Source organism: Paraburkholderia sp. JPY419, from assembly GCF_050435705.1.
GTDB lineage: Bacteria > Pseudomonadota > Gammaproteobacteria > Burkholderiales > Burkholderiaceae > Paraburkholderia > Paraburkholderia youngii.
The window spans coordinates 2,469,959-2,585,301 of sequence record NZ_JBNDKV010000004.1 but is presented as its reverse complement, the minus strand read 5'-3'; the positions used below and the strand labels follow the sequence as shown (position 1 = coordinate 2,585,301).

The 115,343-nt window shown below is 61.4% G+C and carries 109 protein-coding genes and 3 pseudogenes (2 of these 112 running past the window's edge); 38 read left to right on the top strand and 74 right to left on the bottom strand.

Annotated features, from left to right (window positions below; all coding sequences use genetic code 11):
- Positions 1–483, bottom strand: the 5' portion of a protein-coding gene (locus QFZ91_RS40350) for a FadR/GntR family transcriptional regulator (RefSeq protein ID WP_176384951.1). It extends 207 nt beyond the left edge of the window; 483 of the gene's 690 nt are visible here — the first part of the coding sequence; the start codon lies at positions 481–483; its stop codon lies off the left edge, out of view.
- Positions 484–765: 282 nt separating this feature from the next.
- Here QFZ91_RS40350 and QFZ91_RS40345 point away from each other — a divergent pair, with 282 nt between their 5' ends.
- The 4 genes from QFZ91_RS40345 to QFZ91_RS40330 all read left to right on the top strand — a co-directional run bounded on the left by QFZ91_RS40345 (position 766) and on the right by QFZ91_RS40330 (position 3,881).
- A complete protein-coding gene (locus QFZ91_RS40345; protein WP_176106710.1) occupies positions 766–1,233 on the top strand; it encodes a universal stress protein in 468 nt (155 codons plus the stop codon).
- 315 nt (positions 1,234–1,548) lie between these two features.
- Entirely contained in the window at positions 1,549–2,205 is a 657-nt protein-coding gene (locus QFZ91_RS40340; RefSeq protein WP_429570718.1) for a helix-turn-helix domain-containing protein, read from the top strand.
- 114 nt (positions 2,206–2,319) lie between these two features.
- Complete coding sequence (locus QFZ91_RS40335; protein ID WP_429570717.1) at positions 2,320–3,612, top strand: SUMF1/EgtB/PvdO family nonheme iron enzyme; 1,293 nt, start codon at positions 2,320–2,322, stop codon at positions 3,610–3,612.
- Positions 3,609–3,881 (top strand): hypothetical protein, encoded by a 273-nt coding sequence (locus QFZ91_RS40330; protein ID WP_429570716.1) that lies wholly within the window; start codon positions 3,609–3,611, stop codon positions 3,879–3,881. The genes QFZ91_RS40335 and QFZ91_RS40330 overlap by 4 nt, the downstream gene beginning before the upstream one ends.
- A 121-nt stretch (positions 3,882–4,002) precedes the next feature.
- On the opposite strand, the gene QFZ91_RS40325 is transcribed toward QFZ91_RS40330, so the two are convergent.
- On the bottom strand, positions 4,003–4,965 hold the full coding sequence (locus QFZ91_RS40325; RefSeq protein ID WP_429570715.1) for a LysR substrate-binding domain-containing protein: 963 nt from the start codon (positions 4,963–4,965) through the stop codon (positions 4,003–4,005).
- 135 nt (positions 4,966–5,100) lie between these two features.
- Between QFZ91_RS40325 and QFZ91_RS40320 the strand changes: the two genes are divergently transcribed.
- The 9 genes from QFZ91_RS40320 (at position 5,101) to QFZ91_RS40280 (ending at position 13,452) form a co-directional block, all read left to right on the top strand.
- Complete coding sequence (locus QFZ91_RS40320) at positions 5,101–6,165, top strand: ABC transporter substrate-binding protein (protein ID WP_429570714.1); 1,065 nt, start codon at positions 5,101–5,103, stop codon at positions 6,163–6,165.
- A gap of 65 nt (positions 6,166–6,230) precedes the next feature.
- Positions 6,231–7,301 (top strand): ABC transporter ATP-binding protein, encoded by a 1,071-nt coding sequence (locus QFZ91_RS40315; protein ID WP_368623174.1) that lies wholly within the window; start codon positions 6,231–6,233, stop codon positions 7,299–7,301.
- Positions 7,288–8,160: an ABC transporter permease gene (locus QFZ91_RS40310; protein ID WP_429570713.1), complete on the top strand. Its 873-nt coding sequence runs from the start codon at positions 7,288–7,290 to the stop codon at positions 8,158–8,160. Before QFZ91_RS40315 ends, QFZ91_RS40310 begins: the two co-directional genes overlap by 14 nt.
- A 4-nt stretch (positions 8,161–8,164) precedes the next feature.
- Complete coding sequence (locus QFZ91_RS40305; RefSeq protein WP_429570712.1) at positions 8,165–8,962, top strand: ABC transporter permease; 798 nt, start codon at positions 8,165–8,167, stop codon at positions 8,960–8,962.
- A complete protein-coding gene (locus QFZ91_RS40300; protein ID WP_429570711.1) occupies positions 8,959–10,095 on the top strand; it encodes an NAD(P)/FAD-dependent oxidoreductase in 1,137 nt (378 codons plus the stop codon). The genes QFZ91_RS40305 and QFZ91_RS40300 overlap by 4 nt, the downstream gene beginning before the upstream one ends.
- A 7-nt stretch (positions 10,096–10,102) precedes the next feature.
- Positions 10,103–10,444, top strand: a complete 342-nt coding sequence (locus QFZ91_RS40295) for a (2Fe-2S)-binding protein (protein ID WP_012406215.1) — start codon at positions 10,103–10,105, stop codon at positions 10,442–10,444.
- Positions 10,434–11,864 carry an FAD-dependent oxidoreductase gene (locus tag QFZ91_RS40290; protein ID WP_429570710.1) on the top strand — a complete coding sequence of 477 codons (1,431 nt, stop codon included), beginning with the start codon at positions 10,434–10,436 and terminating at the stop codon, positions 11,862–11,864. Before QFZ91_RS40295 ends, QFZ91_RS40290 begins: the two co-directional genes overlap by 11 nt.
- The gene (locus QFZ91_RS40285) at positions 11,857–13,038 is read left to right on the top strand and encodes an NAD(P)/FAD-dependent oxidoreductase (protein ID WP_429570709.1); all 1,182 of its coding nucleotides are present in this window, start codon (positions 11,857–11,859) and stop codon (positions 13,036–13,038) included. The genes QFZ91_RS40290 and QFZ91_RS40285 overlap by 8 nt, the downstream gene beginning before the upstream one ends.
- A 60-nt stretch (positions 13,039–13,098) precedes the next feature.
- A complete protein-coding gene (locus QFZ91_RS40280) occupies positions 13,099–13,452 on the top strand; it encodes a RidA family protein (RefSeq protein ID WP_429570708.1) in 354 nt (117 codons plus the stop codon).
- 680 nt (positions 13,453–14,132) lie between these two features.
- Here the strand turns inward: QFZ91_RS40280 and QFZ91_RS40275 are convergent.
- On the bottom strand, positions 14,133–15,242 hold the full coding sequence (locus tag QFZ91_RS40275; RefSeq protein ID WP_429570707.1) for an SDR family oxidoreductase: 1,110 nt from the start codon (positions 15,240–15,242) through the stop codon (positions 14,133–14,135).
- A 145-nt stretch (positions 15,243–15,387) separates the two neighbouring features.
- Entirely contained in the window at positions 15,388–16,236 is an 849-nt protein-coding gene (locus QFZ91_RS40270) for a hypothetical protein (RefSeq protein WP_429570706.1), read from the bottom strand.
- A gap of 205 nt (positions 16,237–16,441) precedes the next feature.
- Here QFZ91_RS40270 and QFZ91_RS40265 point away from each other — a divergent pair, with 205 nt between their 5' ends.
- Together QFZ91_RS40265 and QFZ91_RS40260 are read left to right on the top strand one after the other, a co-directional pair.
- Entirely contained in the window at positions 16,442–16,867 is a 426-nt protein-coding gene (locus QFZ91_RS40265) for a CBS domain-containing protein (RefSeq protein WP_176110443.1), read from the top strand.
- A 114-nt stretch (positions 16,868–16,981) separates the two neighbouring features.
- A complete protein-coding gene (locus tag QFZ91_RS40260) occupies positions 16,982–17,209 on the top strand; it encodes a PCC domain-containing protein (RefSeq protein WP_429570705.1) in 228 nt (75 codons plus the stop codon).
- Here QFZ91_RS40260 and QFZ91_RS40255 read toward each other — a convergent pair.
- From QFZ91_RS40255 to QFZ91_RS40165, 19 genes are all read right to left on the bottom strand, one after another.
- Positions 17,121–17,525, bottom strand: a complete 405-nt coding sequence (locus QFZ91_RS40255) for a hypothetical protein (RefSeq protein WP_429570704.1) — start codon at positions 17,523–17,525, stop codon at positions 17,121–17,123. The genes QFZ91_RS40260 and QFZ91_RS40255 overlap by 89 nt on opposite strands.
- A 1,282-nt stretch (positions 17,526–18,807) precedes the next feature.
- Complete coding sequence (locus tag QFZ91_RS40250; RefSeq protein WP_429570703.1) at positions 18,808–19,083, bottom strand: DUF1016 N-terminal domain-containing protein; 276 nt, start codon at positions 19,081–19,083, stop codon at positions 18,808–18,810.
- A 340-nt stretch (positions 19,084–19,423) separates the two neighbouring features.
- A complete protein-coding gene (locus QFZ91_RS40245; RefSeq protein ID WP_429570702.1) occupies positions 19,424–20,554 on the bottom strand; it encodes an alpha/beta hydrolase in 1,131 nt (376 codons plus the stop codon).
- A gap of 220 nt (positions 20,555–20,774) precedes the next feature.
- Entirely contained in the window at positions 20,775–23,960 is a 3,186-nt protein-coding gene (locus QFZ91_RS40240; RefSeq protein ID WP_429570701.1) for a multidrug efflux RND transporter permease subunit, read from the bottom strand.
- A gap of 15 nt (positions 23,961–23,975) precedes the next feature.
- Complete coding sequence (locus QFZ91_RS40235; protein WP_429570700.1) at positions 23,976–24,560, bottom strand: GNAT family N-acetyltransferase; 585 nt, start codon at positions 24,558–24,560, stop codon at positions 23,976–23,978.
- Between the two features lie 47 nt (positions 24,561–24,607).
- Positions 24,608–25,105 carry a GNAT family N-acetyltransferase gene (locus QFZ91_RS40230; RefSeq protein WP_429570699.1) on the bottom strand — a complete coding sequence of 166 codons (498 nt, stop codon included), beginning with the start codon at positions 25,103–25,105 and terminating at the stop codon, positions 24,608–24,610.
- A gap of 50 nt (positions 25,106–25,155) precedes the next feature.
- Positions 25,156–26,517 (bottom strand): TldD/PmbA family protein, encoded by a 1,362-nt coding sequence (locus QFZ91_RS40225; RefSeq protein ID WP_429570698.1) that lies wholly within the window; start codon positions 26,515–26,517, stop codon positions 25,156–25,158.
- Positions 26,517–27,953, bottom strand: coding sequence for a TldD/PmbA family protein (locus QFZ91_RS40220; protein ID WP_429570697.1), 1,437 nt, complete (start codon positions 27,951–27,953; stop codon positions 26,517–26,519). The genes QFZ91_RS40225 and QFZ91_RS40220 overlap by 1 nt, the downstream gene beginning before the upstream one ends.
- A complete protein-coding gene (locus tag QFZ91_RS40215; RefSeq protein ID WP_429570696.1) occupies positions 27,950–29,593 on the bottom strand; it encodes an ABC transporter ATP-binding protein in 1,644 nt (547 codons plus the stop codon). The genes QFZ91_RS40220 and QFZ91_RS40215 overlap by 4 nt, the downstream gene beginning before the upstream one ends.
- A complete protein-coding gene (locus tag QFZ91_RS40210) occupies positions 29,590–30,699 on the bottom strand; it encodes an ABC transporter permease (RefSeq protein ID WP_429570695.1) in 1,110 nt (369 codons plus the stop codon). Before QFZ91_RS40210 ends, QFZ91_RS40215 begins: the two co-directional genes overlap by 4 nt.
- Positions 30,653–31,708, bottom strand: coding sequence for a microcin C ABC transporter permease YejB (locus QFZ91_RS40205; RefSeq protein ID WP_429570694.1), 1,056 nt, complete (start codon positions 31,706–31,708; stop codon positions 30,653–30,655). Before QFZ91_RS40205 ends, QFZ91_RS40210 begins: the two co-directional genes overlap by 47 nt.
- A gap of 8 nt (positions 31,709–31,716) precedes the next feature.
- Positions 31,717–33,606, bottom strand: coding sequence for an extracellular solute-binding protein (locus QFZ91_RS40200; protein ID WP_429570693.1), 1,890 nt, complete (start codon positions 33,604–33,606; stop codon positions 31,717–31,719).
- 91 nt (positions 33,607–33,697) lie between these two features.
- A complete protein-coding gene (locus QFZ91_RS40195) occupies positions 33,698–34,894 on the bottom strand; it encodes a tetratricopeptide repeat protein (protein ID WP_429570692.1) in 1,197 nt (398 codons plus the stop codon).
- A gap of 10 nt (positions 34,895–34,904) precedes the next feature.
- On the bottom strand, positions 34,905–35,336 hold the full coding sequence (locus QFZ91_RS40190) for an ExbD/TolR family protein (RefSeq protein WP_429570691.1): 432 nt from the start codon (positions 35,334–35,336) through the stop codon (positions 34,905–34,907).
- A gap of 9 nt (positions 35,337–35,345) precedes the next feature.
- Positions 35,346–35,771, bottom strand: a complete 426-nt coding sequence (locus QFZ91_RS40185; protein ID WP_008917476.1) for an ExbD/TolR family protein — start codon at positions 35,769–35,771, stop codon at positions 35,346–35,348.
- 31 nt (positions 35,772–35,802) lie between these two features.
- A complete protein-coding gene (locus QFZ91_RS40180) occupies positions 35,803–36,711 on the bottom strand; it encodes a MotA/TolQ/ExbB proton channel family protein (RefSeq protein WP_368612893.1) in 909 nt (302 codons plus the stop codon).
- Between the two features lie 108 nt (positions 36,712–36,819).
- On the bottom strand, positions 36,820–37,539 hold the full coding sequence (locus QFZ91_RS40175) for an energy transducer TonB (RefSeq protein ID WP_429570690.1): 720 nt from the start codon (positions 37,537–37,539) through the stop codon (positions 36,820–36,822).
- A 162-nt stretch (positions 37,540–37,701) separates the two neighbouring features.
- Positions 37,702–40,458, bottom strand: coding sequence for a TonB-dependent receptor (locus QFZ91_RS40170; RefSeq protein WP_429570689.1), 2,757 nt, complete (start codon positions 40,456–40,458; stop codon positions 37,702–37,704).
- Positions 40,459–40,801: 343 nt separating this feature from the next.
- Positions 40,802–41,374, bottom strand: coding sequence for a helix-turn-helix domain-containing protein (locus QFZ91_RS40165; RefSeq protein WP_176383993.1), 573 nt, complete (start codon positions 41,372–41,374; stop codon positions 40,802–40,804).
- 1,322 nt (positions 41,375–42,696) lie between these two features.
- Between QFZ91_RS40165 and QFZ91_RS40160 the strand changes: the two genes are divergently transcribed.
- From QFZ91_RS40160 to QFZ91_RS40145, 4 genes are all read left to right on the top strand, one after another.
- On the top strand, positions 42,697–43,173 hold the full coding sequence (locus QFZ91_RS40160; RefSeq protein ID WP_429570688.1) for a GNAT family N-acetyltransferase: 477 nt from the start codon (positions 42,697–42,699) through the stop codon (positions 43,171–43,173).
- A gap of 120 nt (positions 43,174–43,293) precedes the next feature.
- Positions 43,294–43,827 carry a GNAT family N-acetyltransferase gene (locus QFZ91_RS40155; protein ID WP_429570687.1) on the top strand — a complete coding sequence of 178 codons (534 nt, stop codon included), beginning with the start codon at positions 43,294–43,296 and terminating at the stop codon, positions 43,825–43,827.
- Between the two features lie 110 nt (positions 43,828–43,937).
- Entirely contained in the window at positions 43,938–44,321 is a 384-nt protein-coding gene (locus QFZ91_RS40150; protein WP_429570686.1) for a VOC family protein, read from the top strand.
- A gap of 100 nt (positions 44,322–44,421) precedes the next feature.
- Positions 44,422–44,931 (top strand): GNAT family N-acetyltransferase, encoded by a 510-nt coding sequence (locus tag QFZ91_RS40145; protein WP_176121358.1) that lies wholly within the window; start codon positions 44,422–44,424, stop codon positions 44,929–44,931.
- Between the two features lie 167 nt (positions 44,932–45,098).
- On the opposite strand, the gene QFZ91_RS40140 is transcribed toward QFZ91_RS40145, so the two are convergent.
- Entirely contained in the window at positions 45,099–45,689 is a 591-nt protein-coding gene (locus QFZ91_RS40140; protein ID WP_429570685.1) for a GNAT family N-acetyltransferase, read from the bottom strand.
- A gap of 1,099 nt (positions 45,690–46,788) precedes the next feature.
- Between QFZ91_RS40140 and QFZ91_RS40135 the strand changes: the two genes are divergently transcribed.
- Positions 46,789–47,247 (top strand): MEKHLA domain-containing protein, encoded by a 459-nt coding sequence (locus QFZ91_RS40135; RefSeq protein ID WP_429570969.1) that lies wholly within the window; start codon positions 46,789–46,791, stop codon positions 47,245–47,247.
- Positions 47,248–47,253: 6 nt separating this feature from the next.
- Here QFZ91_RS40135 and QFZ91_RS40130 read toward each other — a convergent pair.
- Positions 47,254–47,639 (bottom strand): annotated as a pseudogene (locus tag QFZ91_RS40130) (SDR family oxidoreductase); the annotation flags it as partial.
- Between the two features lie 85 nt (positions 47,640–47,724).
- Here QFZ91_RS40130 and QFZ91_RS40125 point away from each other — a divergent pair.
- Together QFZ91_RS40125 and QFZ91_RS40120 are read left to right on the top strand one after the other, a co-directional pair.
- Positions 47,725–48,966 (top strand): FkbM family methyltransferase, encoded by a 1,242-nt coding sequence (locus tag QFZ91_RS40125; protein ID WP_429570684.1) that lies wholly within the window; start codon positions 47,725–47,727, stop codon positions 48,964–48,966.
- A 574-nt stretch (positions 48,967–49,540) separates the two neighbouring features.
- Positions 49,541–50,194, top strand: coding sequence for a cytochrome b/b6 domain-containing protein (locus tag QFZ91_RS40120; protein WP_429570683.1), 654 nt, complete (start codon positions 49,541–49,543; stop codon positions 50,192–50,194).
- 48 nt (positions 50,195–50,242) lie between these two features.
- Here the strand turns inward: QFZ91_RS40120 and QFZ91_RS40115 are convergent, their stop codons facing one another.
- Complete coding sequence (locus QFZ91_RS40115; protein ID WP_176106716.1) at positions 50,243–50,698, bottom strand: CHRD domain-containing protein; 456 nt, start codon at positions 50,696–50,698, stop codon at positions 50,243–50,245.
- 338 nt (positions 50,699–51,036) lie between these two features.
- Between QFZ91_RS40115 and QFZ91_RS40110 the strand changes: the two genes are divergently transcribed.
- Complete coding sequence (locus QFZ91_RS40110) at positions 51,037–52,245, top strand: GGDEF domain-containing protein (RefSeq protein WP_429570682.1); 1,209 nt, start codon at positions 51,037–51,039, stop codon at positions 52,243–52,245.
- Positions 52,246–52,367: 122 nt separating this feature from the next.
- On the opposite strand, the pseudogene ilvD reads toward QFZ91_RS40110, so the two are convergent.
- The 7 genes and pseudogenes from ilvD to QFZ91_RS40075 all read right to left on the bottom strand — a co-directional run bounded on the left by ilvD (position 52,368) and on the right by QFZ91_RS40075 (position 59,881).
- Positions 52,368–54,231 (bottom strand): annotated as a pseudogene (gene ilvD, locus QFZ91_RS40105) (dihydroxy-acid dehydratase).
- A gap of 271 nt (positions 54,232–54,502) precedes the next feature.
- The gene (locus tag QFZ91_RS40100) at positions 54,503–55,648 is read right to left on the bottom strand and encodes a branched-chain amino acid ABC transporter substrate-binding protein (RefSeq protein ID WP_176106719.1); all 1,146 of its coding nucleotides are present in this window, start codon (positions 55,646–55,648) and stop codon (positions 54,503–54,505) included.
- Between the two features lie 286 nt (positions 55,649–55,934).
- Positions 55,935–56,366 (bottom strand): NUDIX hydrolase, encoded by a 432-nt coding sequence (locus QFZ91_RS40095; RefSeq protein WP_176106720.1) that lies wholly within the window; start codon positions 56,364–56,366, stop codon positions 55,935–55,937.
- Positions 56,367–56,389: 23 nt separating this feature from the next.
- Positions 56,390–57,037 carry a LysE family translocator gene (locus QFZ91_RS40090; RefSeq protein ID WP_429570681.1) on the bottom strand — a complete coding sequence of 216 codons (648 nt, stop codon included), beginning with the start codon at positions 57,035–57,037 and terminating at the stop codon, positions 56,390–56,392.
- Between the two features lie 79 nt (positions 57,038–57,116).
- Positions 57,117–57,440, bottom strand: coding sequence for a hypothetical protein (locus tag QFZ91_RS40085; protein WP_429570680.1), 324 nt, complete (start codon positions 57,438–57,440; stop codon positions 57,117–57,119).
- A gap of 84 nt (positions 57,441–57,524) precedes the next feature.
- Positions 57,525–58,505, bottom strand: a complete 981-nt coding sequence (locus tag QFZ91_RS40080) for a substrate-binding domain-containing protein (protein ID WP_176106723.1) — start codon at positions 58,503–58,505, stop codon at positions 57,525–57,527.
- Positions 58,502–59,881 carry a leucine-rich repeat-containing protein kinase family protein gene (locus QFZ91_RS40075; protein ID WP_429570679.1) on the bottom strand — a complete coding sequence of 460 codons (1,380 nt, stop codon included), beginning with the start codon at positions 59,879–59,881 and terminating at the stop codon, positions 58,502–58,504. The genes QFZ91_RS40080 and QFZ91_RS40075 overlap by 4 nt, the downstream gene beginning before the upstream one ends.
- A gap of 299 nt (positions 59,882–60,180) precedes the next feature.
- Here QFZ91_RS40075 and QFZ91_RS40070 point away from each other — a divergent pair, with 299 nt between their 5' ends.
- Both QFZ91_RS40070 and QFZ91_RS40065 read left to right on the top strand, forming a co-directional pair.
- Positions 60,181–60,804: a methylated-DNA--[protein]-cysteine S-methyltransferase gene (locus QFZ91_RS40070; RefSeq protein WP_429570678.1), complete on the top strand. Its 624-nt coding sequence runs from the start codon at positions 60,181–60,183 to the stop codon at positions 60,802–60,804.
- Positions 60,805–60,938: 134 nt separating this feature from the next.
- On the top strand, positions 60,939–61,244 hold the full coding sequence (locus QFZ91_RS40065; RefSeq protein ID WP_176125442.1) for a panthothenate synthetase: 306 nt from the start codon (positions 60,939–60,941) through the stop codon (positions 61,242–61,244).
- A gap of 8 nt (positions 61,245–61,252) precedes the next feature.
- Here QFZ91_RS40065 and QFZ91_RS40060 read toward each other — a convergent pair whose 3' ends face one another.
- The 9 genes and pseudogenes from QFZ91_RS40060 to QFZ91_RS40020 form a co-directional block, all read right to left on the bottom strand.
- Positions 61,253–62,494 (bottom strand): Zn-dependent hydrolase, encoded by a 1,242-nt coding sequence (locus QFZ91_RS40060; protein ID WP_429570677.1) that lies wholly within the window; start codon positions 62,492–62,494, stop codon positions 61,253–61,255.
- Positions 62,495–62,498: 4 nt separating this feature from the next.
- A complete protein-coding gene (locus QFZ91_RS40055; protein ID WP_429570676.1) occupies positions 62,499–63,527 on the bottom strand; it encodes a helix-turn-helix domain-containing protein in 1,029 nt (342 codons plus the stop codon).
- 334 nt (positions 63,528–63,861) lie between these two features.
- Positions 63,862–64,035, bottom strand: a complete 174-nt coding sequence (locus QFZ91_RS40050; RefSeq protein WP_429570675.1) for a hypothetical protein — start codon at positions 64,033–64,035, stop codon at positions 63,862–63,864.
- Complete coding sequence (locus QFZ91_RS40045) at positions 64,032–64,505, bottom strand: hypothetical protein (protein WP_429570674.1); 474 nt, start codon at positions 64,503–64,505, stop codon at positions 64,032–64,034. Before QFZ91_RS40045 ends, QFZ91_RS40050 begins: the two co-directional genes overlap by 4 nt.
- A 103-nt stretch (positions 64,506–64,608) precedes the next feature.
- A complete protein-coding gene (locus QFZ91_RS40040) occupies positions 64,609–65,385 on the bottom strand; it encodes a methyl-accepting chemotaxis protein (protein ID WP_429570968.1) in 777 nt (258 codons plus the stop codon).
- A 118-nt stretch (positions 65,386–65,503) separates the two neighbouring features.
- Positions 65,504–66,175 carry an MCP four helix bundle domain-containing protein gene (locus tag QFZ91_RS40035; RefSeq protein ID WP_429570673.1) on the bottom strand — a complete coding sequence of 224 codons (672 nt, stop codon included), beginning with the start codon at positions 66,173–66,175 and terminating at the stop codon, positions 65,504–65,506.
- A gap of 342 nt (positions 66,176–66,517) precedes the next feature.
- Complete coding sequence (locus QFZ91_RS40030; RefSeq protein WP_429486810.1) at positions 66,518–66,718, bottom strand: hypothetical protein; 201 nt, start codon at positions 66,716–66,718, stop codon at positions 66,518–66,520.
- A 45-nt stretch (positions 66,719–66,763) separates the two neighbouring features.
- A pseudogene (locus QFZ91_RS40025) lies at positions 66,764–67,057 on the bottom strand (MarR family winged helix-turn-helix transcriptional regulator); the annotation flags it as partial.
- A gap of 282 nt (positions 67,058–67,339) precedes the next feature.
- Entirely contained in the window at positions 67,340–68,458 is a 1,119-nt protein-coding gene (locus QFZ91_RS40020) for a porin (RefSeq protein WP_429570672.1), read from the bottom strand.
- Positions 68,459–69,132: 674 nt separating this feature from the next.
- On the opposite strand from QFZ91_RS40020, the gene QFZ91_RS40015 reads away from it, so the two are divergent.
- Positions 69,133–70,107: a Bug family tripartite tricarboxylate transporter substrate binding protein gene (locus tag QFZ91_RS40015; protein ID WP_429570671.1), complete on the top strand. Its 975-nt coding sequence runs from the start codon at positions 69,133–69,135 to the stop codon at positions 70,105–70,107.
- A 154-nt stretch (positions 70,108–70,261) separates the two neighbouring features.
- On the opposite strand, the gene QFZ91_RS40010 is transcribed toward QFZ91_RS40015, so the two are convergent.
- The 6 genes from QFZ91_RS40010 to QFZ91_RS39985 all read right to left on the bottom strand — a co-directional run bounded on the left by QFZ91_RS40010 (position 70,262) and on the right by QFZ91_RS39985 (position 75,030).
- Entirely contained in the window at positions 70,262–70,462 is a 201-nt protein-coding gene (locus QFZ91_RS40010; protein ID WP_429570670.1) for a hypothetical protein, read from the bottom strand.
- 15 nt (positions 70,463–70,477) lie between these two features.
- Entirely contained in the window at positions 70,478–71,833 is a 1,356-nt protein-coding gene (locus QFZ91_RS40005) for an MFS transporter (RefSeq protein WP_429570669.1), read from the bottom strand.
- 95 nt (positions 71,834–71,928) lie between these two features.
- Positions 71,929–72,909, bottom strand: coding sequence for a TRAP transporter substrate-binding protein DctP (gene dctP, locus QFZ91_RS40000; protein ID WP_429570668.1), 981 nt, complete (start codon positions 72,907–72,909; stop codon positions 71,929–71,931).
- A gap of 167 nt (positions 72,910–73,076) precedes the next feature.
- Positions 73,077–73,598: a DoxX family membrane protein gene (locus tag QFZ91_RS39995; RefSeq protein ID WP_429570667.1), complete on the bottom strand. Its 522-nt coding sequence runs from the start codon at positions 73,596–73,598 to the stop codon at positions 73,077–73,079.
- A 23-nt stretch (positions 73,599–73,621) separates the two neighbouring features.
- On the bottom strand, positions 73,622–74,125 hold the full coding sequence (locus QFZ91_RS39990; RefSeq protein WP_176106738.1) for a hypothetical protein: 504 nt from the start codon (positions 74,123–74,125) through the stop codon (positions 73,622–73,624).
- Positions 74,126–74,907: 782 nt separating this feature from the next.
- Entirely contained in the window at positions 74,908–75,030 is a 123-nt protein-coding gene (locus tag QFZ91_RS39985) for a hypothetical protein (protein WP_429570666.1), read from the bottom strand.
- Positions 75,031–75,186: 156 nt separating this feature from the next.
- On the opposite strand from QFZ91_RS39985, the gene QFZ91_RS39980 reads away from it, so the two are divergent.
- Positions 75,187–76,275, top strand: coding sequence for a porin (locus QFZ91_RS39980; RefSeq protein ID WP_176125427.1), 1,089 nt, complete (start codon positions 75,187–75,189; stop codon positions 76,273–76,275).
- A 512-nt stretch (positions 76,276–76,787) separates the two neighbouring features.
- Here QFZ91_RS39980 and QFZ91_RS39975 read toward each other — a convergent pair.
- The 15 genes from QFZ91_RS39975 to QFZ91_RS39905 all read right to left on the bottom strand — a co-directional run bounded on the left by QFZ91_RS39975 (position 76,788) and on the right by QFZ91_RS39905 (position 90,813).
- Positions 76,788–76,976 carry a hypothetical protein gene (locus tag QFZ91_RS39975; RefSeq protein WP_176106741.1) on the bottom strand — a complete coding sequence of 63 codons (189 nt, stop codon included), beginning with the start codon at positions 76,974–76,976 and terminating at the stop codon, positions 76,788–76,790.
- Between the two features lie 12 nt (positions 76,977–76,988).
- Positions 76,989–77,525, bottom strand: coding sequence for a hypothetical protein (locus QFZ91_RS39970; RefSeq protein ID WP_246391931.1), 537 nt, complete (start codon positions 77,523–77,525; stop codon positions 76,989–76,991).
- Positions 77,526–77,644: 119 nt separating this feature from the next.
- Positions 77,645–77,839, bottom strand: a complete 195-nt coding sequence (locus QFZ91_RS39965) for a hypothetical protein (RefSeq protein WP_087738133.1) — start codon at positions 77,837–77,839, stop codon at positions 77,645–77,647.
- A complete protein-coding gene (locus QFZ91_RS39960) occupies positions 77,836–78,351 on the bottom strand; it encodes a hypothetical protein (protein WP_429570665.1) in 516 nt (171 codons plus the stop codon). Before QFZ91_RS39960 ends, QFZ91_RS39965 begins: the two co-directional genes overlap by 4 nt.
- 68 nt (positions 78,352–78,419) lie before the next feature.
- Entirely contained in the window at positions 78,420–79,592 is a 1,173-nt protein-coding gene (locus QFZ91_RS39955) for a mandelate racemase/muconate lactonizing enzyme family protein (RefSeq protein WP_429570664.1), read from the bottom strand.
- Positions 79,593–79,654: 62 nt separating this feature from the next.
- Positions 79,655–80,995, bottom strand: a complete 1,341-nt coding sequence (locus QFZ91_RS39950; RefSeq protein ID WP_429570663.1) for an MFS transporter — start codon at positions 80,993–80,995, stop codon at positions 79,655–79,657.
- Between the two features lie 37 nt (positions 80,996–81,032).
- The gene (locus QFZ91_RS39945; protein WP_429570662.1) at positions 81,033–82,613 is read right to left on the bottom strand and encodes an FAD-dependent oxidoreductase; all 1,581 of its coding nucleotides are present in this window, start codon (positions 82,611–82,613) and stop codon (positions 81,033–81,035) included.
- A gap of 35 nt (positions 82,614–82,648) precedes the next feature.
- Entirely contained in the window at positions 82,649–83,707 is a 1,059-nt protein-coding gene (locus QFZ91_RS39940) for a Rieske 2Fe-2S domain-containing protein (protein WP_429570661.1), read from the bottom strand.
- 243 nt (positions 83,708–83,950) lie between these two features.
- Positions 83,951–84,796, bottom strand: coding sequence for an amidohydrolase family protein (locus QFZ91_RS39935; RefSeq protein WP_176384068.1), 846 nt, complete (start codon positions 84,794–84,796; stop codon positions 83,951–83,953).
- Between the two features lie 46 nt (positions 84,797–84,842).
- On the bottom strand, positions 84,843–85,946 hold the full coding sequence (locus QFZ91_RS39930; protein WP_176125423.1) for a zinc-dependent alcohol dehydrogenase: 1,104 nt from the start codon (positions 85,944–85,946) through the stop codon (positions 84,843–84,845).
- Positions 85,947–85,973: 27 nt separating this feature from the next.
- Entirely contained in the window at positions 85,974–86,768 is a 795-nt protein-coding gene (locus QFZ91_RS39925) for an amidohydrolase family protein (RefSeq protein ID WP_176106747.1), read from the bottom strand.
- 7 nt (positions 86,769–86,775) lie between these two features.
- The gene (locus QFZ91_RS39920) at positions 86,776–88,029 is read right to left on the bottom strand and encodes a Rieske 2Fe-2S domain-containing protein (RefSeq protein ID WP_429570660.1); all 1,254 of its coding nucleotides are present in this window, start codon (positions 88,027–88,029) and stop codon (positions 86,776–86,778) included.
- Positions 88,030–88,088: 59 nt separating this feature from the next.
- Positions 88,089–88,394: a hypothetical protein gene (locus QFZ91_RS39915; RefSeq protein ID WP_176106749.1), complete on the bottom strand. Its 306-nt coding sequence runs from the start codon at positions 88,392–88,394 to the stop codon at positions 88,089–88,091.
- 9 nt (positions 88,395–88,403) lie between these two features.
- Entirely contained in the window at positions 88,404–89,588 is a 1,185-nt protein-coding gene (locus tag QFZ91_RS39910; protein ID WP_176368713.1) for an acyl-CoA dehydrogenase family protein, read from the bottom strand.
- Positions 89,589–89,670: 82 nt separating this feature from the next.
- Positions 89,671–90,813 (bottom strand): glycosyl hydrolase, encoded by a 1,143-nt coding sequence (locus QFZ91_RS39905; RefSeq protein WP_429570659.1) that lies wholly within the window; start codon positions 90,811–90,813, stop codon positions 89,671–89,673.
- A gap of 273 nt (positions 90,814–91,086) precedes the next feature.
- Here QFZ91_RS39905 and QFZ91_RS39900 point away from each other — a divergent pair, with 273 nt between their 5' ends.
- The 7 genes from QFZ91_RS39900 (at position 91,087) to QFZ91_RS39870 (ending at position 96,820) form a co-directional block, all read left to right on the top strand.
- Positions 91,087–92,046, top strand: coding sequence for a PDR/VanB family oxidoreductase (locus QFZ91_RS39900; protein ID WP_176125476.1), 960 nt, complete (start codon positions 91,087–91,089; stop codon positions 92,044–92,046).
- Positions 92,047–92,104: 58 nt separating this feature from the next.
- Positions 92,105–93,118 carry an amidohydrolase family protein gene (locus QFZ91_RS39895; protein ID WP_176125419.1) on the top strand — a complete coding sequence of 338 codons (1,014 nt, stop codon included), beginning with the start codon at positions 92,105–92,107 and terminating at the stop codon, positions 93,116–93,118.
- Positions 93,119–93,145: 27 nt separating this feature from the next.
- Positions 93,146–94,150, top strand: coding sequence for a protocatechuate 3,4-dioxygenase (locus tag QFZ91_RS39890; RefSeq protein ID WP_176125418.1), 1,005 nt, complete (start codon positions 93,146–93,148; stop codon positions 94,148–94,150).
- A gap of 14 nt (positions 94,151–94,164) precedes the next feature.
- Positions 94,165–94,827, top strand: a complete 663-nt coding sequence (locus QFZ91_RS39885) for an RraA family protein (RefSeq protein ID WP_429570658.1) — start codon at positions 94,165–94,167, stop codon at positions 94,825–94,827.
- Positions 94,828–94,829: 2 nt separating this feature from the next.
- The gene (locus QFZ91_RS39880) at positions 94,830–95,507 is read left to right on the top strand and encodes an RraA family protein (RefSeq protein ID WP_429570657.1); all 678 of its coding nucleotides are present in this window, start codon (positions 94,830–94,832) and stop codon (positions 95,505–95,507) included.
- Positions 95,504–96,175, top strand: coding sequence for a 4-carboxy-4-hydroxy-2-oxoadipate aldolase/oxaloacetate decarboxylase (locus tag QFZ91_RS39875; RefSeq protein WP_429570656.1), 672 nt, complete (start codon positions 95,504–95,506; stop codon positions 96,173–96,175). Before QFZ91_RS39880 ends, QFZ91_RS39875 begins: the two co-directional genes overlap by 4 nt.
- Before the next feature lie 99 nt (positions 96,176–96,274).
- On the top strand, positions 96,275–96,820 hold the full coding sequence (locus QFZ91_RS39870) for a flavin reductase family protein (RefSeq protein ID WP_429570655.1): 546 nt from the start codon (positions 96,275–96,277) through the stop codon (positions 96,818–96,820).
- Positions 96,821–96,927: 107 nt separating this feature from the next.
- On the opposite strand, the gene QFZ91_RS39865 is transcribed toward QFZ91_RS39870, so the two are convergent.
- The 3 genes from QFZ91_RS39865 to QFZ91_RS39855 form a co-directional block, all read right to left on the bottom strand.
- Positions 96,928–97,629 carry a GntR family transcriptional regulator gene (locus QFZ91_RS39865; protein WP_176125414.1) on the bottom strand — a complete coding sequence of 234 codons (702 nt, stop codon included), beginning with the start codon at positions 97,627–97,629 and terminating at the stop codon, positions 96,928–96,930.
- A 527-nt stretch (positions 97,630–98,156) separates the two neighbouring features.
- Positions 98,157–98,864, bottom strand: coding sequence for a dienelactone hydrolase family protein (locus QFZ91_RS39860; RefSeq protein WP_429570654.1), 708 nt, complete (start codon positions 98,862–98,864; stop codon positions 98,157–98,159).
- Between the two features lie 542 nt (positions 98,865–99,406).
- The gene (locus QFZ91_RS39855; RefSeq protein WP_429570653.1) at positions 99,407–100,519 is read right to left on the bottom strand and encodes a porin; all 1,113 of its coding nucleotides are present in this window, start codon (positions 100,517–100,519) and stop codon (positions 99,407–99,409) included.
- 370 nt (positions 100,520–100,889) lie between these two features.
- Here QFZ91_RS39855 and QFZ91_RS39850 point away from each other — a divergent pair, with 370 nt between their 5' ends.
- Positions 100,890–102,398 carry an MFS transporter gene (locus QFZ91_RS39850; protein WP_429570967.1) on the top strand — a complete coding sequence of 503 codons (1,509 nt, stop codon included), beginning with the start codon at positions 100,890–100,892 and terminating at the stop codon, positions 102,396–102,398.
- Positions 102,399–102,541: 143 nt separating this feature from the next.
- On the opposite strand, the gene QFZ91_RS39845 is transcribed toward QFZ91_RS39850, so the two are convergent.
- From QFZ91_RS39845 to QFZ91_RS39830, 4 genes are all read right to left on the bottom strand, one after another.
- The gene (locus tag QFZ91_RS39845) at positions 102,542–103,372 is read right to left on the bottom strand and encodes a peptidylprolyl isomerase (protein WP_429570652.1); all 831 of its coding nucleotides are present in this window, start codon (positions 103,370–103,372) and stop codon (positions 102,542–102,544) included.
- Positions 103,373–103,444: 72 nt separating this feature from the next.
- Positions 103,445–105,718, bottom strand: a complete 2,274-nt coding sequence (locus QFZ91_RS39840; protein WP_429570651.1) for a beta-glucosidase — start codon at positions 105,716–105,718, stop codon at positions 103,445–103,447.
- A 536-nt stretch (positions 105,719–106,254) separates the two neighbouring features.
- The gene (gene gudD, locus QFZ91_RS39835) at positions 106,255–107,604 is read right to left on the bottom strand and encodes a glucarate dehydratase (RefSeq protein ID WP_429570650.1); all 1,350 of its coding nucleotides are present in this window, start codon (positions 107,602–107,604) and stop codon (positions 106,255–106,257) included.
- A gap of 130 nt (positions 107,605–107,734) precedes the next feature.
- Positions 107,735–109,066, bottom strand: coding sequence for an MFS transporter (locus QFZ91_RS39830; protein ID WP_176126371.1), 1,332 nt, complete (start codon positions 109,064–109,066; stop codon positions 107,735–107,737).
- A 416-nt stretch (positions 109,067–109,482) separates the two neighbouring features.
- On the opposite strand from QFZ91_RS39830, the gene QFZ91_RS39825 reads away from it, so the two are divergent.
- A complete protein-coding gene (locus QFZ91_RS39825) occupies positions 109,483–110,193 on the top strand; it encodes a FadR/GntR family transcriptional regulator (protein WP_176126372.1) in 711 nt (236 codons plus the stop codon).
- Positions 110,194–110,253: 60 nt separating this feature from the next.
- Here the strand turns inward: QFZ91_RS39825 and QFZ91_RS39820 are convergent, their stop codons facing one another.
- From QFZ91_RS39820 to QFZ91_RS39810, 3 genes are read right to left on the bottom strand one after another with little or no spacing between them, the layout of a single operon-like run.
- Positions 110,254–110,559 carry an AtuA-related protein gene (locus QFZ91_RS39820; protein WP_429570649.1) on the bottom strand — a complete coding sequence of 102 codons (306 nt, stop codon included), beginning with the start codon at positions 110,557–110,559 and terminating at the stop codon, positions 110,254–110,256.
- Position 110,560: 1 nt separating this feature from the next.
- Complete coding sequence (locus QFZ91_RS39815) at positions 110,561–111,919, bottom strand: acyclic terpene utilization AtuA family protein (RefSeq protein ID WP_429570648.1); 1,359 nt, start codon at positions 111,917–111,919, stop codon at positions 110,561–110,563.
- A 25-nt stretch (positions 111,920–111,944) separates the two neighbouring features.
- Positions 111,945–113,249 carry a CitMHS family transporter gene (locus QFZ91_RS39810; RefSeq protein ID WP_176385681.1) on the bottom strand — a complete coding sequence of 435 codons (1,305 nt, stop codon included), beginning with the start codon at positions 113,247–113,249 and terminating at the stop codon, positions 111,945–111,947.
- Positions 113,250–113,347: 98 nt separating this feature from the next.
- On the opposite strand from QFZ91_RS39810, the gene QFZ91_RS39805 reads away from it, so the two are divergent.
- Positions 113,348–114,241 (top strand): LysR family transcriptional regulator, encoded by an 894-nt coding sequence (locus QFZ91_RS39805; protein WP_429570647.1) that lies wholly within the window; start codon positions 113,348–113,350, stop codon positions 114,239–114,241.
- 362 nt (positions 114,242–114,603) lie between these two features.
- Positions 114,604–114,831 (top strand): hypothetical protein, encoded by a 228-nt coding sequence (locus tag QFZ91_RS39800; protein ID WP_013092475.1) that lies wholly within the window; start codon positions 114,604–114,606, stop codon positions 114,829–114,831.
- Positions 114,832–115,001: 170 nt separating this feature from the next.
- Here QFZ91_RS39800 and QFZ91_RS39795 read toward each other — a convergent pair whose 3' ends face one another.
- Positions 115,002–115,343, bottom strand: the final stretch of a protein-coding gene (locus tag QFZ91_RS39795) for an NADP-dependent isocitrate dehydrogenase (RefSeq protein ID WP_429570646.1). Its footprint extends 1,905 nt past the window's final position; 342 of the gene's 2,247 nt are visible here — the last part of the coding sequence; its start codon lies off the right edge, out of view; its stop codon occupies positions 115,002–115,004.

The window sequence follows — 115,343 nt, the reverse complement described above, 5'->3', positions numbered from 1 at the left end:
CGTGATGAAAAACGGATTCTTCGACGCCCGCGCGACCGCCTGGTGGAACAGGAAGTCGTCCTTCGCGCCGATGCCCTTCGCCTCGATGATGCGCTCCAGCTCGTCCCACGCATGCTGGATCGCGGCGATGTCCTGGGCGTCGGCCTTCAGCGCTGCCTGCGCGGCCGCGCCCGCCTCGGTCACGATGCGAAACTCATAGCAGCGGCGGATATCGGACAGCGTTTCGAGCGGCGCGAAGCGGCGCACGTCCGGGTCGGGGCGCCGCGCGACGGTCGTGCCAGAGCCGTGCCGCGTCGAGATGATGCCGTCGGCCCGCAATCGCGCGAGCGCTTCGCGCACGGTCGGCCGGGACGTGGCGAAACGCTCCGCCAGCGCGTGCTCGGTCGGCAACCGCTCGCCTTCCTTGTACTCGCCTTCGAGGATGCGGTTGAGAATGTCGCCGTAGATCTGGTCGGGTAAGCCCTTGGTTTTTCGATCGTTCATCAGCGGACTGGCCAGCTTGTCTGAATATGGCCTGATTGTAAGGCCAACCTTGTTCCAGCTTCAGCAAACTTATGCGGTTTTGTAAGCATGCAAGGCCACTTGCGCGCGCCGCCGCGCCCGCCATTTCGTCCGCGCCGCGTCTGAATATTTGGCAAATGTTTGATTTACATCCTGGTCGAGTGCATCTTTTCCGGCAATCATCTAAGCTTCATTGGTATAAAAGATCAATAAACCCTGCCGCGGCTGGCAATGTGGCAGACGCTTTTTTGACGTGGAGCCGATATGTACAAACGCATCCTTGTAGCGGTCGACGGCAGCAATACCTCGCGCCGTGCGTTCGAAGCGGCGCTCGAACTCGCCAAGTCGAATGGCGCTGTGCTGCGGCCGTTTTATGTCGTCGAAAATACGCCGATGTACTTCGAGGCGCCCGGCTACGACCCGTCGATCCTGCGCAACCGGCTGATCGAGGAAGGCCAGGAACTGCGTGCCGAGTTTTCGAAAGTGATGGCCGAGCAAGGTGTGAAAGGCGACCCGGGGGTTTCCGAAGCTTCGTCGCTCGGCGATGTCGCCGAGATCGTGCTGCACGCCGCCGCCGAATTCAACGCAGACCTGCTCGTGATGGGCACGCACGGCCGGCGTGGCTTCCAGCGGCTGATTCTCGGCAGCGTCGCCGAACGCTGCGTGCGCCAGGCCACGCTGCCGGTTCTGCTGGTACCGTCCGCCGCGGGCGCCGATAAGCAACCCGTCTGACACGGTCATCATGCGCAAGACGGTGAGCCACGACGCCGACATCGGCCGCGGCGGCTCACCTTCCCACCTTCGTCGGGGCAGCACCGTCGCCAGGAAAGCGAAGCAGCGAACGCGTCACTTTGCCACCTGTTGAGGGTCATAACGGGTGGGACAATTTCACCACTACCAATAATCAATCGCGCGCAGAACATGCTGAATCCTACCGCTGTGCCCCGTTCCTCGACCCGCTCCGCCGGCTCTGCCGCGAGCGGCAGCCGCGAGTCCATGGCGGGACGCGCCACCGCACGCACCGCCGCGCGCTGCTCCAGTTGTTCGATGCGTCAGATCTGCATGCCGCAGGGGCTGTCCGCGGAGGAACTGCCGAAGCTCGAAACGCTGATCTGCTCGGCGCGCTCGGTGTTGCGCGGCGAAGCGCTGTATCGCAGCGGCGACCGCTTCGACAGCATCTACGCGCTGCGTTCCGGCTCGATGAAGACCGTGATGGTCCACCGCGACGGCCGCGAGCAGGTCACCGGCCTACGTCTTGCAGGCGAGCCGCTCGGTCTCGACGGCATCAGCGCGGACATCCACGCGTGCAGCGCCGTCGCGCTGGAAGACAGCACGGTGTGCATCGTTCCATACAGTGCGCTGAAGCAGCTATGTCGCGAAATCGGTTCGATCCAGGAGCGCATGCACAAGCTGCTGGGTGCGCAGATCGTCAGCGAGGCCGCGCAGATGATGGTGCTCGGCTCTCTGTCCGCCGACGAACGCGTCGCCGCCTTTCTGCTGGACGTGTCGCAGCGCAATGCGCAGCGCGGCTACTCGTGGTCGGAATTCAACCTGCGCATGACGCGCGAGGACATGGGCAGCTACCTCGGCATGACGCTCGAAACGGTCAGCCGCACGCTGTCAAGATTTCAAAAGCGTGGCCTGATCGACACGCGGGGCAAGCATATTCACATCGTCGATCTCGAAGGCTTGCGGCAGGTCTGAGCGGCTGGGCGGGGCTGAACGGTCGCTCGGTTCGTCTTGGCACGCCGTCTGCAACGGGGTAAAGTTTTCAGACCGCCCCCCACGGCAACCGTGTTGCATGGAGACCCGGCCCCAATGAATCGCGACCCTGCCCCGCATCATCCGCTCGTGCAGCGCCTGCACGACGCGCGTCAAGTCACCGATGACCTGTTTGCAATCGTCAAACCCGACTACCTCTATGAACGGCCGATCCGCGAGCGTCACCGTGTGGTGTTCTATATCGGCCATCTCGAAGCGTTCGATCGCAATCTGTTCGACCAGCGTCTGTTCGATCTGCCGGCTTTCGCACCGGAACTCGACCAGCTGTTCGCATTCGGCATCGATCCGGTAGACGGCGGCTTTCCCACCGATCAGCCCAGCGATTGGCCGTCGCTCGACGCCCTCCGCGAGTATGCGATGCGCGCGCGCCGCCAGATCGACGCCGCGCTCGACGAACTCGGCAACCCGGTGGGCGATGAAGCGGCCGTGCAGTTGCTGAACGTCGCGATCGAGCATCGGTTGATGCACGCGGAAACGCTCGCGTACATGCTCCATCAGTTGCCGCTCGCGCAGAAAAACACCGCATTGCGCGAACCGGTGGTGACACGCACGGAGCGGCGCGACGGATTGTCGTCGATGGTCCGCGTGCCCGCCGGCACGACCGTGCTCGGCATGCCGCGCGAGGCCGGCCGTTTCGGCTGGGACAATGAATTCGGCGAGATGGGCGTGGAGGTGCCCGCGTTCGAGATCGATCGATACATGGTCACGAACGGTGCGTTCCTCGAGTTCCTCGACGACGGCGGTTATCGCGAGCCGAAGTGGTGGTCGCCGAAAGACTGGGCGTGGAAGGAAGCGGAGTGCATCGAGCATCCGGCCGGCTGGTCGCAACGCACGTCGGAAGACGGCCGCACCGCATGGACGCTGCGCACGATGTTCGACGACGTACCGTTGCCGCTCGACTGGCCCGTCTACGTGAGCCACGCCGAAGCGAGCGCCTACGCGCGCTGGGCCGGCAAAGCCCTGCCGACGGAGGCGCAATGGCAACGCGCGGCGCACGGCGCGCCGCACGCGGCATCGGGGAATTTCGATTTCCGCAGCTGGGACCCACGGCCCGTCGATGCGCATCCGGACAACGTCAGCGCGTTCGGTGCGGAAGGTCAGTTCGGCAACGGTTGGGAATGGACCTCGACGCTATTCGAAGCACTGCCGGGGTTCGAAGCGTTTCCGTTCTATCCCGGCTATTCGGCCAACTTCTTCGATGGACAGCATTTCGTGCTGAAGGGCGGTTCGGCGCGTACCGCGCTGTGCATGCTGCGGCCGGAATTTCGCAACTGGTTTCAGCCGCACTATCAGTATGTGTATGCGGGGTTTCGGTGTGTGCGGGGTTGACAAATAAAGCGGAAGTTGAAAACAAAATTCAGCTTCCGCTCACTGACGGTGGTAAATTTTCGCCCCGCTTCATCGAGCTGGTGTTACGCAAAGCGCAGCTTCTTGGCGAAACGCACATGAGACCGCCAGCGCTCGCCCTCCCTCTTCTCTTGTCGGCTCTGACGCAATTGCTCGACAACGTCTGGCAGTTTTCCGGTAAAAGACGCTCGTTTGCACGCCCATTCGATCAGCAAGCTGACCCAGCCTGGTATCAGGCTCTCTTCTCATAGTTCTGCTAACTGCACGCCGCAACTGTTCTTCGTCCCGTTTCTGTTTGTCTGAGTTGAAATACCGGGCAAATACAATGGGCTCGCCGCGTTGCCGCGATACCCCGACGAGTCCGCGGCAACGTTATTGAACAGCGCGTTTGCCGCTTCGCTGGCGGGTTTTCTTCGACGCTGAGTCCGGCACGATCCGCGCCATCTTCTCCATCAACTCGTCGTGCTCCGCGCGCAGCACTTCGATAAACGCCGACGCCAGCCGCTCGCGCGGCCGGTGCGGCGGAAATAGCAAATACATCGGGAACATGACCGCCGGCGAGAACGGGCGGATCGCGATGTCCGGCCCGGCGAAGTCCAGCGCCACGCCCGGATGCGCGAGTGTCACGCCCATGCCGCAGCGCACCAGCTCGCAACAGATCGCCGTGTATTGCGCCTCGATCGCCAGCTTGCGTTCGACGCCCGCACGCAGGAACACCTCGTCCATCTGCGCGCGCGTGCCGTCGCCGTGACACAGCGAGATGAACGACTCGCCTTCGAGATCAGCGGGCTTGATGACAGCCTTTGAAGCAAGCCGGTGCACGGCCGGCATCACGCACACGGCGGCCACTGTCGACAGCATCTCAACTTCGCAATTCGACGCCTCGCTGATGTACACCGCCACGCCCAGATCGCAGAACTGCGACGCCGTCCAGTGATTCACCGTGCCCGACGTGTTGACGTGCAGCGACACGGTCACACCGGGATACAGCGCCTGAAAACGCTTGATCGCGTGCGGCACGAGCGTGAGGCCCGCTGAAGGCATCGCCGCGATGCGCAGACGCCCACTGCCCAGATTGCGAATCTGCGCGGCGGCGTTCGCGAGCCCCTGCAAGCCGACATATGCGCGCTCCACCTCGCGGAAAAACGCCGTGCCCTCGCTGGTCGGGATCAGCCTAACGCCGCTGCGCTGAAACAGCAGCAAGCCCGTCTCCCGTTCGAGCTGCGAGATCAGACGGCTCACGTTCGGTTGCGACGTGAAGAGCGCTTTGGCCGCCGCCGTCATCGACCCGGCGACCATCACCGCACGAAATGCCTCGACATGTTTCAGGTTCATCGGTTTCAACCCATATCAACTATGTATAGATTGCTATTTTATTCGTATTGGACCATATGACCGTTGCGGCACAGACTGTGATGTATGGACACGGCACCAGAGCGTCCATTCCCACACTGACCGGAGATCGCCGTCATGCAAGAATCGCTGCGCCGCCGTTGCCGTTCTACGCTCCACGCTTTCGCCTCCGCACTGTCCGTCGTCTGTCTGACCGCTCCGTTGCACGGCCACGCCGAAACTACGCTGTATGTCGCGAATGTCGGCGGCTCGAACGAGCAGCTGTACCGGCAGAAAGTCATTCCGCCGTTCGAAAAAGCGCATGACGTGAAGATCGTCTATGTGGCGGGCAATTCGAGCGATACGCTCGCGAAGCTGCAGGCGCAGAAGGGGCATCAGCAGATCAACGTCGCGGTGATGGACGACGGCCCGATGTATCAGGCGATGCAGCTAGGCCTATGCGCGAAGGTCGACGACGCGCCCGTGATGAAAGACCTCTACCCGCTCGCGCGGCTCGGCCCGACGGCCGTCGGGGTCGGTATGGTCGCGACGGGCATCGGCTACAACGAAGAGGCGTTCAGAAAGCTCGGCCTGCCCGCGCCCGATTCATGGCAGGCGCTCACCGACAAGCGCCTGAAGGGCAAACTCGGCGTGCCGCCCATCACCAACACGTATGGACTGCATACACTCGTGATGCTCGCGCGCCTGAACGGCGGCGGCGAGAAAAATATCGACCCCGGCTTCAACACGATGACGAAGCAGGTCGCACCCGACGTGCTGTCGTGGGCGCCGACGCCCGGCGAAATGGACGGCCTGATGCAGGCGGGCGACGTCATCATGGCGCCGTATGGCAGCGGCCGCGCCGTCGCGTTGCAAAACACGGGCTTTCCGCTCAAGTTCGTGTATCCGAAGGAAGGGGGCGTCGCGCTGCAGGTAGCGGCCTGTGCGCTCGCCGAGAACGCACAGCCGAAGCTGTCGCAGGAGTTCATCCAGTATCTGCTGAGCCCCGAAGTGCAGGCGATGCAGGCGCAAGCAATCGGACTTGGCCCCGTCAACAAAGCGGTCAAGCTGACGCCCGAGGTCGCGGCGCGCGTGCCGTATGGTCCGGAACAGGTGAACAAGCTCACGGCGATGGACTGGACCACGATCAACCAGCATCGCACGGAATGGACGGAGCGCTGGAACCGCTCGGTCGAACGCTGAGCGGCGCAACCGCTTCATAGCCGCTCAACAGTTCCTACGTCCCGACTCCGCACAGGACCGACACCATGACCTTTCTCACTCTGCAGGGCATCTCGAAGCGCTACGGCCATTTCACTGCGGTCGAGCAGCTCGATCTGTCCGTCGAACGCGGCGAGTTCCTGTCGCTGCTCGGGCCGTCCGGCTGCGGCAAGACGACCACGCTGCAAATGATCGCCGGCTTCGTCACGCCGAGCGCGGGCCGCATCACGCTCGGCGGACGCGACATCACGCACGAGCGCCCCGAAAAGCGCGGCATGGGCGTCGTGTTTCAGAGCTATGCGCTGTTTCCGCATATGACGGTCGCGGGCAACGTCGGCTTCGGTCTCGAAATGCGCAACATGAAGCGCGACGAGCGCGCGGCGCGCATCGCCGAAGCGCTCGATCTTGTGCGGCTCAACGGCCTGGACGCGCGTTATCCGAAGGAACTGTCGGGCGGCCAGCGCCAGCGCGTCGCGATCGCGCGGGCGCTGGCGATGCGCCCCAACCTGCTGCTGCTCGACGAACCGATGTCGAATCTCGATGCGAAGCTGCGCGAGGAAATGCACATCGAACTGCGCGCGATCCAGAAGCGCCTCGGCATTACGACGATCCTCGTCACGCACGACCAGGTCGAAGCGATGACGATGAGCGACCGCATCGCCGTGCTGCACAAGGGGCGCATCGCGCAACTGAGCACGCCGTTCGATGCCTACGAACGTCCCGCTACGCCGTTCGCATCGACCTTTCTGGGGCGTACCAACACGCTGCCTGGCGAAGTGCGGGAGCGTAATCCGCGCTGCGCCGTCGTCGATGTGGCGGGCACGACGCTGCACGTGCCGCACGAAGGGCGCGATGTCGAAGGCGCAGTGCACGTCTACATTCGCCCGGAGAAAGTACGCCTTGCGAATGGCGACGCGCGCATGCACGGACGTATTGCGAACCGCGTGTTCATCGGTAACCAGTGGCTGCTCGAAGTCGATACGGCGCTCGGCAAACTCCATATCGCGCAGCCGAACTTCGGCGCGCCGCCGCCCGACGAAGGCCACGAAGTCGGACTCTCGTTCACCGACGACGATCTGCGCGTGCTGACCCGGGAGCGTGCTCATGGCAACGCTTGACGATTCACGCGCGGGCGCCGCGCCCTGGCTGCTCGCTTCGCCGGCGCTGCTGCTGTTCGGCGCGCTGCTGTTGGTGCCGCTCGTGCTGACGCTGCTGCTGTCGTTTCGCGTGTTCAGCGATGTCGCCGGCGTGCAGGCCGCGTACACGCTGAAAAACTACGTCGAAGTGCTGAGCGATCCGTACTACGGCGAAATCTTTTTGCGCACGGTGAGTCTCGCGCTCGCCGTGACGCTGCTGAGTGTACTGCTCGGTGTGCCGGAAACCATCGTGCTCGCGCGGATGAAGCGGCCCTGGCAGTCGCTGTGTCTGCTGATCGTGCTCGGCCCGTTGCTGATTTCCGTCGTGGTGCGCACGCTCGGCTGGCAGATTCTGCTTGGCAATAACGGCGTGCTCAACAATGCGCTGCAAGCCTTTCACATCACCTCCGAGCCGATCCGCCTCGTCTTCACGATGACGGGCATGATCATCGCGCTCACGCATGTGCTAGTGCCGTTCATGGTGATGTCGGTGTGGGCGACGCTGCAAAAGCTCGATCCGCAGGTCGAATGGGCGGGGCTGTCGATGGGCGGTTCGCCGTTGCGCGTGTTCCGCCGCGTGGTGCTGCCGCAGATCATGCCCGGTGTGCTGTCGGGTTCGATCATCGTGTTCGCTTTGTCGGCGTCGGCGTTCGCGACGCCTGCGCTGATCGGCGGGCGCCGTCTGAAAGTGGTCGCCACCGCCGCCTACGACGAATTCCTCGGCACACTGAATTGGCCGCTCGGCGCGAGCATCGCCGTGTTGCTGCTGATTGCGAACGTCGCGATCGTGATGGGCTGCAGCCGTCTCGCCGAGCGCCGTTTCAAGCATATTTTCGAGTGACGCCATGAAACAGAACGGATTCTGGGGTCTGCTGTTCAACGCGCTGTTTCTCACTTTCATCCTCGCGCCGCTCGTCGTCGTGATGCTGGTTGCGTTCACCGACAAGGGCTTCATTTCGATGCCCTTCGACGGCGCGTCGCTGCGCTGGTTTCGCGCGATTCTCGAGAACGACGACATCGTGTCGGCATTCTGGCTTTCCGTGCGGCTCGCGTTCGTGGCGGCGACCATCGCCGTGGCGCTCGCGGTGCCCGCCGCGCTCGCTATCGCGCGCTATCGCTTCGCGGGCCGTGGCGCGCTGATGAGCTTCTTCCTCTCGCCGATGATGATTCCCGCCGTCGTGCTCGGCATCGCGTTCCTGCGCTTTCTGTCGCTGCTGCATCTGAGCGGTTCGTTCTGGGCGCTGGTGGCGACGCACGTGATCATCGTGCTGCCGTATGCGCTGCGCCTCGCGCTGTCGTCGGCCGTCGGGCTCGATCGCGATGCCGAGCGCGCGGCGCTGTCGTGCGGCGCGAGCCGCTTCATCGCGTTTCGCCGCGTCGTGCTGCCGATGATCCGCACGGGCGTCGCTGGCGGATGGGTGCTGTCGTTCATCCAGAGCTTCGACGAGCTGACGATGACCATTTTCGTCGCGACACCCGGCACGACCACGCTGCCCGTCGCCATGTACAACCAGATCGCGCAGACCATCGATCCCCTCGTCGCTTCCGTGTCGGCGATGCTGATCGTCGGCACGGTTCTGCTGATGGTGCTGCTCGACCGCATGGTCGGACTGGACCGCATCCTCATTGGAGAAGCTCGATGATTCGTCACGTTTCCGACAACCCCGACGTGCTCGTGCTGGGCGGCGGACTGGTCGGTTCCGCCGTTGCCTGGGGCCTTGCGCGCGAAGGCGCGAACGTCACCGTGCTCGACCAGGACGACGGCGCGTTGCGCGCGTCGCGCGGCAACTTCGGGCTGGTCTGGATTCAGGGCAAGGGCTATGGCTTGTCGCCGTATGCACGCTGGTCGCGCAGCTCGGCTTCGCGCTGGCCGTCGCTGGCTGCGGCGTTGCTCGACGAAACCGGTATCGACGTCGCGCTGCGCCAGCCGGGCGGCTTCCACTTCTTTTTCTCCGAAGACGAAATCGCAGAACGCGCGAAGCGTCTCGGCGCCTTGCAGCGTGAACTGGGCGACTACCCGTATCAGTTGCTCGATGCGCGCGAAGTGCGCGAGCGTATTCCCGAAATCGGCCCGGACGTGATCGGCGCGAGCTACACGCCGATGGACGGCCACGTCAATCCGCTCAAGCTGCTGCGCGCGCTCCACGCGGGCATGCAGCGGCGCGGCGTGAAGCTCGTGAACAACGAGGAAGCGCTGTGCATCACACCCGAACACGGGGGCTTCGCGGTACAAGGCAAACGCGGCACCTACCGCGCGGCGCGCGTCGTGCTCGCGGCGGGGCTCGGCAATCGCGCGCTCGCGCCGCACGTCGGACTGCATGCGCCCGTCGCACCGAATCGCGGACAGGTGCTGATCAGCGAACGCGTCGCGCCGTTCCTGCGTTACCCGACCCTCAACGTGCGCCAAACCGACGAGGGCACGCTGCAATTCGGCGATTCGATGGAAGAAGTCGGGTTCGACGATTTCACGACGACGCCCGTGCTATCCGACATTGCGCGGCGCGGCGTGCGCGCCTTTCCGCTGCTGAAGAATGTGCGGCTGGTGCGCACGTGGGCCGCGTTGCGCGTCTATAGCTCCGATGGTTTTCCGATCTACGACGAATCCGCACGCCATCCCGGCGCGTTCGTCGTCACCTGCCACAGCGGCGTGACGCTGGCCGCCGCGCACGCGCTGCGCATCGCGCCGTGGATCGCCGGCGGCGCGATGCCCGATGAAATCCCCGCGCTGTCCGGCACGCGCTTTCTCGAATCCCCTGCACTCACCCCCGCTCACTGATTCCGACATGACCTCCACACCGCTCTTCAAGGCCTTGCCCGGCGCCGATGCGCCGGTCGACATCTGGTTCAACGATCAGCCGCTGCGCGTGCCGGGCGGCCGGTCGGTGGCGGCGGCGCTGCTCGCTGCCGGCATCGCGCGGTTCCGTGCGACACCCGTCTCGGGCGCGCCGCGCGCGCCGTATTGCATGATGGGCGCGTGCTTCGAGTGTCTCGTCGAGATCGACGGCGTGCCGAGCCGGCAAAGCTGCATGGTGACCGTGCGCGCCGGCATGCGCATCCGCTCGCAGGAGGGCGCGCGCGATCTGCCGCCCGTCGATGTGTCGCTGGAGGACGCTCATGCCCGCTGATTACGCTGTCGAAACCGTGTCGAGTTTCCCCTCGGAAGCCGTCGATGTCGTCGTGGTTGGCGCCGGTCCCGCCGGCATGAGCGCGGCGACGCGCGCCGCGAGCGCGGGCCTGTCAGTGGTGCTGCTAGACGAGCAGGACGCCGTCGGCGGGCAGATCTATCGTGCGATCGACCGCGCCGATGCGCGCCGCAAGGAGATTCTCGGCCCAGATTACGCAGCGGGCGCAGCGCTCGCCGACGCCTTCGCGCGCTCCGGCGCACGGCATGTCGCGCACGCGTCCGTGTGGCAGGTGACGCGCGAGCACGCCGTGCACTATCTGAAGGACGGCAAAGTCGGCAGCTTCGAAGCACGCCGGGTGATTCTGGCCACGGGCGCGCTGGAAAGGCCGTTCCCGATTCCCGGCTGGACGCTGCCCGGCGTACTGACGGCGGGCGCCGCGCAGATCCTGCTGAAAAGCGCGGGCGAGGTGCCCGCCCAGCCGCCCGTGCTGGCGGGCTGCGGTCCGCTGCTCTATCTCCTCGGCTGGCAGTACGTGCGTGCCGGCGTGCCGATCCGCGCACTCGTCGACACGACTCGTCACGAAGACCGCTGGCGCGCGAAGAAACATCTGCTGTCGGCGTTGCGCGCGTGGCCGTTCCTGAGCAAGGGCCTGCAACTGATCCGCACGCTGCGCGCCGCGGGCGTGCCCATCTACGAAGCCGCCGACGATCTGCGCGTCGAGTCGAAGCAGGACGCGCAAGGCGTCGAGCGCGCCGCCGCGCTGAGTTTCACCACGCAAGGCCGTGCGCAGCGGATCGACGCGAACGTGATCCTGCTGCATCAGGGCGTCGTGCCGAATACGCAGTTCTCGTTGTCGTTGCGTGCCCAACACCATTGGGACGCCGCACAGCTATGCTTCGCACCGACCACCGACGCATGGGGCGAACTCGACGTGCCGGGCACCTTCGTCGCGGGCGACGGCGGCGGTATCGGCGGTGCGCTGGCGGCGGCCGAACAGGGCGCGCTCGCCGCGCTGCGCGTTGCCAGTCAACTCGGTGCAATCGATGCAGCCGCCTGTGAGCGCGAAGCCGCGCCGCACCGCCGCGCGTTGGAGAGCGTGATGCGCATCCGTCCGTTTCTGGACAGCCTGTACCGCCCGCGCGACGCGAACCGCATTCCGCGCGACGACGTGGTGGTGTGCCGCTGCGAGGAAGTGACGGCGGGCGAAGTGCGCGGTTTCGTCGAACTCGGCTGCCTCGGCCCGAACCAGGCGAAGTCGTTCGGACGCTGCGGGATGGGCCCGTGTCAGGGACGCATGTGCGGGCTGACCGTCACCGAAATCATCGCCGACGCGCGCAAGGTGCCGCCGGGCGAAGTCGGCTATTACCGCATCCGTCCGCCCATCAAGCCGCTGACGCTCGGAGAACTCGCCGGTGAATGACGCTGCCCTGTCCTCTTCCGGCGCCGTGCGCGAAGCCGACGTGCTGGTGATCGGCGGCGGCCTGCACGGCTCGAGCAGCGCGTTCCATCTGGCCGCGCGCGGCGCGAGCGTGATCGTGCTCGAAGCCGACTACGTCGCGCGACATTCGTCGGGCGTCAATGCGGGCGGCGTGCGCACGCTCGGCCGGCCGCTGCCCGAGATTCCGCTCGCGCTGATGTCGCGCGAAATCTGGCACAGCCTGCGCGAAACGATCGGCGACGACGGCGGCTTCGTGCCGTCCGGCCAGTTGAAGATCGCGGAGACGGAAGCCGAACTCGACGAATGCCGCGCGCGCGTCGCGCAACTCGAAGCGCATGGCTTCACGCATGAAGAGCTGATCGACCGCGCGAGCGTGCTCGAACTCGAGCCGGCGCTCGCGCGACACGTGACGGGCGGCATCTGGGTCGAGCGCGACGGCTATGCGCTGCCGTTCAGGACAACCACCGCCTTCCGGCTCGCCGCGCAGCGGCATGGTGCGGCGTTCTTCGAAGGCACGCCCGTCACCCGCATCGAGCAGCGCGGCACGCGCTGGTTCGCGCAGACGCCGCGCGGCGAGTTCAGCGCGGACAAACTCGTCGTCACGGCGGGCGCGTGGGCGGGACAACTGGCCGAACAGGTGGGTGAGCGCGTGCCCGTGCACCCCGAAGGGCTGATGCTGATGGTCACGCATCGCGTCGCGCCGTTCTGCCGCGCGACGCTGGGTGCAACCGGGCGTCCGTTGTCGTTCAAACAGTTCGACAATGGCACCGTCGTGATCGGCGGCAAGCTGATCGGTATCGCCGATCTGCACGGCCGGCATGGCGAAGTCGATTTCGCGCGGCTCGTGCGTAGCGCCAATACCGTCGTCGATCTCTTCCCGCATTTGCGGCATCTCGGCGTGAACCGCGCGTGGGCCGGCGTCGAAGCATTCACCGACGATGCGCTGCCCGTGCTCTCACCTAGCCGCCGCGCGTCGAATCTCGTCTATTCGTTCGGCTATTGCGGCAGCGGTTTCCAGCTTGGACCGGCCTGCGGGCGGCTCGTATCCGAACTCGTGCTCGACGGCAAGGCTTCGCTGCCGCTCGACGACTTCGCGATCGACCGCTTTACGCGCCAGTCCGTGCCGCAGCCGGCGGCCAGCGCCGCCGCGCACTGATCGCACCCGCGCGCCGCCCGGCGTGCTTTCCTGTAGTCAAAGCAAGGAGTAGAGCAAGGTATGTCCGACATCGTGAGAATCGAAACGAACCAGCGTATGAGCCGCGTCGTAAAGGCAGCGGGACTCGTGTTCATCGGCGGCCAGACGTCGAGTGATCGTGCGCCCGATGTGAAAACCCAGACCGCGAGCGTGCTGGCGAAGATCGACGGCTTTCTGGAAAAGGCAGGCATCGACAAGACGCGTCTGGTGTCGGCCCAGGTGTGGCTCGCGAATATCGAGCGCGATTTTGTGGGCATGAACAGCGTGTGGGACGTGTGGCTTGCGCCGGGCTGCGCGCCCACTCGTGCGACCGTCGAGGCGAAGCTCGCCGCGCCGGAACTGCTGGTCGAGATTGCCGTCGTCGCGCTGGCGTAACGGGAGCTTCGCGGCAGGCAGAAGCCGCTGCGCTTACGCGTTCGCCACGCGATACGTGCCGCGGCCCGTCGCCTCTTTCGCGACCCGCAGAGAGCTGAGTCGATGCAACTGTCGTCCAGCCCTGTTGCCCTCCCTACCCACAAACCCACGTCGCCACCCATACGTCGTGAGGAAATTGTGCGGGACGTCAACGGTAGCCGCAAGCACGTCGTTAGATAACCTCCGCTTTGACTGGATTTCAAGGCCAGGTTCGGGTCCGCGGCGCGGGAGCACGGTCGCGGAGTCGTAGGCGTCGTGTCCGAAACGCAGCCGTTACGAACACACATCGGCGCTAGCAATCGGCGTACCGTCATACTACTGCAATCGACGAGCGTGACCTGGCCCATGTTGACTGAATCTCTGGCAATCCCGACTGTTATCGTTAATGGGACGCCGATCGAAGTAGACAAATATCTGATGGCAGCGCTCTGGACCGCCGACGGTGCGCATGCTTCGGTAATGGACGTTGCCCAATGGCGAGAACGCCTTCGTGAGCGCGGTGATGATTTTGCCTCACACGAAGCCGCCTGCTACTACTGGCTTTGCGAAAATCGGGCCGGTTGCCCGCCGTGGGCATACCCGAAGTAGAAAACGGCGTGTTCCACGCATCGCGTCGCGCAGCGATCCCTTGTCCCATGCGCTCACGGCGGACCCTCGCCGCCCGTCGCGCCATACACCTGCCCCGTCACATAGCTCGCGCGCGTCATCGCCAGCGCCACATAAACCGGCGCGATTTCCGCAGGCTGACCCGGACGTCCCATCGGTGTGTCGCCGCCGAACTTCTCGAGGTTCTTCATCGTCTGGCCGCCGCTGACCTGCAACGGCGTCCAGAACGGACCGGGCGCCACCGCGTTCACGCGGATGCCGCGCGAGATCATCTGCTTGGCTAGCGACTTCGTGAAGTTCGCGATCGCGGCCTTCGTCATCGCGTAGTCGAGCAGGTTCACCGACGGATTGTAGGCATTCACCGAACTCGTGTTGATGATCGCCGCACCAGGTGGCATATGCGGGATCGCAGCCTTCGTGATCCAGAACATGCCGTACAGATTGGTGCGTAAGGTCCAGTCGAAATCCTCGGTGCTGATGTCGAGAATCGAATCGTGGCTGTGCTGGCGTCCCGCATTGTTGACGAGGATGTCGAGGCCGCCCATGCCGTTCGCCGCGCGATCGACGGCCTGCTTGCAGAACGCTTCGTCGCGAAGGTCGCCGGGTATCGCGAGCGCTTTGCGACCCGCGCCGCGAATCAGTGCCACGACCTCGCGCGCGTCCGGCTCCTCGGCGGGCAGATAGATGATGGATACGTCTGCGCCTTCGCGTGCGAACGCGATCGCCGCCGCGCGACCGATGCCCGAATCGCCGCCGGTGATCAACGCCTTGCGGCCCGCCAGCAGTCCGCTGCCGCGATAGCTGGACTCGCCATGATCGGGACGCGGCGTCATGCGGCTCGCAAGGCCGGGCCACGGCTGCTGCTGATCCTGAAACGGCGGGTGCGGATACAGATCGCGCGGATCGCTTAGCGCCGCGTTCGCGTCGGGAACGGCAGGCGCTGCGGGTGCTGCGGGTGCGTCAGCGGCTTGGCTACCCGGCGCGCCGGGATCGGCTGCGAGCGCGTTTCCGGCGAAGACCGCGGCCAGACCGGCCGCGGCGCTTTGCACGACCTTGCGGCGCCCGTGGGACACCTGGTCCGCGGGCGTGTTGTCTTGCGCTAACGACTCGCGGCCTGGAGCGCTCGTCGATCGATCGTTGGACATGGGCTTCTCCTTCTTCGATGTGCCGACGATCGAGCAAGCCTTGTACCCTTCCATGTCTTTCATTTCCTACGCGCGCGTAAGCGGCCGTCACGCGCCGCCTCGCGCGCTGGTCTTTTCAATCGACCTTCGTTTGCGCAATCGACGATCACACCGGGCGATCGTCGAGAAGCGCCACGTACCTTGCAACCGAATCGGCCACCGCCCGCTTCGCATCGCGCTCGATCTCCGCATTCGCGAAACTGCCGTATACGGCGTCGTACGCTTCGCCGTCGAGCGCTTGTTCGATCGCGTGCACGCAGTTCGCCGACAAGGGTAAATAGTTTGGATAACTGTACATAAAAGAAACGTGCGAGCGTCCCGGCGTGACCTGCAGCACATCTCCAGATAGCAGCACACCCGCGCCGTTCGACCAGTGCATCACGGTTGCACCCGGAAAATGTCCGCCAACCCGCAACAGCGTCGCCTCGTCATTCAATGCGATGCGCTCGCCGGACCAGTACAGCAACGCGGGATCGTCGCGCATCACCCATTGCCTGTCGGCGTCGTGCAGCCAGACACGACAGCCGAAGGCTCGTGCCCATTCGACCATCGTCGCGTAGTAATGCGGATGCGAGATCGCCACTGCGCTGAGACCGCCCAACGCATCGACGATGTCGACCGTGGCATCGTCGAGCAGCGTAACGCAGTCCCATAGCACGTTGCCGGCAGCGGTGGTGGCCAGCAGCGCACGCTGTCCGATCGCGAATGGCGGTTGCGTGCGAATCTCGTACAGGCCAGCGCGTAGCCGCTTGAACGCGTTTGCGTGCTTGACGCGCAGGCTCGCGAGATCGGTCCATGTCTGACCTTCGCGCGGCACGAACTGACGAACGTCGCAACAGATTGCACATTGTCGCGGCGGTGTGCTCGACGGTGGATACTGCGTGCCGCAGGTCGGGCAGATGGGGCTCTGCGCGCCGTCAGCCTGGTTGCGTGGATTCCGTTTTACGCTATGCATGACACTGTCTGTGGGCGGCGTGGACTTCGGGCGCGGCGCTTGACTTGCAGCGGCTGGCGCACCGAAGCAACACACCTTTTAAACCCCATTTCTGGCATGACACGAATAGGTCGCCGCAATACCCATACCCAAACAACCAACCGCGTTTCTGGAATGGCCCGTGCTGCGATTGAAACTACAGTTCAACCTCTACGAGGAGCGAACCATGACCTCAGTAGCACAAGTAATGACTCGCGACGTCGCCACGATCGGCGCAGCGCAAAGTATTCAGCAAGCGGCGAAATTAATGGACGAACTGAACGTCGGCTCCTTGCCGGTTTGCGATGGCGCCAACCTCCTCGGTATGGTGACGGATCGCGATATCGTCGTGCGCGCGATCGCTGCAGGAATGTCGTCCGACGCGCCGATCGAGGACATTGTGAGCGGCCCGGTCAACTGGTGCTTCGAAGACGAGGACCTCGATGTAGCCCAAAAGAAAATGGAGGATGCGCAGATTCGCCGGCTACCCGTGGTGGATCGGGAAAAGCATCTCGTCGGCATCATCGCGCTCGGGGACCTTGCAACGACTGCGGACGGCGGCACTTCTTCGACGCTTTCCGCCGTATCCACGCCTTCGACGCCCGACCGCTGACGCGTCATTTGTCGCCCCGGCAAGTTGCGCGGTACTCACGACTGTCCTGAGTGCCGCAGGTGTTTGCAGGATGGGCCACGACACGATTCGCCCGGCCCTTTGTAAATTCGGGAATTGATCTCCATCCTGGGCGATGTCGCCAAGGGAGACGATGGCCGGCCATCGCTGCATCTGCACGGACTCCTTGGACTAAGAGGCGGCCGCACCGTCGGCGGCCACATTCAAGAACTGCACGTGCGTCCGACGCTCGAGGTCATGCTGGTCGAGGCACCGGCCCACCTGCGTCGAACGTCCCACAGCGAGCTCGGTGGGATCGCCTTGATCGCGCTGGATACAGGTTGATCGCTATGGCACGAATAGAATCGCCATAGGGGCCGTCGAAGGGGTAAACCGATGCGATGTAAAACGCGCTGCTCGCGGGCTTGTCGCGCGTTGCGTTCTGATCGACGGAAAAGACGATTTCCTTGCAGTCGAGCGCGCCGGTGCTCATCAGGCGGCTGACGGTCACGCGGCCGTGCTCGTCGTCTTCGGCACCCGCGATACCGGCGCCCGCGACCGCGCCTTCCGAGTACAACGAGCTAAAGCCGCTCAATGCGGACGACACCGCCAGCGCCAGCGCGATCAGCGCTGTTACGTGGGGGCGTTTGGCTGCCGACAACGGACTTCGCGTTGTCAGCCCACACCATGTTCTTTTGCATTTCTACCGTCTCTGCTCTACCGGTGCCGTCGATCACGCGCTTCGCGCGTAACAGTCTGCGGTGCAACGGTGCTCATCAACGATCGGGTCCACGACAGAAAATTGATCCATGCACTTGAGGCTTTCGAAGCGCAAGCGCAGTGTGCCACCGCCGACGGAGACATCTGAGCATACGACGTTCCAAAGCTCAGAGTGATCTGCGCCCTACGGCCGCCAGGCGCCGAGACTGAACTATCGAGTACCGACCACGGAAACGATAATGCGAACGGAGTCCGGCTTTTCGTCAGCTTCCGTGCGCGCCCCACCGCTCTTGCACAGGGCATTGAACGGCGTCGCTAAAGTTGCCTCTCGCCATCCTCGGGTGCTGCCACTTCGGCATTCAACACCGATCTTCATCATGCGCAGCTGCTCGATCGCGACTACCGGCTCGCGCATCAACGGCGAACTGAGAGCCTCGTACGACGACTGTAAGACGGTGGGCTCGCCTGTCTGCGTTCGGCAGGCTTTGGGCGTGCGCTAGCAGGTATAGATCGGCAGCTATCCGTGATGGTGAAGCACAGAGCGATGCCGCACTCCATGCTGCAGTGCGTAACGACGATCACGGCCGCGGCGAATGACGCCGCGGGCAACCGGCTGGCTACTGGCCGTCTTGCCTTGGGCCGTTCCGTGGTCTGTTGACGTCGCTGTTCGCGCCGTCACGGGTACCCATATTCAGACCATTGGCCTTGCGCTTGGAAGATCGCGTCGAAGGGCTAGTGCCCGCCGCACCGACGCCACTACCCGTGACGTCCGACGAATCGTATCCTCTTCCACTCGGGGTTTTCATCCGCCCCGCGCCGGCACGGGATGTTGCCGTCCCGTCAGCGCTGCCGCCGACTTGTGCGTATGTTATTGCCGGCAGTGCCACCACGAGAACCGAAACGAAAAACGTCTTACTTAGATGTTTCATGGCTCACTCAAAAGAGGATATTTCAAGCCAGCATCGGCCGTTCACATGAATGAAGCGCCGCAAGGGGCGTGCCTTAATCTCTCGAAAATGCCACCATGATGGCCGCCCGTCGCAGTGCCCGGCGATGGGGTTGCCGGCACTGCCGGTAAAGGCTCAGTCACTGTCACTGGTACCCATTTGATGTGCAGGTGGCTCTGGCGACGGAACGTCGGGGCCACGGCTACGACGTGCTCGCCCGGTTCGACGCAGAGGTGGACATGCTGAGACCGGCGAAGCCTCGCGGCGTCGCGGCCGTCAACCTTGATGAGCGCTCAAAGATATAGGGATCCTTGAGGGGCGTCGCGCGCGAGATCGGGCTGCGGGGGGCGGCAGCCGGTCGGCGAAATCCGTGACGGCGCTGCCAGCACGCGCATGTGCCACCGTCTCGATCTGCATCATCAGCACGCTGCGCGGCCAGCCGTGCTCGCGCGATTTTTCTGCGTACCAGAGCCGCTGGGCACCGTCGTCGAGCTTTTCAAGCAGCGTGGCGACATGCGCCCACGGGATTTTGTGTAACGGGCTTTTGCACAAGTTCCGGCTGCGGAAAGGCTCGCGCCAGCGCGCGCATGTATTTCAGGTTGCGCGAGGAGGATCCGCATGTCGGGAAAGGCTTCCTTAAAGTCCCGCGCGAGCCGGTCTACAACCCGGACCCCGAGACTTGCTGCTCCAGCCGCTCGAGAATGTCGCGGCCGGTCTGCCAATACAGGTGACCAACTCGCGATTTGCGCTGGCCAGGGCGCGCTGCCGCGCGCGCTCGACGGACTGTTTGAGCTCGGCAAACCAGTGAGGATAATCCTCAGCCCACGCGGGAGCGCCCAGGTCTTTGGTCATGCGTTCGGTCGCAAAACCCGCCTGGCACCCCAAACACAAATCACCGCACCTTTGCCGCCAAAGCCGCATCCATCGCTTCGCAGCCGGCGCGATCGAACAGCGCCGTCATGCCGCACGTCGATGCGTACATGCGCGTGCTGCTATGTCCGACGCCGGGCACTTCGACGACGCGCTGGCTGAAATCTCCACCGGAATGACCACCGCTTTGCGCGCGCAACCAGGCGACGTAGCTGAGTCCGCGCGCGAGGCGCGTTGGGCCTTCGGCCTCTGCGCCGCACGAGCGGTCCAGTTGCTTGTGGTTCGGGTCGTTGTCCGCAGTCCCGAGCAGGTAGACGATGTCCTGCGCCAGATAGTGCGCCTTGATGGCCGATGCCGAGACGGGTTGCTCGACATAGCGCGGCAGCTCGCCTTCGAGCCCATATTGCCAGCGGTCGAAGTGCGCGCACGATGCGGCTGTCGTCGCGACGGGCCGCGCTGCGTCGAAATACAGATACGACGACGGATTGGCTACCACGTATCGGATCGCGATGCCGTGCGCGAGCAGCGGCGCGTCGCCGCGGCCCACGGCCGCGTAACGCTGCACGTACTGTCCGCCCGCCGAGTGCCCGGCCAGCACGACCTGCTTGAGCGAGGGAAAGAGTCGCCGATCGGCAAGCCGCGTGAAGATCGTATCGATCACGCTGAACGAACTGATGGGTGCGGGGCCGTGCGCGTCGTAGCCCGTCTTCCAGCCATCTCGACCCCAGTGCAGCATGTCGCCGGGCAGGTGGTGGGCCTCGATGTCCGCGGCAATGAGGAATTGCGGCGTGACGACGATCGTGTGCTCCCCAGCCGCCCCTGCCTTGATTGCCGCATTGTCCGCCGAGGCCAGGTCTCGCCGCGGCCAGCCGTGAATGACCACGACCGCACGCGTCACGTCGGGCTGCGGCACCGACCAGTCGCGTGTCACGTGAATCGGGACGATGCCCCGCCCGGCCGGCGTCGCGACTTCGAACCGGCCGTCCAGCACGACCGGTACCGGCGAGAGTACCAACGGATCGATCTTCGGCGGCGCGGAAGCCGAGGCGGCGGCTTCGGTCGACGCCGCATGCTCCGCGCATCCCGCCGCTACCTGCAACAACAGCCCGACGGCGACGGAAGTCAGTACGCGTGTGCAGAGAGTGGTGAGCATGTCGGTCCTTTGCGTTGTCCGGCTATGAATTCCTTTAACGCAAGCGACGCGCGAATCCGTCGCGACCTGTTCCGTGGCGGCAAGCTAGTGTGCGACGTGCCAGGGAATCCCAACGCGATCTTCAGCCGACGGCGGTATTCGGAACGAATGCCACCCTGTGTCACTCGGTGAAAGGCACAAGGGTCTGGTCGCCCACTGCACTCGATTGCGCATAACTGCCCTAGTCGCCCTGCTTCACCTCCGCCGTGACGGCGCGATCGAGCGCGGCCTCCAGCGTGCGCCGTTTCCACGCCGACGTGCCCTCTGCGCGACGCCGCCTGCGCATGCCCCGCGTGCAGACATAGAACGAGACCGGCGTAAAAATCAACCCAAGTATTGTTGCGACAAGCATGCCACCGAACACACCCGTGCCAATCGAGTGGCGGCTTTCAGCGCCACCGCCCGTCGAGAACACGAGCGGCACGACACCGACCAGAAGTGCCGCCGACGTCATGACGATCGGCCGGAAGCGCATCGTGCACGCCTCGACGATCGCATCGGCGAGACCCTCTCCGCGCGCATGCAGATCGCGCGCGAACTGCACGATCAGAATCGCATTCTTGCCCGCGAGGCCGATGACGGTCACCACGCCGATCTTGAAGTAAATATCGTTCGGCAAACCGCGCAAGAACATCGCCGCAACGGCACCGATGATGCCGAGCGGCACGACAACCAGCACCGACAACGGAATCGTCCAGCTTTCGTAAAGCGCCGCGAGCGCCATGAACACGGCGAGCAGCGACAACGCCAGCAACTGCGGCGTTTGTTGCGCCGCCTGCGTCTCGGCGAGTGACAGGTCGGCCCACTCGAACCCGATCCCTTCGGGCAACTGGGCCGCGAGCCGCTCCATCTCGGCCATCGCGGCACCGGAGCTGTAACCGTTCGCGGCGCGGCCCGTCACGTCGAGCGCCGGGTAGCCGTTATAACGCGTCAGGACGCTCGGCCCGCGCGCCCAGCGCAGCGACGCGAAAGCCGAGAACGGCACCATCTTGCCCGCCTGGTTGCGCACCGTGAGCGCGAGCAGATCGGTGTCCGTCATCCGGGTCGCAGCATCGCCGCCGACGAGCACGCGCAGCATGCGTCCCCCCGCCGGGTAGTCGGCGATGTACGACGTGCCAAACGTCGCGCCGAGCACGTCGGCGATGGCATCGAACGACACGTCCATCGCATAGGCCTTCATGCGGTCGACCTCGACGGTTACGCGCGGCGCGTCAGGCAGCGTCTCCGAGTGCACGTCGGCCAGCATGCGGCTTTGCTTCGCGAGTTCGAGCAGGCGCTCGCGCGCCGCGTCGAGCACCTCCTTGCCCACGCCGCCGCGATCTTCGAGGTGGAACATAAAACCGTCGGCGTGGCCGAGCCCGGGCACCGATGGCGGCAACTGCGCGAACACTTCGCCGTCGAGGATCCTGGCGAATTCGCGGTTCAGTCTTTCGCGCAAGGTCACTGCATCGACATTGCGTCGTTCCCAGTCTTTCAGCGACACGAAGGCCATGCCGACGTTCTGCCCGCTGCCCGCGAAACTCCACCCGATCACCGAGGTCACGTTCTCGACGGCGGGCTCCCTGTGCAGGATCGATTCAACCCGGCGCAGCACCGCGAAGGTCCGCTCCTGCGAAGCACCGGACGGCAGCTGCACCATCACCTGAAGCTGCCCCTGGTCTTCCGTCGGCAAGAAGCCCCCGGGCATCGCCGCGTAGAGCACCGCCGCCGCACTGATCAGCGCGAGATGCACGGCGAAGGCCAGCTTCGAGCGCCCGAGCCATCGCGCCACCCAGACGCCGTAACGACGCGTCGCCTCATCGAAGCCCGAGGAGAACTTCGCAAGCCAGCGCACCGCGACACCGCCGCGCAAAGCGTTATGGTCCCGCGGCGGCTTGAGGAGATTCGCGCAGAGTGCAGGTGCGAGCGAAAGCGCCATGAACGCCGATACCAGAATCGCCGAGATCATCGCGATCGAGAACTGCCGGTAGATTCCGCCCACGCCGCCGCTGAAAAACGCCATCGGCAGGAAGACGGCAATGAGCACGGCCGTCACGCCGCCGATTGCGCCGCCGATCTGCCGCATCGCCTTGCGCGTCGCTTCGCGCGGCGCCAGTCCCTCCTCGTGCATGATCCGTTCGACGTTTTCCACGACGACGATCGCGTCATCGACGAGAATGCCGATCGCAAGCACGAGCCCGAATAACGTGAAGACGTTGATCGAGAGGCCGAACGCGTGCATGGCGAGGAACGAGCCCAACAGCGTGACTGGAATCACGACGGTCGGCACGAGCGCGTAGCGCAGTTCGCGCAGGAACAGCCACATCACGCAGAAGACGAGGACGATCGCCTCGCAGAGCGTCAGGACGACCTCCTTGATGGCAATCTTGACGAAGTGCGCGCCGTCGTAGGGAATCCGCACGTCGATGCCCGCTGGCAAGGTCTTCGACAATGCGTCGATGCGCGCGCGGATCGCGTTGGATGTGGCGAGCGCGTTGCCGAGCGGCCCGAGCTGGATGCCGACGGTCGCGGCCGAATGGCCGTTCAGGCGTGACCAGAAGGTATAGCTGTCGCGCCCAACCTCGACGCGGGCCACGTCGCCAAGCCGCACCACGCCCCCGCCCGGCTGCGCCTTCAGCACGACCGCGGCAAACTCGGCCGGTGTGCGCAACTGCCCATGCACGTTGACGGACGCGGTCAGCGCCTGCCCGGCCGTGGCTGGCGCATCGCCGATCGCGCCCGCCGTGACGCTCGAACTCTGCGCACGGATCGCGGCGCTGACGTCGGCGGGCGACAGGCTGTATTCGCGCAGCTTTACCGGATCGAGCCAGATACGCATCGCCTCGTCAGCGTCCCACAGTTCAGCCGAGCCGACGCCTGGCGTGCGTTTCAGTTCGCGCAGCAGATAACGGTTCAGATAGTCGCTCAATGTCGTGGAATCGCGTGTGCCGTCGGTCGACACCAGCGTGACGAGCATGAGGAACGTGTTCGCCGCGTTGAAGACACTGATGCCCTGCTGCACGACCTGCTGCGGCAAACGCGGTTCGACTTGCTTCAGGCGGTTCTGCACGTCGACCATGGCCAGGTCGGGATTCGTGCCGGGCGTGAACATGACATCGATCTCGAGCTCGCCGAGCGCGTCGCTCGTCGTCTCGTAGTACGAGAGTCCCGTTGCGCCGTCGAGGCTCTGCTCGATCAGGCTCGCGACGTCGCTGTCGATCTGCTCGGCTGTCGCGCCGGGGTAAGTCGCGGAGATGACGACGCGCGGCGGCGCAAGGCGCGGATACTGCGAGACTGGCAACTGCGTGATGGCAAGCGCACCGGCCACCATCACGGCGAACGCGATCACCCACGCGAAAACCGGTCTGTCGATGAAGAAGAAGGGCACGTGTGGAGTCCTGGGTCAGAGGGCTGCCGTGGAATCCGTGGGCACTTGTGCCGGACCGAATTCGGGCGCGCTGGCGATGCGCGCCATATGGAAGACGTCGTGCAGCGCACCGTCGCGTACAGCGTCGGCCCGTGCGCGCGCTTCCATCACGAAGCCGAACTTCTGGTACAGCGCGATCGCCGGGGCATTGTCCGCGAATACGCTGAGCTCGATGCGGCGCAGGCCGAGCGCATTGTCGGCGGCTTCGAGTAGCGCACCGAGTAGCAGCGAGCCCACGCCGCAGCCGTGATACGCGTCGTGCACCGCGATGCCAAGCGAAGCGCTGTGCGCGCGCCGCCCCGTGTGCACCATGAGTCCAGCCTGTCCGATCACACGTCCGTCACATTCGGCGAGGACTATCATCGAATTCGCTGCGAGATTCTCGAGCCAGTCGCGCAGCGATGCGGCGGTGCGATAACCGTGCGAAAGAATGTCGGGCCGCACACCAGGCAGGTTCATGAGCGCGGCGATCGCCTCGCAATCATCGAGTTCGGCAGCGCGTAGACGCACCGTCTTCGCGAACGCGACGTGGGCCGCCACGGCTTCACCATGGTGATTCATCGAGCGTCACTCCGTAATGTGAGGCAGTGGCGCGCTCAGGCGCCCCATCAGATACGCATCGACACGGACGCCCTGGCGCAGCGTATAGCCACGCAGCCGCCCTTCGATCTCGAAGCCGGACTTGCGATACAGCGCGATGGCGGCATCGTTGTCGACGAACACCTTGAGTTCGAGCCGACGCAGGCCGAGCCAGTTGTGGCCAGATCGATCACTTCGCCCACGAGGCGTGTGGCCACGCCTCGACGCCGCCGGTCGCCGTGTACGCCGACGCCGATCGCGCCGACGTGAGCCCGACGAGTCCTGCCGACCTCGATCTGGGCGTGGCCGATCAACTGCTCGCCCACCCAGGCGCCGATTTCGATGTGCTGCGGCGGACGCTTCTCGATCCACTCGCGCGTGGATTCCACCGAGTGAAAGGGTGTTTGTGGATCGCCGTGCGACATCGACGGCGCGTAGATCAACGCGTGCAACTGTTTGGCGTCGCGCACGCCAATCGCGCACAGCGTGAGCGGCTCGCCTTGGTCCGAAGTTGAGTCGGTCGACATCTGTGCCTCCTTGTTGTTTTACGTCGCGCTGACCTGGCCTGCGCGCCGCGCTACAACACAAGCTCGAACGACTTCACCAGCGCGCCTGGCAGTTGCATGCCGCCGGCCGCGCGTTGTCCCCACGTAGAGTCCGAGAGCAGCAGTTCCGTACGTGCGCCCAGCGCTTCGAGACGTTCGCCAAAGAGGCCATAGAGGCTGTCGTCGAAGCGCATCGCGTCGACGGGCGCAACGATCTCGCCGTCCTCCACCCAGAAGGTCGCGAAGCGCGTCATGCCGGTCAGTCGACAATTCATGCGGTCCGAGAAGTTCACGTACCACAGGTTGCCGACATAAAGTCCGGTACCGAGGCGTGCGAGCACGTCGTCCTCGACGAGGTCGCCGCCGGCCATCGCAAGCGAGGTGGGCAGTTCCTCCGGCAGTGCGCCGTTCGGTTCGAGCCCGCACTCGCGCGCAGAACGCGCGCTCGTTAGCTGGCCAACGCTGCGACCCGCGTCTATCAGTGGCACGCTCTCGCGTAGATAGCCGTCGTCGTTGAAACCGGGTGCGATGCCAAGTTCAAGCGATTCCGCAAACGCCACGCGCGTGTCGAACGCGGACGCGCCGGTGTGGAGCTTGTAGAGTGAACTCATCGAGTTCGCCTGGGCACGCGCCGAAAAGCCATTCGAGGCCATCGATTCGACCAGCTCCGAAAGCGCCGCCGGTGCGAGCCAGGCGCGATAGCCGCCCGGCGTGAGCACGCGCGGCGTACGCAGCAACACGGGCAAGCGCGCCGCCGCCTCGCTCACCTTGCCCGCGAACACGACGTCGTCCCACGCGTCGCCCGCGTAGGTCGTCTTGATCGCGCGCCCGTTGGGCTGATAGAGGGACCAGCTGAAATTGAAATTCTCCACTTCGTACCAGCCGCGGCTACCCGAGGTCGAGGCGAAGCCGCGCAAGACCGTGCCGCCCGCGTAGAAGCCCACGAAATCGAGACCCTGCGCACACTGCGCGACGAGTTCGACGAGCGCTTGCGGCTCCGGCAGCCTGCCGCTGCGCTGCGTGCTGCGCGACCACGCCGTGCTATCGAACAGCACATGCGGATCGTCGGGCGCGTCCAGCAGGCTTTCGCGCAGCGCCGCGAGCGCTTTGTCCACATCACGCACGTCAGCGTGGGTGTCGCCGCTCAGGTCGAGCGTGAAATACGCCTGACGCGCACCGTTCACGAGCCGCAGTGTCAATCGCCCCTGCTCCACCCGACCGCTTTGCCGCACCTTGCCCGCGTTGAAGCGGATGAAATCCGACTGCTCGCCCGCAAACGAACTGAGCACGGTCTCCCCGGGTCGGCGCAGGCGCTCAATCGCGCCGGCGAGCATCATGAAACGCGCGTGCCAGTCGATCGCCTCGACGCCGCGCGGGAAAAGCATCTCGGTCATCACGCGCCTCCGAATACTTCGACGTTCGAAAACACACATGCGGGCGATGCATGTCCCACGCGGATCACCTGCGCGGGTTCGCCCTTGCCGCACATCGGCGTGCCGTAGATTTCGCGCGTGGATGCATCGCCAACCGCGGCGAGGCTGCGCCAGAAGCTCGAAGAAACGCCGCGATAGTTCGGACGCTTGACGACCTGCGCGAGCTTGCCGTTCTCTATCAGCTGGCCGAATTCGCAGCCGAACTGGAACTTGTTGCGATGATCGTCGATGGACCAGGACGTGTTGGTTTTCATAAGGATGCCATGCTCGATGCCCGCGATCAGCACGTCGAGCGACGATTCACCGGGTTCAATGTTGAGGTTCGCCATGCGGTCGATGGGCGGCCGGTTCCAGTTGGATGCGCGCGAGTTCGCCACGCCGGGCAGTCCCGCCCGCTGCTGTGACAGCGCGCCGCCGAGCGGCCGTTCGAGCACGCCGGCACGAATCAGATATTGGCGGCTGGCCGCGCTGCCGTCGTCGTCGAACGCGTAGGCGGCGGCCTCCTCGCGCACATCCGGGTCGAAGGTCACGTTCAGCAATTCCGAGCCGTACTGGTAGTGGCCGAACATCTCCGGCTTCACGAAGCTCCAGCCCGCGAAATTGCGCTCGTCGCCGAGAATGCGGTCGAGTTCGAGTGGATGGCCAATCGATTCGTGAATTTGCAGCATCATCTGGTCGGGCATCAGCAGCAGGTCGCGGCGGCCGCTGGGACAGTTCGGCGCGGCCAGCAGTTGCAGCGCCTCGTCGGCCACGCGCGCACCCGCGCCGTCAAAGCCGTAGCGCGCGAGGATTTCCATGCCGCCCTGCGCGAGCGTCCCATAGTGGCCCGCGAGCGTTCGCTCCTGGGTGTCGCCATCGCCGTGCGCGACTGCCGAAAGGCTCGGCATGAGAAAGCGCAACTGTTGATCGATGCGCACGCCATCGCTCGTCACGTAAAGCTGATCGCAGTGCGTCACTTGCATGCCGGCCACGCGCTCGATGATGCGCTCGCCCAGGTTTGCAGCCGCGCATTCGTGCGCGAGCCGTTCAAGCCATTCGCGCCGCGACGGCAGAGCGCCCTGTGCATTCGGTGACACATAGCTGCCGCTTTGCGTCGGCCGCGCAATCTCGCGATGGTCGATGAGCGTGTGTGCCGCGCTCGCCTGCGCACGTGCGGTGGCGATGCCGAGCGCGCGTTGCAGGCCGCTTGCCGAAAGATCCGCGGTCGCCGCATAGCCCGCGCCCGCACCGGCCCACGCCGTTACCATCGCGCCGCGCTCGCGTGCGGTGGAAAGCGGCAGGGCCACGTCGTTGCGCACGACGTGCTCGTCCTTGCGTTCGTCCACGAAACGCACCGACCAGAAATCGGCATCGCTGCGCAATGCGCGCGCGGCCGATGTCCAGAGTTCTTCGATCATGCAATGTTCTCCTTGAGCGCTGCGGCGTTCTGCAGAATCGACGCCGCGAGCAACGACTGGGTATAGGGATGCGAAGGTGCGTCGAACACCTCGAGCGTGTCGCCGGTCTCCACGATCCGGCCGGCTTTCATGACGACCACGCGGTGCGCCATCGCCCGCATCACGGCCAGATCGTGCGTGATGAAGAGGTAGCTGAGCCCATACTTTTTCTGCAAACGCGTCAGCAGGCCGAGCACTTGCTGCTGCACCGAGACGTCCAGCGCACTCGTCGGTTCGTCGAGCACGATCAATTCGGGCTCTACGGCAAGCGCACGCGCAATTGCGATCCGCTGCCGCTGGCCTCCCGAGAATTCGTGCGGATAACGCAGCAGCACGTCGGCGGGCAAACCGACCTCCTGGAGCAGCTCCACGATACGCGCCCTACGCTCCGCTGCATCGAGATGCGGACGATGAACCCGCAACCCCTCGCCGACGATCTGCTCGATCGTCATGCGCGGCGAAAGCGAGCCGAACGGATCCTGGAACACCACCTGCATGCGCGCGCACAGTGCACGCCAGGCCTTGCTCGACGAGCGGTATTCGCGCAGCGACTTGCCGGCCACCTTGACGTCGCCGGTTGCTGGCCGTTGCAAGCCGAGCACGGTCGATGCGAGCGTCGACTTGCCGGAGCCGGATTCCCCGACGATGCCGAGCGTCTCGCCGCGGCGCAGCGTGAGATCGACTTCGTGCAGCGCGCGGAACGCCGTCCTGCCGAGCAACGACCGCCAGCCTTTTGCGTTCGTTCGATAGTCGACCGCGAGCCCCTCGATCGACAGCACGTTCTGCGCATCGTCAGGCACGGTCTCGATTGCGCGACGCGGCTCACTGTCGAGCAATCGCTTCGTATAGGGATGCTGCGGATTCGCGAACAGCGCCTCGGTCGTATTCGTTTCGACGAGCACGCCCTTCTCCATGACGGCGACGCGCTGCGCGAACCGCCGCACCAGATTCAGATCATGCGTGATCAACAGCACGGCCATGCCGCGCTCTTGCGCCTCCTGCTCCTGCAAGCCGATCAGCAGGTCGACGATTTGTTGGCGGACGGTCACGTCGAGCGCCGTGGTCGGCTCGTCGGCCAGCAGCAGGCGCGGACGGCACGCGAGCGCCATCGCGATCATCGCGCGCTGGCGCTGGCCCCCCGAGAGCTGGTGCGGGTAGCTGTCGATGCGGCGTTCGGGCTCGGGAATGCCCGTACGGCGCAGCAACTCGATGCCGCGCTCGCGCGCCGCGTTCGGGCGCAGCCCCTCATGCAGCCGCAGGCTCTCCGCGATCTGCTGGCCCACCGTATAGAGCGGATTGAGCGCCGTCATCGGCTCCTGAAACACCATCGCGATATCGGCGCCGCGTACGCCGCGCATCTGCCGTTCGCTCTTCGTCAGCAGGTCCTCTCCATCGAAGACGATGCGGCCAGTGTGCTTGGCATCGCGCACGAGGCGCAGGACCGACAGCGCCGTCACGCTCTTGCCTGAGCCCGATTCGCCGACGAGCGCGACACGCTCGCCGCGGCAGATCGCGAGGTTAACTTCGAACACGCATTGTCGGTCGCCGAACGAGACGCAGAAATCTTCGATGCTGAGCAGAGGCTTGCAATTTTCGCTCATTGGCCACCTCCGAACGCCGAGCCGCGGTTGCGGGTATCGAGCGCGTTGCGTAGCGCGTCGCCCATGAACGTCAGGAGCAGCAGCGTGGCGACGAGCGCCGTGAACACCGATACCGAGATCCACCAGGCGTCCAGATTGTTCTTGCCCTCCTGCAACAGCTCGCCGAGGCTCGGCGTGGGTGGCGGAACGCCGAGCCCGAGAAAGTCCAGGCTCGTCAATGAAAGGATCGCAGCGCTCATGCGAAACGGCAGGAACGTGATGACCGGTGTCAGGCTGTTCGGCAATATGTGACGCCAGATGATCTGCCAGTTCGAGAGTCCCATCGTGCGCGCGGCCTTCACATAGTCGAGCGCGCGGTTGCGCAGGAATTCCGCGCGCACGTAGTCGGACAACAGCAGCCAGCCGAACATCGACAGCAGGATGAACAGCAGCCAAAGCGTCGGCTCGAAGATCGAAGCGAAGATGATGAGCAGATAGAGGTCCGGCATCGAAGACCAGATTTCGATCAGGCGCTGGCCGATGAGGTCGGTCCGTCCACCGTAGAAGCCCTGCAACGCGCCCGTCAACACGCCGAAGAACACGCCTGACAAGGTCAGCGCGATCGCCATCAGCACCGACACCCGAAAGCCGTAGAGCAACCGCGCGAGCACGTCGCGCCCGAACTGATCGGTGCCGAGCCAGTTCGCCGCGCTCGGCGGGGCCGGAAACGGCCGCTCGGCGAAATAGTCGATCGTGTCGTAGTAGTTGTGGTTCGGCGCATAGACCGCGAAATTCCCGCTTGCCTCCAGGCGGGAGCGGATATACGGATCGAGATAGTTCGTCTTCGCGGGGAAATCACCGCCGAACTGCGTCTCCGGATACTCCTTCAGGATCGGGAAGTAGTAGTGTCCGTCGTAGCGCACGATGAGCGGCTTGTCGTTGGCTAGCAGTTCGCCGGTAAGGCTGACGACGAACAGCGCGACGAACACGATCAGGCTCCAGTAGCCGAGCTTCTGGCTTTTGAAGCGCAGCCACGTGCGTCGCCACGGCGAGACTGGCGCGGCCGGCGCCGCGGGCGCCTCAGCGGTCCACGCTGTCGAATTGGATGCGGGGGTCGACGATGACATAGCAGACATCAGCAATGAGTTTGGTTAGAAGGCCGATCAGGGTGAAGAGAAACAGCGAGCCGAGCACCACGGGGTAGTCACGGCGAATCACCGAGTCGTAAGACAGCTGCCCCATGCCGTCGAGCGAGAACAGCGTCTCGATCAGCAGGTTGCCGTTCAGGAACGCGCCGACGAACGCAGCGGGCAGGCCCGTCAACAGCGGAATGGCGGCGTTGCGCAGCACGTGCTTCCACAACACGTCGCGCTCGGGCGCGCCTTTGGCGCGCGCCGTCAGCACGTATTGCCGGCCGATCTCTTCGAGAAATGTGTTCTTCGTCAGTATCGTCACGATCGCGAAGTTGCCGACCACGGACGCCGTCACGGGCAGCACCATGTGCCAGACGTAATCGAGCACCTTGCCCACGGCGGACAGATCGGCGAAGTCGTCGGATGTGAGTCCGCGCATCGGAAAGAGCTGCCAGAACGTGCCGCCGCCGAACAGCATCAGCAACAGCACGCCGAGCACGAATCCGGGAATCGCGTAGCCGACGAGGACGAGTACGCTCGTCACCGCATCGAAGCGCGAGCCGTTGCGCACGGCTTTGGCGATGCCGAGCGGCACGGCCACCGCGTAAGTCAGCATCACGGTCCAGAGCCCAAGCGAAATGGAGACTGGCAACTTGCTGCGGATGACCTCCCACACGCTCTTGTGCTGGAAGTACGACTGACCGAGATCGAACGTCGCGAAATTCTTCAACATCAGCAGGTAACGCGTGTGCGCTGGTTTGTCGAAACCGAATTGCTTCTTGATCTGCTCGATCTGCTGCGGGTCGAGGCCCTGGTTGCCGTGATAGCCGCTGCCGCCGCCACCGCCATCCGCACCCTGGCGCGACTGGCCGTGACGAAGCTGGGTCACCATCTGCTCCACCGGCCCGCCCGGCACGAACTGGGTCACGACGAAAGTCAGCGTGACGACACCGATGATCGTCGGCACCATCAACAGCAGACGTCTGAGAATGTAGGCGAACATGACGCTCCTCAATGCACTGCGGCGGTTGTCTGCGCCTGCGGTTTGCGATACCAGTAATTGATGACCCAGTCCTCGTACTGATAGGTGATCGGTGTCACCTTCGGGAACCCGAGGGTCGACTTGTAGCCGATCCGCGCGTTCGGCGGGTAGTAGTGCGGCACGAGGTAGTACTCGTTGATCAGTATGCGATCGAGCGCGCGCGTCGCCGTCTCGAGGTCATCGAGCGTGTCGGCAGAGATGGCTGCGTGCACGAGCGTATCCACGGCCTTCGAGCGAATGCCCATGTAGTTTTCCGAACCAACCTCTGATGCAGCAGGGCTCGTGAAACGGCGTATCAGCTCCGGCCCCGGGATCGTGACGGGCGGATAGATGTACGTCGTCATGTCGTAGTCGAAGTTGTCGAGTCGCTTCTGATAAAGCGCACTGTCGAGTTCGCGGAAGTAAGCGTGGATGCCCAGCGTCTGCAGCGCCTGCGTATAGGGGATGATGAGGCGGTCCATGCCCGGCTGGTTATCGATGATCTCGATCGTCATCGGCTTGCCGCTCGGATCGCGCAATGCGCCGTCGCGGTAGTGCCAGCCCGCCTCGGCGAGCAGATCGCGCGCCTGCCGCAGGTTCTGCCGTAGCGAGCCGGGCGGCAGCGTGTTCGGCAGCTTGACCATCGGACCGAACACCTCAGCAGGCAACGATGCGCGGAACGGCTCGAGCAGCTTAGCCTCCTTCTCGCTGGGCATGCCGGTCGCACCGAACGGGCTGTCCTCCCAGAAGCTGTTCAGCCGGCGATACTGCCCGTAGAACATCATCCGGTTCATCCACTCGTAGTCGAATGCGAGCGCAAGCGCATGTCGAACGCGCCGGTCCTGGAATTGAGGCTTGCGCGTGTTGATGATGAAGCCCTGCATTTGCGCGGGGCCCTCTTCGAATTCCCCCTTGTGAAGGAACCCCGACTTGAAGTTCTTGCCGACATATTTGCGCGCCCACTGGGTCGCACTGTATTCGACGCGCACATCCTCGTTGCCAGCCTTGAACGATTCGAGCATCGTGTACTGATCGACATAGAGCTTGAACGTCACGCGCTCGAAGCGGAACATCCCGCGCCGCGCCGGCAAGTTTGCGGCCCAATAGTTCGGGTTCCGGCGATAGGTGATCTGCTTGTCGTTCTTGCGCGACTCGATCAGATAAGCGCCGCTCGCGATAGGCGCATCGACGGACAGTTGATCGAACGGCTGGCGCTTGCCATCGCCTTGCATGCCCCACTTCGGCGAAAACACCGGCAGATCGCCGGCGATCAACGGATTGGCTCTCGAGTCGTCGACGAAGTCGAAGCGCACCGTCAGACGGTCGATCACCGTCGCGCGCTTGATCTGCACGAACTGCGACGAAATCAACGGGGACGCCTGCGCGCTTTTCAGCGTGTCGAACGAGTACTTGACGTCCTGTGCAGTGATCGGATCGCCGTTCGAGAAACGCGCCGCCGGATTGATGTGGAACGTCGCCGCGCGTCGGTCGGGCGCGATCAGTACATCGTCCGCGATCAGCGGATATTCGGAAGCCGGTTCGTCCCAGCTGCGTTGCATCAGCGTATCGAACATCAGGTTACGGATATCCGGCGCGGGCATTCCTCGAACGATGAACGGATTCGTCGAATCGTAGCTCTGGTTGTCGTTGTAGTTCTGAAAAGTCAATTCGCCGGTTGTCGGCGCGCCGGGATTCGCGTAATCGAAATGCGTGAAATCCGCCGGGTATTTCGGTTCGCCGAATTGCGCAATCGCCGGTTTGGCGTCGGCCGGCAACGCGATGGTCGCGCCGGTCGTCGCGAGCATCGCGGCGATCAGGGGCGCGATCATCGTCGCAAGCGGCGCGAGCCGGCGCAACGAGGGGAACGTCAGAAGTTTCATTGTCACTGTGCGTGTGCGCACGCCGGACGGAAGCCGGCGTGACATTGATCGGATCGGAGCGCAAGGCCGGGCGCGAGCCCGGCCAATGGTCCTACTTCGACGCCATCAGCGTCCACAGCCGGCCAAGGTCGGCGGAGCCGTCCGTGCCCTTGACCACCCGGAACGCCTGAATCGCACGCGGCTTCTGTCCCGCCACGTAGTAGGCAATGCCTAGATGCAGTTGCGCCTGATCGGGATGGTCGAGGCCGCCCTTCGCGATCGCCGACTCCATCATCGCGAGCCCGTCCTTCGCGTGACCAGCGAACACGAGGTTGAACCCCTGGTCGACGGGCGCGACGGGATTCTCCCGATCGCCGCCCGCCTGCGCGCGCTTCGCCGCGAGCGCCTGCAGGCGCTTTTCGCGCTCCGCCTGCGCATCTTTGCCGAGCACGCCCGAGGCGAAGCCCTGATCGATGACCTGTTTCGCTTCGGCCGGCGTACCCGCGACGAGGGAAAGCTGCGTCATCTCCATGTAGTCGTCCACCGAGCCGAACGCACCGTTGGCGCGCCGCAAGCGGTACACGTCGACGTCGAGCTTCGGCGAGAAGCCCGGCTTCGCGCGAATCGCCGAGAACAGGTTGTCCCAGTACGCCTGCCTCGGGTGGTAGGCGACCAGCGCTTCAAGTGCGGTGCGATAGGTCGCGTCGTCCTTGCTGCGTTGCGCGCATGTACTCAATAGCTGCAATTGCGATTCGTCGGGTGCGTGGTTGGCGCGCACTTGCGCGTCGATCGCCGGCTTCAGTGCACCGATCACGCTCGCGCAGTCGTTTGACAGGTAGTACGACTGCACGAGCAGCTCCTTCATCTGCGGATCCCTGCCTCCCGCCTTCTCGTAACGCTGCGCGGTCGCGATCGCTCGCGCATAGTCGTGCTGCCGGAAGTAGATGCCTGCCAGCGTCTCGCTCACGCGCTGCTCGTCGTCGCCCTTCAACTGCCCGGTGCCGAGCAGCGTCTGATACGCCTGGGCGGCCAACGCCTCGTCGCCGTCCGCCATCAACGTCGCGCCGCGCATTTCCTCGACCATGTAGATCTCGTACGGCGTCTTGTTCGGCACCGCCGCGGCTTGCGCGATCCTGGCAAGCGCGTCCTTGTACTTATGCGCCCGATAGAGATCCTGGGCCGCGCTGAGCGGCTTGCCGACGTCAGGACGCAGCGTGTCGGCCACGGCTGGCAGTGCTGCCGCGGCAAAGACCACGCCGACGACGGCCGACGACAACGCTAGCTTGACCCGTCGATTGACTATTCTCATCACACCGTCCTTATTGCATGTACTGCTCGTTACCGATGAGCCCAATCTTTGTGGCGCCAACCCGCTGCGCCGACGCCATGACGGCCGCCACATCTTTATAAGGCGCGAGCCTGTTCGGACGCAGATGAATCTCGGCCTGCACGGGCTCGGCCGCGACATGCGCAAGCTTCGCCTCGAGCGCCGCCTGGTCCGGCACCAGCGTGCCGTTCCAGGTCGTCGTGCCGTCGAAATCGATGTCGATCTGCACGATTTCAGGCTGCGTGAGCGGCGGCGGCGGATCGCCGACCGGCAAATTCATCTTCACCGCATGCATCTGAATCGGGATCGTGATGATCAGCATGATCAACAACACCAGCATCACGTCGATGAGCGGCGTGGTGTTGATGTCCACCATCACTTCCGGGTCTCCGCCACCGCCGCCCGAAGGAATGTTCATTCCCATATTCGCCTCCTAGCCGCCGCGCGCAGGCGGCTCAGTGATAAATGACACCTTCGCGATGCCGGCGCGTTCACAGGTCGTGATCACGCGGCCGATGAACTCGTAACGCGTGTTCTGGTCACCGCGTACGTGCACCTCGGGCTGCGGCTGCATCACCGAAACGTCCTTCAGCCGCGACAGCAGCGTCGCACTATCCACGTGCTTCTCGTTCCAGAAGAAGTCGCCGTCGCGATTGACCGCGATCTCGATGCTCGTTGGTGTCGTCTGCAGCGGCTGGATCGTTTCCTTCGGCAACTGCACCGGCACAGTATGCGTGACGACCGGGATCGTGATCAGGAAGATGATCAGCAACACCAGCATCACGTCGACGAGCGGCGTCGTATTGATAGCGGCAATAACGTCGTCGCTATCTTCGTTTTGCCCCACGCTCATGGCCATGTTGGACCTCGTTCAGGCTTCAGACTGCCGGTTACGGGGCGGTCGCGGCGGAACGCACCGCGACAGGACGGGCGGGACGCTTGCTGCCGGCGAGCAGCACGGCATGGAGTTGAGCGCCGAAGGCACGGACGCGCTCCATCACCGACTTGTTGCGGCGAACGAGGAAGTTGTAGCCGAGCACAGCCGGCACCGCGACGCCAAGACCGATGGCCGTCATGATCAGCGCTTCGCCGACGGGGCCCGCCACCTTGTCGATCGAGGCCTGGCCCGCGATGCCGATCGCGGTCAGCGCGTGATAGATACCCCAGACGGTGCCGAACAGACCGATGAACGGGGCCGTCGAGCCGACTGTCGCGAGGAACGCGAGACCGTCTTGCATACGGTTCGACACGTTCGTGATCGCACGCTCCACCGAGACATCGATCCATGTGTTGCGGTCGACGGCTTCGAGCAGTGCCTCATCGTGATGCTGGCCTGCCTCGATCGCCGTCTCTGCGATGAAGCGGAACGGCGATGACTCATCGAGCTGCTGGGCACCTTCGGTGAGCGACGGCGCGCTCCACAATTGCTCGTCGGCATGCTTCGCGCGGCGATTGGCGCGGAACTGCTCGAAGAACTTCGTGACCATGATGTACCAGCTGCCCATCGACATGATGACGAGCAGAAGCAGCACGAAGCGCGCGACGAAGTCGCCGTTCTTCCACAGCGCGCCGAGACCGTAGGGGTTCTCGACGGATTGCGTCGCCGCCGGAGCGGGCGGCGGCGCCGGCTCGTCGGCTGCGGTGGCGGACGCGTTCATCTGCGGTGCTGCTACGGCGGGCGCGGCGGAGGCGGCCACGCTTGCTTGAGCATGCGCGAGTTGCGGTGCCACGAGGGTATTCACCGCGGCGGCAGCGATCAGGAGGCTGGTTGCCAGGGTGGCGACGGAACGCTTATTCATGTTGAGCTCCAGTTCAAACGTTGAACTTAAGAAATCGGGTTAAACCGTCGGTGCAGGCTTTCGTGCCTGCACCGCGGGCGCAGCGGGCGCGGTCTGTTATCTGTCGAGTCAATTGAGGTTGAACGAGAAAGGCACCTGCACGCGCACGGCCTGGCCCTGCGCGATGCAGTTGAACCGCTTGACGGCCTTGTATGCCGCTTCGTCCAGACTGTCGTGATCCGACGACTTGGCCACACGAACGTTGCCGAGATGTCCTTCCGGATCGACGGTAAATTCGATCAACACTTCGCCGGTATCGCCGTTCTCCTGCGCTTCCTTCGGATAGGCGATCGAGCTGCGGATCTGATCGGAATTCGGGCAGACGACACCGACTTCCGTGCGCACTGGCGCGGCAGCCTTGACGGGCGGCGCAGGCGGTGCGGGTGGTGCCGTCACGGGCGCGGACTGCACCGGCGTGGCCGTGTGCGCGATGGTCGGCTGCGGCGGCGCTTGCACCGGCACTTCGGGCGGCGGCACGAAGGGGGGCGGTGGCGGCGCAAACTTGGGCGGCGGCAGCTTCACCTCGGGCAGGGGCGGCGGAGGCGGCGGCTTGACCGGCTCGATGATCTTCGTTTCGATGGGATGCTGAATGACTTGCACGACCTTGGTCGCGAGGCCGTTGAGCAGCGCATAGACCAGCACGATGTGCAGGACGATGACGACTGCGATGCCGCCGAAGCGGCGAACCGGATTTTGCTGCTTGCGCCCGAATTCGCGCGGGCGGCCGGGTCGCGCGACCCCGCCCGGGTCCACGGCTGATGTCGCAGTCATGCTTGCTTCTACTTTCATACCTTCGATCCTCGCAGCGTGATTCACCTGTTCCGTAGTCGCGGCGCTGGTCGCGCCACGAACCGCGAACGAGGCTGTTCACAAGGGATTTCTTGCCACTGCCATAACACGCGGGCCGGCGCCCGACGGTGCCTCGCACGGTCGGGCGCCGGCCTGCCACGATCAGAAGCGATAAGTCGCACCCACCTGGAAGAAGCGACCCAGGTTCGTGTACAGCGATTGGTCGTAACCCGTGATGTCAGGAGTCGACTGCCACTCGACGTCGAACGGCGGCTTCCTGTCGAACAGGTTCTGGATACCACCGTAAATGGTCCACTTCTTGAAGCCGCGATAGGTGGCCACCAGGTTGAACTGACTGTACGAGGCAACCGACAGCGTGCCGCCATCGCCGAACTCGGCCGCGACCGCGTTCGTGTAGGGGCCCGTGTACTGCCACGTGAGCGTGGTGGTCAGTTGGCGGTAATCCCAGCTCAGGCTCGTGTTGCCCTTCCAGCGCGGGTTGCTCGCGCCGAACGGCTGCAGCAGCGCCAGGTTGTTGCCCGCGAAGTCCTGAGTCTCGCCACCGCTCTTCAGCTTGAAGTGCCAGACGTAGGTCCAGTCTCCCGCGAGCGTGAACGTGCCGTACTTCGTGCCCACGCTCTTGCGGAAATCGAGGTCGAAGCCGTCCGTATCGAGCGAGCCCAGGTTCACGAACGGCATCTTGATGTAGCGAATGGTGCCGTCCGGGTTACGCACGACCAAATTCGGATCGTTCGCCTGCAAGATCGCGTTCGGATCGGGCGTGCCGATGACGCTGTCGATGTGCACCTTGTAGAAAGCCGCACCGAAGTCCGTCGTCGCGTCCGGCGACAGCGTAAAGCCGATGTTGTAGTTCTTGGTGTGTTCAGGCTGCAGGTTCGGGTTGCCGGTCGTCTGCTCCGTCGTGAAGTGTTTGGTCGGCACGCCGCTCGGATCGTTCGGGTCCACCAGGTTCTGGTGGGCCAGATAGACCGATTGCGAGTTCTCGACCGGCGTCGGTGCGCGGAACCCGCGGCTGTACGATGCGTACGCCGTCAGCATGCGAACCGGCTGGAAGCGCAGCGCGAAGCTCGGCGAGAAGGCACCGCCGAAATCGCTGTAGTGGTCGTAACGGCCCGACTGCGTGAACGTCAGGTTGCGGATGATCGGAATGTCGACCTGATAGAAGGCGGCCGCTACGTTACGCTCGCCGTCCACGGACTGCACGTTCGCAGGCGCCGTGATGCCTTGCGTCGCATAGGTCTGCGAGTTGATGACCGTCGACTCGTGACGGAACTCAGTGCCGACACCGAGCCCTACGCCGCCGGCCGGCAGCGTGAACAGGCTGGTCGTCGAGGCCTTCGCGAGCACCTGGTCAAGCTTCGTGATCGACAGCTGGTTGTCATCCTGGAACACACCGTTCAGACCGTTCGGCGTGGAACTCGGGTTCGAGAAGTTGTAGGTGCCGTTCGCGAGCATGTTCTCGAGGCCAGCCACATTGAGCCGGTTCGAGTAGGTGCTTGCGACGGTACTTTGCGAATGCGCGTACTCTGCCGACCAATCCCAGGCGCCAAACTTCTGCGTGTCGAACGAACCCTTGACGCCCGTGTTCGCCATCAGGAACGTCGAGGTCGTATCCCAGACAGATACGTTGTTCGGGAACGTCAGGTTGATCAGCGTTGGAACGCCGAAGGGGTTGAACGGGTTCGAAGCCGAGACGGTGCGCCCGACCGGCGAGACCGTGCCCGTCGACGGGTCGAACACGTTGGTCTGGCTGCTGAGCGACGCCGGACCGTTCAACTGCACGGTTTCATTGCGGCTCGCCCAGAAGCCCGCATAGGCCTCGGTAGTGTCGTCAATCTTGAACGTGCCGCGCACCTTTGCGCTCAGGCGTGTCGTTGACGGGATCAGCGACGTGCTGTTCGCCACGTTGTACGTACACGACTGGCCGCCCGTCGCCGTCGCGTTGCTGCTCGGCGGACACGGATTGAGCGCCTGATGGGTGCCGTCCGCGAGCTGCCAGTACGACTGCTGGTTCGGGCCTAGCGGCGCCGCGTTACCGCCCGGGAACTGCGTGAAGTCCTGGTTTTTGGTCATGTCGCGGTCGGCGAGCGTCGAGCCGCTGTCGCGGTAGTAGCTCGCGGCCGCCGTGATGTTCCAGCGGTCGGAAGTCAGGTTGCCGAGACCGCCCAGGACGCTGAAGGTGCCCTGAGCGTTACCGGGATGCTGGGCCTTGCCAAGCTGGCCGTCGATCTGCAAGCCCTCGAAGTTCTTCTTCGTGATGATGTTCACGACCCCCGCGATCGCGTCCGAACCGTACACGGACACTGCGCCCGTCTTCACGATTTCGATGCGCTCCACGATGTTCATCGGGATCGTGTTGATGTCGAAGAACGTGTCGGTGAAGTTGACGGGCTGTGCGTAGTTGGCCACGCGCTGCCCGTCGATGAGCACGAGCGTGTACTTTTCGCTGAGGCCGCGCAGCGCAAGGCCCGCGCCACCGGGGGCCGAGCTCTGAGCCGTCGATTGGGACCAACTGCTTGCGGAGTTGACGGCTGTGCCGCGCAGGAAGTCGGCCACGGTCGTGTAGCCGCTTTGCTGAATTTCCTTCGCGGTGATGACTTGAACTTCAGTGCGGCCTTGTTTGTCTGCGCTGCGGATCAGCGAACCCGTCACCTCGAACTTCTGCAGCTGCTTCACCGAGCTCGTGCCCGCCGAAGCGCCCGATGCCGCGCTCGGTGCGGCGGCCGTCGCATTCGCGTCTTGGCCATCCTTCTGAGCGGAGGCAGTGTCAGTTTTCGCCGCCGCCGCGGTTGCTGCCGGTTGAACCTGTGCAAACGCCGTGGTCCCAAGCGCAGCTGTCAGCGCAATCTCTGCCCACACTATTTTCCGTATGGCAGATCCCAAAACCGTGAGTTTCATTTTTTCCCTTCGTGTGTCATTGACCCAAGTCGACATGCCAGAGAAGACCTTTGGCACTTTCCCCCGCGCGGCACCCGTCCGAGACCGCCCCGTTACTTCATGACCCCGCATACCACCGACTATGCGAACAACCAAAGCCACTTCTAAACCACTTCGGCGAATATCAAATAGGAAACCAAAATGTACATATTGAGGTTGCTGAAAAATCCAGGCAAAACGAATCCCTAACCATCGTCCGCAAGGAATCGATGGATCACTCTGTATTCAACATAGATTCATACACTTAGGACTGGCAAATGTATGAAACGGAGATTCGCCGCGAACGCAGCGAAGCCACCAATGCTTAAAACAATCTCGGCGAACCTACCCAGACAATCACGGTTTCTTCGTTAGCCGCATTGGCCCAGCCGTGCGGGACCGTCGACTCGAAGTGCGCGCTGTCACCTGGATCAAGCACAAACGTACTGCCCTCCAGACTCAGCGATATCTGACCGCTGAGCACATAGAGAAACTCCTCTCCAGCATGCGTCGTCACTTCCGACGGCGGCTGACCTGCAGGCATTCGGACGAGAATCGCGTCGAGCTGCCTGCCGACCGCTGCGTTGGTGAGGCGAGCAAACTGATTCGCCGAGTCGGCAAAGCTGAAGTACTGCCTTTCGTCTGCACGCCGCACGGATTTCGCTTCGGTCGGTGTTTCGACGAAGTACTGCATGGTTACTCCAAGCGCTTGCGCAATGCCGGCCAATGACGAAATGGACGGCGTCGCGTGCCCTCGCTCGACCTGAGAAAGGAACGGCTTCGATATTCCCGCCGCCGTTGCAGTTTCGTCCAAGGTACGCTGGAGTCGCTTGCGCAACGCTCTAATCTTGCTGCCCAGCACAAGAGGGGCAGTGCTTGCTCGTTCATCACGTTTCATATTTGTAACCAAAGATATCAGTAAAAAAATCCGCGTCAAAATTTGTTTGACGAGAGCAAACTATTTTTTCTTTTAGGCCACGCTACGTCAATGCGCCGCATTGGTGCTTGCACTCATTTCACTTCAGCGCGTCGCTCGAGCTTTGAAGGTAAAAGCGGCATTGCGCCCCCGGCTGATCAAGATTGCTTTGTTTATCAAATGACTAGCGTCGCCCGGCGGCAGCCGAAATAAAAACGTTGGTTGAGAAAACCTGAAGTTCCAGCTTTCGGAAATTCGCCGCCTTGGCGCAACAACCTTAGACACAATTCCCCCAAATGCATCGCATTGGGGATTTCGCACCAAAAATGTCATGGCGTTCTCTATGCACAGAACGTCGCTTTAGATTACTTCCTCTAGTCAACCCTTCTTGCTAGTTTTAATAATTAGATGGCTAGCGCCCCCCGTTCGAGCCGAACGGAGGCGTAGAGTCATGGTGCGAACACCGCCGGCATGGACAAGTTTAGTGGAATCGAGCTTCACCCAAAAAAATAGGAGCGGAATCGTGCATGGCTTGTCGTTGAGGAACTGAAGTGGCCAGCGTAAAAGCCCTTAACAAGATGAACGAACGAGCTATGCAACGGCATCGCTCATGATCACCCCAGTCGTCGTTGACCGGAAGTCATAGCTGTTCGCCGACACCGTTGCCGGGGCGCAAGCCAGTGCTGATCTTTACTCGCTCGTCGAAAAACGCCGACGACTATGCCGGGCTCATGCCATAAGCACTCCCCAGCTGCGCCTGGCCTCCGAGGGACGTCGTCAAGCGTCCGCTTACGATCTATCGTCGCAGCAAGAACCTCCGGGGCTGTGCAATTACTGCGTGGCCACACAAACTGGCAAGTGCGGTGCGCTACCTCGGCATCGAGGTAGACGACGCACCTGAAATGGCAGAACAGACTGAGCAGCAGGATGATGGCCCGTCAGCGAGGGGACGCTGACCGGCTACTTTCAAAGATTCACGACGCCCCGCGGATTGTTGATAATCCGCAAATCGACATTGACGGCATTTTCTTCGAAAGGCAACATGCTTCAATGAACTCCGACGCGCTCAATGTCATCACGTGCATCGTGACCGCCAGTGGTGAGGCGTGGGGATCGCGACGTCCATACACTGTACACAGCCTTTTCCAACGGCCCCGCGAATCATGACGGGGCCGCGTCTTTTACGCCGCTCCGAATTGCGTTGGCGCAAATAGGAATGATTGCATGCATGACAGAGTACGTGTTTCCGTTCTCGGTGACGTTGCCGACGTGCCGTTTTGGCCGCTCGAATCAAGGAGCGTTGCGTGCTGACGATACGAAAAGCGAATCGCGATGACGCGTTCGACGCGTGGGATATCCGTAAAACATCGGTGCATGCTGCGTGCGCTGAGCATTATCCCAGAGCGGCCCTGTCGGCGTGGGTCGATGGCTCGCCAGGCGACAAATGGGTTAGCGTTGTCGAACGTGACTTCTATGTCGCCGTCGATCGGGGATCGGTTGTCGGAACAGGGATGCTTACGCTCGCAAGCGGGCAAGTCGACGCGATCTTCGTCCGGCCGTCTCATATGGGTCGCGGCATTGGACGCAAGATGCTGGATTTTCTTCAGGCGTTGGCCGCCGAGCACGGCCTTGACGCAATGCGGCTCGATGCTACGCTGAACGCGGTACCGGTCTATCGTAATTGTGGCTGGTCGGGCGATTCGGTTTCAACGTACCGTACCGCGGGCGGACTGGAATTGGCTTGCGTGCCAATGACGAAGCTTGTCATCGTGGGTGGCTAAGGTGCCTCTCTTGACCGACGACTGTTGCCCGCAGGGGGGTAATAGTCGGCGGCGGATTCAACCGGTCGATGCATGTTTCTAATTCGTCGACGTATGGACAAACCTCGACGGAAGCCTGAGATGCTGCAGCGGCCAACAGAAATCCAGATTGAATCAACCCGGCTCCTGATTAAACCGTTCACGGCCAGCGACGCCGATGCCACGTTCGCATGCATCACCCCTTCGCTCACCCGTCACATGGCCTGGGACACGCCGGCATCCCGGCAAGACTTCGACGAGGTCTGGCAGTCGTGGATACCGTCGATAGACGACGGGTCAGACTATGTATTCGCGATACGGCACCGCGCAGACGGGAGTTTTCTTTGGTTGGCCGGACTCCACCGCGTACGCATGGAGAGCCCGGAACTCGGCATATGGATTCGTGAAGATCGTCATCGAAATGGCTTCGGCCGCGAGGCCGTAACTGCTGTTGCGCAATGGGCAACGCGAACCATTGGCTGTGCAAGCTTCACCTATCCGGTCGCAGAAGAGAACCGCTCGAGCCGGCACATTGCCGAATCGTTAGGCGGCGTCATCGTGGAAAGCCGCGTGACGCCAAAGTACACATCCTGCGTTTACCGAATTCCACGCCGGCCAGTCACAAACCAGGTGTAAGCGGTTCGGCCTTCAGATCGACATCCTTCGGCACAGATGTCGCTCGGCTTTGTGTTGCAAGCCGATGTTTGATACGTTTTCAACAATCTCCACGATTCCATTCGACGACGATGCATCTCAGAGTCGCACGGCCCGTTTCCGATCTTGCCCGTACCGAACGCATGTATTGCTCAGCGCTTGGTCTGGCCGTGCTCGCCAGATTTCAGGATCATCAGGAATTCGACGGGGTGATGCTTGGAAGTCCCAGCATGGACTATCATTTTGAGTTTACCCATTGCAGCGAACATCCCGTGATGCCTCGCCCAACGAGTGAGGACTTGCTGGTGTTTTACATACCGGATCGACAAGTGTGGAGGGCGATGTGTGATCGCCTTGTCGAAAATGGATTTGTTTGCGTAAAGTCGTTCAATCCTTACTGGGACGTGTCGGGTCGAACATTCGAGGATCCTGACGGCTATCGGCTCGTTTTGCAAAATGCAGCGTGGAGCGCCTGACCCTATCGCGTATCGGTCTTCTTACCGGCGGTCCGCACGTCGCTTGTGGGGTCGCACTAAGGCGACCGCCCCCCGAAAATTTCCCTCATCAGGGCTGACGATGACCTATCCGATAAGCTATCGACGCGCGACAATCGAAGACGTTCTGACAATCTGCGAATTGGGTCAAATTTTGAATGCGAGCCACCACTTGGCACGCCCCGACATCTACGCAGATGCCACCACAGAATTCGGCCGCGACGAACCGCACTGGCTCGCCAGCCTCCAAGGAGAAGATCGAGCGACGTTTCTTGCCGAGTTTGGCAGCAACGCCGTCGGTTTCATTACGATTCAGGTGGTGAAGCCGATAAGCCCGCTATTGCAGCCGATGGTCGTCGGTCGCATCGGTTCCGTCGCAGTTTTAGAACAAATCAGAGGACGCGGGGTCGGCAGCTCTCTTATTAAACTCGCAGAAGAGTGGGCGCGGAAGCAGGGTGCCACCGATATCAGACTAGCCGTTTGGGAGTTTAACGAACAGGCGGTCAATCTGTACCGAGAATTGGGCTACGAGATTCGCGCGTTCGAGATGGGAAAGCGGATTCGGACCTTGTTGGATATTCCGTGCGCGTGAGCCGGCGACCGGCGACTGCGGCCCGGAAGTGACGAAATTGATCGCTCACGATGAAGATCCGTTGGGCCCTTTTCCGGTAGGCTCAACCTATTTCCGCCCTTCCGACGGCGCCGCCAGCTTTGCGTCCGTGAAGATAGAAAGGTAGGAGCGAAAGCTGCCAGACTGGTTCAACGTTCTCGAATGTGGTTGATCAGCGATGTGAGAACGTGGTCGACCCATACCCCATTGATCCTCAGATAGGAACGAGCCAAGCCTTCACGCTCAAACCCTAGCCGCTTCAATAGTTGTTCGCTACGAACATTTTCAGGTCTAAAATTCGCCATTATTCTGTGCAAGCCGATTTCGCCAAAGATATAGGTGATCGCAGAGGTCAATGCTTCGTGCATCATACCTTGTCCCTCAAACCGTTTGGCAAGCGAAAACCCAAGATGACATGCCTGAAACGGGCCACGCACGATGTTGGTGAAGTTGCATTCACCGACTATTTCGCCGGTTCCAAGCGAAAATAGGAGTAGATGCACTGCGACTCCTGAGTTGTTGTTGTGCGCCATCATGGACAGCCGTCGGCTAACTGATTCTTTTTCGAAGAAGCTTTCGGCTCTAAGCGGCTCCCAAGGCTGCAGGTGAGCGCGATTTTCAATGGAGTATTCGTGCAACTCATGCGTGAATTGCTCACATGCCGGTACAAGTTTCAGGCGTGCCGTTAAAATTTCACGCGGTAGTACATCGATGTGAACCCTCGTCACGTCGTCCTCCATTGAAAGCACGGTGAAGTAGTGTAATCAAAAACTATTCGTCAACAATTCGGCCGGCGACATATGATTCAATGTCCGCGGTGGAAAAGCCACGCGACGGCCTCCGGTCGTTTTTTACCGTTTGCATGGACTGCTGACCCGATGTGATCGCCGCACTCGGCCGTCGGGCGCTAGTCGGCCACAGTCCGTCGTCCGCACCGCTGCCAAAATCCGCGACCATCGTGACATCACCAACATGTGCCGGTGGAAAATGACTAACGACGAGTTGATCGAATCTCTAGTCGCCGACCTGCGTCTGACATACGGGTGCCACACAGCGATTCTCTATGGTTCCCTTGCACGTGACGATTGGGAGGCTACGAGCGATATTGACGTAATTGCCTTTCGGAACACCGGTGAGCGCCAGCGCGTCGCGTCGCGATGGAATGGTCTGTTTCTCGATCTATTCGTACAAACATCGAATGATGTAGCCGATCCCAGTTGGATCCGGATCAACGGCGGGTGAGTACTTTTTCACCAGAACGGTTTTGGCGACAAGGTTCTTGATTGTGTGAAGGCCCTCTTTGACGCAGGACCTGACGATGTGCCAGAAAAATCTGTGCAGAGAAGATGCTTGAGCGAGCAGCCAAAGGGGACGTGGAGGGCAACTTCCGTCTTCACTGACTTTTGTTCGTTTTGCTCGAGGATTACTTTGCTATTCGCCGCAACTGGTACCTGGGCCCAAACCACAGTTTCCGCAGGCTAAGAGAAATCAACGAACAGCATTTCGGCATATTGGAGACTGCGCTGAACCCTGGCGCTTCCCTTGACGCCGTGCGGGAGGTGATCCGCATAACCTTCGAAGGCGTATAGCGGCGTGGGTCATCACGAGGATCCGGGAGATCGAGCGTCGGTTTCGTGGGTCGGGTCATGGCTTTTGCATAAGGCGCGCGGCAGGTCCGCTTCGGCGGGATTTTTGGTGCGGCAACGGTGTCGATCGGCCGCTCGACACCGTTGTCCCCGTCAGGTCTCGGTTGTTCGACTTGGATGCGCCAATCATGGACAATCTGGATCAGGATTCCGTGATCCAGTGTCCCCAATGTTCTTCGTCGAGATAAACCCGATGATTCCACTCCACCGTAATCCGGCTTTTTACCAACTCCTTTCCGGCAGTTACGCCCGGCTAGTCGGTCACCGCCTGGTTCCGCACGTCATGTCCGTTATTGAAGCGACCGAATGGCTCTATGAACATGCCCCATTCGCGGTACTCGCGCACAATACCGATCCAGACCCGGTCTTTATTTACGGCAACAAGGCCGCACAGCGCCGCTTTGGATATAGCTGGAATGAAATCACCAGGTTGCGGTCCCGGCTTTCCGCCGAGGCCCCGAATCGTGAAGAACGGCAGCAATTCCTCGAACGCGTGCAGCGGCTCGGCTACGAGACGAACTACAGGGGCGTGCGTGTCACCAAGTCTGGCGAGCGCTTCATCATCGAGCAAGCCACACTGTGGCAGCTACTCGACGCGGACGGCACACTGCACGGCCAGGCGGTGGTCATCCCACGCACGCGCGACATCTGATCGCGCGAAGAACTGTGTGGAATGCACGATCGTGTTTGGCGCGCCCGAATCGCGAATCAGTTTTCCTGCGCGATCTTGGCGCGGAAATAGCCGCTTTGCGAAAGCCGGTCGGTGCCGACGACAGAAAGCGCGACGTGATGCCGGACGCCGGCCTCGATTTCCGCCGCGAACAGATTGCGGCCCGATATTTCGAAGAAGGCCAAAACGGCGTTGTCCTCGAACGAAGGTGAATTGGCGAGATCGACGACGACGTCGCACCCCTCGAGCGCCTCGCGCAGTCCTTCGTTGGTGAGCGTATTCACGCCGGTGGCCGGCGAAGCCGCGACGGCGGTATGACCGCGCGCTTGTTGGGCCGGCCAAGAAAATAAATTGCTGGGAAGCTCAAAAAACACGTAACCTACAAAGAACATGCCTGCGGCTAAACTCCCCCGCCGCACATTTAGATCTTAATGCACTCATCGGAAAGGGCATTTCGAGATGGAACTAATTCAGAAAATAGCATCGGCTTATAAGTCGGGCGGCACCCGAAACTTGCTAAGACGTGCTTTTAGTTACATTGATACTCGCGCTCGCTTGAAGCTCTTCAGTGCAGCGCCACCGTTTCTCGGAAAACCAAAGAATGATTCAGCTGTAAAGATTCTTGCGAAGCAAGCAGGGGACGAACAATCAATCGAGATGCTGATGTGGCTTGTTCCCAATCTCAATTCGCTGAAATCGGATGATCAGTTGACCATTGCGGTCCCAAACTACTGGAAAAAGGTATTCGGGATGGTTCGTCCGTTGTTGCTGAACGGCAGGCTGGAACTGTGTCCTATCGGAGAATATTCTCCGCAGGTGCGCTTGATGGTAATCAACCGGGCAATGTTGAATCAGATTCCGCCACAGTACGCAGAGAGGATCGCGCAGATGCAAGTGCCGTTTGCGAATGGCGCCTATATCGTTATTGCCGACAGGAGTCTCCGCCTCAGTACGGTTCCCCATCCCGAGTCACCGAGGCAACTCGCGGAGCAAGTGGCGGACAACAAGGCGCCGGGCGACGTAGTCATCGTAAGCAGGTACGGTTTTCAGTTCGCGGTGCGAACCGGCACAATGGATGAGGGCATTGTCGATGAGGTAAGGTCCGAATATCTCGACCAACTGTCAGGAATCGACTTCCATGGCACTACCGTACTCGATCTCGGCGGCCATATCGGTTCGTTCTCTATTCAGGTCAGTGCGCTGTTGAAACAGCCCATGCAGATAATCATTGTCGAGCCGGCACCTCGTAATGCCGACTTGATTCGGAAGAACATCGGCCTCAACCAGCTCCAATCTTCGATCGAGCTGAAGGAGATGGCGGTGTCTTCGGCGTCTGGCGTGGGCACGCTGTTTATTAGCTCCGACAACACTGGCGGAAATAAGCTGAACATGGTCGAGCATTCCTCAGCGGAGACAGTCGAGGTCCCCGTAACGGATTTTCCGACGCTACTGCGGGGCTTTTCGTCGGAAGTGCTGGATTTGTTGAAGATTGATGTCGAAGGCTCGGAGCATGCCATTTTGTTTCCACACGGCCGACTGTTGTCACAGAAGGTTCGCGTGATCGTTGGCGAGGCAGGTGGATCTGATAGGGGTGACGGTTTGGCATTTTTGCGGTTCCTCGAGCAAAATGGCTTTACCGTGAGCCATAAAGGCAACGAATCCCAGTTGATTTTCCTGGCGGTTAACAAGCATCTCAACTAGTGGTTGCCGTTGCGCACAGACGTAATGGCGCTCTACTCCATCGCGCTGCTTGGCACGACGTGCACTGGGACACCGATGCCACGACCGCTACGTGCTTCCCCGCGACCCATTCCGTTATCATTTCGCAAACATGCGTGGCATTTGCCGTTATCCCATATGTAGTCTCCAACCTTTTCCGCGTCATTGCGGGGACGCGCTCTGAAGTCAGCGATGAAAATCGATCTAGCCACCCTATAACTTCTCGTGATTGGAACCTTAATAGCCAGTTCCGCCATGATGTATGGGGAACACTCGTCTCATCCGAAGCGCAGCAAGGAATTGCGAACGCTGGCGATCGGCTATGCCACCCTTGGACTGGGTTGCGCGGCGGCCTTGTTCAACTGCTCGGCGCCGCTGGCCCCGCAGTGAGTAATCTCGTGATTCTCACCGGATTATCTGCTCGTCCTCGACGAGATCGGTGAGAGGTATGCTTAATCGCCCGCTACCGCCCGAGCTCACATCGCCAAACCGCCGCTTGCGCACGTAGGCCCAACACATGGATGCACACAAACCCGTCAATCGGCCGACACAGCCAATGCCCCGTTGGGTGCTGATCTGGGACGCGCCCGTGCGACTGTTTCACTGGCTGGTGGTCGTGCTGGTCGCTGCGGCTTATATCACCCTGAAGCTGAACTGGATCGACTGGCACGTGCGCGTCGGCGAGACGCTGCTCGCCCTGGTTATTTTCCGGCTGCTGTGGGGCTGCTTTGGCAGCGAGACCGCGCGCTTTCGCAGTTTCGTGGCGTCGCCCGCGGCCGCGCTTCGTCATTTGCGCCGGCTGTTTCATCGGGAACCGGATGTGCAGGTCGGCCACAATGCAGCCGGCGGCTGGATGGTTCTATTTCTGCTCGCCTTGCTGCTGACCGAGACGCTGAGCGGGCTCTACGTCAACAACGACATCGCCGACGAAGGCCCGTTGAGCGAACTCGTGCCCGCGTGGCTCGCCAACGCAATCTTGGCGCTGCATGGGGTGGTCTGGTACGTGCTGCTCGCGGCCGTCGCGCTGCATGTGCTCGTGATCGCCGTCTACGCGGTAGCGAAGGGACACAACCTGCTTCGTCCGATGCTGACCGGCTACAAACTGCTGCCCTCGTCCGTGGACGCGCCGCGGCAGGCGCCAGCGCTGCTGGCGCTGCTGCCGCTCGGCGTCGGCGTAGCCGTGGTGATGCTGCTCGCGGCATATCTGTGAGCAAGCCATGCACCCGATCTCGGCGCGGCTACCGTGCCTGCTTCAGCTTCACTTCGGCGGCGTCACCTGGCCACGAATCTCGCCGTCCGGATTGTTCTTCGTGTGAACGTTGATGTACATCTCACCCGCTTCGAACATCTTGGCTTCGTCCGGAGATAGCGTGGCCTGGCCGGTGATCGGGCTCGTCACCTCGGTGGAGCCTTTCTGCGAGATCCAGACTTTTACGCCGGCGTTTTTACCGGCCGGCGCGGGTCCGTGGAAGTGCGCCATCGTGGTCGGACTCGTCAATCCGCTGAAGGTGATGTTCCAGGTGACGACCCGTGTGCTGGCGTCGTACGTGAGCTTGGCGTTGCCGCTGCCCGGAGTTTGCACCGGTGGAACCTGTTGAGCGCCCGTCAAAGGCACCGCGAACGAGACGGGCGCCGCTTGCGCCAGGGTCAGCGTACCCGCTAAGGCCAAACCACCGAACACCATGAAAGCGCGCCGCGTGATGGATCTTGACATCTGGTTTTCTCCTGTTGGGTTTGCCCTTGGTGAACGGGCGATTATTGAAGACTGCAGAAGAGCTCGTCGACGTCGTAGACAGCCGAACAAGTGAGTCAAGCATAGACGCAAGCCGGCCGTTACGCGAAGTTCGCATCAGGCCGAACTCGGGTCAGGGCATGACGACCGCCCCGTTACGTCGACGTTCCACAAGTGTGGACAGCGAGCCGAAAGGAAAACGCGGGGCGAAAATCGTTGAAAAATCGATCCAAAGCGAAAAATTCTTCCGGTACGATATGCGCTTTGCGCGAAGGCAGCGGATGTAACCGGCGCGACCTCGTATTGCGCCAGGCGCCTTCATGGATCACACCCATCGTTACGCTGCCATGTCCATCCCGAACGCGCTAATCGGCATTGCGATTCTGTCCTGCCTGATGAGCGTCGCCGTTCTAGGCTCGCTGTTTCACACTCAGGTTCCGGGGATACGCCGTTGGTGTGTGGCGAGTGGTCTGCTGGCCGTCACGGCCACGCTCCTCCTATTCCGTAGGTCTGATCTCGTCGTACTGGGCGCGAGCGTATTGCTGCTCGTCGCGTCGCTCCTCGCGATTCACGGCTTCCGGCAATTCTTTCATCGGCCGCCATCGGTAATCTGGGAGTACGGCGCGCTGTGCGCGATCCTGGCGGGACTCGTTTATTGGACTTACGTGTCGCCTGACGTCAGTGCCCGGGGCGCGATGATCTCGGGTTTTCTCGCCTACATCCGATTTGCGATCGCCTGGATCGTGCAACGGTATCGGCCGGCGGGCAGACCGAAATACGGCTACCACTTCGTGGCTGTTGCCGCGGTGTTGGGGGCGGTCGTCCATGCAGCCCGCTGCGTCGTATATGGGTCGGGGCTAGCGCATGAATCCGTCTTTCTGGAGGAAACGCCGCTAAACGTCGCATTTCTCGGCATGGCGATACTGACTTTGCCATGCCTGTCGGTCGGCATGGTAATGCTGGCTCATGACCGGCTGGCGGAGCGGATGGAACGCCTCGCCACCATCGACGATCTGACGGGCGCGCTCGGACGGCGCGCTTTCATCGCGCGCGCGGAGGCGCTGTTCGAGTTGGCAAAGGTGGCGAAGTCGAAGCTGTCCATCGCGATCCTGGACATCGATAACTTCAAGGGCATCAATGACCGATACGGGCATGCAGCCGGCGACCAGGCCCTTGCGCATGTTGCCGTGACGATATCGCGCGAACTACGGCAAACCGACGTCCTTGGCCGCATCGGCGGTGAAGAGTTTGCGCTGCTGATGCCACTGACCGGCAAAGACGAAGCGGCCCATCTCACGAACCGGTTACGCGCACTCGTCGCGGCGTCTGTTGCGCGTGCTCCGACCGGCGACGTCGCCTGCACACTCAGCGCTGGCGTCGACGAATTCGGTAATGGCGATACCGTTGCCTCGGTGATGGCGAGAGCCGACACGGCGCTCTATGCAGCGAAAGCCAACGGCAGAAACTGCGTGATGGTTGCAGCATCTTCGCAGCCTGCCGATGGCCTCGTTTCCAGTTTTCCGGCTTAAGGAAGGTTCCGCGCTGAGCACTGCCACTGCAAAAAAAAAACCGGCATGCGGTCGCCCGCATACCGGTCTGTGTTCGGCCCGTCCGCGTCACCGCGAACAGGGCCGTCGCGCTGATCCGCGCTTTACTTGCGCTTCAATTGCGAAATATCGCGCACCGCGCCGCGATCGGCCGAAGTCGCGAGCGCCGCATACGCCTGCAATGCCTGCGACACCACACGCTCGCGATTGGTCGGCTGCCATGCGTCGGCGCCGCGCGCTTCCATCGCCGCGCGACGGCGTGCGAGCTCTTCATTCGACACCGCCAGATGCATCTTGCGCTGCGGAATGTCGATCTTCGATCACGTCGCCGTCTTCGACCAGGCCGATCGTGCCGCCTTCCGCCGCTTCCGGCGACGCATGGCCGATCACGAGACCCGACGAGCCGCCCGAGAAGCGGCCATCGGTAAACAGCGCACAGCTCTTGCCGAGGCCCTTCGACTTCAGATACGAAGTCGGGTACAGCATTTCTTGCATGCCCGGACCGCCCTTCGGACCTTCGTAGCGGATCACCACGACGTCGCCCGGCACGACCTTGTCACCGAGAATCGCATCGACCGCGTCGTCCTGGCTTTCGAACACGCGCGCGCGGCCCGAGAACAGCCACTGCGATTCATCGACACCCGCGGTCTTCACGATACAGCCCTTCTCCGCGAGGTTGCCGTACAGCACCGCGAGGCCGCCGTCCTTCGAATACGCGTTTTCCTTGCTGCGGATACAGCCGCTCTTGCGATCCGTGTCGAGCGTCGCGTAGGTCGCTTCCTGGCTGAACGCGACCGTGGTCGGAATGCCGCCCGGCGCCGCGCGGAAGAACTTCTGCGCTTCGTCGCCCGCACCGCCGGCGATGTCCCACTTCGCGATCGCGTTGCCGAGCGTGCCGCTATGCACGTTGCCGCACGACAGATCGAGCAGGTCCGCGCGCGCGAGCTCGCCGAGAATACCGATGATGCCGCCCGCGCGATGCACGTCCTCGATGTGGTATTTGTCGGTCATGGGCGCGGCCTTGCACAGGCACGGCACCTTGCGCGAGATGCGGTCGATGTCCGACATCGTGAAATCGACGCCCGCTTCCTGTGCGGCGGCCAGCAGGTGCAGCACGGTGTTGGTCGAGCCGCCCATCGCGACGTCGAGCGTCATCGCGTTTTCGAAGGCCTGCTTGGTGGCGATGCTGCGTGGCAGGACCGAGGCATCCTCTTCCTGATAGTAGCGGCGGCACAGCTCGACGACGAGACTGCCCGCCTGCTCGAACAGCCCCTTGCGCCATGCGTGCGTCGCGACGACCGTACCGTTGCCCGGCAGCGCGAGGCCGATCGCCTCGGTCAGGCAGTTCATCGAATTCGCCGTGAACATGCCCGAGCACGAACCGCAAGTCGGGCACGCGCTGCGCTCGACTTCGGCGACTTCGGCGTCGCTGATCTTCGGATCGGCCGCCTTGATCATCGCGTCGATCAGGTCGATCTTCGCGATCACCTGGCCGTCGGCCGGCGACTTGACCTTGCCCGCTTCCATCGGGCCGCCCGACACGAACACGACCGGGATGTTCAGGCGCATCGCGGCCATCAGCATGCCCGGGGTGATCTTGTCGCAGTTCGAGATGCAGACCATCGCATCCGCGCAGTGCGCGTTGACCATGTACTCGACCGAGTCCGCGATCAGTTCGCGCGACGGCAGCGAATACAGCATGCCGCCGTGACCCATCGCGATGCCGTCGTCGACGGCGATCGTGTTGAATTCCTTCGCCACGCCGCCGGCCGCTTCGATCTGCTTCGCGACCAGCGCGCCCAGGTCGCGCAGATGCACGTGGCCCGGCACGAACTGCGTGAACGAGTTCACGACCGCGATGATCGGCTTGCCGAAATCGTCGTCCTTCATGCCGGTCGCGCGCCACAGCGCGCGGGCGCCGGCCATGTTGCGGCCATGAGTCGAAGTGCGTGAGCGATAGTTGGGCATCTGTATCCTCAGGTATTGCTGTTATCGGTTTTGAACGCCCGCGCGGGCGTGGGGATCGCAGCGCGGAGTCGGCGCTGGAGACGAATAGTGCAAGAACGCCAGTAAGACGTCCAATATATTTTTTAGGCGCGATTAGGTTGCAAAAAATATTAATTGATGCAGCGACCGCTTAGCCGATCTATGCCGCTCGACTTCAGTCAAAGCAAAGGGCCGGTGAAGCGATGCTTCATCGGCCCTTCGTGCTTTCAACGCTTTTGACGCGTCTGCGCTCTTACATCTTCACGACGTCGAGCAGTGACTTCTTGCCATCCTTGTAGTCGTACAGCGAAATCACGCCATGCTGAAGGTCGCCCTTCGCGTCGAACGTCGTTTCACCGGTCACGCCCTTGTAGTTGGTGCTCGACACCTTGGCCAGCACCTTCGCCGGGTCGGTCGAGTTCGCGCGCTTCATTGCGTCGACGACGATATACACCGCGTCGTACGTGAACGGTGCGTCGAATTCGATCGGATGACCGAAGCGCTTCGTGTACTTCGCCGCGAATTGCGCGCCGCCGTTCATGCGCTCGACGGCCATGCCGGCCTGCGAGCACACCACGTTGCCCGCCGCCGGACCGGCGAGGTCCGCGAGGCTTTCGGTGCACACGCCGTCGCCCGACAGCAACTTCGCGCGCAGGCCCAGCTGACGCGCCTGCTTCGCGAACGGACCGCCGGTCGCGTCCATGCCGCCGTACATGATCGCGTCGGGATTCTCGCCCTTGATCTTGGTCAGGATCGCGCGGAAGTCGACCGCCTTGTCGTTGGTCGCGTCGTGCGAGACGACCTTCAGGCCGAGCGACTTCGCGGTCTTTTCGAATTCGTTCGCGAGGCCCTGGCCATAGGCGGTCGAATCGTCGACCACGGCCACGGTCTTCACGTTCAGGGTCTTTGCGGCGTAGGCGGCGAGTGCCGGACCTTGCTGTGCATCGGTCGCGACGACGCGGTAGGTCGTCTTGAAGCCCTGCTGCGTGTACGCCGGGTTCGTCGACGATGGAGAAATTTGCACGATGCCCGCGTCGCTATAAATCTTCGATGCCGGAATCGACGCGCCCGAGTTCAGGTGCCCGACCACCGCGACGACCTTGTCGTCCACGAGTTTCTGCGCGACCTGGGTTGCCTGGCGCGGGTCGCCCGCGTCGTCCTGCGCGTCGAGCACGAGCGTGACCTTCTGACCGTCGATCGTCAGACCCTTCGCGTTGATTTCCTCGATCGCGAGGCGCGCGCCGTTTTCATTGTCCTTGCCGAGGTGGGCGGAGCCGCCCGTCAACGGACCGACGTGACCGATCTTGACGACCTGATCCGCATTTGCCGTACCGGCAATGCCCGCGAATGCGACGACTGCCGCGCTGAGCGGCAGCAGTTTGTGAAGCTTGAACGACATACGACACATCTCCTCTTTACTTACCTTGCCAACCGGACGGCTGGGCAATTCCCCAGCTCCGCCATTTTTGGTGCAGCACGATAACGCAAAACCGGCGCAACCGACAAATTCCCGCGCAATGGGGGATTGGCGCGGCGTCAATGAGCGGTCGTTTTGTCGCTCTATTGAAGCGGGAGATTGCGCGTTCGATTTGCTGAGGGAATCGTCAGTAAAAAGATGAAATAAGCGGCAACTCAGCCAATAAAGCTGAATCTCGCGCTTATTCTTCGGCAACGGTACGGAGCAATCAAGGCTTGAAATCGGCCAGCATCACGCCCTCGCGGATATGCGCGAGAGCGGCCGCCACATAGTCGACGATCGGCGCCGGCGGATGGTCCGGCTTCGCCCACACGAAGCCCGAGCACTTGTGCGGCTCCATGTTCGCCGGTTCGCCTTGCCATGAACGGCACGCGAAAAAGAAGCTGATGCGGTTCGTGTCCGAGTCGCGCCGCATCACGAGCTTGAATTCGAGTTCGCCGGGCGCAATCGTCACGCCCGCTTCTTCTTTCGATTCGCGAATCGCACACTCTTCGATCGATTCGCCAGGTTCGAGATGGCCGGCAATCAGCGCGTACTGACCGTCCCTGAAACCGGTATTTGCCCGCTGCATGAAAAGGCACTCGCCCTGCCCGTTCAGAAACAGCACGTTCACATCGACGACGCTTTGCATTCGGCTCATTTGCTTGCAGCCATCGTGATGGACTAGGTGCGCTGAGCGGTCAGCAGCTTGATGCCGAGCGCGACGAAGACGAGGCCGCTGCCGCGTTTGATCGCCGCGATCCACCGGCTGGCTCCGACGCGCTTATGGATACCTCGCACGCCGAGCGAATAAATGGTGTGTACGAGCGCGACGGTGACCGCGATCGTCAGATACATCACGATGAACTGCTCCGGCAGGCCGCGCTCGTGGTCGATGAATTGCGGCATGAACGCCGAAAGAAAGATCATCGTCTTCGGATTGCTGCCCGACACGAGCAACGCTTCGCGGAATACTTTGCTGCGCTCGAACGGATGAGCGGGCGATGCGACGCCCGCGGGCTGCGCGGCCTGCGCTGCCTGCCTGTTGCCGCCGCCGCGCAGTTGCCTGATGCCGAGATACATCAGATAACCCGCGCCGAGCACTTTCATCGCGACGAAGAGCGGCGGCAGTGTCGTCAATACCGCGCCGACACCGAGCGCGACGAGCGCGACGACGACTCCTTGCGCGAGCAGATTGCCGGCAACGCTCGCGGCCGCGCCGCGGCTTCCATAGCGAACCGAGTTGCGGATCACCAGCAGAACGTTCGGTCCCGGCGAAACGGTGGTGAGCAGATAGGCAGCGGCGAAAAGCAACCAGGTATGGAATGACATGCCAGGTCCGGGAGTTCGTTGTGATTGGATTCCAACAGACCAGACATGATGACACGGAAAAAAAACGCCGCGACCGGCGTCATCGCGCGGACCTCCTGAAGCGGCGTTCGATACGCGCGATCGAGATCGCCGAGATATAGAGCGTGGTGGTCGCGCCTTGCAGCACCAGGTAGCCGATCTTGCGCTCGATGAATTCGAAGCTCAGATTGAACGTCGAGAAGAACAGCACGACCAGCAACGCGAGTTCGCACCACACGACGGTAATCTGCCAGCGCAGCGAAAGCCTCAGCAACAGATAGCAATTGGCGACCAGCACGGCAATCGCGACCGCGCCGCCCAGCAGCTTCTGCAGTAAGGCCGCGTCGATGCCCAGCGCGGGCACGCCGTGGATGATGCCGGCCATCCAATGCGGCGCGGGCCGCGCACTCGACCTGCTATCGGTGTTCGACGCGCGGTGGCGGCAAGCGGCGCAATCGCGCGCCCCGCCTCAACGTTTCGAGGCCGTCACCAGTTGCAGCGGCGTCTCGATCACCCTCGATAGCTCGCGCTGCTTGCGTCGCTCGGTCACCGCCTTTAATGCGAAGTCGATGCCGAACACGGTCTGGCGGTCGGCGAACTGGTTCATCGTCGCGAGCACGCGGCCGTCGGCGAGCAGCGGCTTGATCGCATCGATCGCGTCGTAGCCGGTGACGTAGACACCGCCGCCGCGGCCTGCGTCGCGAATCGCGTCGACCGCGCCCATCGCCATGTTGTCGTTGCCGCATAACAGCGCGCGAAGCTGCGGATGCTCGGCCAGCATCTTCGCGGCCACGTCGCGGCCCTTGCCGTACTCCCAGTTACCCGACTCGACCGCGACGACCTGCACCTTCGCCGCATCCATCGCGTCTCGGCTGCCGGCCGTGCGCTGCTGCGCATTGCTGCTCACCGAAATGCCTTCGATGATGCCGACCTGATCGCCGGGCTTCAGCCGCGTGGCCAGATACTGGCCGACCTGCTTCGCGCCGCTGCGATTGTTCGGCCCGACGAACGGCACCGAGATGCCGGCGGCCGCCTGCGTCGCGTCGTCGAGCGGGTTGTCGATCGTGATCGTGATGATGCCGGCCTTGATCGCGCGTGCAATCACCGGGATCAGCGCCTTCGAGTCGGTCGGCGCGATCACGATCGCGTTCATCTTCGCCCTGATCATCTCGTCGACCATGCGGATCTGCGCGGCGGTGTCGGTCTGCCTGGCCGTGCCGCGAATCGTCAGGCTGAATTGCGACGAGAAGTGCTGCTGGTAATTGCGCGCGGCGTCGACCATCGCGACCGTGAACGGGTCCGACATCGATTTGAGCACGAGCGCGATCTTCGGCTTCGCGCCGGGCGGTACCTGGGCATGAGCATCGTCCGCGAATCGCGCGACGCCGGTGAGACCGGTTGCTGCCAGCGCGCCCGCGAGCAGCACGCGGCGGCGCATGTTCTGCGTCATGGCTTGACTCCTTCGCGGAGGTGCTGGTTGCGGACGGACTGGTTGCGGCTGTGCCGATCGAACGACGCGACGCTGGCAACGATTTCGTCGAACAGTGGCCGGCTGTCGATGTCTTCGCTCAGACAACGCGTCTTCAACGCGGCCAGTTGCCCGGCGATGTCCGCTTGCGCGTCGCAACGCTCCAGCAGTTCTTCGAGCAGACAGCCGTACGCCCTCACTTCGAGCCGCTGCAACGCGATAGCAAGCTCGCGATCGCCGGCATCGAAAAACGACGCCGCGCCGAAATCGCCGAGCAGCGCGCGCCCCGCGCCGCCGTGCAGGATATTGTGCGCGTACAGATCGCCATGCATCACGCCACGCCGATGCAGATGACTCGCGACCTTCGCGATGCCGCTCGCGATACCGAGCACCGTCTCGAGGTCGAAGCACGCGTCGTCGCGATAGATATCGCGGGTGCACGATGCGAGGCTCGGCGGACCGGCCAGACTGGCGAAGCGCGGATCGATCAATCCCATCACGAGGCCATGCGCGTCCGACGGATGCCCGATCACCTTGCCGAGCACTGGAATCAGGTTCGCATGTTCGCCGCCGCGAATGCAAGCAGCCATTTCGCAGTCGGGCAAACCGTCGCTCGTCACCGCGCCCTTGAACAGCTTGACGGCGACCGCACGCGGCGCGGGTTCGTGGTCCGCGTGCAGCGCCGCGCGATAGATGACGCCCGATGCGCCCTCGCCCAGCGGCCGTTCGAGCCGCAATGCATTCCAGCGAATGCCGCTGATCGGTGTGTCGATGAGCGCCGCCTGTTCGAGCGCCGCGTTGAACGGATTGGCCGCATACGCGAGCCACGCAAGCCGCGGCAGACGCAGCAACCAATGCGGTAACGCGTCGAACCGATTCGCCGCGAGCCGCAGCAGTTCGAGCCGCGTGCATGCGGCCAGTTCCTCGGGCAGCGCGCGCAGCCGGTTGCCGGCGAGCATCAGCTTCTGCAGTTGCGTGCAGCGGCCGAGTTCCGCGGGCAAGCTTTCGATGTCGTTGTCGGTCAGGATCAGCCAACGCAACAGCGGCGGCAGCGCGCTCGCCGGCACCTCGCGGATGCGATTCGACTTGAAGCCGATCATGCTCAATTGCGCGCATTCGCCGAGCACACCGGGCAGTTCGGTGAACGGGTTGTTGGACGCGAACAGGATGCGCAGTTTGCGCAGGCGCGGCAGATCGTCGGGCAGCGTCGTCAGTGCATTGTTCGACAGGTCGAGCACTTCGAGCGTATCGGCGAGATCGAAAATCTCGCGCGGAAATTCGCTGACACCGCACGCGAGTTTGAGCTCGCGCGTACCCGCCAGTTGCCCGGCCCGCAGTTGTTCTAAAGTCGTGGTCACAGTCGTGGGAAAGAAGATCGGGTAGCGCGCGCAGCGCGTCGTACCGAAGCTATCGATTTTACTGAGTCAAAGGCCATCTGGGGTTCTCTGCGGTACAGTGACGTGATCGCCGCGACGCTTACGATAGTCGCGGCCGTGTCGAATGCGAATGAGACAGCAATATCCGGAGGGCGTTCAGGCGACGCGAGCGGGACACTCCCAAGTATCGGCGCAGCCTTCATACGGCTTTCCGCGTCCGGTCGTCCGAGCACGTCCGTCTCGCGGGTCTTGCGCCTGCGCCCTGTCAGGAGCCTGAGAAAGTGACGTACGCATACAAGTTGATCGATTCGCCGGTCGGTCAGTTGAAGCTCGTGGCGAAAGGCGAATGCCTTGCCGCGATTCTATGGGAACACGACAAGCCGAATCGCGTGCGACTCGGCGAAATGAGCGAAGCGAACGAGCTGGCGGTGCTCATCGAAACCGAGCGGCAATTGCGCGAGTACTTCGCGGGCACGCGCCAGACCTTCGATCTGCCGCTCGATTTTCAGGGCACCGAGTTCCAGAAGCAGGTCTGGCGCGCGCTGCTGACCATCCCGTTCGGCCAGACGCGCAGCTACTCGGAGATCGCGCAGCAGATCGGCAAGCTCAATGCAGTGCGCGCGGTGGGCGCGGCAAATGGCCGGAATCCGATTTCGATCGTCGCGCCGTGTCATCGCGTGATTGGCGCGTCGGGCGAGCTGACGGGGTTCGCCGGCGGCCTCGCCAACAAGATGCTGCTGCTTTCCCTGGAGGCGGGGCAGACGTCGCTCGAAGCAGCGGCCGATGACGCGCAACGGCCCGCGCCGGAAGGAAAGGCAGCGCGGCCGGTCAGGGACGATGCACCCGCGAAACCGGCGCATCACCCGCCGAGCCGGGGAACGCAGGGATCGCTGTTCGGTAGCTGAAGCCGCGCAGACACAGCACAACGCGCCACCCGTCGGCCGTAATCGCCGATGCTTCGTCCGCGATCAACGCCCTCGGCCGCGCATGCAACACCTATCCTTGAGATGCCCGTTGAGGTATCGAACAGGAGGATGACATGCGCATGCTTCTCAACATACAAATACCGAACGAACCGTTCGGCACACTCGTGCGCGAAGGCCGAATCGGCGAGCTGATGCAAAAGATCCTCGAGGACATGAAGCCGGAAGCCATCTACTTCACCGAGCAGCAGGGCAAACGCGGCGCGGTGGCGGTCGTGGATGTCGCCGATGCATCGGCGATTCCCGCGCTCGCCGAACCGTGGTTCCTGAAGCTCGACGCCGAGTGCGAGCTGCGCATCGCGATGCTGCCCGATGATCTGATGAAAGCCGGCCTCGACGCGCTAGGCGACAAGTGGAAGTAGCGCGGCCCTCAGGAATGCCCCGCCGATAGCTGCAGCAGCATCGAAGCCGCTGCCGTCGCGGCGACCTGGCAGCCGAGCACGATATGCTCCTCGGCCGTGTCCTCGATGAAGTCGTGACTCACGCCGCCGATGCTCGGCACGAACATCATGCAGGCCGGCATGAAACGCGCGATCACCTGCGCGTCGTGTGCGGCACCGCTCGGCATGCGCAGCCACTGGCCCGGCGCGATCGCTTCGGCGGCTCGCGCGATGTGCTCCGCGAGCGTGGCGTCCATGCTGACGGGCTCGATCGGCTCGTCGATCGTCTGCAAGTCGACGCTTACGGCGTTGTGCGCATTGAAGTCGCGCACCAGAACCGCGAGCGCGTGCTCCATTGCCTGAAGCCGTGCGGGGTTCGCGTCGCGGAATTGCAGGTACATGTCGGCAGCGCCGGGTACGACGCTCATCGAGCCCGGATCGAGATCGATGCGGCCCACGGTCCACACGGTATCCGCGTCGGCCAGTTGCGTGAACGCGTCGTTCATCCGCGCGATGAATGCGACGAGGGCCGCGCCCGCGTCGCGGCGGATCGCCATCGGCGTCGTGCCCGCATGGTTGCGCTGACCCGTGAAGCGCAGCCGCGATTCGCGCAGCCCGACGATCGTCGTGACCACGCCGATCGACTTGCCGATCGCTTCGAGCCGCCCGCCCTGCTCGATATGCGGCTCCAGATACGCGACCTGGCGCCCTGCCTCGAAACGCGCACGCGGCCGGCCCGCGAGGCCCGCCGCCGCCAGTACATCGGTGAGACGTTCGCCCTGCCGGTTGGTCGCGCCGCGAATCGATTCGTCGACCGCCTCGCCGACGAAGCTGCGGCTACCGAGCAGGCCCGAGAACGTGCCCTCCTCGTCGATCCACGACGCGACGTCGACGGCGAGGTGCCGCGTCGCGTCGTTCTCCGCGAGCGCGCGGGCGATTTCGAGCCCGTAGATCACGCCCATTGCGCCATCGAGCCAGCCGCCGGTCGGCTGCGTGTCCGTGTGTGAACCGATCACGAGCGCGGGGCCGCTGTTGCGCGAGCGTCCGAACACGGTGCCCACGCCGTCGATGCGCGCATCGAGCCCCGCCTCCGTCATCCTGCCGACCAGCCATTCGCGTGCCGCAAGATCGATCGGCGACAGCGCGAGCCGGACCACGCCGGGACCGGCCGCGCCAAATCCGCGCAGCCGTTTGAGGTCGGCCATCAGCCGGTCCGGATCGATCTTTACCACGTTGTCATCTCCCTGAATTGATTGCGGATGCGGCCGCGCGAAAATCGCCCGGCGACATATCGTACGCACGTCTGAACGCGCGATTGAAATCCGACGCGCTATTGAAGCCCCAGCCGTACGCGACGTCGATCACCGGCCTGCGGGGGTGGCGATACAGTTCGTCGGCCGCCTCGCGCAGGCGCCGGTTGCGAATATACGCGTGGAGCCCGCCCTCCGGCTCGAACAATCGATACAGCGTGGGCCGCGACAGCTGCGACACGGCCAGCACGCTGTCCACGGTCAGATCAGGTTGGCCGAGATTCGCGTCGATATAGCGGCGCGCCGCCGCGAACATCGCGGTGCGTGCCACCGCGCGCGCACTGCCGGTCAAGCCCGTCTCCTTGCCGAACGCCGCCGCCATCAGCAACGCGCAGGTGTGGAACGCTTCCTGCGCCGCGGGCGCGTCCATCGTGGGCAACCTGCGGCATAGATCGGCCAGATGCGCGGGAATCAGCCGCGCAAGCGGCGTTTCATATTCGATCATGCGGCCATGTATCGACTCCGCTTCCGGCAGCACCGGATCGATCAGATGGCGCGGCACGAACAGCGCGACCAGGCGGCACGGCCCCCGCGTCATCTGCATCGGCTGATTCATGTCGAGCGCGAGGATGCTCGGCCGCGTTTGCAGCGCGACGCGCTTCGGATAGAGGCCGGTGGTCGTCTCGAAGGTCCCTTCGACGGCCACGTGAAACACGAGCTGGCGCACGTTATCGGTCGAAATGCGCGCGACCGAGCGCGCTTGCGCGACCGGATCGGTGCAGCAATCCGTGAAGGCCATGCCGCCGGCGCGATAGGTGTCGATGCTGCCGCGAAAGCCGTCGGCGAGTTGCCGGCGCGAGATCGGCACGTCGAGAAAATGGCCGACGCGCTCGCGCCACATAGGCAATTGCGCGCGCGGCGCCGTGGTGTAAGTGTCGAAGTGGGTGTAGTCGAAAGCCGCTGGCATCGCTGCGGCCGCGGTCGCGGTGCGGTTGGCTGCCTGATCGGTCGTCAAGGTCTCTCCGCCGGTTTTGTAGTGTGCGCGGCATGATCGCCGCGGTTGGCGAAAACGTCATGAGCCTGTTGCTAGTGCGTCGATGCCGTGGCCGTCGAAGCTCATGTGCCCCCGCTCCGCTCATGCCTGACAGGCATTAGCACCAGCCTACAAAGTCTTTTTTCTTTGCGCAAGGCCTCTCATGCCGCCGCTCGAACTCGCCTTCGTCCATGTCGCAGGCACTCGCAGTCCGGCCGAACAACATAAAAAATGGCCTCCAGACAGAGGCCATGTTATTTTTTATAACCGCTCCGAAACGTAAACCGTTTCAAATGAACGCACGCGCATCCAGCAGCTATCGTTTCATCGCTGCTCGAAGCATTGTCGCCAACGTGAATAGCCCTGCCCCCAATGGAGGCCCATAATCATAAAAACGCAAGTGCCGCGCAAAGAAAATGGTGGACGTCGAAATTACTATCAAAACTGCAACGGCAATGATGGAAAAAACCACCAGAAAATCTTTATTCACGATTGGCTCCTTGCGTCGAAATCTCCCCGCCTCCGCATTCCGTCCCAAAACCAAAAAGGCTCTGCCTTGACGCGACAAAAATTTGCATAGTACCCTCCGTACGCTAGCAAGAGTCCTCCGTTCAAGAGCAACTCCTGGAAGCCCGTGAACAGTTCGCGCGGATCTGGCGAAACGAAAAGGTTGAGGAAGACAATGGTGACGCTCACGCCGGCCATTATGATCAATGCCAGCGGCACCCCGATGTTTAGCAGCAGCATGGAGCCAAGCACAACTTCCAGATATTTGACCATTTGGTAGAAGCCGATATCTGCCATAGCGCCTATATAAGCGCCCACTTTTCCCGCGTGGCTGAAATCCGGAATGTATCTGAAAACCACGAAGTTCAGCCCGGAAGAGAGATAGTGGAATGCGAAATATAGCCGCATCCACATGACGACGAACTTCCAAGGTGATTCATTTGCTATTTTCATCGCTTTTGTATCCTTTCGCGGATTAGAAATTTTGCCATCGGCCTTTACTCACTCCCTGAAAGGCATCGTGAGGAGTCAACCGGGGGTGTCCAAAGACCGTGAATCAAATAGCGCGTGCGATCTTGAAGTTGGTAACCAGTGACTGTAGGCGTTCAGCTTCCGCATGAACGCCACGGGCAGCGGCAGCGGCCTCTTCGACCAGGGCTGCGTTGTGCTGGGTCACGGTATCGATTTCGCCGATTGCCTTGTTTATCTCCATGATGCCCCGGTGGCCGTCATCGGATGCGTGGGTGATCTCCTCCATCAGGGTCGATACGTGGGCGAACTCACTCACCACCTCGTTAATTTTTGACCCGGCATCGTTCACCAGCTGAGATCCCTGATCAACGCGGGTGACGGAATTGCTGACCAATTCCTTGATTTCCTTGGCGGCCGATGCCGAGCGTTGAGCCAGCGTGCGGACCTCCTGGGCAACGACGGCGAAGCCACGACCTTCGTTGCCAGCACGTGCAGCTTCAACCGCCGCGTTAAGGGCCAGGATATTGGTCTGAAAGGCGATACCCTCGATAGTCGCAATGATGTCGGCGACTTTCCTGGATTGATCGGCAATGCCTGACATGGTGGTCACGACCACTTTCATGACCTCTCCACCGCCGTTTGCCAAATCGGATGTAGTCTGCGCGAGTTTGAGGCCCTGTCTGGCATTCGCCGCGTTGTTCTCCACGGTCGCCGTCAACTGCTGGATCGAAGCTACCGTCTGTTCGAGAGACGCCGCCTGTTCCTCGGTGCGCTGACTCAGGTTCTCGTTACCTGCCGCGATTTCGGATGCGCCGGTCAATACGGCCTCGCTACCGGACCGGACTTGCTTCACGATATCCACGAGACTTTCATTCATGCTGCGAAGCGCACGCATCAATTGGCCGAGTTCAGTATCGGAATGCACCCTGACCTGTGACGTCAAATCCCCCGACGCAACTGCTTCGGCAATTCTTACGGCGTCATTTAACGGGAAGACGATTGATGTGGCAACCGTGTTGCAGACATATACCGTCGCAATGATAGCGATACAGATCACCGGTGAATGTCAGCATCAGGGCCATGTCGTAGTCGTGAATGGCGTTTTCCGCAGCTTCATCCGCATTCTTCTGGATGAAGTCCATATGGGCGCTGAGCGTGTTCTCGGTGGCCTTGAAGACATCAAAGATCTTGGTGTTGGCGAGCACCCGTGCGGTAGCAAGATCTGGATTGTCAGTCATTGCAAGTGTGTAGAGTTCTTTGTTGATCACCGCATACGCAGCAATTGCCTTCTTATCGTTCTCGAAATACTGACGATCCTCGCCCGGCAGCGCGTTTTTCTCATAGTGATTGACACCCTGTCTCAGCTGATCCAGGGCATGGGTCCGAATCGCCGCATTGGTATCTTTGGCTTGTTTGGAATCAGACAACACCAGACCCAGCGTGGCGCGACGATCCGTACTGAGGGCCAGACGAAGATCAGCAATCGTTTTGATCGACTCCATCCAATTCTGTTTGATGTCCACTAGATGCGATTCGATCCGATGCGCCTGGAAAAGCGCAAATCCCGCGGCACCGCATAACAGCAGGATAACGATTGCGAAGCTAACAAACAGCCGGTTGCGTACTTTGAGATTGCGAAGAAGCATTAGCATGTTTTTTTGCCTACATTGATTGTATAACCTTGGATCTCGGCATAAATCCCCTGAGTATGGATAGGGGGCAAGCATGATTGTGAAATCCGGCCTGATGTGTTAGTGCCGGACTCGCGAGACCTTTCGACCGCTAGGGCGAAGTTAACGCAGCACGGGCGCCAACGATGGCCGGTGTGCTCGGCTTTTCCTGCCCGTGGATGCGGCCTCGGGATAGCGGCATCGACCGCGACGATCATCGGGCGCACGCGCGAGAAGCCGATCGTCGATAACGGCGAAGGCACGGACGCGCAGGATTAGACATGCGCAGGCCACGTTGTAGTGCGAAGGAGAGAGCGTTGTCGGTCACGCCGGTGCGCCAATGGCGCCGAAGGACCTCGGGCTGACCGTCGAGGCAACTGCCGAGACATCGGCTGCCCCATGAGTTGCGGAATTCACGAGTAAGCGCTTGAGCAACACCATGAAAATATCCGCTTCGTCCTCGGTTAAGAGGCTAATCAATTTCTGGTCAGTTGCCCCGAGAAACGCGGTGATCTTCGCGACCATGGCCACTCCGCTTCCCGTAAGCTGAACGCACCAGCAGCGACAGTCGTCTGGATGCCTGGACCTCGTTACAATTCCAGCGTCGATGAGACGCGGAATGAGTCGGGATAGCGACCCCATATCGTAATTCAGCCGGCGGGCGAGTTGAACCTGCGTCATGAATTGCCGTCCAGCGAGGCAAATGATGACCTTAGCCTGCGCAGATGAAATCCCAAGCGATGACTTCAGATGTCGATCAGCAGACTCCGAGACCGCCTTGTCGACTGCAACAAAACGGGTTAGCCAATTTAAAGCTGGGGCTTCAACTGAATGGTTTAGGGGTAGGTCCTCCTCGCTCTTCATATCTGCCGCTCCTTCAAATATGATCGGAACCAGACGTCGGGTTTGCGCCTATACGTCCGAACACTACCTCGTACTATGGTTGATCGGTCGGTCCTGCGCCGCTATTGCGTGTCCGGCGCACTGAATTACTTGTAATTCTAAATTGTATACTATCATAGTAGACGAAAAAGCCCTCGTGGCACTTTCTGCGCTTGATCGGGGGACTTTTTGCTATTGCATATCCGTGAAGAGCACGGCAGCGATGACGAAAACATACTCATCGCCGCCGCTCTCAATGAAGCATCAGAATCGATGCATCATGCCAAGCTGAAAAACTGACTGGATATTGCCGTTTGCCACGATGTTCCCGATTTCGGCAGCATATGCGCCATTGGTGCGTTGAAATACACCAGCGGCATAGAGCGAGGTGCGTCTCGACAACGTGTATGTCAACTGCAATGCGGCCTGGTTGATCGTCACGTTCTTCAGCAGCTCGTTACCATTTTCGTAGGTGTAAGCGCCGCCGAGGTTCCATGCTGGTGAGAAGTCATACCCGACGCCACCTGCAAGCGCATAAATCCTGGCACCCGTATGGGTGTTGCGCGCCTGGCTGTACATCCCCGAGACCGTGAAATGGGCGTACTTCGTCCTTGCGCCGGCGAGCAGGTTGGCGATGCCACTATGCCCGTTGTTGACCGGCGCGTAGTTCTGCTCGGTGTAAACAACGGCAGCACGCGTTTCCCCATTCCTGAAGTTGATCGCGGCGCTCTTTCCAGCCCCGTTGTTGAAGTCCCCCGCCGTGCCGCCGAAGCTATACATCAAGCCAACCGACAGCCCGGCATATTCCTCGGAGACGACCTTGACGGCATTCGACATTCGTTTGCCGCCGACACGATCCCAGTTGATGGCCGCTAACCCAGTGATCTGGCCGTTCGTTGTGATAGGTGCGAACGGCCCGCCTGAGACGGCACCGGCGATCTGGGCTGGACCCGAGACCCCGAGCAGGTCGGCACCGAAGCTACCGGTGCGGAAGTTCAGCATACCGCCAGCGATGCCCGTGGCCGGGTCGATACCGCCGAGCAGGTAATAGTCGAAGGCGAAGTCGTTCTGCCGCCCGAGGCGGAAGCTGCCAATCCCTGCTTGACTCAGTCCGACCCACGACGAGTTCTCGAACATCGCGCCGCGCGACTGCGGATCAAGACCCCCTGCGCTTAGGCTGATCATCGAGTCGAGGCTGAAGTTGGCGCGCAGGCCGCCCCCCATGTCCTCGCTCCCGCGGAAGAAGAACTTGGTCGGAAAAATGGCGGAATCCTGCATTTGAAACAAACGTGACCCACCTGAATCACGATAGGTAGCGATCCCTTCGTCAAGGAATCCACCAAGCATCACGCTACTTTGCGCATGCGCGGCCGTCATGCTCATGCAAACTGATGCGCATGCCAACGGTACCGTGGCCCATCGGCGTTTCCTCCCGACCCCCTGGTGATTCATACATTCTCCTGATTGTTATATGTGATCTTTGCAACTGACTGCTGGTGAATTGTTTCGCTGGTCGGTTGTCCTCCTGAAGTTGTGCGGCATCCAATGCGGGCGTCCGGGTCCCAGTTGAACACCCGAAGCAATTCATGAATCGTGCGAGCCGTGACCGGCGCCAGCTGTACGGAGGCAGCGGCCTAATAGAGAGGGGAGCCGGTCTCGGCGTGACGAATGGCGGAGCTCGGCACGTTGGCGATCAGGATTCTGCGTTCTTGCATGCGAATCGATTGCTCAGATCGGCCGCGGGATGCGCGACCTGCCACAACCGGATTCGCACCGCACCCCGGCGTCATCGTGCGTCTGATCTTTGAATTCGTTATCATCAGTCGAAATAGTATTTACGACAGCCTACAATGTCAACGACCATGCTCCCGTAAAAACCCTGGGGCCTGGCTATCCGGTCGCGTCGCAAAATTGCCGGGGGCACAAGGGAATTCGCGGGGCGTCGGCGCTCGCACTCGTGCCGCATCGTACGCGTTTGCCCTAGTACAATGGTAGTCTTTTTTGAATACAAAATTGCGCGCATCGCATCTGTAACCCCAACATAAAGGAGACGTGACTTGAACGCGAATCGAAAAATCTTCGTCGGTGCGGCACTCGCTTTCGCCGCAGTCGCCGGCATTACGACGTCGAGTCGTGGCTTCGCGGCACAGACGGCACCCGTCAAAATCTCTATCGCCAAAGCACCGGCGAAGTCGGCGCCGGTCAAGCTGATCGCTGCCGGGCCGAACCAGAATTCGGACCTGGTTGCACGCGCACTGGCACCCGCATTGAGCAAGGCGCTGGGCACCGATGTTGTCGTCGAAAATCAGGCGGACGCAGCTGCGGTGTCGGCAGCAAAAGCAGCGCCCGCTGACGGACTGACGCTTCTCGTCGGCGATACGGATCAAGTGGACGGCGCACGCCAGGATTTGACTCCGGTGGCACAGGTCACCGGTCACGCGGGCCTGGTTCTGGTCGCGGGCAACGGCGCCGGTTTGAGCGGCACCGACATCAAGGACTACGCCGATCTCATCAGCCGTCTGAAGGACAATCCGAACTGCTACATGTTTGGATCGACAGGCACCACGTCGCGTGAATATCTGGCGATGGTGGCGTTCCAGAAGCGTGCGGGCGTCAAAATGATTCATACCGCCTACAGGAGCGACGCTGAACAGATCCCGGCGCTCTTGAGCGGCAAGGTGCAAATGATAGAGATTCCGTACGAAATGGCGGCGCCGCAGATCAAGGCCGGCAAGATGCGTGTGCTCGCGGTCCTGGGTTCGCGCCGTATTCCCGAGATTCAGAATGTTCCCGCACTCGGCGAAATGTTCCCAGGCTTCGATTTCGCGTCGCATACGGGTGTGTTGGCACCGAAGGATCTTCCGGCGCCGGTCCGCGATAAGATCGCCGATGCGGTGAAGATGGCAGTGCAGGACCCGAACGTCCAGAAGGCGCTGAACGTCAACGGTCACCAGGCCGCTTATCTCGCATCCGCTGACTATGCGAAGGTTATCGCCACTGACCACGACAAGCTGACTCAGCCCGCGAAGTAACGTTGTTCGTTGCGTGTATAGCAACTGGAGCTCGATGTTCTGAAAAGACATCGAGCTTTTTTCTTTTGTCGCCCATCCATCTCCTGTCGCAACTGGAGGCTACGGGGATTCTCCTCAGTACCTGTCACACTTTCGAGCCGTCCAATCGCGTTGATCACGCGCGAGCGCTAACCTGCCGCGCTCGTGAATTTCCGCGCGCTTCATCTCGCGGCGTCACCTGAAGTTCGGCTGCTGGATCGGCCACGCGCCGGTCGTGAAATTCTGCATCGAAAGCACCGAAGTGATCCGCCAGGTCTCGACCGTAATCACTTGATCCCGGATACGTATTTGCGTGTGATTTAAAGGAATAGCTCATATCGTTTCTCGTAATCTAGCGCAGTTCCTGGCCTTCCTCCCAGGGAAGACCGGCGAATGCCACGACCGACAACAGGGTAAAGGCCCCGACAACGAAGAATGTCATCGGGAAATCGTCGATTACCAGATGATCCGCGCTGTGCCCATGAACCTGCGCGGTGATCGTCAGGCATGATGCGCAGACTGCGACACCAAAACTGATCGACGTCTGCTGCATCATTGTCGAAAGTGCCGTGGCCTTACTCATCAAGGTCTTAGGAATGCCGGAATAGCCAACCGTATTCATAGTTATCATCCCCAGAGAATTGACGATACCCGCTACGAACAGCACGAAGCACATAAGCCCAACCGACGTCGTCGGTCTGAACAAGCCATAGCAAGCGAATGTCGCGCCCGTCATCGCGGCGCCCAGCATCATGATCGGCCTGAATCCGAATTTCCTTATTGCACGATCCATGATTGGACGGACACCGAATGCGCCGACAGAGAGCCAGGCGCTCATCAAGCCGGATTGAATGGGCGTCAATCCCAAGCCGACCTGCAAGAGCAGCGGTACGAAGATTGGAGCCGAGCCGACCGCGAGTCTGAGCGGAATGCCGCCAATCGTCGTGATGCTAAACGCTTTATATCCAAAAATCTTGAGAGGGATAATGACATCGAGACGTCCACGGCTATAAAGCCCGTATGCGACCATTGCCAGAACCCCAACAGCCGTGATTCCAATCGTCACGCTCATAGGGACGAAATTACGGCCGACGGTTTCCAGACCACATACGATGCCCGAAAGCCCTATCGCCATCAGAATGAATCCCGTCCTGTCGAACGGCTCAGACTTCTCCGAGCGTGAATCCGGCACAAATTTCAACGACAGGAGGATGCCCAATACACCGAATGGAATGTTGAGCAGAAAGATCCATCGCCACGAGCCCATCGTGACGATCAGCCCACCCAGTAGCGGCCCAATCACACGCCCAATGGCGCCGGGAACTGTGAACCACACCATCGCTGCCACCAGCTGCGTTGCCGGGATACTTCGCAGCAGAATCAGGCGCCCTACAGGCACCATCATGGCGCCGCCAAGACCTTGCAAGACCCGGAATAGAACGATTTCAGTGATCGAGGTGGCCGCGCCGCATAGTGCGGATGCCAGTGAGAAGATGGCGACTGCCGAACAGAATACGCGCCGCGTTCCGAACCTATCGGTGAGCCACCCGCTTGCCGGGAGGAACAGTGCGAGGCTCAACAGATAGGCGGTTATAGCGAAGTTGAGATGAAGTATCTCGACATTCAGGGAAGCGGCAATCGACTGGAGAGACGTGCCCAATATCGAGGTATCGAGACTCTGCAAGAACATCGGCACCGCGACGATCATTGGAATCAGTCGCGTACGCCTGGATGCAGATCGAGACTCCTGGGTGGAGTCTCGCGCATCCTCAATAGTTATATTTTTCTCAAGCACCGGATTGTCTAGCGTTTCGCTATTTGACGTCGATACATATCGACAATCGTGGGATCGTAGTTGCGGAAGAATTGCTGCCTGACGGGATCTGTAAGGGTGTCCAGTTTTGCTATTTCATCCGTCGCGACGATATGAACCGTCATTCCGTGACGCTCGAGCTCAGCACGATCGGTTTTCGCCTGTTCTCGAATCAGATCGCGCTCAAAGCGCCCAGCTTCTATCGCAGCGTGTTGTAAAACATTTCGATCCCGCACCGTCAACTTCTGCCAGACCACCGAATTGGCAACCACAGCAATGGCGCTGTATGAGTGATTCGTGACCGAAACGGCCGATTGAACATCATAAAGGTGACCGGCCAAGATCTGCGAATAGAAGTTATCTTCCGCAACGATGCGTCCACTCTTCAATGCTCCGTATAGTTCAGAATACGGAAGTCCCACGACGTCAGCGCCCAAGACCTTGAACGTCTCAACGAACGCGGGTTCCGGGATCACGCGAACCGGCCGGTTCGCCAGATCGAGCGCGTGCCGGAACGGCTGGCCCGACGTCGTGATCTGGCGGAAGCCGTTCTCCCACCAGGCGAGACCCGTCAAACCGTGACCCTCGAGGCGCGACAACAGAGTTTGTCCGAACGGACCATCGAGCAGTGCCTGCGCCTGAGGTTCGCTGCGGACAACATACGGCAGATCCATGATCTCGAATTCGGGCACGAGATGACGCAATGCCGGCGTCACCAGCAGCATCAAATCCGGGGCACCCGGGCCACCTGCCTGCAATGTTTTGATCTGCTCATCCGGCGAACCCGGTACTGTATCGGCGCTCACGCTCACCGCCAGACGACCGTGAGACTCCCGGTTCACGATATCTGCGAACCTGGCCATGCCGCGCACTGTCGGCTGGTCCGGCGACATATGCGCTCGATACTCTACGATCGTGAGCGTTTGAACAGCCTGCCCATGCGCGATCAACGGCTGCACGATCAACAGCATGCCAAATATCGCGCCCCTGATATCGTCACAAACCCGGCTCAATGACCAACCCGATTTAAGACGTAAAAATCTTTTCGTCATGTTCCAGGAAATATCGCCAAATATTTAAACAAAAAAAGCTACGTTACCGAAGCAACGTAGCCAAATCCCTCACTTCACATCCGAAATCAGATCAGATCAACAGCGTCCGACTTGAAAATTTTTGGCAGCTTCTTCCAGTCGCCGATGCGGCCGATCGTGGTTTTGAACGTCATCATCGGCAGGTAGTACTTGATGTACCAGACCATCAGAATCAGGTTCATATATAGGCAACCAACGCCCATGTACGGCGTGAACATCTTGTCGAAGCGATGGTTCAACACGATCGCGTTGTACCAGACGACGAACGACACCGGCAGAAGCATAAGCAGGCCGACCGGAACGAAGATACCGAGAATGAGCGAAAGGCCACCCAGAATTTCGCACGTCTTCACGATATGGAAAAAGTGCGTGTGAACCATCGTGACCAGCAGCTCATTCGACTCGGGCAGCGTGCCGAACGGTTGCGGGAAGATCGGCGACATGCCGAGAGCCGTACGCCAGTAGCTGGTACCGCTGACGACCATCCAGCCGCCAAGATACAGCCGGCAGAACGTCAGGATGACTTTGCCGATGAGTTGCGGCATCGTTTTGCGATCATCGTTGTCCATAGTGTGCTTTCGTCCTTTGCTGTTTAGTTCGCAGCCTGCACAGGCGCCGCCTTCTGTTGCGTAATGCGATCATGGCGAATGATCCACCCAGACCCGCTGATCTCGTAGACATCGACAACGTCTTGCGCCGGTTGGCCACGGGTGGCGCCGATCGTCTGGTAGACCGCGACGTCCATGCCTTGGACGATGATCTTCTTCACTTCGTGGGGAATGGGTCCGCCATCCTGATGATCGATCGTGTTCGGCGCGTTATCGACAGCCTTTTCCGAAAAGTAAGTCTTGTACGCTTCGGCGCCCTTGCCCTCCGTATAGGCCAGGTCCATGAACTCCTGAACGATGTCGTGCGGCAGTTTGCCGGTGCCCGCATGCCAGTGCCAACGGGGATCCGAATGCAAACCGTGAGCGATCTGCGCGATGAACAGGAAGCCCACGATCGCCGTGACCACGCGTCCAGTCATGCTGTCCATCCACACGTTGATACGCGTGGCGATACCCCCCGAGGAGAGAACCCCTTGGTTATTCGACATCCTGCCTCCTTGAAAGCATTGTGAAGAGTGAAACGCTTCGGCTTGAGATGGTTCGGTCCTGCGTTTTTGTATTTAATTTAGCCTACCGAATCGTATAGGTCGAAACATCGGGTGTAAACGTCGGGGTTTCCCTATTTCCGTTGTTGGCGGATAGGTGCTATTTGATGTACGCGACATTTCCTTCGCGAGCAATGTAATCCGCGGGGAGCGACGGCGCCGGGCGGGCGGCAAGGTCGGTTTCGGGCTGACGAATCCGTCAGCAGTGAGTCGGTCAGTGGCAAGGAACCCGTATGCCGCGATAGTTGACGCGGCATGGTGGCAAAAGCCTTGCCATCCTCGGCCTTCCGTAATGTGAGTCCTCACCCGGATGGGTAGACAGGAAAATTCAATCCGCGAGCGAACACGATCCACCACCGGCATTGGCCCTTGCAGCGCCCGACGCCGGATGACCGGGGTTGTTGCGGCTACGTTGCTACTGGGGCATCTGACCAGTTGGAGCGCCGGCCGCCTCATGCCATTGCGCCACGATCGCGCCTGCGCGTATCGCGGTCTCGGGGTAGTCGAACCTAACGGGTCACCAAGCGCATATCGTTCGGCGCTGTCCTGTGTCTGCGGAGGAATTTCGAGGACACGGCCACTGCCAGAGCGAGGCGTTCGATGGATCGCGCGGCATCGAGGCGCGCCGCAATTGCCGATAGAATGCGCGCCGGAAGCTTCCCGCTGTATGTGCCTTCTGTTCCGCCGAAAAGAGCTTCGCCCGCGGGCCTTTCACCATGCCGGCCTTAGACGCCTTCAACCAATGGTGCTCTATCTTTTTCTTTTGAAGAATCGCTCTGCACCGTTGCTTTTTCCTTTGCAATCCCAATCAATGACCACAGAGGAAAATAGCGAGCATCAGCTGTCATCCAGGGAATACCCTCGAACACAACACTTCTGAAATTTTCCCCCTGTTATATGCAACATCGTATATTATTTTGAATGCGTACTGTTGTGCATCGCCTCGCCCTTGTGCAACGTCGACCACTCTACAAATTAACATCCACAAATAGGAGACACTGGAATTGCGTAAACTGCTCGTTAGCTGCGCCGTTACGGCAGCAATCGCGCCTGTGATGGCACAGGCACAGACCAGCGTGACGCTGTATGGCGTCGCCGATGCATTCATCGGCTACTTCGGAAACTCCGAAGGCCAACACGTCATCAGCATGAACAGCGGCGGTGCCGGTGGTTCCCGTTGGGGCATTCGCGCGAAGGAAGATCTGGGCGGCGGTCTGTCAGCGATCGCCGTGCTCGAAAGCGGCTTCAACATCAACAACGGCACGTCCGGCCAGAGTGGACGTCTGTTCGGGCGTCGCGCCTACGTCGGCATCGACAGCCGCGACTTCGGCCAGATCATTGCAGGTCGCTTGCAAACGGCCGGCTACGAATGGGGCGGCACTTTCGACCCGATGCTGCTGGCAGCAGCCTCGCCGCTCGGCTCGATTGGCGGCGAAGAACCGCGTCCGTGGATTTTCAACATGCTGCAAGATCCGGCTCGCCAGGACAATACGATCCAGTATTCGTCGCCCACGTGGAGGGGTCTGAATGGTACAGCAGCGTATTCGTGGGGCAACAATCAAGGTCTGCAGAACGCGACGCACTACCAACTCGCGACTCTTACCTACGCCAACGGCCCGTTGCTCACGAGCTACGGCTTCGGCCACAGCCTGCAACCGTCAGCGACCATTGCACGCAATACGTACGAACACGTCTTGGGTGTGAAATACGACTTCAACTTCGTCGCGCTCTACGGTACGTACCAAGTGCGTCTGAATGATCCGGGCCAGACCGATAAGGGCTGGCAAGCCGGTGTCACGATTCCGACCGGCCCATTCGGCACCATTCGCGCTTCTTACGGCGGACTGAGCGACCAGAACATTACCTATGCCAGCACAAACGGTCCGGTAACTGGCAATTGGGCGATTCGATCGGCTGCTGTCGGTTACACGTACCAGCTCTCGAAGGCGACGATGCTGTACGGCTTCTTCAAGAAGCTCTGGAACAGCGGGATCGCGCACCAAACGATCTACCCGCCCGGTGGTCTCGGTGCCCCGACCGGCTACCACGCCAATGTCACGGCAATCGGCCTGGGTTTGGCAACGCGCTTCTAAGCCTTCCTACTCCTGCGAAAAAGCCCGCTTCGAGCGGGCTTTTTTTATTCATAGTCCTCTGCTTGCCAAATCGTCGATGACCGTCCCGCTTATACGCTCTCGCTCATCGATCAACACCTGCATGATCTGTTCTCGGTCGCGTCGGACCAACGCCGTCATCAGCCTGCGCTTGAGCTTAGCCTACTAATCCTCTGCAGGCAGGCATCTTTCTGTCGCCAGTGGCAGGTACTTCTCCATCGGTTCAATCGGACGCAGTGCCTCTGTCCAAGGGCTTTCAAACGCACTCGGGAACAAAGCGGGGATTGGGATATCTGTCGCAGCTCATTGCTTGACAGATCAGAGATGAACCGCCTACGACCTGGGTCATGCGTACTCGCGCCCTGCGCCACCATCAGGTCGATCCTGCTGAATCCAACTCAGATGGTCACGCCAAGCCGTATATAAACAAAAAAAGTCCAGAGAGAACATTCTCCCCGGACTTCCTTGAATCTAGAACCGCGGTGACCGAAGCCTTATGCTTCGCCCTTGATCTTGTCGCGCACGAGCACGAAGATGAAGAGCAGCCAGGAGACGCCGAGGCCGAAGTAATCGAAATTACGCAGCGGACGGTACTCCGTCCAGCCCCAACCCGTCGAGCCGTCGACGGCCGCCAGCGTCAGTGCGATACAGATGGCGATTGCGATCCAGGTATTCTTTTTCATCGCGTGTGCTCCTTAAGCTAATTCTTTCTTTCGCTGTTCGAAGGCGGGTACATTTTGCTGCTGTTCGACGGCGGGTACACCCACCAGGCTCCCACCTTTGCCCTTCAGGCTGAAACCCTTCCAGCCGTCCCACAGCCACATCGGGTTGAGCGTCGGACGGAAGCAAACCGCCATGTAGCCGCTGTATGCGAGCAGCAGAATGCCGTTCATCAGGAGTTCTTGCGGACCCGAGAACAGTTGACGCGGCGTCGCCGAGATAAACGTGTTCAGCCAGAAAATCGTGACCGTCGTCGGCATCTCGAGAATCAGTGTCAGGAACACGAAACGGTTCATCAGCAGCAGTGCCCCGTAAACCGCTTCCATGTACTTAACCCAGTGATACATACCGATCGCATCGGCTCCCGCCACATACTGGCCGGCGAGACCCGGAATCATCGGCACATAGCCGTCGATCACGAATCGGATACCTGAGAAGAAAAGATGGGCGCCGAAATACAGACGCAACCACGTGATTACATACTTCCACGGGGAAGAATTCGCGCTATTCATGGGAAGGCTATTTCCGTAAAGGTTCTTGCAGTACAACGTTGAAATATGGTGCCGCAGAAATTGCAATACGACAGGATATCTCAAAGGTGATGGAAACTTCCCATCACCTAAGAGCCGTTTTAAACGATGCCTTTACGGCGATCGCGAATCAGTACAGTAATGACGCAGATCCACGGAATTGCGAGACCAAACATGTCACGCGCGCGCAGAGGACGATATTCCGTGTAACCCAATCCCGTCGAGCCGAAGAAGACCCAGCACGTCATGACCAGACACAGCGCGAGACCGATATAGAGGTTCCGGTTGCTCTTCATTGCAGTTCTCCCGATTCGACGATATCTCTGCGCAGTTCAGGTCTTTTCTTGAACTTGAGAGACTCTTTCCAGACATCGACCCTGAACCCTTCCCACAATGCCAGAGGCGTGAGTTTTGGCTTAAATACCGAAGCCATGTAGCCGCTGTAGGCCAAAATCAATAGACCATTCATCAGCAGTTGATTCGGGCCCGAGAACAATTGGCGCGGAGTCGCAACGATGAAGGTATTGATCCAGAAAATCGAAACCGAAGTCGGGAACTCGAAAATCGCAGCGAGCAGCACGAAACGGTTGCTCAGCATCAGGATACCGAGCACGCATTCCATATACTTGACGACCGGGAACATGTGAATCGCATCGAGCGCTTGCACGTATGCACCTCCGGTGCCCGGAATGAATGGAACCCATCCGGTGGAGATATAACGGAAACCCGACCACAGCAAATCAGCACCGAAATATATCCGGAGCCAAAGGACAGCGTACTTCCACGGCGGCGAATTAATACCTTGCATCAGATGTCTCCGTTGTTGGCTTTAGTTTTCGCAACGCGGCGGAATCGAGTCAGCCGCTGAATGCCCGTTTACGCCTGAACGACCCGATGGGCTGCGCCCGGCGTGATGATTTTGTTCAGGAGCTTTTCATCGACCTCGAATCCAAAGCCCGGCCCTTCGCTCGGATATGCCCGGCCCCGGGCAAACCGCTGACCGCCGATGGCCAGATCTTCGCCCGCCGGAATCTCGTCGCTGTTGAATACCGAATGCACGGCCAGAGGCCCCATGCTTTCGCTCATGAACTGGCACGCCCACTGATCCGAGACCATCAAATGCGTGCTCGGGCCCGACTCGATACCGCCGCCGATCAAGGTGGAGCAGAACACGGGGATATCGTAGATCCGGCATGCCGCCAGGAATCGTTGCGCCTTGAGCAGACCGCCGACCTTTTGAATCTTCAGAATCACGCCGTCCGCCGAGCGGCGCTCCGCGATCTCGCGCAGGTCGCCAAGTTCCTGCGCACCCTCGTCTGCGTAAATCGGCGTGTTCACGCGCTCGCGGAGTTTGGACATGCTGTCGCGGTATTGATGCGCCAGCGGCTGCTCCATGAAAGCGAGGTTGTATTCGTCCAGGCGACGCACCGTCTTCAGGGCCTGCTCGTAATTCCACGAACCATTTGCGTCCAGAGTGATCATCGCGTCCGGGCCGAGTGCTTTGCGCACTTCGCGGGCCGTCGCCACATCGTTGTCGAACGTATGGCGCCCAACCTTGAGCTTGAAGGCCGAGAAACCAGCCTCCCGAACCTGGACTGCTGCCTCTGCCACTTTTTCCGGATCGCCGGCCGAGAGAACCCAGCCCAATGGTACTGACTCGCGAGTGCGGCCACCCAAAAGATCGTAGACCGGGCGGCCGAGTGCTTTCCCCTTCAGGTCATGCAACGCGCAATCGACGAGAGCTTTCGCCTGATTGTTGTCGCGTGCCAGCTGATCCATCATGCCGACGATTTTTTCGATATTGCACGGATCTTCGCCAAGCAGGATTCGCGGAGCGAAAATATCGGAAATCATTGCCGTCATCGAGGCCTGGCTTTCACCGCGATACCACGACGAGGTGTCGCCAGATTCAGCGACGCCCACCAATCCGTTATCGGCATAGATACGCACCACGAGCGTATTCAGACAGGTGATCGTGACGTTCGGAAGCTTCAGTGGCCTCTTAAGCGGCATTGAAACCGGAACGCACTCAACGCGGGTAATTTTCACGGGATTGAACCTATAGGAACTCGAGAGAGGAGTGCCCCCACCGGACACTCCTGAATCAGATATCAGCTATTTGCCGCCGCACGACGCAGTGCACCACAGACACGGATCAACAGAATGACTGCCAGTGCTACCGAGATCACATAGCAAACGACGAAGGAAGCGCCGAGTGCATTGGGACCCGAGAAGAGTTTGGCAACGAGCGCGACGACGGTGGGCCCGAGTGCCAGGCCGAGCAGGTTGGTGATCAGGTAGTAGACCGCCGTCAGTTTTCCCATCATGTTGCCCGGCGTGAAGTTGGCCATCGTTGCGCCGCCTGCTACCGCGAACATCGAGAACATGAACGTCTGCACGAAATATGCAATCAGGCCGACATTCATCGAGTGAATCAGCGGGAAGCATGCGGTGACGATTGCAGCGATGGCCGTCGTGACAGCGGCGACACGAACCGGTGCGTCGATCATGCCGCGTTCACGCAGCCAGTCAGCGATACGGCCCAGGATCAACAGGCCAGCGGGCGACGCCAACAGTGCCACACCGCCCAACGCCTTACCGATCTCCGGGCGCGGGACATTCAGCGTGCGCGCGATGATTTCCGGGAGCCAGGCCATCTGCGAACCGACCGCAATGCCGTACAAGCAGATCGCAACCCAGAGTTGAACGTAGACGGCCTTGTTGGTCCACGCGAAACAAAGCGCTTGACGATACGTGACCCCACTGCCTGCGTTGACGTCGCGGCGTGCCGGTTCACGTACGAGCCACAGCAGTACGGCGAACGGAATGCCGATAAGACCCGGCACCAGCAGCACGAAATGCCATGGTTTGAGCCCCCCAACCAGCGGCAGGCCCGCAAATGCACCCGCCGACGCCGCCTTCAGAAGAAAACCGCCGAGGCCGAGAGCCAGACCGGTGCCGAGAAGCGGGCCGATGTTGTAAATGCCGAACGCGAGGCTGCGGCGTTGCGGCGGAAACGCATCGCGAATCATCGACGCGGCTCCGGGCGACAGCGCGGACTCGCCAACACCGAGGCCCACCCGCGTTACGAACAACTGGACGTACGTCTGACTCAGACCGCACAAAACCTGAACGGCGGACCATGCCATGATCGCGCCACCGAGCAGGCGCCGGCGCTCGTACTTATCGACCAGCGCACCCATCGGAACGCCAAGCACGCTGTACAGAAGCATGAATGAGAGCCCGAGAAGCCAACTGACTTCGAGATCGGAAATTCCGAGGTCTTCCTTGATCGGCCCGACGACGAGGGAAATCGCGCCCCGATCGATGAAGGAGACCACGTATGTCGCCGTCAAAATGGCGAGCATCCACCATGCTCCCTTCGACGTATTCGAATCCGAAGCGGTTTCGGCGGATGCGAACGTCGCTCGCACCTCTGCGGTCTCACTCATTGTTCTCTGTCTCCTGGTTAGTTATCCGTGTAATCAATCAGCGAAGCTTCCGATCCTCGCTATCGGAAAGTGCGGTCTTCGCTGCTGTCATGCCTGATACGATGAACTCCGCAATATCGCCCATCGAGTTGTAGAACGGACCCCACAAAGATCCACACTCCCCAACTGCGTAGAGACCGGGAATCGGCTTGTCGTGATGATCGAGAACACGTTGCCCCGCATCATGTTTCGGTCCGCCGTGGGTATTGAGGTACGTCGGCAGCATGGGTCCGATCGCGTAGTACGGCCCCTCGTCGTTGAGCGGCACCAGGAACGTCTCGCGTCCGAACTCGGGATCGGCATTCAGACGGCACTGCTCGTTATAGCGCTCGACCGTCTCACGAAGCGTCTGAGGATCGAGGTGACCTGCCTTGGTCACGCCCGGGATTTCCGGCCATTGGCACTTCAACGCCAATTCTTCGAGCGTATCGGCCTTGACGATCAGACCTTCTTCGAGTTCCTTGAGGTTGTCCTGGCTCCACGGCGGCACGCGCGAATTCAGCGTGGTCATCGCCGCGCCACCGGCCCGAACCTTTTCGTCGAAGATGTGGAACGCCGGCACGTTGGTGAATTCCGGAATGCCCGGCGTCGTTGCTAGCCACGTGTCGCGATTCGCCAACCCGTGTTGAACGACCGACGTGTCGATCGTTTCGTTGTGGAAGCGCTTCGCCTGTCGGTTCACCCACAGCAGACTGCCGCCGTCCTTGAACGCGCCCGACTTGTAGCCGAAACCCGCTACCTTGTTAAGGTCATACGTGACGTAGACGTACCCTTCCTTAGTCTTGATGCCCATGTTGAGCGGGCCTGCCACGGCGTTCATGTGCCACAGCTGGGCACCGACTTCCTGCGCCATGCGGATGCCGTCGCCGGTCAGATTCGGGCTGCCCAGGAAATAGATCGGGCATGCGGTGATAAACTGCTTGCACATGGCCTCGTTCGCTTCGAAGCCACCGCTGGCCAGCACCGTTGCCTTGCGACCGCGAATCGTGATCGTCGTGCCATCTTCGCGTTCGGCTTCGACACCGAGAATCGCACCCGTCACCGGATGCTGAATCAGACGCGTAACACGCGTGCTGTACTTGACACGTGCACCCGCCTTCTCTGCTTGAGCCGAGATCGCGTTATAGAGACCTGCGCCGCCTGGCGCGGCCACGACGCTCATACCCTTGATGCTCTCGGCACCCGGAGCGCCCGCGAACTCGGGAAAGAAACCCGGGGCCGAGAACGGCTGCGGGTTGTCTTTGAGCGGCAATTCCAGTTTGTGCTGGAACGCAGGTATGTCTTTGAGACTTGCGACGAAATGACGAAGAACGCTCTCCTCGGTCTGACCTGCACACAACCAGTTCAGATACTTGAAAGACTCTTCTTCATCGACGGAGGTCATGATCAGACCACCCGCCACACAGACCGAGTTACCGCCACCCTGTGCACCCTTTTCGAGGATGAGCACGTCAGCGCCCTGTTCGGCGGCAGCGAACGCGAACGTTGCGCCCGCACCGCCATAGCCGACCACAACCATATCGGCCTGTTCATCCCATCGGGGCTCGGTCCAGTTCACTTCCATCTTTTCGTTATCCATCGTGTCTCCAAACATACCGGCGCGGGTTGAGCTGCTCAGGCTGCGGGAGATGCTGCCTGCTCGGCTTCTTCCTTCGTGCGAAGGCCGTCATAAATCTCGTTGTAACGCAGCACCGGCTGATCCATCGCCAGCATGATCATCTTGCGGCCCGGCACCTTCTTGATCATTGCCTGCTGCGCTTCGATGATTGCCTTGTCTTCGGCGAATGCCGCGTCGGCGATTCCGAATGCGTGCTCCTTCAGATCGGCGTGCTCATGATCCGGACCGAAGTTGTAGAAGAACATCGATTGCGTATCGTTGATCGGCGTAATCATCTGGCACGTGCAGCGGCGGAAGATCGGTTCCTCGTTCGGCTTACCGTCGACGAAACGATCTTGAACGCCCGGTGCGAAGGAGTTGATCTTCAGAATGAAGACGCCCGGCACCAGGAAGGTGCTGACCACGTTATCGTCGGAAGGCAGATCGAAATACGGGTTCGTCGGACGACCCATGTGCCAACGATCGGCGACGACTCCACGTTCGAGAACCGTCGTGCCGCGCTTGGTCTCGCCATCCTTCTGAACCTTCAGCGACACCTTGTTATTCGCACCGAACGTCGATTCGTGAATGAACGGTGCGTGCGACAGGTCGAGCAGGTTGTCGGCCACGAGTTCTGCATTGCCGTTCATGACGAACTTCGAGCAGACCATCGAGTACGTGTCGCTATTCGGACCTTCGATCGGCGGAATCAGTGCGACGTCGGCCTTTGCCGGGTCACCCATCCAGACCCACGCGGCACCGTGCTTTTCTTCGATCGGGTAGCTGCGCACGCAGACCTTCGACGAAATCCGCTCCTGGCCCGGGATTTCGGTGCAGCGACCATCGGCAGCGAACTTCAGGCCGTGATACATGCAGCGCAGTTCGTCGCCTTCTTTGCGGCCAACCGTCAGCGGCGCCAAACGGTGCGGGCACAGGTCTTCCAGAGCGACGAGCGTGCCGTCGTCCTTGCGATAGAGCGCCAGCGGTTCGTCCATCACGGTGAATGGGACGATGTCGGTAGCCGAGAACTCGCTCGACCAGCCAACCATGTACCAACAGTTCCGAAGGAATTTCATTTGATGTCTCCTCAGAGAGAATCGAGAACGGACAAATCGAGCGTGTTGCCTGACATATGCGGTACAGCCGACCCAACTTGCCCCGGATCGGATCTACCGCGCTCGATCGCCGAAAGTATTCAATTGGGTATTCTTTATCTTATCTTGTAGCACCGCTCGACAAGACTCGGGGATACCCTTAAATGCGAGAATCGGCGTCCCGCTTTTTCTTGGGTTGGAACGCCGTATCCACGTGGGCGAATATCAGCTGAAGTACACGCGTTCAGCGGTCGTGTGCAGGACCTTCCGCTGATCTGCTTCAGAGAGCGACGACACTGAATCCTTTGCCAACTGAACCATGTCCTTGTACTCACCCTTCGACTGCGCGATGTCCGAACCCCACATCACGCGGTCGGCTCCGAACGACCGGACGACACGCTCGACGACGGGCGCTGCCGGCAGCTCGAGTGCCTTCAGCTTGCCGAGGTTGATCATCGAGTACAGCAGGTAGACGTTCGGCGAGTCGACGAACTTGAGCAGCGCTTCGTCCACGCCGTAGTCCGGTGCACCCGATTCGCCGACGATGTTCGAAAAGTGATCGAGAACGACTGGCGTGTTCGGGAATTGCTTGACGACGTCTCGAAGCGCTTCGAGCGCGGCGACGCGATTCCAGCGGTAGAAGTGCAGGCGCACCGAGCCGCCGAAATCCGACACGGCCGACCATGCACGCATGGCTTCTTTCGACGCGAACCAGCTCGAGTCCGCGCCCTTTTGCGGCTCCGTCAGACGAATACCGACCGAGCCACGCTGGCCAACCCAGTAACGGACGGTTTCTTCGACGTTGTCGGCCAGTGCATCGATCATGCACAGCGAACGCAGACGATCGGGATATTGCTCTGCGGAGTCCACCACATAGTCGTTGTGGAAGCCGTAGAGGTGAGCGCGCTGGACCGCGAGCGCCTTCTCGACACCATTTGCATCGAGCAGGTCGATCAGGCGTTCGGCCGTCACCGGGTTGTCGAATGCGTTAGCTTCGAGCGTGCCGCTCAACGGCGACGGCGGATACTTCTCCACGTTCGTGGAAATCAGGTGGGCGTGACTGTCGATCATGACGTTACCTTCTCTGTAAAATTCGATATCAACAAACGGTAGGGCGTTATTTCCACGGATCGACACAGACGTGGATAGCGCCTTCGACGCCACGCCCGGCCGTCGCCAGGATCGCTTCGTGTGTCTGTGCGAGTCCGAAGGTGTGCGAGCACACCTCGTCGATCGGATAGCGGCCCGAACCGATATAGCGCAGTGCCAGTTCGACAGCCGCATAGCTACGGCCACGCGGTGCACGCACCGTCAGATAGCGCTTCTTGATCTCGCCGATCGGCACGTGCTGTTCCAGGCCGTTCAGGCTCAGGTAGGCGCCCTTCGCTGCCAGCGCGATCGCCTGCTTGACGATTTCGCCTTTGGGATCGCCCGTGGTATCGACAACGACGTCCACGCCACGGCCCTTCGTGATACGCATCACTTCGGCTTCGAGGTCTTGCGTCTCGACATTGATCGCGTAGTCGGCGCCAAGGCGCAGCGACAGATCGAGACGAGTCTGGTCACGCGTCATACCCGCGAGAATCACCGTGTACGAGCCAGCGGCCTTTGCCGCCAGCACGCAGCCCAAACCCTGCTGGCCAGGACCGAAGACGAGCACGACCTTGCCGGGGCCTGCGCCACCGTCAAGACACGCCCACTGCACGCCGTTGCCGAACGGCACGGCCAGCGTCGCATGCGTGGCCGGCATGTCGTGGGGAATCTTGTGCATCACCGTGTTGAGCGGCATGTGCATGTACTGCGCGTAACCGCCCCACAGATGCGGCGGCTTGTTGGCGGTGGACATGCCGAATCGATCGGTATTCAGACGATCCTTCACGTTGAAGAAATCGACTTCCATGCACAGACGGAAATCGCCCTTCATACACCACTCGCAATTCCAGCACGGCAGGTATTCATGGAGAGCAACGCGGTCGCCGGGCTTGACGCCCCACCGCTTAGCCGCGATTTCGCCAACTTCTTCGATCGTGCCGACGTTCTCGTGGCCCATGATCACCGGAACGTGACCGGCCTTGCGATACAACTCGGGATCGCTGCCACCGACGCCGCTGGCTTCGATGCGCAGAATGCCGGTCTCGGGGCGCACTTGCGGATAATCGAATTCACGCAATTCGGTGGTCTCGACATCCGTCTTGACCGCGGCCAATACCTTCTTCGTCATGTCTGTCTCCTACTAGTTTTTTCAATCTCAGGCTTTCGAAAATACACGCAGGGCGGTGCCGCCAAAGATCGCGTCGAGATCGTCATTCGTCAGTCCCGCGAGTGCCTGACGCGTGAGTTTCAACGCCAGACCATATCCCTCGCGCGAACTCACGACGGGGAAGTCAGAGCCCCACATCAAACGATCAGCGCCAAACGCGCTAACTGCTTCGTGTAGGAGCGTAGGATGGGCATCACCAAACGGCCGGCCCTGCTGCCAGGTTTTCGAATCGCGAGGCAATAGTTCGCCAAGGCCCGGTACTTTCAGCATCACGTTGGGGAACGCCGCGAGTTTGAACACCTGGCGGCGCAGGGCCAGCGCTTCATCCGTTGAAGCCGGCGTGCTGGTGCCGCCAAGATGCTCGAGGACAATCGTCGTACCCGGCAATTTGGTGATCAGTTCAATGAAGCCCGGCGCGTTGAACGCTTCAGCAGATCCAACGCAGCTCACTGGCAATCCCGAGGCCTGGATACCGCGCCAAGCCTCGGGAAGGCGACCGTCGTCAAGACATGCCGATGGTCTCAGTCGAATACCGCTGGCACCAGCACGGGCCAGCGATTCGATCGTCTTCGCAACGTCCGGGTCCTCCACATCGACCCAGGCCACGCTCGACAGACGGCCGGGAAATCGTTTGACGCATTCCTGCTGATACCGGTTATCCGTCTGTCCAATCATCTGCGTGAGCACGGCATGACCAACACCGTATTCATTCATCTGATCGAGCAGCGTCTCGACGGGCTCATACCAATGAGGCGATACGTGAGCATGGCTATCGACGATCATGCGTACCTCAGGCCTTCAGAGCGACGTCCGGGTTGAGGGGCACTTCTTCCTTCCACGTGCGGTCGTTCGGGAAGATCACTGTCGAAGCGTGAATCTGATTCCACGGAATCGTGTTCGTCAGCACGCTCGGCAGTTCACCGCTTTGTGCATACGCGCGTGCCGAACGAATCATCTGGCGACGCCATGCGACGACCGCGACGTCCGACGTGCCCAAGTGTTCCTTCGTGCGGTCGAGGATGCGGCCCTGCGTTTCGCTGACTGCGTGGTCTTGCGTCAGGATGCCCTTGATGCCCGACATCGACGAGGTCTTCATCGCTTCGCGGTCCTGCTTGTACCAGTTGTCGATGTTGAGTTCCTTGCGGAAGTTTTCGTCGACCCAGTGGCCGCCTTCCTGGATGCGATATTCGATATCGACCGGCTGCGTTTCGTCGAAGAACCACTGGATGTGCCACGTCGATTCGTCATCGCGCGGAACGAAAGCGTTGGCCATGCGGCGGTTCTTACGGACGCCGAAGCCATCGGGCGGGATCAGCGTGAAGAACGGCAGAATCACTTCCGTGACGCGGGCGTGCAATTTGCCTTCTTCCCGGAAGTTGCGGACGCCGGCGTAGCGCAAACCGTACAGCGTGTATTCGACTTCGATCTTCGGACGCAGATCGCGCTCGTGCTCGTACTTCGCCGGCGCCGACCACGGCTGCTCGCGGTGAAGGACACCCGCGTGTGCCGAGTCGATCGTGCCTTCGACGGCCTGAGCGTAGTTGCAGTCTTCGAGTACCTTGAACGCTGCAACCTTTTCTGCCGGGTACGACAGGAAATCGAAGTCGGGGAACTGCGGAACCTTCGCCGGGTCGCCCATGTACGTCCAGACCACGCCAGCGACTTCACGCACCGGGTACGCGATCGCCTTGATACGCGAGCACAGCTTCGAATCTTCCGGCTCGGTCGGGGTGTCCATGCACTGGCCATCTACCGCGAACTTCCAGCCGTGGTACAGACAACGCAGACCGCCGTCCGAGTTGTCGCCCAGCGCGAGCGATGCACGACGGTGCGGGCACTGTTCTTCGAGCAGGCCGACCTTGCCATCGCTGTCGCGGAACGCCACGAGATCTTCGCCCAACAGACGCACGCGCTTGGGCGCACCACCCGGCTCCTGAATTTCCGATGCGAGCAGCGCCGGAATCCAGAATTGACGAATCATGTCGCCGTTCGGGGTGCCTTTTCCTACTTGAGTCAGAACGTCGTTGTCTTCACGGGAAAGCATGTTTGCTCCTAATCTCTTATATGTGAATTTGCGTGGGAGACCGAAATCCCCCGTCGGCCTTAAACGAGTGCGACCGCTTTTAGCAGTCGCTCGCGAGCGTCTACGGTGTTACTTTCGTTGCCGATCAGGTCGTGCGCTTCGATGACCAGATTGCGCAGCGCCACGAGGTTCTGCCCTTCGGCCGAGTTCGCGGCATTCCGTGCTTCCGCAGCGATATCGTTGTCGAGCAGTCGCCAGACTTCGTCCAGTTCGGACTCGCGATAGATCATCTGTTCGAACGTGCGCGAGTTCTCCACCCGTTCGATAATCTGACGCAGCGTTTCCGGCGAGTAATCCTCGATTGAATGAAGATCATCCACGTTCATTGGTAACTCCTATTTCTTAGGACCAGGGCCGAAGTTCGAAGGCGGCAGATCGAGTGCCTGACGTCCATAACTCGTCAGTGCGCTGTCCCACGTGAATGCGAAGTGCTGCGCGGCCGAATTGACGTCGCGCCAGATTCGTTGGAGGTCCGACGCGTTATAGATGCTCGTGCCACCCGCGGCTTCGAACAAACTGTTGGCCGCACGACGGGCCGTTTGCGCCGAATATGCCCAATCGCGGGAAATGCGCGACCATTCGAGCGGCGTCAACGACTTTGCGCTTTCTGCTGTGTCAATGCGACGTGTGTCTTCGAGAATCAACGCATAGGCCGCGTCGAGATCCGCCGTCGCGTGTGCGAGACGTTCGATCGTGGCGGACTGCTCTGCCATCTGGTCAGCCGGCATTGCCTTCAGACGTGGCGCCAGACCTTCGGTGAATGATTTGATTGCCGCGCGTGCCATGCCCAGGGGCGCACCGATCAGCGAGAACGGCGTGACGTTATGGAACGGCATCCGATAAATCGGAGCGCGCATGGCATCGGCGCCTTCGACATTGCCCGTCATCATTTCCTTGACGGACACCGAACGGTGTGCCGGGATGAACGCTTCGGCGACCTTGATCGTGCGGCTGCCGGTGCCACGCAAGCCTGCGGTGTGCCAGTCATCGACGATCTGGATATCCGAGCGCGGGATCACGAAGAAACGCGGTTCGGGCGGGCCGTCTTCGCGCTGCACCGCATTGCCGACGATGACCCACTCCACGTGATCGATACCGGAGCAGAAACGCCCTTCACCGTTCACGAGTTTGTAGCCACCGTCGACCTCGGTAATCGTGCCGCCGAGGCGGAACACCGTGGCCGTCAGCGCGTGGCCTTTGCCCAGCACGTCTTGCTGTGCTTTCAACGGGAACAGGTTCAGCATCCAGCTGTGACCGGCGAGCACGCCGAACACCCAGCCGGTCGAACCGCAAGCCGACGCGATTTCTGCCGTGACTTCGACGAGCGTCGTGAAGCCCAACTCGGAACCGCCAAACGACTTCGGCGTGATGATGTTGAAAAGACCCGACTCACGTAGTGCGTCGATGGTTTCTTTCGGCACCACGCGATCGCTTTCGGTCTGTTTGACACGTGAACGAATCACGTCGTGCAAACCGCGAGCGATAGCGAGGGCGTCCTCGTGACTAGCAATACGACTCAAGGCGTTCTCCTGTTAGGGCTTGCTGCGCCGCGCTCGATGAACCGGCGCACAGAATAGTTTTTGTTTAGCCGATGTGGCCGGATCAGTGTTCGTTGCGGCCGTAACGACCTTCGACGTTCATGCGTTCCTTGGCATCGAGGAACCAGCGGTAGTGACCACCCTTCGAGATCGGCGGCACGTCTTCCGAGATCGCGTACCAGCTTTCTCCGTCGTTCTCGGTCGCGTAAATCTCGCCCGTCGCGGTACCGGCGATGAGCATGATCCTGTCGTCCCACTGATAGAGGCCCATGCCCTCGATGTTGCCGATGATTTCCTTGGGCAAACCGTTACGCATATGGTCCCAGGTGACGCCACCATCGGTGCTCTTGAGAACCGTGGCATCCGCCGACTTCCGTGCACCCCAGTCACGCGGCGCGTTGCCCGGGCCACCGAGATACAGCACGTTTTCGTTGCGGGGATCGATGAACATCGCGTCGGGATAACCGATCAGGTCTTGACGCGTCATCAGGTGCACCCACGTCTCGCCTGCGTCTGCGCTGTAGTGCAGGCCTTCACCGCCGCACATGAACATCTGCCGGGGATTGGACTGACGAATCAGCACGCGGTGGTTGTCGTGATAGAACTTGTCGTTTTCCGATTCGTAGCTACGCGGCTCGGTCCATGTCTTGCCGTCATCGACCGTCTTGAGCAGCGCGCCCTGTTCGATACAGATATAAAGCGTCTCCGGTTCGGCCGGATGGAACGCGATGTTCTTTACGTGCGCGATGTGCGGGGGCGGCGGGAACGTCCACTTGTCCTGGTCCGGCACCGTCATCATCTCGGGGATTTCGACCCACGTCGCACCCAGGTCGTCGCTGCGATAAAGCGCGGACGGCTCCGTGCCCAGGAACAGAACGGTACGGCCATCGCGCTCCTGTTGCGCCATCGTGTAGATATGCGTGCTGTTCAGCCCGTTGTTGGCCGGTTCCCACGTCAGCCCGAGGTCCTTGCTGACCGACAGACTGCCTTGGCCGTGTGCGCCCGCGAACAACAGACCCGCTTTCGGCACGTAGAGCAGCGCGCTCACGTGGCGATCTTCCAGCGCCTTGCGCGTGAGCTTCCACGGCGCATTGGCGTCAGCACGCTCGAACACGAGCATGCCTCGAATAGTGGCGACCAACAGCGTGGTTGCCGCACCCTCACCGTACGTGACGGTTCCACCGTTGGTGGTCAGAACTGCGATCATTTCTCCTCCCTAGGGGAATACCCCGTGTGATGTCGCCTGTTTTCCTCAGAAACGAAGTCGCTACAGCTTCCGCCAGACTCTGCGCCGAAGAGGCTTTGACTTTTTTCTGGTCAGGCCAAATAATATGCAAAAAAGAATTACGCGTCAAACGGCCCACGGAACTTTCAGTGCCCCGTGATTCTGACGTCAGAGGTTTTTAAACAAGGAAGCGTGATGTGTGATTCTTGCGCGCCGTTTGCGCGGTTCCCCGCGTTCTACGATTTTGGAGGTGACATGAGTGAACAACTGAATGAAGTGATGACCCTGCGTTTGACGGCGATCAACTATCTGGCCCGGAACACGCTGGCCTTCACGTTCGAAGACCCCGAGGGCAACCTCCTGCCCGGGGCAGAACCGGGTGCTCACGTCGGAGTCGTTTTGCCGAACGGCCTGACCCGTCAGTACTCGCTATTGGAATACAGCAACAGCCTGACACAGCGTTCGTACGTGGTCGGCGTCAAACTCGATCCGCAGTCGCGCGGCGGCTCGCGCTATATGCACGAAACGATGCGTGTCGGCGATCTCATCCAGATCGAAGCACCTCGCAACAACTTCCCGCTCAATGAAGATGCCGCGCACACCGTCCTGGTCGCGGGCGGCATCGGGATTACACCTATTCTGTGTATGGCCCGTCGTCTGAAAGAGCTCGGCCAATCGCCGCGTATCTATTACTCGTGCCGTGAACGCGTCGACGTCGCATTTGCCGAGGAATTGAAAAGCTTCGAAGGCGCGCTGGTTCACGTCGATGCCGAGGCCGGCACATTCCTCAACATCGCGGACGTCGTCAAGAACGAACCGTCTACCGCTCACTTCTACTGCTGCGGCCCCGGCCCGATGCTCGAGGCGTTCGAAGCCGCGTGTGCATCGCTGCCTCAGGAACAGGTTCACGTCGAATACTTCTCCGCGAAACAGGAAGCCGCGCTCGATGGAAACTTCGTCATCGAATTGCGCAAGAGCGGAAAAACCCTGACGGTCCCGCAGGGCAAGACGATTCTCAACGTCGTGCGCGACGCGGGAATCCCCATTTCCTATTCCTGTGAAGAAGGCGTGTGCGGCGCGTGTGAAGTCCGCGTGCTCGAAGGGCAGCCGGATCACCGCGATGCCATTCTGTCGGAGCCCGAAAAGGCTGCGAACAACACGATGATCATTTGCTGTTCTGGCTGTAAGGGCGACCGTCTCGTCCTCGATCTGTAAGTAGAACACCGGGCGACGACGTCGCCCACATCTCACGTTAAGTCAAGGAGACAAGTAAGTGATTATCGATTGCCACGGTCACGTCAGCGCGCCCGCCGAACTCTGGGTCTACAAGGCACACATCCTCTCGCATCGCGGCGAGCATGGTCGCAGGATGCCGGAAGTGACGGACGAAGAGATCCTGCACTACGCCAACAAGAAGGAAATGGCGCCGGTCGGCCATCTCGACATGCTCGATCGCGTGGGCACGAACGTCCAGCTGCTGTCGCCGCGGCCGTTCCAGATGATGCACAGCCAGAAGCCGGGCAAACTCGTACACTGGTTCACCGAAGAAACGAACAACATCATCTCGCGCACGGTCAAGCTGCTGCCGAAGCGCTTTATCGGCGTCGGCGGCCTGCCGCAAGTTGCGGGTGACCCGATCGAAACCGTGCTGCCGGAACTCGAACGCGGCGTGAAGGAACTCGGCTTCAAGGGCGTGCTGCTCAACCCCGATCCGTTCGAAAACAGCGGCAGCGAAGCCCCGGGGCTGGGTGAGCGCTACTGGTATCCGCTGTACGAAAAGCTGTGCGAACTCGACATTCCGGCGCACATCCACGCTACGGGTTCACATTCGGCTCGCTCGCCCTACACCGTTCACTTCATCAATGAAGAAACGATCGCGGTGTTCAACCTCGTCAACTCGAACGTGTTCAAGGACTTCCCGAAGCTGAAGATCATGATCTCGCACGGCGGCGGCTCGATCCCATATCAGATCGGTCGCTTCCAGTCGGGTGGGGCACGCGCCGGCCGCAACTTCCTCGAAGGTATGCGCAACCTGTATTACGACACCGTGCTCTACTCGGAAGAGTCGCTGCGCCTGCTGATCAAGACCGTGGGTGCCGATCGCTGCCTGTTCGGTGCCGAGTGCCCTGGCGTCGGCTCGGCGATCAATCCGGATACGGGCCGCACGTTCGACGACATCAAGCCGTACATCCAGGGCTTCGACTGGCTGTCGCAGGAGGAGAAGGACAAGATCTTCTTCGGCAATGCCCGCGACTTCTTCAAGCTCGACCTCGCGGATTACGAATAATTCCCGGCGCCCACAGGACTCGAAACCATGGCAAAAATCGTACTGGGAATGGGGACATCGCACGGTCCCATGCTCGTGACGCCGCCTGAAACCTGGGGCGCTCGTGTACCCGATGACCGACTGAGTAAGCATCACTTCGAGGGCCGTGAGTGGTCCTTCGATGAACTCGTTGATTATCGGCGTGCCGAGAACCTCGGGAAACAGATCACGCTCGACGTATGGAAAGCCAGGCACGCCCAGTGTCTCGCAGCCATTGAGGAGATGGCGCGGGTTCTCGCTGAAGCGAAGCCCGACGTCGTCGTGATCGTCGGCAACGATCAGATGGAAATCTTCGATACCGACTGCATCCCTGCACTCAGCGTGATGTGTGGCCCGACGATCGTGAACAACATGATCAGCCACGAGAAACTTCAGACGATGCCCCCGGGTGTGCGTCACGCGATGCCGGGCTATATGCCGGATACCGCGAGTTACTCCGGCGTCCCCGAACTCGCGAAGCACATCATCAAGACCGCGATGAACGATCAGTTCGACGTCGCAGCCCTTCAGCGTCTGTCGGAAACCGAAACGCCGCACGCGTTCGGGTTCGTGTTCCGTCAGTTGATGAAGGATCAGGTGATCCCGACCGTGCCGGTGCTCGTCAACACGTTCTACCCGCCGAACCAACCGACCGTTGCCCGCTGCCACGCGTTCGGTCGCTCGATCGGTCGCGCTATCCAGTCGTGGGACACGGATGCACGCGTTGCCGTCATCGCCTCGGGCGGTCTGACGCACTTCGTGATCGACGAGCGCGTCGACCAGTTGGTCCTGAGCGCGATGAAGAACCATGATTTCTCGCCGGTCTTCGAACTTGATGAAGCGATCTTCCAGGCAGGCACGTCGGAAATCAAGAACTGGATTCCGGTCGCTGGCGTGATGGACGAAATCGGCTTCGACATGACGGTGGTCGATTACGTGCCGTGCTATCGCAGCGAAGCCGGCACCGGCAACGCGATGGGTTTCGTCTACTGGAAATCGCCGGACCAGCAATAAGGATTAGCAAAGATATGAAAAGCAAAGACGAATACGTCCACCGCCTTCGGCGATTGGACTGCTGTGCCGTCTCGGATGCGCTGGACAAACTCGGTCTGACCGGCGTCGTCAGCGGTGTGCTGCAGGCTTCGGGCACGAGGCGGATCGCAGGTCGCGTGATCACGATGAAACTCGGTGTTGGCGATCCGCCTCCGGGCCCGCCGCGTCACCTCGGCACCACCGCGATCGAACTCGGCGGCGCCGACGACGTGATCGTTGTCGAGCAGCGCACGGGCGTCGAAGCCGGTTCGTGGGGCGGCATCCTCTCGTTGGGCGCCAAGGTTCGCGGCATCGCTGGCGTGATCGCCGACGGCCCGGTCCGTGATATCGACGAATCCCGCGAGATGGATCTGCCGGTGTTCGCGAACGCGTTCACCGCCCGCACTGCCCGCGGTCGCATCGTCGAGAAGGGCGTCAACGTTCCGGTCGAGGTCTTCGGTACCGCCGTCGAAGCCGGTGATTATGTGATCGCCGACAGCAGCGCCGTGATCTTCATCAGCGCGGCCAACGTTGCACGCGTGATCGAAACCGCCGAGTCGATCGTGGCCCGTGAAGCCCTGATGGCGAAGGCTGTTCTGGCAGGCACCCCCATCCACGAAGTGATGGGCGGCAACTACGAATTCATGCTTAAGGATTAGTCATGTCCGAAATCGAACAAGACAAGAACGTTGCTCGTGCAGCAAAACTCGAAACGGCAACACTCAGCGACGCTCTCGATCGTCTGGGTCTCAACGGCCAGTGCAGCCGCATCAAGCCCCGTGCCCCGTCCTTCCGCATGGCTGGTCGTGCATTCACGATCCTCTACGGCCCGGCTGCTTCTCCCGCAGGCACGGTCGGCGACTTCATCGACGACGTGCCGCCCGGCAGCGTGATTGTTCTCGACAACGGCGGTCGCACCGATGCCACCGTTTGGGGCGACATCCTGACCGAAATCGCACACCGTCGCGGCATCGCCGGCACGGTGATCGACGGCATCAACCGCGACGTCCATCTCTGCCTGTCGCTCGGTTATCCGGTGTTCTCCAGGGACAACTGGATGCGCACTGGCAAGGATCGCGTGCAAGTCGAAGCCACGAACGTGCCGGTCAACATCGGCGACGTCCGTGTTGCTCCGGGTGACCTGCTACGCGGTGATGCCGATGGCGTTATTTCGATTCCCAAAGAACACGAAGAGCGTGTGCTCGCCGCTGCGGAAGAAATCGACGCAGCAGAAAAAGCCATTCGTGCAGCAGTCGCGTCGGGCATGCGCCTCGACGAAGCGCGCAAGCAGTTCAAGTACCATCAATTGCAAACGCGCACCACCGGGAGCAAGGCATGACCGGCCCGCGCTTGAACCCGGGAGAGACGACACGCCTCGACATTCAACGTCCGGACCCCGAACTAATCAAGGCGGCTGGCAAACTGCCGTCTGCCACGCTGCATGAAGCGGCTGGAAAGATCGGTGCGCTGCCGGCTGCAATCCACCCTGTGGCACCGGGTTTCAAGGTGTGTGGCCCTGCTGTGACCGTCCATTCGCCGGGTGGCGACAACCTGTGGTTGCACCGGGCGATCTACGCCGCACAACCGGGCGATGTGCTGGTCGTCTCTGTAAGCGAAGCGTATGAGCATGGGTACTGGGGTGAGATCATGTCAACGGCTTCAAAGGTTCGCGGGCTTGCAGGTCTCGTCATCAACGCGTGTGTTCGTGATCAGCGACTGCTGTCCGAGATCGGGTTCCCAGTTTTCGCCCGAGGACTTTGTATCCGTGGCACCGGAAAAGATTTTGGCGCCCGTGGCTGGATCAACGCACCGATCCGACTCGACGACGTGACCGTCAATGCAGGTGACCTGATCGTCGGCGACGAAGATGGTGTCGTCTGCATTCCGCGCGAGCAGGTCGCAACCGCTATCGCAGCGTCGGAAGCACGTGAGGCCGCAGAAGCACAGCAGTTGAAACGGCTCGAGACAGGTGAAAGCACGCTCAGTATCTTCGGCTGGGACCAGTAACCAGCTGAGAGGTGCGAGTCTCTCTCACGGGCGGCCGTCTTTGGGACGCCACCCGTGTTTCTTTTAGTGTCACCAAATTATGATGACCTGGGGGCGCAAATGAGCATCGAAGAATCTGAATTTAGGCGCGCCATGCGCAGTCTCACCGGGCACGTGTGTTTGATTACCACCGGTTCTGACGCTGACGGTCCACTTGCTGGTATGACAGCAACCGCCGTGACATCCGTGAGTGCTGCGCCCCCTATCCTGCTCGTCTGCATCAATCGCGCGAATTCCTCGTTGGCACACGTGCAGGCGACCGGTCATTTCGTCGTCAATGTGCTAGCGCGCAGCGAGCAAGAATTGGCACAACGGTTTTCTCGCCCTATCTCGCCTGAGGAAAAATTCCAGGCCGGCACGTGGAATCGCATCAGGTCCGGCGCCCCGGCGTTGGCCACGGCGATGGTGAATTTCGATTGCAGCGTCGAACGTATCGTCGAAATCGGCACGCATGCCGTAATTTTTGGCCACGTGTTGGGAACCGCCATTAATACAGACGCAAAGACCCCGCTACTGTATTCGCAGGGTTCCTACGGTGAATTTCAAACCAATAAGGCCGTCGATTTCCACGACATGCTTTGGATCTCGAACTGGGGGTCCGACTAATTTAGCAATTTGGCAGGAGTCTTCGCGTGGGCGTCAAATGACAAACACGTTGCACGATACCGGCTGTAGATGAAAAAAAGGGGCACCGTTGGCGCCCCATCTATCGATCAGGTCTCTCTGGCCGCAAGCACCGCCATCAAGCCGCTCAAAACAATTGATCGGCCCTTTTCGTAAGTCGCGAGCAGCAAGTCTTTATCCTTACTCTGCAACGCCTTCACCAACCGCGCCTCGATATTCGCGTTGCGGTGTTCAGGGTTCGCTGAGATATCTGCGGCCAATGCACGATAGCGATCGGTCAATCGCATCAATCGCAGCACTTCGCGCTTAAGCACCTTGTTCGGTGAGAGATCGAAAATCATGTCGTGGAATGCGCGGTGTTGCTCGATCCAGCCTTCGCGATTACCCGCACCGAGCAAATGCTCCAGATCCGCGAGCATTGCCTTGAGTTGCTTCATCTGCGCGGGCGTCGGCCATTCGATGGTCATCAGCAATTCGGCTTCAAGCAGTTGCCGCATCCGATATAGTTGCCGCGCTTCGTCGCTCGACAGTTGGGCGACAAAGAACCCACGATTTGGATCGTGTTCAATGATGCCTTCAGCGGCCAGCAGTTTCAGCGCCTCACGCACGGGCACTCGGCTAATTCCGAAGCGCTCGGCAAGATCGGACTGTCGTAGTTGGAAACCGGGTGCAAGCACTCCCCGGTTGATCAGTTTGCGTGTCTCTGCCGCTACCTGAGCCGGAAAATCACTGCCGTCCAGTTCCTGAAGTTCGCCGGAAGTCACTCGGCCTAGGATCGCAATCGTATTCATTTTCGTATTATATCCCAGAATATCCCGACGCAAGCGTCAACCTCAACGACACGTCGTAGCCGGCCGTTGGCCCGGACGCTCGCCGCCCTGCGTGTTGCCTCGGGCTCGCGAATTTCACCTTGGGTATTAGGTAGGTACTTAACTGTATTTGCCGGTGCTCGACCGGTCAGACAATGTCAGCGAAGATGTCGCCCGCTCCCGACCGGGGGAATGATGCTTTCAAGTCCCGAACAACGAAATGAACGGACACCGTCTGCCGAGTTAAGTGCTGCTCTACAACTTAACCGAGGATTCCAATACCGTTTAGCATTTTATGTTGGCTTTGCTTTCAAATGCAATTCTCGATAGACGCATCCGATAAGGAAAACTACGTTTGCGCCAAATCAAATAGTCTACATCCGCCATGTTGGCAACGCCATTGAACACGCAGGGTTTGAAGCGCACCTCGCAAACTCGGAAAAGGCTGCATAAGAAAACGGCCGCGCTGCAGAAAAAACAGCGCGGCTCCGCTTCCGCCATTCACCAACTCATTTCCAAAGTGTGCGGCCAAAGAACGTCAGCGTACGATCCCATGCCTGTTGCGCCCAGACCGGATCGTATTGCGTCTTCGCAATGCGGCCCGACCCAACCGCCGTTTCGTTCGCGAACGCGTGACGCGCCAGATAACGATGAAACTCGATGTCGACCTTCGCGTCGGTGAGTTTCTTTTCGAGCGCGTCGACGGTGTCGGCGGCGAAGAACTCGTCCTGCTGACCCCAGTGGCCCATCACCGGAACCTTGATCTTCGACGCGTCGAGATAGTCGAGCGGCGGGAAGCCATACCAGACGACACCGGCCGCCAGTTCGGGCACGTTGCACAGCGCGAGGAACGTCAGCGCGCCACCCATGCAATAGCCGGTCACGCCAACCTTCGCAGCGTGCTGCTGCAGATACTGGACCGCGCCGCGCACATCCTGCGTTGCGGCATCGCCGAAATCGAGGCCGCTCATCAGATGGTGCGCCTCGTCCTCTTCGACCGTCGACTTGCCGCGATACAGATCGGGCACGAGCGCAAAGTAGCCGGCTTTCGCGAGGCGATCGGCGACGCCGCGAATCTGGTCGTTCAAGCCCCACCATTCCTGGATCACGACGATTGCGGGCGCGCCAGCGGTTTTTTCCGGCTTCGCGAGATAGCCCTGTAGTTGCTTGCCGTCGGGACGGTTGAACGTGATCATCGAACCTGCGTGTTGGGTCATCGGTCGCTCCTCGAGTAGACGAAACCGCTAGCATAGCGCCACTACCCCGTTTCCTGTTCTATCGGAACCGTGTCAGCGCGCGGGCGTGCTCCCGTTGAATCTGCGCATTATGTAAATCCAACCATACGACGTTGAACATCAGGAAAAGTGCATTAACCAATTCGCCGAAGTGCGGTTCCACAAAGGCTATTGACGACGCTATACTCCACGCCATGCTTGTTTGGATCGACATTCGAAGGAAGAGCAATCGGCGGAACGCGCTCTCAATCGTCTCGTGCTGAAAGCTAACGTTAAAGCACGACGCAGGTCGATGCGCATCGCGGCGCCCCGAAATACCGCACTGGCGCTGCTTTGCGGGTCCATGTCTCTCAGGTTCTGGCCATCATCCTCGGATGCCAGAATCTTTAGGCCGACACACTGTGTCGGCTTTTTTTTATTCGCGACGCTTTTGCAATTCCGACTCGCCCGACACTCTTGTCAATTGGCAGTCGCATCAAAAGTGCATTCGACACATACCAATTAATCACGTATTGCGATCCACGCTAGAACCGCTCGATCACACCGAATTGAACACCCGCCACCGGCGCACCCGGATAGGCGACCGGCAGCCCGGTCACGTTGACGCCGCGCAGCGTGAAGCTCGAGTCGTCGTGATTCGCGAGATACGCGGCGCTGAAGTACAGCAGCAGCGTCGGCGACATGCTGTATTCGAATGCCGCGCTGAACTGGTCGGCGCTGCCGCCAGGCGTCGTGTAGTCGCGCACGTGCGCATAGCCGAGCGACGCACGCGCGTTGTTCGAAAAGCTGTACTGCGCCGACAGCGAGCCGCCCGCGCCGTGATAGGCCGGCGCGCCGCCATCGCCATTGAAAAAGGACAGCCACACGCGCAGCTTGCCGAAGGCGTAGTTCGCGCCGCCGAGATTCGCGCGCAGTGCACCGGCACCGTGGGTCTGCTGGCGGGCGTACAGCAGATGCAACTGGTCGAACCGATACGACGCGGTCACGTAATAGCCGTCGATACCGTTGCCGTCCTTCTCGGACGGATCGCGCATCGCCATCATCAGCGTCGCGCTAAAGCCGGCGATGCGCGGCGACAGATACGCAACCGCATTGTTCGCGTATGGGGTGATCTTCGACAGGTTGTTGAGCCCCGAAGCGATCGTGCCGGCGCCGAACGCGTCGAGATCGCCCTTGAACGGAATATAGATTGGCGAATACTGGCGGCCGAAGCGCAGTTCGCCCCAGCCGCCGCTCGCGCCGATCCATGCCTGGCGATTGAAGATCGAGCCAGGCACCTGCAGGCTGCCGTCGGTCGAGCCGAAGCCGTTTTCGAGCGTGAACACGATCGCGTTGCCGCCGCCGAGCGGCTCCGCGCCATGCAGGCCGACGCGCGAACCGCGATATGCGCCGGAGTCCATACGCGCGACCCAGCCCGACCCGGGGTCGGTGATTTCGACGCTCGTGTCGATCACGCCATACAGCGAGACGAAGCCGGCGTTGGTTCCCGAAGCGGACGCGGCGCCGGTGCCAGTATCGATGTCGGTGACGGCGCCCGCGCCGTGCGCGTAGAGCAGCAGCGCGCCACCTAGCCAGGCCGCTGTCACGCCGACGCTGATCGTCAAGGCTTCGCGGACCGTGTTCAGCAGGCAAGCCATGACGTGACGCAGGATGAGGCCCTCCTCAAATACATGGATCGGATATTCCGCGAGCGAACTTACCACGTTCGGACGAGACCATGCGGGCCGTCCAGTACGCTGGCGCACACCCGAACGATGGATGCATGCGCGCGCAGCGTAGGTCGCAGCGTGTTTTTTCGCGCGACGAATGGTTTCGACCAGGGGAAACCCGTATAATCGTCAAGACGTCAGACAACTTGCGTACAATCGCCGGGTGCCTGACCGTCCGCCGCGCAGCGTCCACCCCGAACCCCCTTCTGCCCGATCCGTGAATTCCACCGCCCCCGCCGCCAGTTCCGCCGCAGTTCCCGCCGCCCCCGCCCTGCCGTTTCGCCACGCGCTTTACGCGATGCTCGGCATCGGCCTTGTCAATATGCTGGTCGCGCTGGACCAGACCGTCGTCAGCACCGCGTTGCCGTCGATCGTCGCCGAGCTGCACGGCTTCGAATACTTCGCGTGGATCGCGAGCGCGTACCTGCTCGCGTCGGTCGTCACGGTGCCGGTGTTCGGGCGGCTCGGCGACTACTTCGGCCGCAAGCGCTTCGTGATCGCCGCGGTGATCACGTTCACGGTCGCTTCGGTGTTGTGCGGCCTCGCCAATAGCATGCTGTTTCTCGCGATCGCGCGCGGACTGCAAGGCGTCGGCGGCGGCATGATGGTCGGCACTGCGTTCGCATCGATTCCCGATCTGTTCCCCGACCCGCGCACCCGCGTGCGCTGGCAGGTCGTGCTGGCCGCGACCTACGGCATCGGCACGGCGACGGGTCCGTCGCTCGGCGGCTGGATGAGCGAGCACCTCGGCTGGCGCTCGACGTTTCTCATCAATCTGCCGGTCGGCGCGGCCGCGCTCTATTTCGTCTGGATCCATCTGCCGAACTTCCGACGGCCGCAGGAGGGCGAAGTCAAGATCGACTGGCTCGGCGCTGGGCTCGTCGCGTGCGTGCTCGGCGGTTTGCAGGCGTTCATCGAAGCAGTGCCGAAGAGTGGCCTCACGCTGGGCAATCTCGTGCTCGGCGCGTGCGTGATCATCGGTGCTGTCGCGCTCTTCAAGTGCGAAAAGCGAGCCACGCACCCGATCATTCCGCTCGATCTGTTCAAGGACGCGCAGCTCGTCACGCTATTCACGCTCGGCATGCTGTCCGGCTTCGTGATGTTCTCGCTGATCTTCTTCGCGCCTTTGCTGCTGCAAGGCGGCTTCGGTCTGTCGCCGCAGCAGGCCGGCTTGCTCGCGACGCCGATCGCCGCGTGCATCGCGCTCGGCAGTCTGCTGAACACGCGCATCGTGATTCACATGAAGAAGCCCACGCGCATTCTTACCATCGGTTTTGGGCTGCTGATGTTCGCGTCGATCGCGCTCGCTTTCGCGAATCCAAATACGCCGCGCTTGCGCATCGTGCTGCCGATGGGCGCGGTCGGCATCGGCCTCGGCTTCATCCTGAACAATCTGAACGTATTCGGCCAGGAGATCGCCGGACGCGAGCGCTTCGGCATCACCACCGCACTGCTGCAATCGACCCGCATGGTCGGCGGCATGCTCGGCACCAGCATCGTCGCGACGGTCGTGCAGCATCACTATCGCGACGTCGTCACGCGCACGATGAGCGTGCTCGGCGAGCCGGCCTCATCGCAATGGCGGCCGCGTTTCGTCGATCTGCGCATCCTGATCGACGATGCATCGCGCACGCAGTTGATCGCGGACATGAAGTCGTCGGGACTCGATACGCTCGCGCTGATCGATAGCGCGCGCGATGCCCTCGTGCAGTCGATTCATATGGGCGTGTGGCTGACGGCGGTGGCATCGCTCGCGGCCGCGCTGCTGGTGCAACGGATTTCGCACGTGGTGTTTCGCAAGAGCTGAGTGCGCGAATAAGAGCGGCAAATAAAAAAAGCGCCCCGATCCGGATGAAAGACCGGGGAGCAAATGGGTTGGACAAAGAGACCCGACGCCGTCACATCAGGCTCTCAATCGCATCCCAAGGATGACGAACGTGACTTGGCCGCTTACTGAATGGTGGCTTTCGCTCTAAGATTCTTCACCATCCTGTCGACGAGTTCCGCTTGTGCCTGCTGGTACAGCATCGGCTTCATGTCTTCGAACGACGGAACCTGCAAGGGGCGAGTGTCATCGACTTCGATCACATGAAAACCGTATCCGGTCTTGACCGGCGTGCGCGTGTATTCGCCCTTGTGCAAATGCGAAACCGCGTCAGCAAACGGTTTGACCACCTTGCTGGAAGCTATCCAACCCAGATCTCCGCCGTTGTATCGAGTGTCGGCATCGATCGATTCCTTTGCGAGGTCGCCGAATGACGCACCCTCGTTCAGCTTCGCGATGATGTCTTTTGCCTGGCCTTCATCCTTGACGAGGATATGGCGGACTTTATATTGCGTGCTTCCGCCTTTTGCTTTCATGTCGTTGTACATCGCCTTCAATTGATCGTCACTGACAGGGTTCTTTTTCAGAAAGTCCTGCATGTACGCTCTGACGATCTCGATCTCCCACGTCGCCTGCGCCTGCGCGAGAATCTTTTGCCGCGCGGCCTCGGCGCGTGCCGCGACTTCCGGGTCGCGGTCGAAGCCAGTTTTCTGCGCCTGCTGGAACAGAACTTCGCGCCGGATCAGTTCGTCCCGCACATGGTCCGTCAATTGTGGGGAATCGGAAAATCCTTGCGCATGCGCCTGTCCGATGTACAGATCGGCATCGGCCTGAGAAACCGGTTTGCCATTGACCGTGACGAAGGGCTTCTCTGTTGCACTCGTCGTCAGGGAGAGCATTGCACCGAGCACAAGTGCCAACATCCGTCGTGATAGTACTTTCATTAAGCGGACCACTTTCGTTGGTGTGTGTAACGCCAGATCCGATCAAGCATCGAACCTGATCAGACTCTGGCGCTTTATTCGACTTTATTTCGTAATAGTTCCCGCGAGCGTCAAGCTGCGCGACGAGTTCCCGATATACACCGTGTAGGAACCCGTCGGAGTCGTCCACTGCTGCGCATCTTTACTCCAGGTGCTGAGCGGATGATTCGGCGCGGCGGGGTCGATCGAGATCGACACCGTCTGCGTTGCGCCTGCATTCAGACTAACCTTCTGGAATCCCACCAGACGCTTGGGCGGCTCTCCCGCCGACGTCGGCAGCGCAACGTACACCTGCGGAACTTCGGCGCCCGCGACGGAACCCGTGTTCTTCACGACCGCGCTAACCGTGTACGTGCCGTTTGCTCCGGTACTGACGGTCGGGTTGGTAATCGTGAAGCTCGTGTACGAAAGACCGTAACCGAATGGGAATGCCGGAGTCTTGCCCATTGCGTCGTACCAGCGGTAGCCGACATTGAGCGCTTCGGAGTAGGTGACCGTCGCGCTTCCGTTGACCGACACGCCCGGGTATTGGTAAGCCGTAATCGAATCCATGAAGCCCTGGCCGACCTGCGGGAACGTCACAGGCAGCTTGCCCGACGGATTCGCGACGCCCCACAGCAGATCCGCCACGATGTGCCCGTCTTCCTGGCCGGGGAACCACGTTTCGAGAATCGCGCTCGCGGCGGATGTCCCGCCGGTGAGGAACGACGGATCGAGCGCTTCGGCGGCACTGTCCTTCAGAACGAGCACGGTGTTGCTGTTTGCCGCGACGATGGTCTGCAGCAACGCGAGCGTGTTGCTGTTCCTGGCGGTACTCGAGGTGGTGATCGAGCTCGACTTCGGCGAATACCAGTCGAGCGTATTCAGATACTTGCCTGTGTCGAGCGTCAGGCCCGTCGAGTCGGTAAAGGTCGCCTGGTCGGCACCTTCCTCCGACATGGAGCCGGCCATGAAGATCACAGCGTCGGCGCCGGTCGCCGCTGACGTGACATCGGAGATGGTTGCGGCCGCGCCGTCGATCGTGCCAGTCGAATTGTTGTCGTCGACGAGCGCCAGATGAACCTGAGCACCGGTATTGCCGAGGTTCGCTAGCGTGTCCTTGATGCCCTGCACCGGCGTCACGGTGTACAAGGCGACGACGTCGGAGCTGCCGCCGCCCGAACCCATCGGGTGGCCGACCGAGCTGCCGCCGGCAACAGCTTGCTGCGCATAGACCTGTGTCGTCTTGCCGACCACAAGGACATTTCGAACCGTCTTTTTCAGCGGCAACGTCCCGTTGTTTTGCAGCAGCACGGCCGACTGTTCACCGATCTGCTTGGCGACCGCACCGTCGGCCGTCGCGTTGATGGCGGTCTGAGCAATGGGACGATCGAAGATGCCCGCGCGGAACATCTGCGTGTATCGGCGCAGCAGCGCATTGTCGATGTCCGAGGTCTGAATCTGCCCCGAAGCCAAAGCCGCATTCAGATTTGCCGGCGACCAGTTCTGCGGCAGCGGCATTTCGTTGTCCATGCCTGCCAGAAGGGTCGGCGCGGTACTGTGCGCCGCAAAGAAGTCCGACTGCACGTAGCCCTTGAAGCCCCATTGTCCGCGAAGCACATCGGACAGGATGTGCTTCTGCTCGCACATCGAAAAACCATTCACCGAGTTGTACGAACACATGACGGCGCCGACGTTGCCTGCCTTCACCGCCATTTCGAACGGCAGCATATAGAGTTCGTGCAACGTCTGGTCGTCGATGCTCTCCTGAATCGTCATGCGATTCGTTTCCTGCTCATTCGCCACGAGGTGCTTCGCCATCGCGATCATGCCGTGCGCTTGCACGGCCTGGATTTCGGCGACACCCATCGTGCCGGTGAGATAGGGGTCCTCGCCCATGTACTCGAAGTTGCGTCCGCCCACCGGCAACCTTGCCAGGTTCATACCCGGCGCTTCGAACACGTGCAGAGCCAGATTGCCTCCTTCGACGCCAACCACGTTGCCAAACTGGGTTGCTACGGAAGGATCGAACGAAGCCGCCATCGCGATGGCTGAAGGCAGAGCGGTCGCCTTGGCGGAGCTGGAGTCCGTATAGGCGGCGAAGCCCGAAACGGACGGAGAAACGCAATCGTTCTGGCCGATACCCACGGGCCCATTGGTGATGCGCAACGTCGGAATAGCGTACTTCGTCAGGCCGAGAATGTGCCGCGCACCGTAGCACTGCGGCAATTCAGGCAGGATGCCGGGATTCGAACCGGCCAATTGCTCTTCCTTATCGGCAAGCGCCATGGCGGGGACAAGCAGTGCCGCGCGTGCTTCGGGAGACAGTGACGTATTCATCCATGGCATGGTGGATGTCTGCGGTGGGGCTGGCGTTGAAGCCGCCGTTGTGTTCGGACTATCACTGCCACCGCACGCCGCCAGAATGAATACAACACTTGCGGCAGCGGCTGTTCTCCTCTGAGTGAATTTCACAGACATGTCTTTCCTCAATTGTTATATGCACAAATGCGAGACGCGCATCGGTCGTTTTAATGTGAAGGACTGCGATTCGATTTATTGCCAGTTTTCCGCTTGCTGCTCCAAGGCCCGAATCTAAAAAGACATGTAGACCTGGCTGGAAACTTCTCGTCCCCGACGCTCACCGCAACACGGACACGATTCGTTTTCCAGTGAAGCCATCGTAATGATTTAATCGTCATCAGACGACTAGGGTTTACGTTGTATCAATAAAAACAATTACTTAAGAGCTCTGCACTGACGTCTGATGAGTCGTGAGCGGCGAGCGAGGATGTCGACGGCCTGAAAACAAAAAAAGCCTGGCGGACCGCACCTTTCGTGCAGCCCGCCAGGCTTTCGATTGAGTTAAATCCTCTTTAACGCACGAGACACGGACGCTTGTTATCGAACTTCCAGTTCGGAATCAGATATTGCATGGCAACGCCGTCGTCGCGCGCGCCGAGGCCGTGCTGCTGATACAGAGCGTGCGCCTTCTCGAGTTCGTCCATATCGAGCTCGATGCCGAGGCCCGGCTTCTGCGGCACCTTGACCTTGCCGCCGACGATCCGCAGCGGATCGCGCGTCAGGAACTGACCGTCCTGCCAGATCCAGTGCGTATCGATCGCGGTGATCTTGCCCGGCGCCGCGGCCGCGACGTGCGTGAACATCGCGAGCGAAATGTCGAAGTGGTTGTTCGAATGCGAGCCCCACGTGAGGCCCCAGTCGTTGCACATCTGCGCGACGCGCACCGAGCCCTGCATGGTCCAGAAATGCGGATCGGCGAGCGGAATGTCCACCGATTGCAGTTGGATGGCGTGACCCATCTGACGCCAGTCGGTCGCGATCATGTTGGTCGCCGTCGGCAGTCCGGTCGCGCGGCGGAACTCGGCCATCACTTCGCGGCCCGAATAGCCATTCTCCGCGCCGCACGGATCTTCCGCGTAGGCGAGCACGTCGTGCTTGTCACGGCACAGGCGCACCGCTTCGGCAAGCGACCACGCGCCGTTCGGGTCGAGCGTCACGCGCGCTTCGGGGAAGCGCTCGGCCAGCGCCGTGACCGCCTCGATCTCGGCGTCACCCGGCAGCACGCCGCCCTTCAGCTTGAAGTCGTTGAAGCCGTAGCGCGCCTTTGCGGCTTCGGCCAGACGCACGACCGCTTCCGGCGTCATGGCCTCTTCGGTGCGCACGCGCTCCCAGTCATCACGCGCGTCGGCGTTGTCCGCATACGGCAAATCGGTCTTGTTGCGATCGCCGATATAGAACAGATAGCCGAGCATTTCCACCTCGTCGCGCTGCTGGCCTTCGCCGAGCAGCGCCGCGACCGGTACGCCGAGATGCTGGCCGAGCAGGTCCAGTAGCGCCGCTTCGAGCGCGGTGACCGCGTGAATCGTCGTGCGCAGGTCGAAGGTCTGCAAGCCGCGGCCGCCTGCGTCGCGATCGGCGAACTGCGTGCGCACCTGGTTCAATATCGCTTGCAGATTGCCGATCGACTGACCGACCACGAACGGCCGCGCGTCGTCGATCGTCTTGCGGATGTTCCCGCCGCCCGGCACTTCGCCGACACCGGTATGGCCCGCGCTGTCGCGCAGGATCACGACGTTGCGCGTGAAGAACGGACCATGCGCGCCGCTCAGATTCATCAGCATGCTGTCGCGGCCAGCGACGGGCACGACGCGCAGCTCGGTGACGACCGGCGTGGCGTTCGATTCGGTAGGTTTGGTGGACATGGGAAAAGCACCTGTGTGATGAAGTAAGCCGGCCGGCGGAAGCCGCCGCGCGCTGCGTGCGCGTTCGACCGGACCGGATGAAAACTCGAATACAGAAGAACTGACGGCCGCATACGAGCCGTCAGTGTAGTCAATGCGCGTTGCCGCGCAACGACTCGGGCGCCGGCTCGCGATTGCCGGGCTTGTTGCGCGTCAGGAAGCCGGCCGCAGCCGCGAGCAGCGACGCGACGCCGAGGCCGTACAAGCCGCCCGTGATCGACCCCGTGTGCTGCTGCAGATAGCCGAAGGTAGCGGGCGCGAAGAAGCCGCCGAGGTTGCCGAGCGAGTTGATCAGCGCGAGCACGCCGGCCGCGACGCGCGCATCGAGGTAGCCCTGCGGAATCGGCCAGAACAGCGACGACGCCGCCTTGAAGCCGATCGCCGAGAAGCAGATCGCGACGAACGAGAACACCGGGTTGCCCGATGTCGATGCGAACAGGCCGATCGCCGCGATGACGAGCGCGACCGCGAGCCAGCCCTGCTGATGACGCCATTTCGCCGATACGACCGCGAAACCATACATCGCGACCATCGCGATCAGCCACGGAATCGCGTTGAACATGCCGACCTCGAAATCGGACAGGCCGCCCATCTTGCGGATGATCGTGGGCAGCCAGAAAGTGGCCGCGTAGATCGTCAGCTGGATCGCGAAGTACAGGAAGCAGAACAGCGCGATCTGCGGGTCCTTCAGCAGCTTCATCGTCGGCAGATGCGCGCCGCCCTGCGCTTCGCGCTCGGCCTGTTCGGCCGCGATCGAGTGTTCGAGCACGCGCTGTTCTTCGCCGGTGAGCCAGTGCGCGTCGCGGATGTGCGACTTCAGCAGCAACCAGCTGACGATGCACAGCACGATCGAGAACCCGCCTTCGATCAGGAACATCCACTGCCAGCCTTGCAGGCCGAGGCCGCGAATCGACAGCAGCGAGCCGGTGATCGGGCCGGACAGCACCGACGCGAGCGCCGAGCCGGACAGAAAGATCGCCATCGCCTTGCCGCGTTCTTTTTGCGGCAGCCACTGCGTAAAGTAAAAGACGACGCCGGGAAAGAAGCCCGCCTCGGCGACGCCGAGCAGGAACCGCAGCACGTAAAACGACGTATCGTTCCACACGAACGCCATCGCGCCCGCCACCAGCCCCCACGTGCCCATGATGCGCGTGAGCCACGCGCGCGCGCCGAACTTCTGCATCAGCACGTTCGACGGCACTTCGAACAGCGCGTAGCCGATGAAGAACAGCCCGCTGCCGAGACCGTAGGCTGCCGCGCCGATGCCGAGATCGGTCTTCATGTGCGCGTTGACGAAGCCGATGTTCACGCGGTCGATATAGTTCGCGATGAACATGATCAGGAAAAGCGGCAACACGTTGCGCTTCACCTTCGCGACCGCTGATTCCAGCGGGTCGAGCGCGGCAGTCAGAACTGATGTCAAGATTTGTCTCCCCTGTCGGCCATGTGGCCTGGTGGAATGCAGCGCGACGCAACAGGTGAGTGCGAGACGCGCCAGTAGGTCTGAATATGTTGTCTGACGACAGTCTACCGCGTTATTTTTCCCAAATCTAGTTGGGTGTTTACCCTGCGTGCCTCGGCCAACGCCTTTGAAATAACAGCGGATTCACGGCTTCAAAGGCTATAGCCCACTTCTAGGTCTCACTAGATAAGACGTCTGATGTCTTTAAATTGGCGGCTCGCTAGCAGCACCCCATGCGTTTGCGCCAATGTCCGCCTGATCTTCGCTCCATCGCGCGTCCGCACGGAAAAAATAGCCCGCGCCGATGCCGCCGAACCCGGCAGAATCGAGTACAGTCCTGTGCGATACTTTGTTGGATCAGTCAACCAGCCACAAAAATGAGCAGCCTAACTGAAAAGGTGGTGGCCACCCTTTCCGATGAAATTCGCCGCGGGGCGCTGAGGCCAGGCGATCGCATCCCCACCGAAGTCGCGATGATGAAGCAGTTGTCCGTGAGCCGCTCCGTGGTCCGCGAGGCGATTTCGCGTCTGCAGGCAGCGAGGATCGTCGAGACGCGCCACGGCATCGGCACGTTCGTGCTCACGCCCGCCGCGGAAAAGCCGATGCAGCTTCCCGCCGCCGATCTCACCAGCATGCTCGACGTGATGGCAATCATCGAGTTCCGGATCGACGTCGAAGCGGCCGCGGCCGCGCTCGCGGCGTCGCGGCGTACCGAGCAGAACCTGAAGCAGATTCGCATCGCACTCGATCGCTTCGAGTCGGAACTCGAGCGCGGCAGTACCGACACGCTCGCACACGACATCGAGTTCCATCTGCAGATCGCACGCGCGAGCGGCAACCGCTACTTCTTCGACGTGCTGAGCCAGCTCGGGCGCTCGGTCAGCCCGCGCACGCGGCTCGGTTCGGCCGAGATCGCGGAGCTCGACCATATCGAGGTGCTGCGTAGCGTGCTCGGCGAGCACTTGATGATCTATCGCGCGATCGAGCGTCAGGACGCCGACGACGCGCGCGCCGCGATGCGCATGCATCTGAGCAACAGCCGCGAGCGTCTGCGCCGCGCGCATGACTTGACGAAGGCTGGCGTGTGATCGCATGCGGGGCTGATGATCGACCACCCCGCAATACGACACGCCGCCAGCAGCATCCGCTCATTCCCCCACGTCCAGATCCATCAACGCCGAGCTCAGCGATTTGCCATGCGCATCGAGCGCGAGCGAACGCGTAACGCCGCCGCCGAGCGCATCGCCGAGCACGAAGTTGAACGCCGCAAGGCCCGGCAACTCATGACGCACCACGTCACCGCGCACCACCTCACGCAGATGCGCGTTGACGCGCTCGGGCGTCAACGCATCGCGCAACCGCTCGTAATGCCGCGCGTCGTAGCAGATCACCGAGATGTTGAGCGTATTGCCCTTGTCGCCGGTGCGCGAATGAGCCAGTTCACGTAGTTTCATCTCAAGCCTCCACTAGCGAGAAAGCCGGCGTCGCATGCTCGCGCGGCAGCAGCACCGATTGCACGGCGACCACCTCGCGCGCCGCCTTCGTCACTCCGCCACCGCCCGCCGGTCCGTTCGTGTACAGCGTCTCGACCTCGTTGCCGATGCGCACCGCCTCCGCGAGCGATGCCGTGCGCCCCGCCACCCGCGCGCGCGCTTCGTACGGCTCGCCATGGCCAGCCGCCACCGTGTCACCGTGCAGTGCGTTCACGCCGATCAGATCGAAGCGCAGTTCACGCGTCTCTACACCGGTCAGCGCGAGCCGTTCGCGCACGATATCGAGAGCGAGCCGTGCCCGCGCAAGCGCGCCCGGTCCGCCGTACGAAATCTGCCCTTCGCCGATATAGCCGTCGAAATACGCAACCGACACTTTCAGCGTCGCGGTGCGCTCCGTGCCGCCACCGCCGGTGACGCGCACACGGTCCGGGGCTTGCTGCTCGACGCGCACCTGCGAGAAATCGGCCACCACGTCGGGCTGCGGATAACGACGCGGATCGTGAATCTCGTACAGCAACTGCTCCTTGCACGTCGCCTCGGTCACGAGCCCGCCACTTTGCGCGAGCTTCGTGATCACCACCGAACCGTCCCGCGCGACTTCGGCGATCGGAAAGCCGAGCCGCGCGAGATTCGGCACGTCCTTGAAGCCGGGGTCTGCGAAATAGCCGCCGGTGATCTGCCCTGCGCATTCGAGCAGATGGCCGATTACCGTCGCCTGGCCGAGCATCGGCCAGTCGTCCATGCGCCAGCCGAATTCGTGGACCAGCGGCGCGACGAACAGCGACGGATCGGCGACGCGCCCGGTCAGCACGATCTGCGCGCCGGCCGCCAGCGCGTCGACGATGCCGCTCGCGCCGAGATACGCATTCGCCGATATCAACCGGTCCTCGTACGCGGCCACCGCGTCGCCCGATTCGACGAAATGGAAGTCGCCCGCACGCACGACGTCGAGCACGTCGTCGCCGGTGACGGCGGCAATCCTCAGCGCGCCGAGACCGAGCTCGCGCGCGATCTGTGCGGTCCTGCGCGCCGCCGCGCGAGGATTGGCCGCGCCCATGTTCGACACGATACGCACGCCGTTGCGCGCCGCGACGGGCAGCACCGCGCGCATGCGCGCTTCGAGCAGCGGGTCGTAGCCGAGCTCCGCGTCCTTGCTGCGCGCCTGCTGCGCGATCGCGATCGTGCGTTCGGCGAGGCATTCGAACACGAGATAGTCGAGGTGGCCGTGTTCCGCGAGTTCGAGCGCGGGTTCGATGCGGTCGCCCGAATAGCCCGCGCCAGCGCCGATGCGCACGATGCGTTCAGATTCAGTGGCTGTCATGGTGCTCCCGTCCGTTCAATGAAGCTCACAGTGGAAAGATCCCGAGCGCGACGCACGCGATCGTCATCACGACCGACGCGCCGAACAGCAGGGGAAACGTGAATCTTTGATGATCGGCCAGCTCGATACCGCACAGGCCGACCACGAGGAACGTCGCGGGCGTGAGCGGGCTGACCGGAAAACCGGTGGTCATTTGTCCGAGCAACGCGGCCTGCCCGACGTGCACTGCGGGCACGCCGAGCTGGCCCGCCACTTCCGCGATCACCGGCAGTACGCCGAAATAAAAGGAATCGGGATCGAACAGCATGCTGAGCGGCATCGACAGCAGGCCGAGCACGATCGGAATATGGCTCGCCATCGCCGGCGGCACGAAGCCGACCGCCGCCTGCGCCATCGCCTTCAGCATGCCGCTGCCCTGCATCACGCCGGTGAACACGCCGGCCGCGAGCAGGATGCCGGCCATCATCAGCGCGGCGCGCGCATGCGCGTCGATCCGTTTGCGCTGCATGTCGACGTTCGGATAGTTGACCATCAACGCGATGCACAGGCCCACCATGAACATAACGGCCGGCGGAATCTTCTCGCCCATCACGACCATCGTGCCCAGCACGACGAGCGTCAACACGATGTTGAACCAGAAGTTTTGCGGGCGGCGCAGCGCCTGTTGTTCTGGCGTCAGTTCGCGTTGGGGCATCGGCACGGACCCGCTCGCGGCAGTGAGGCCGAGGCGCTTTTCCTCGCGCCGCCCGAGCCAGTACGCCATCGAGAACACGAATACGAGGCCGATCGCCTGCACCGGAATCAGCGGATTGAATAGCGCCGAGATCGGCAGATGCAGCGACGCAGACGCGCGAATCATCGGCCCTGTCCACGGCAGGAAGTTGATGCCGGCCGCCATCGACACCGCCGCGGCGAGCACGCGCCGGTCCATCTTCAGGCGATCGTAAAGCGGCAGCATCGCGGGAATCGTGACGAGGAAGCAGACGGCGCCGGAGCCGTCGAGGTGGATCAGCAGCGCGAGCAGCGTGGTGCCCATCACGATGCGCGTGGGCCGCGTGCCGACCGCGCGCAGGATACGCTCGATGATCGGGTCGAGCATGCCGGCGTCGGTGATCGTGCCGAAGTACAGGATCGCGAATACGAACATGCAGACGACCGGCGCGAGGCTTTTCAGACCATCGACGACGAACTTGCTGGTCTGCAGGCCGAAGCCGCCGAGCAGCGATGCCGCGAGCGGCACGACGATCAGCGCGACGAGCGGCGACATGCGTTTGGACAGGATCGCGCCGAGCAGCACGACGATGGTAGCCAGCCCCAGCAATGGCAGCATGAGCTTGTCTCCAGGTTGTTTTTTAGTGTGATCGAGCGTAAGTTCGCGGCAGCAATAAAACAATTGAAATGAATTGATCGCAGCAATCACAAATCATCATGGATCTGAATCTGCGGGACATCCGGGCGTTTATCGCGGTCGCGCAAACGGGCAGCTTCACGCGCGCGGCCGCGCGGCTGCATCTGTCGCAACCGGCGTTGACGGTGCAGATTCGCCGGCTCGAGGAAACGGTCGGCCTGCGCTTGTTCGATCGCAACAGCCGCAACGTCGCGCTGACGCCGACCGGCCGCGAGCTGCTGCCCGTGCTGCAGAAATCGCTGCACGACATGGAGCACGTGCTGCGCGATGCACGCTCGCTCGGCGAAGGCGCGAGCGGCACGGTGCGCATCGCTTGTCTGCCGACCTTCGCGGCGAGCGTCCTGCCCGAGCTGGTGCAGGCGCTGAGAAAAGCCGTGCCGCACGTCGGCTTCGAGGTGCGCGACGTCGTCGCGAGCATGGTCAACACGCTGGTGCGCAACGAGGAAGTCGATATCGGGCTGACCGGCGGCGAGCTGAACGACAGCGGGCTCGAGGTGCTGCATGAGGGCATCGACCGGCTCGTCGCCGTGTTGCCGAAGCAGCACGCACTCGCGCGGCGGCGCCGGCCCGTCACGCTCGCCGATCTCGCCAACGAGCCGCTCGTGCTGACCGCCCAGGGCACGAGCGTGCGTGCGGTCGTCGACAGCGCGTTCGCCGACGCGCAATGTGAGCCGCGCATCGCCTGCGAGCCGACCTACATGATGAGCGCGGTCGCGATGGCGCGCGCCGGGCTCGGCATCACGATCCTGCCGGCGTCGGCACGCGAGGTACGCGCGGAGCCCGAACTGGTCGCGCGGCCGATCGACGAAGCCGCGTTCACGCGCCGCATCGCGCTGATCAGAAAGCGTGGCCGAACCTTGCCGCCGGTGAGCGAGACCTTTGTCGCGATGCTGATCGAACGGATCGGCGCGTGATAGGGCCGCATGGCATCGTTTTGCCCGTCGCGCGACCCCTAATTTTTACGATACGAAACGATGGCGCGCGTCGTAAAAAATCATGGTGCGCGGCACAAACCGGTCATTTCACGATGTCCGGCGGCGTTGCACATCGCAAAATGAAACGCTCAACCCATTGTTTTTGCAGCAGTATTTTTAAGATAAAGAACGGTTTGACGCCCGCTTGCCAGCCGACTCCCTGACGTAGACTCTTTCACAAGAGCACGCGCTTCACGCAGTCGGATTCGAGGAGCCTCGCGAAATGGCCACCCAAATCCCAGAGATTGCGCAGAAGCCGTCACGAATCGCGGCTTTTTTTATTGGTAACTGGGAGACAAAAAATGAAAGGCTTTCGCTTTGGTTCGACGCAGGGAGCGTTCTACATTCTGCCGGGTCAGGACGGCTGGGAAGCCACCTACGGCAACGAAACGCTTGGGGAATTCTCGAGCCCGCAACAGGCCGCCGACGACCTCGCGCGCGGCCTGAGCTGCGAGCATCTGTCCGAGCTCGACACGTCGACACTCGAAATTCCGGAGAAGCTCGCCGATTGGGAAATCGTTCACGTATAAGGACGGATATGACCGACGGCGACGTAGCAGTGAAAGCGGAAACGACAATGGCGCCCGAAGGCGCCATTGTCGTATTTGCGGTCCTGCTTGCGGCTTTGTCCGCGGTTGCGCTGCGCGCTTACCGCGTGGCTTTCCGGGCCCGCGTAGCTGCGGCCGCGACGCTTACCGCATCAGCGGCCCGTACGGCGTGAAGCCACCGAATCGACGATCGCGTTCAGCGTCGCGCTCGGGCGCATCGCCTTGCTGGTCAGCTCGACGTTCGGACGGTAGTAGCCGCCGATATCCACCGGCTTGCCCTGCGCCGCGCCGAGTTCCGCGACGATCTTCGCCTCGTTGTCGGCCATCGCCTTCGCGACGCCCGCGAACTGCGCTTGCAGCGCCGCGTCGTCGGTTTGCGCGGCCAGCGCTTCGGCCCAGTACATCGCGAGGTAGAAGTGGCTGCCGCGATTGTCGATGCCGCCGACCTTGCGCGCCGGCGACTTGTCGTTGTCGAGGAACTTGCCGGTCGCCTG

Bases quoted from the DNA above. Each gene is read 5' to 3' on its own strand.
- QFZ91_RS40210 (WP_429570695.1), bottom strand. From the start codon at position 30,699: ATGTCATCGTCGACCCCCGCATCCAATTCGACAGCGTGGACCGCTGAG.
- QFZ91_RS39960 (WP_429570665.1), bottom strand. From the start codon at position 78,351: ATGCAAGGTATTAATTCGCCGCCGTGGAAGTACGCTGTCCTTTGGCTC.
- QFZ91_RS39900 (WP_176125476.1), top strand. From the start codon at position 91,087: ATGAGTGAACAACTGAATGAAGTGATGACCCTGCGTTTGACGGCGATC.
- QFZ91_RS39905 (WP_429570659.1), bottom strand. From the start codon at position 90,813: ATGATCGCAGTTCTGACCACCAACGGTGGAACCGTCACGTACGGTGAG.
- QFZ91_RS40090 (WP_429570681.1), bottom strand. From the start codon at position 57,037: ATGTCATTCCATACCTGGTTGCTTTTCGCCGCTGCCTATCTGCTCACC.
- QFZ91_RS39800 (WP_013092475.1), top strand. From the start codon at position 114,604: ATGAAAGGCTTTCGCTTTGGTTCGACGCAGGGAGCGTTCTACATTCTG.
- QFZ91_RS40155 (WP_429570687.1), top strand. From the start codon at position 43,294: ATGCTGCAGCGGCCAACAGAAATCCAGATTGAATCAACCCGGCTCCTG.
- QFZ91_RS40195 (WP_429570692.1), bottom strand. From the start codon at position 34,894: ATGAGAATAGTCAATCGACGGGTCAAGCTAGCGTTGTCGTCGGCCGTC.
- QFZ91_RS40035 (WP_429570673.1), bottom strand. From the start codon at position 66,175: ATGCTAATGCTTCTTCGCAATCTCAAAGTACGCAACCGGCTGTTTGTT.
- QFZ91_RS40220 (WP_429570697.1), bottom strand. From the start codon at position 27,953: ATGATCGAAGAACTCTGGACATCGGCCGCGCGCGCATTGCGCAGCGAT.
- QFZ91_RS40065 (WP_176125442.1), top strand. From the start codon at position 60,939: ATGCGCATGCTTCTCAACATACAAATACCGAACGAACCGTTCGGCACA.
- QFZ91_RS40265 (WP_176110443.1), top strand. From the start codon at position 16,442: ATGACCTCAGTAGCACAAGTAATGACTCGCGACGTCGCCACGATCGGC.
- QFZ91_RS40345 (WP_176106710.1), top strand. From the start codon at position 766: ATGTACAAACGCATCCTTGTAGCGGTCGACGGCAGCAATACCTCGCGC.
- QFZ91_RS40095 (WP_176106720.1), bottom strand. From the start codon at position 56,366: ATGAGCCGAATGCAAAGCGTCGTCGATGTGAACGTGCTGTTTCTGAAC.
- QFZ91_RS40335 (WP_429570717.1), top strand. From the start codon at position 2,320: ATGAATCGCGACCCTGCCCCGCATCATCCGCTCGTGCAGCGCCTGCAC.
- QFZ91_RS40310 (WP_429570713.1), top strand. From the start codon at position 7,288: ATGGCAACGCTTGACGATTCACGCGCGGGCGCCGCGCCCTGGCTGCTC.
- QFZ91_RS39885 (WP_429570658.1), top strand. From the start codon at position 94,165: ATGAAAAGCAAAGACGAATACGTCCACCGCCTTCGGCGATTGGACTGC.
- QFZ91_RS39815 (WP_429570648.1), bottom strand. From the start codon at position 111,919: ATGACAGCCACTGAATCTGAACGCATCGTGCGCATCGGCGCTGGCGCG.
- QFZ91_RS40080 (WP_176106723.1), bottom strand. From the start codon at position 58,505: ATGACGCAGAACATGCGCCGCCGCGTGCTGCTCGCGGGCGCGCTGGCA.
- QFZ91_RS39810 (WP_176385681.1), bottom strand. From the start codon at position 113,249: ATGCTGCCATTGCTGGGGCTGGCTACCATCGTCGTGCTGCTCGGCGCG.
- QFZ91_RS40225 (WP_429570698.1), bottom strand. From the start codon at position 26,517: ATGACCGAGATGCTTTTCCCGCGCGGCGTCGAGGCGATCGACTGGCAC.
- QFZ91_RS40170 (WP_429570689.1), bottom strand. From the start codon at position 40,458: ATGAAACTCACGGTTTTGGGATCTGCCATACGGAAAATAGTGTGGGCA.
- QFZ91_RS39880 (WP_429570657.1), top strand. From the start codon at position 94,830: ATGTCCGAAATCGAACAAGACAAGAACGTTGCTCGTGCAGCAAAACTC.
- QFZ91_RS40215 (WP_429570696.1), bottom strand. From the start codon at position 29,593: ATGAGCGAAAATTGCAAGCCTCTGCTCAGCATCGAAGATTTCTGCGTC.
- QFZ91_RS39990 (WP_176106738.1), bottom strand. From the start codon at position 74,125: ATGTCGAATAACCAAGGGGTTCTCTCCTCGGGGGGTATCGCCACGCGT.
- QFZ91_RS39945 (WP_429570662.1), bottom strand. From the start codon at position 82,613: ATGGATAACGAAAAGATGGAAGTGAACTGGACCGAGCCCCGATGGGAT.
- QFZ91_RS39965 (WP_087738133.1), bottom strand. From the start codon at position 77,839: ATGAAGAGCAACCGGAACCTCTATATCGGTCTCGCGCTGTGTCTGGTC.
- QFZ91_RS40295 (WP_012406215.1), top strand. From the start codon at position 10,103: ATGACCTCCACACCGCTCTTCAAGGCCTTGCCCGGCGCCGATGCGCCG.
- QFZ91_RS40280 (WP_429570708.1), top strand. From the start codon at position 13,099: ATGTCCGACATCGTGAGAATCGAAACGAACCAGCGTATGAGCCGCGTC.
- QFZ91_RS39820 (WP_429570649.1), bottom strand. From the start codon at position 110,559: ATGAAACTACGTGAACTGGCTCATTCGCGCACCGGCGACAAGGGCAAT.
- QFZ91_RS40190 (WP_429570691.1), bottom strand. From the start codon at position 35,336: ATGGGAATGAACATTCCTTCGGGCGGCGGTGGCGGAGACCCGGAAGTG.
- QFZ91_RS39805 (WP_429570647.1), top strand. From the start codon at position 113,348: ATGGATCTGAATCTGCGGGACATCCGGGCGTTTATCGCGGTCGCGCAA.
- QFZ91_RS40185 (WP_008917476.1), bottom strand. From the start codon at position 35,771: ATGGCCATGAGCGTGGGGCAAAACGAAGATAGCGACGACGTTATTGCC.
- QFZ91_RS40180 (WP_368612893.1), bottom strand. From the start codon at position 36,711: ATGAATAAGCGTTCCGTCGCCACCCTGGCAACCAGCCTCCTGATCGCT.
- QFZ91_RS39970 (WP_246391931.1), bottom strand. From the start codon at position 77,525: ATGAATAGCGCGAATTCTTCCCCGTGGAAGTATGTAATCACGTGGTTG.
- QFZ91_RS40150 (WP_429570686.1), top strand. From the start codon at position 43,938: ATGCATCTCAGAGTCGCACGGCCCGTTTCCGATCTTGCCCGTACCGAA.
- QFZ91_RS39995 (WP_429570667.1), bottom strand. From the start codon at position 73,598: ATGGACAACGATGATCGCAAAACGATGCCGCAACTCATCGGCAAAGTC.
- QFZ91_RS40115 (WP_176106716.1), bottom strand. From the start codon at position 50,698: ATGTCAAGATCCATCACGCGGCGCGCTTTCATGGTGTTCGGTGGTTTG.
- QFZ91_RS40175 (WP_429570690.1), bottom strand. From the start codon at position 37,539: ATGAAAGTAGAAGCAAGCATGACTGCGACATCAGCCGTGGACCCGGGC.
- QFZ91_RS39840 (WP_429570651.1), bottom strand. From the start codon at position 105,718: ATGAATACGTCACTGTCTCCCGAAGCACGCGCGGCACTGCTTGTCCCC.
- QFZ91_RS40315 (WP_368623174.1), top strand. From the start codon at position 6,231: ATGACCTTTCTCACTCTGCAGGGCATCTCGAAGCGCTACGGCCATTTC.
- QFZ91_RS40300 (WP_429570711.1), top strand. From the start codon at position 8,959: ATGATTCGTCACGTTTCCGACAACCCCGACGTGCTCGTGCTGGGCGGC.
- QFZ91_RS40100 (WP_176106719.1), bottom strand. From the start codon at position 55,648: ATGTCGTTCAAGCTTCACAAACTGCTGCCGCTCAGCGCGGCAGTCGTC.
- QFZ91_RS40125 (WP_429570684.1), top strand. From the start codon at position 47,725: ATGGAACTAATTCAGAAAATAGCATCGGCTTATAAGTCGGGCGGCACC.
- QFZ91_RS39850 (WP_429570967.1), top strand. From the start codon at position 100,890: ATGCTCGGCATCGGCCTTGTCAATATGCTGGTCGCGCTGGACCAGACC.
- QFZ91_RS40305 (WP_429570712.1), top strand. From the start codon at position 8,165: ATGAAACAGAACGGATTCTGGGGTCTGCTGTTCAACGCGCTGTTTCTC.
- QFZ91_RS40340 (WP_429570718.1), top strand. From the start codon at position 1,549: ATGCGTCAGATCTGCATGCCGCAGGGGCTGTCCGCGGAGGAACTGCCG.
- dctP (WP_429570668.1), bottom strand. From the start codon at position 72,909: ATGCTGTTGATCGTGCAGCCGTTGATCGCGCATGGGCAGGCTGTTCAA.
- QFZ91_RS39950 (WP_429570663.1), bottom strand. From the start codon at position 80,995: ATGAGTGAGACCGCAGAGGTGCGAGCGACGTTCGCATCCGCCGAAACC.
- QFZ91_RS39975 (WP_176106741.1), bottom strand. From the start codon at position 76,976: ATGAAAAAGAATACCTGGATCGCAATCGCCATCTGTATCGCACTGACG.
- QFZ91_RS39865 (WP_176125414.1), bottom strand. From the start codon at position 97,629: ATGAATACGATTGCGATCCTAGGCCGAGTGACTTCCGGCGAACTTCAG.
- QFZ91_RS39825 (WP_176126372.1), top strand. From the start codon at position 109,483: ATGAGCAGCCTAACTGAAAAGGTGGTGGCCACCCTTTCCGATGAAATT.
- QFZ91_RS40145 (WP_176121358.1), top strand. From the start codon at position 44,422: ATGACCTATCCGATAAGCTATCGACGCGCGACAATCGAAGACGTTCTG.
- QFZ91_RS40140 (WP_429570685.1), bottom strand. From the start codon at position 45,689: ATGGAGGACGACGTGACGAGGGTTCACATCGATGTACTACCGCGTGAA.
- gudD (WP_429570650.1), bottom strand. From the start codon at position 107,604: ATGTCCACCAAACCTACCGAATCGAACGCCACGCCGGTCGTCACCGAG.
- QFZ91_RS39875 (WP_429570656.1), top strand. From the start codon at position 95,504: ATGACCGGCCCGCGCTTGAACCCGGGAGAGACGACACGCCTCGACATT.
- QFZ91_RS39890 (WP_176125418.1), top strand. From the start codon at position 93,146: ATGGCAAAAATCGTACTGGGAATGGGGACATCGCACGGTCCCATGCTC.
- QFZ91_RS39920 (WP_429570660.1), bottom strand. From the start codon at position 88,029: ATGCTTTCCCGTGAAGACAACGACGTTCTGACTCAAGTAGGAAAAGGC.
- QFZ91_RS39925 (WP_176106747.1), bottom strand. From the start codon at position 86,768: ATGATCGTCGATAGCCATGCTCACGTATCGCCTCATTGGTATGAGCCC.
- QFZ91_RS40030 (WP_429486810.1), bottom strand. From the start codon at position 66,718: ATGGTCGCGAAGATCACCGCGTTTCTCGGGGCAACTGACCAGAAATTG.
- QFZ91_RS40325 (WP_429570715.1), bottom strand. From the start codon at position 4,965: ATGAACCTGAAACATGTCGAGGCATTTCGTGCGGTGATGGTCGCCGGG.
- QFZ91_RS39985 (WP_429570666.1), bottom strand. From the start codon at position 75,030: ATGACAGCTGATGCTCGCTATTTTCCTCTGTGGTCATTGATTGGGATT.
- QFZ91_RS40120 (WP_429570683.1), top strand. From the start codon at position 49,541: ATGCCCCGTTGGGTGCTGATCTGGGACGCGCCCGTGCGACTGTTTCAC.
- QFZ91_RS39855 (WP_429570653.1), bottom strand. From the start codon at position 100,519: ATGGCTTGCCTGCTGAACACGGTCCGCGAAGCCTTGACGATCAGCGTC.
- QFZ91_RS39935 (WP_176384068.1), bottom strand. From the start codon at position 84,796: ATGATCGACAGTCACGCCCACCTGATTTCCACGAACGTGGAGAAGTAT.
- QFZ91_RS40135 (WP_429570969.1), top strand. From the start codon at position 46,789: ATGATTCCACTCCACCGTAATCCGGCTTTTTACCAACTCCTTTCCGGC.
- QFZ91_RS40245 (WP_429570702.1), bottom strand. From the start codon at position 20,554: ATGCTCACCACTCTCTGCACACGCGTACTGACTTCCGTCGCCGTCGGG.
- QFZ91_RS40290 (WP_429570710.1), top strand. From the start codon at position 10,434: ATGCCCGCTGATTACGCTGTCGAAACCGTGTCGAGTTTCCCCTCGGAA.
- QFZ91_RS40005 (WP_429570669.1), bottom strand. From the start codon at position 71,833: ATGATCGTCGCGGTGCCGATGTTCTTGCAGAGTCTCGATACCTCGATA.
- QFZ91_RS39930 (WP_176125423.1), bottom strand. From the start codon at position 85,946: ATGACGAAGAAGGTATTGGCCGCGGTCAAGACGGATGTCGAGACCACC.
- QFZ91_RS40165 (WP_176383993.1), bottom strand. From the start codon at position 41,374: ATGAAACGTGATGAACGAGCAAGCACTGCCCCTCTTGTGCTGGGCAGC.
- QFZ91_RS40010 (WP_429570670.1), bottom strand. From the start codon at position 70,462: ATGAGCTATTCCTTTAAATCACACGCAAATACGTATCCGGGATCAAGT.
- QFZ91_RS40020 (WP_429570672.1), bottom strand. From the start codon at position 68,458: ATGAGCATGACGGCCGCGCATGCGCAAAGTAGCGTGATGCTTGGTGGA.
- QFZ91_RS39915 (WP_176106749.1), bottom strand. From the start codon at position 88,394: ATGAACGTGGATGATCTTCATTCAATCGAGGATTACTCGCCGGAAACG.
- QFZ91_RS40235 (WP_429570700.1), bottom strand. From the start codon at position 24,560: ATGAATCACCATGGTGAAGCCGTGGCGGCCCACGTCGCGTTCGCGAAG.
- QFZ91_RS40320 (WP_429570714.1), top strand. From the start codon at position 5,101: ATGCAAGAATCGCTGCGCCGCCGTTGCCGTTCTACGCTCCACGCTTTC.
- QFZ91_RS40230 (WP_429570699.1), bottom strand. From the start codon at position 25,105: ATGTCGACCGACTCAACTTCGGACCAAGGCGAGCCGCTCACGCTGTGC.
- QFZ91_RS40275 (WP_429570707.1), bottom strand. From the start codon at position 15,242: ATGTCCAACGATCGATCGACGAGCGCTCCAGGCCGCGAGTCGTTAGCG.
- QFZ91_RS39940 (WP_429570661.1), bottom strand. From the start codon at position 83,707: ATGAAATTCCTTCGGAACTGTTGGTACATGGTTGGCTGGTCGAGCGAG.
- QFZ91_RS40045 (WP_429570674.1), bottom strand. From the start codon at position 64,505: ATGAAAATAGCAAATGAATCACCTTGGAAGTTCGTCGTCATGTGGATG.
- QFZ91_RS40270 (WP_429570706.1), bottom strand. From the start codon at position 16,236: ATGCATAGCGTAAAACGGAATCCACGCAACCAGGCTGACGGCGCGCAG.
- QFZ91_RS40110 (WP_429570682.1), top strand. From the start codon at position 51,037: ATGGATCACACCCATCGTTACGCTGCCATGTCCATCCCGAACGCGCTA.
- QFZ91_RS40200 (WP_429570693.1), bottom strand. From the start codon at position 33,606: ATGAAACTTCTGACGTTCCCCTCGTTGCGCCGGCTCGCGCCGCTTGCG.
- QFZ91_RS39860 (WP_429570654.1), bottom strand. From the start codon at position 98,864: ATGACCCAACACGCAGGTTCGATGATCACGTTCAACCGTCCCGACGGC.
- QFZ91_RS40085 (WP_429570680.1), bottom strand. From the start codon at position 57,440: ATGGCCGGCATCATCCACGGCGTGCCCGCGCTGGGCATCGACGCGGCC.
- QFZ91_RS40205 (WP_429570694.1), bottom strand. From the start codon at position 31,708: ATGTTCGCCTACATTCTCAGACGTCTGCTGTTGATGGTGCCGACGATC.
- QFZ91_RS39870 (WP_429570655.1), top strand. From the start codon at position 96,275: ATGAGCATCGAAGAATCTGAATTTAGGCGCGCCATGCGCAGTCTCACC.